This is a genomic window from Stenotrophomonas sp. 96582_Sma (genome assembly GCF_056480905.1).
On sequence record NZ_CM151122.1, the window covers coordinates 2,472,240 to 2,586,158 of the forward strand.

The following is a 113,919-nucleotide window of genomic DNA, read 5'->3' on the forward strand; positions in this document are numbered from 1 at the left end:
AATGAACAGCACGAACCCCAGCAGTGAGCTGGCCAGGACCGAAACGGCTGTCCTTACCCCTGCCAGCACGGGCAACAACAACGCCAGTGCCGTGGCCGTAACGGCAGTGATCAGGTATCCGCCCAGCGAGGCGGCCAGCACGCGGCTCGCCACCTGCCAGCGATAGGCCGGTTCCCGCCCGGCCGGAGGCTTGGCCGGGCGCGCCGCCTCCGGTGCCCGGGGCCAGCGGCGCTGCAGCATCAGGGCCATTCTTGCCAGCATCAACCCGAATGCCAGTGCGACCAGCTCCACGCCGGCCTGCTGCCACGCGCCCCGCTGCAGATACATCAGCAGCCCCTGCCCGGTGGTTGCCATGTTCACCAGCGGCAGCGCCAGGCACAGTGCTGCAGCCAGCCACAACTGCTCGATCCAGGCCAGGCGCGGTGGGCGCCACAGCGCGTGCAGCACCGAGGCAGCGCAGGCAGCAAGAAAAATGCGTATTTCCCATGCGCTGCGATCGCTCATTCCCAATGGCAGCAACCGATTGCCATGCAGGTAGACGATGCTTGCCAGCGCCACCCCGGCCAGCGATGCCACGTTGAAGGCTTCCACGCAGCGGTAGATGCCCGCCGTGGCCGCGCCGAACTCATGCTCGCTGCGCTTGCGCCGCTTGATGGAGAACAGCAGCGTGCCGATGGCGATCATCGCCGTGCCCAGCAGGCCGCTGATGAAGTACAGCCACTTCATCGGCCAGCCGCCGAAATCGGCCTTGTGCAGTGCTTCGATGGTTTCGTGCACCTGTACGGCACCAATGACATGCGGATGTGCACCATGCTGTTGCAGCAGCGCGCCGCTGGCAGCATCGAAAGTCACCCGGCTGGCCTCGGTCAGCAGATGCCTGTCTGCGCGCCCCACGGGCTTGCGACCGATCACCTCCACCACGCTGTGCACGGTGCCGGGCGCCTGGATCACGATCAATGCCGGCGGCTGCCCGATGATGGCCTGCGCGCGTGCCAGCAGGTGCTGCAGGTCCGGCAGTTGCGCGGTGGATACCAGGATGCCTGGCGGAGTCGGCTGCACAGGCGCCAGCTCGGCTTCGTAGCGCGCATAGGCGTCATCGGCATCGCCATAGGCCGCATGCACCGGCCACGGCAGATAGCTGCTGTAGAAGAAGGTCAGCCCGGTGTAGCCGATCATGAACAGGAACGGCAGGGTCAGCACGGCACTCAGGTTGTGCGCATCCAGCCAACTGCGCTGTCCCTTGCCCGGGCGGAAGGTGAAGAAGTCCTTGAAGATGCGTTTATGCACCACCACGCCGGACACCAGCGCCAGCAGCATGCAGGCGGTGATCCAGCCGACCAGCCAGTAGCCGGCCATGCCGCCGTGCAGGGTGTAATGGAAGGACATGAAGTTGCGCCCGCCTTCGGTTTCCCGAAGACGAGGTGGAGGCTGTGGCATGCCGGCGCGGGCATCCACCCAGCGTTCGTGCGCAGTGCCGTCGCCATCCTCCCATGACAGCTCCAGCGGCCAGCCGTGCTGCGCAGGCCAACGGATCTGCCATGCCCGGGCATCGGCGGCGTTGGCGGCCAGCCAGTGCTGCGCACGCACCGCCTGCGTTGCGGTGTCCACCGCTGGCGAGGAGACCGGCACGGGGCCGGCCTCCATCCATCGCGTGATCGGCTCACGGAACACGCTGAGCGTGCCGGTCAGGAAAATCGCGCACAACAACCAGCCACAGGTGAGGCCGCACCAGGTGTGCAGCCACGACATGCTCTGCCGAAAGCCCGCTTTCATGCCTGCCCCGTGGCGGGCAGGCCGTTGCCCCGCCGGCTACGGAAGGTCACAGCGAGCCGCGCAGCGTCAGCATCACATTGCGGGGTTCGCCAAAGAAGTTGCCGCGGCGGATCTGGCTGATCATCGCGTAGTAGCGGGTGTCGAACAGGTTGGCCACGTTGACGCCTACGCTCCAGCGCGGATTGATCCGGTAGCCGGCCCGCAGGTCCCACACGGCACGTCCCGCTGCGCCCATGCGCCAGTCCGGGTCGTCGTAGGCCGGATAGGAGTAGCTGCTCTGTGCCGATACACCACCGCCCACGGAGAACGCGTTCCACTTGCCCGGCAGCTGGTAGGACGTCGACAGGCGCAGCAGGTGGCGGGGCGTCTCGGCGCTGATGGTCGCGCCCTCATCGTCGCGGCTGGTGACGTGGGTATAGCCCGCCATCATCTGCCAGCCCGGCGCCAGTTCGCCGCTGGCCTCCAGCTCAAAGCCCTTGCTGCGCAGCTTGCCGCCATTGCGGTAGCAATCGGACGACGCCAGCGAGCCACGGCAGCTGCCCGGGTCGGATTCGTCCACCACGGCGTTGCCGGTCTTGCGGATGGAGAACACTGCGGCGGAGACATTCAGGCGGCCATCGTTCAACTCACCCTTCACGCCCAGCTCGTAGTTGGCGCCGATGGCCGGATCCAGCACCGAGCCGGACGCGGTGACGTACGAGCTCTGCGGCTGGAAGGTATCGGCGTAGCTGGCATAGACCGACCATTGCGGACCCAGGTCGTAGACAAGGCCGGCGTACGGGGTGAATTCGTGCTTCTGTTCGTAGTCGCGGCTCTTGGCGCCGGTGAAGCCATCGCTGGACTGGTACTTCACCCAGCTCAACCGGCCACCCAGCGTGAGGTGCAGCGGTTCTGCCAGCTGCAGGCGCAGGTTGCTGTACACGCCGCTCTGCTGGGCGCGGGCGTTTTCTGACCAGTCCCACGCGGGCTGCATCGGCTGCGCAATGGCGCTGTGGTCGGGTGCGTAGACATCAATCGGCACGTCGATGGCCAGGTCCGCCGAGCTCTGGCGGGTACGCTGGCGCGACCACATCGCGCCCAGCAGCAGCTGATGGCTGCGGCCGAAGGCGTCGAAACTGCCGGTGGTGTGCAGGTCGATGCCATCACTACGCACGCGCGAGCGGTTGAAATAGATGTCATAGAAGCGCGAACCGATGCCGGTGGCGCGGTCCACCCCGCCCAGCGGAACCGCGACACGCTGGTCCAGGTCCGACTCGGTGCGGTTCACCGACAGGCGTGCCTTCCAGCGTTCGTTGAAGCGGTGCTCCGCCTCTGCAAAGGCTTCGTCGACGGAGCCCTCCTGCCGGTTCCAGTCCTGGATGAGCGAGGTGGAACGCTTGATGTCCAGCGCACCGCCATCGGTGTAGCGCGGCAGGCCGAACAGCCAGTAGCCGTCGGTGTCACTGGCCTGATGGCGCAGGCCGAAGGTCAGCGTGGTATCCGTGCCCAGATCGGCATCGATCACCCCATAGGCCACCGGCGTCTTCGATGAGGTGCCCCGCTGGAAGTAATCGCGGTCCTGGTAGGCGGCGACCAGTCGGCCGCGCACGCTGCCGGCGGCATTGAGCGGGCCACCGCCATCGACTTCGACACGGTAGTTGTCCCACGAGCCCACGGTTGCGGCCAGATCCAGATGAGCCTGGTCGCGCGGGCGCTTGCGCACCATGTTGATTGCTCCGCTGGGGTCGGCCGCGCCGAGCATCATGCCACCGGCACCGCGCAGCACTTCAACCCGTTCCAGCACGGCGGTGTCGATCGGCAGCCAGCCCACCGGGGCATAGACGATGCCGGCCACGCCGTCGACCAGATAGTTGCTGTCGTCCACGGTAAAGCTGCGGATCGAGAACTTGTGGTTGCCGAAGTTGCGGGCGGTCTTGGTCACACCCGTGGTCTGCGCCAGGGCCTCGTCCAGCGTGGTGAGGTTGCGGTCGTCCAGCTGCTGGCGGGTGATCACGCTGACCGACTGCGGGGTCTGGCGGATGCTCTGCCCCAGCTTGCCCAGGCTCAGTTCACGTGCCGTGTAAGCGCCATCGCTTGGGGCATTGGCGGTCACGTTCACCGTCTGCAGGGTGGTCTGGGCATCCTTGCTGCGCGCAGGCGCTGCTGCTTCCTGCGCCAGGGTGAACACGCCCGGACGGGTGGCATTGACACGCACGCCACTGCCCTCCAGCAGGCGCGCCAGTGCCTCCTGCGGCGTGTAAGTGCCGGTCAAGGCCGGAGCGCGACGGCCCGCCACCGCCGATTCGCTGAACAGCACCTGCTGCCGGGACTGCTCGGAAAAGCGGCGCAGTGCGGCATCCAGCGGTTGCGCCGGAATATTGAACTGCACGCGTGCAGCCGGCTGCGACTGTGCAATGGCCGGCGCTGCCAGCGCGCTGGAAATGCACAGTGCCAGCAACGGCAGCCGCTTGGCGTGTACCCCCGTAGAGAACGCGCCAGCAACAAGTGCGCGCTTGATCTTCATGTACCCCATTACCGCCCCATCATGCTTGGCCGCTACTGGCCTCACTGGGGTAAACGGAAAATAGCGGTGGGGTGGGAACCCGCGCCGGAAGAAATATTCGCTCCGGCGTCAGCGGGTCACAGGCCGTTCGTCGATGCGATAGCCGCCCTGGGCATTGCGGGTCACCTGCACCGGCAACAGATCCGGCAGTGCTTCCAGGAAGGTGGCCGGGGCATCGGTGGCTGCGTAGCCGGATACCGGCAGGAACTTCAGCCCTGGCTGGCCCAGCGTGACGGGATGGCCCAGATACTGCCCGACCTCCTGCGCCACTTCGTCCAGCGGCGTGCGCCGGAACACCAGGCGCCCATTGCGCCAACCGCCAATGCTGTCTGCGCTTGCGGCGATGGGGCGATAAGCAGCGGTGAGCGTGGTAACGGCCAGGCCCTGTTCGGCCTGCAGACTGACCGGCGCGGTGCCTTCGGCGCGATCCGGCTGCACCCGCACGTGCCCATGCAGCACCTTGACCACGACTTCACCCGGCCCATTGCGCACATTGAAGGCCGTGCCGACCACTGTCACCCGGCTGCGCTGGGCATCGACGGTGAAGGGCCGGTCGGCCGCCGGGGCGACCTCGAAGAACGCCTCGCCCTGGCTGAGCACTACTTCACGGCGGGATCGATAGAAATGCACGGCCAGCGTGCTGCGTGCATTGAGCGAAATCCGTGAGCCGTCCGGCAATTGAAGATCACGTATCTCGCCCGCGCCGGTGGCCACGTCCTGTACGTAGCTGGGCGCGGCGTACCAACCGTAGCCGACGTACCCCAAGGCCAGCATCGCCACGGCCGCAGCCGCCGCAACGCGTGGCAGGCGCCACGAGCGTGCACGCCGCGCCGCCCTGCCCCGCCGTAGAGCGGCAGGTGCAGGTACTGCTGGGGTGATCACCGCATGCGCGTCCGAGGCCAGTACGGGGCGTGGCAGCAGGCCCAGGTCGTGCCAGGTTCTGGTCACATCGGCGAACGCCTGTCGATGTGCTTCGCTCCCGGCCAGCCAGTGCTGCAGGGCCGCCTCGTCCTTCGGTTGCCAGTCCGCATCCTGCCGCCGTACCAGCCACGCGGCCGCCGCCTCATGCAGGGCAAACGGGTCGGAACCTGCGGGAGAAGGGAGATCGGTCATCAGCAGGGAAAATCAGCATCGATGGCAGGCGCCAACGCCTCGCCCGCTTTGGTCGGACGATGCAGTTCCTGCATCTGTGCCAGAGACGCATAGCGTACCCGCACTTCGCAGTAGGCAACCGCTCGCGACAGGTGCTTGACCACCATGCGGCGGGAGATCTGCATGCGAGCGGCCACGTCCTCCTGGGTCAGCCCATCGAAGCGGCAGAGCACGAAGGCCTCGCGTTGACGTTCCGGCAGCTCGGCCAGCGCTTCTCGCAGGCGCTCCAGGCGCTGCCGCTGGGCGCTGAGCTGCAACGGGCACTGTGATTCATCGCTGGTGATGGCTTGGCCCGCATCCTCGGCATCTGCCAGTGGCAGGGTCTGGAGACGGCGACCTGCGGTGTGCTCACGATACTCATCGGCCACGGTGTTCATCACCGTTCGCCGGAAATAGGCGCCTTGCTGGTCGCACGAGGCCAGTGCAGGGTTTGCCGCCAGCCATTTGACTGCACCGTCGTGCAGGGCGTCCTCACCGTCCGCACCTCTGACACGCGCAAGGCTGCGCAGAATGGGCCCGCGCCAGCGGGCATAGGCTTTCGCAAGGAGGTTGCCGCCCATTGGCGAGGCGTCTTCCGGAATGCCTGCCTCCGTGGACGAGGCCCGATCTGCGTTGCTGCCCGTGCCCCGGCCTAGCGTGGACACATCACCCTCAGGGCAAATGCCTGCGGTCTGCACAGGTGGGGCGGGGAATTCACGTTGGGAGCCGGAGTTCTGGCCGCCATAGGCGGCGGAAGGGGTGGGATGCCGCAAGTGTAGTGAGAGTCATTTGCAATTGGAACTCCCTACCCCCTCCCTTTCCTGCAGCCGCGGTTCGGATGAGGCCTGGGAACCGGGGTGAAGCGCACGGCAGTTGCGCTCTCCGGGAAGCTGCCGTGATCGCACCATTGGCGCGATGAACTCCACCGCCTCAATCGCGAACCGGCCTGCAAGCGCCTTGGCATGACCGTCCGGGGTGTAGCTTTTCCGGATGTCCCTCATATCGGCTTCGTCGGCGAGCAGCAGCAGTGCTACCTGCCTGCCAGTGCCTGCGTCGATCGCCTCGATCTCGAGGGAAAGCTGCCCCTTGCTCACCGGCCCCATCAGGACCGATGTGGCAATGTTCAGGCCGACAGACACCTCCTTCACCGAGGTGATCCTTGCAAGCAGCAACAGCCCCGTTCCCGGTCGCCCTGCCCCACTCCGGCCCAGGCGCCTGTCGATCTGCCGCTGCAGCTGACTGCTTACGGCAGCCTTGAGGCGATCACCGACGCCCGGGCTCAGCGTTGCAGCTACCTCTGGCATCAGCAGGACGGGGGCGAGAGTCACCGTCTGGAAGTGCCCGTGCGTGCTACCCGCTGGCACGATCTCCATCCGACGTTCCCCGTGGATGCTGAGACCTGCATAGGTTCTGGCCTGGTTTGACCTGACCACATGCACCGGACTGCATGCGGCCAGCAACAGCATTCCCACTCCTGCGAGGAGCCGCGGAACCCGCCGCCACAAGCTGCCTTTCGCGACGCGTCCGGAACCGGATGTTCTGGCCAGAGTGGCAGTTCGATCGCCGCCTGATGAATGACGACGGCAGCAGGGAATTGCAGAGTGCATGACTTTCACAGGTTGAGTGGAACGGAATCAATCGAGGTCGAACATCCCCCATGTGCGGGGCTCGCCTTGGCCGGTCCGGAATGCCGGGCCCGACGATTGCAGGGTGTCGGCAGGATGTCGGCAATCACCAATGCAACATGTGCTTCGGATCGAACAGCACGCACGACACTGCCATGATGATCACGACAAGCACCGCGAATCCTGTGGCAATGGCGCCTCTGAGAAATCCAATCCGGATGAGGATGTGCTTCAACAGGGCCACCTCGCCAAGCAGCAGGACAAAGAGAAGTCCTGCTTGTGCTGCGGCAAGCAGTGCATAGACCAATGCCCAGCACCCCCATGCGATGGCCGCCACACGAATGACGGACGCCGGAAGGTCCATCAGCAGCCCCACCACGATCAGCATCGTCACCGCAATGGTGATCGTGCGCATGTTCTCAGCCACGTTCTTCAACGTAGCGCCTTCCCGCGCCAATCGATCGACCTCAAGGAATCTCGCCGCGAGTTTCGATTCAAACAGCCGTATGCGCTTCATGGTTCTACCCAGGTGAAGGAGGGGTGGCTGGAGAGGACTGCACACGCACTGGTGCAATGGACTACAGACGCGCAACCACCACCGGCAGCACGGCCCGGCGGCAGCCCCGACGTCATTGGGTGGCCCGGTCTCTACCGATGGCTACCCGCCGTGCTGGAACCAGGGTGGATGCTGTCTACCTGGATTCCCGGAACTCGGTTGGCAGGCAACCCGCCCAACGCTTGAATGCGCGGCGGAATGCACGGGCGTCGGAATATCCAACCGCGTCTGCAATTTCGGCGATGCTCAACTCTGAGTTCAGCAGGAGATCGCGGGCCCGCTCATACCTCGCTTCGTCCCGAATCTCCCTATAACTGGAATCCTGGCGGCTCAGGCGGCGGCGGAGCGTTCTTTCACTGACATTGATCAGGCTCGCAAGTTCGCTCTGCTTGGTCGTTGACTCGATATCACATCGAAGGTGGCTCGACAGGGATTCAACAATCTCATTGCGGCCCCCTCGCGTTGGAAGAAGTGAATCCAACTGCTCTCGGACAATTCTTGAATTGACCCGATCGAAACCGGGCAAGCGCGCGCTCAGCCAATGTGAGTCTATGGTCAGGCGATTGACGCCAGCATCGAAGCGGACAGGGCACTGGAAGAATCGTCGATAGACTTCAGGATCAGAGGGCTTGGGGAGTGAGAAATCAACCCTGAGTGGCGCGAATGATGGTCCAATTACGTATCTGCTGACCGCAACGAATCCGGCGAACGCGTCCTCGACCAGCACCGACTCCAGTTGAATGTCGAATCGTTTGAACCGGACTTCCATCCTCACTTCCCTTCCCACCTCCTCCACCGTGTGGATCAGCATCGAGCCGATGGCTTGCTGATGGGTGAGGCCGTACGTCAGTGCATCGCCGTAGGTCTCGCAGGTGAGCATTGCCAATCCGGGTACGCCCCAGGAAATGGGCGTCTGTCTGGCTCCCAGTGCCAGGCCCAGCGCAGGTTCGCCCAGCAAACGCTCAGCCCGCATGAACAACTGGCGCATCTGGCGGTAGGACAGCCTCACGTCCCTCATTGATAGATCGCGATAAGTGAAGCCGAGCCCGCGGCATAGCTCTTCCGGAGAGAACCCCCGGTCCTCGACCAAGCCGAGGATTGCCCTCGCCCCGGTAGGCACTATCTCGGCAATCTGCGATTCGCTTGCGGCGTTTGGATCTTCAGAAGCCTGGAGACCGGCAGCATCCAGCGCGGGATCCTCGCCGGCGACAGGCCAGTCCTTGAATGCCGGCAAATTCTTGGGGATAGGGGCCATCACGTCTTCGAAAGGTAGTGCGACGCCCACATAGTCGGGCCGCCAGGGGACCTGTTTCAACGTGGCGGACACATTCTGGCCTTTTGGGTCCCCTGCCCGACCTCCAATGTCCCTTTGAGGGCACCGACAGTAACCATGCCCTCACGTCGCTGACCAGATTCAGGCTGGGACATCTCATGCGACGAGGGATCACCAGGCGCGCCATCTGTCCCAGATGACCTGTTTGAGCCCCCGCGTGTCCACAACTGTCCTGTTCGGGGTGCAGGTGTCCCCCTAAATTTACGCCGCCTGCAGACCTGACCACACCGCGCTGGTCTGTGGAACTGACCACCCATACAAGGAATCGAACGTGAAAACCCATATGACCTGGTCATTGGTGCCTCGTCTCAGCGCGCTGGCCATTGCCCTGTCCGCGATGACGGGATGTTCCGATACACCAGAGAGCGGGACGGCAGAAGCCCGCACCGCGTATGTCGCCTCCGTTCGACAGGCTGCTGGCGATCAGCGCGCTTACATCGGGACCGTGCGTGCCACGCAGCGAGGACAGCTGTCCTTCCCGGTCTCCGGAAAGGTCTCCGCGGTACTTGTTGAACCGGGTGACGTTGTACGCAAGGGACAGGTGCTTGCTCGACTGGATCCGGTCCCCTTTGCAGCGCAGGAGGCGTCCGCTGCCGGCGACGTCGCACGCGCGCAGGCCGCACTGGACGAGGTCCAGCGACGCGTCGAGCGACTGGATGTTGCGCAGAAGGCTGATGCGCTCAGCCCGGCGGAGATGACCGCCGCGAAGGCCGAACTGGCGGCTGCCAATGCGGCCGTCCGCAATGCCCGCGCGCAGCACGAGCTCGCCGGCTGGTCGCAAGGCGAAGCCACGCTGAAGGCAACGTTTGACGGAGTCGTGGCTGCCCGAAACGTTGAAGTTGGACAGTCCGTGGGCCCCGGCGCTGTTGCCATCCAGGTCGATGGTGCGGGCCGCGAGCTGTCTGTCGCGATTCCGGGCACTGCTCCCCTGGCTGTTGGGCAGGTGGTCAACCTGATCAGCGGCTCGGACACCGTGGCGAGCAAGGTGCTCCGTGTCGACGGCCGCGTTGATGCAGGCGGCGTGCGTACCGCATACATCGCAGTGCCCGAGGCGGCGACCGTGGGTTCGACCTGGTCGGTCCGGATCACAGGAACGGATACAGGCCCAGCCAGGCTTCAAGTGCCATTTCGGGCTGTTCTGCCGTCTGCCGTTGGCGGCAAGGGCCAGGTGCTTCGGCTGGCAAAGGATGGCAAGACGACCGAGCTGGCGGAGGTAGATCTGGGTCAGTATCACGGTGACTGGATCGAGGTGAGCGGGCAGATTTCCGCCGGTCAGCGTGTCGTGGTTGCGGGTGCCAAGGCCATCCGTCCGGGCACGCTGATCAAGCCCGTCGAAATGAAGATGGGATCAGAACAATGAGCCTCTCCTCATTCTCGCTGGCGCGCCCCCGCCTGACCTTGCTGGCGATTGTAGCGATCGTCCTCACCGGCCTCATTCTGGCGCTGGACTTCCCATCCACTGAAGAGCCCCCCATCACCATTCGCACGGCGACGGTACTCAGCTTCATGCCGGGCGCCGGCGTGGACCGGGTCGAGCAGCTGGTCGCTCGCCCGATCGAGGAGAGCATTCGTGGCATGCCGGAGGTCAAGCGCATCCGGACGACTGTTCGTCCAGGCTTTGCGTTCACCTACGTTGATCTCTATCCCACCGTGGAATCGGAAAAGATCCCCATCGTGTGGCAGCGTTTGCGCTCGCGCATGGGGGACATCCAGAGCCAGCTTCCCGAGGGAACGATTGGCCCGGTCGTGGACGACGAATTCGGTCGGGTTGCGGTGATGACCATGGGCCTGACCGGCGAAGGCTATAACGCAGGCGAGCTTCGGGCAGAGGCACGCCGCCTGCGCGATGAGCTGTTCCGGCTGCCCGGGGTGGAGCGTGTCTCGCTCCACGGCGTGAGGGACGAGCAGGTCCAGATCATCCTGGACGTGCCTTCCCTGGCTGCGCGTGGGCTCAACCCCAATGTGATTGCCGACGCGGTTTCCAGGCGCAATGTCATTGCGCCGGCAGGTTACGTCGAGATCGGGGGTTCGGAGATCGCGCTCAACGTGAGCGGTGACGCCGACAACCCGTCCCAGCTGAAGAGCACGCCAATTCCGCTGCCGAGGGGTGGCTCGGTGCCCCTGGGCGCCCTTGCGCGAGTGGAACGGGTGACCCAGGACCCGCCGATGACGGGTGCATTCGTGAATGGCACGCCGGCCGTGGTGATAGCGGTCTCCATGGCGCCAGGACTCAACGTAGTCAGCTTCGCCGATCTGCTGCGCGGCGACGTTGAACGGCTTTCGGAAACGCTGCCGGCCGGCATGCAGCTTGTCCAGATCACGGATCAGGCCGAGGTTGTTTCCACCCAGCTGCTGCGTGTTGCCAAGGTTTTCCTGGAGACCCTGGCCATCGTCATGGCGGTCGTCGTGCTGTTCCTTGGAATGAGGACCGGCCTGATCGTCAGCGCCATCGTGCCGACCACGGTGCTGGGGACGATGGCAATCATGAAGATCCTGAACATCGATCTGCACATGATCTCGGTGGGTGCAATCATCATTGCCCTGGGCCTGTTCGTTGACAACGCGATCGTGGTTGCCGAGGACATGGAGCGGCGGCTCTCGCTGGGTGAGTCGCCGGACCAAGCTGCCGCTCACGCAGGCAGCACGATGTTCGTGCCGCTTCTGGTTTCTTCGCTGGCGATCATCCTCGCGTTCATGCCGCTGGCCATCTCCAGCACGGAAACCGGCGAGTATCTGCGCAGCCTCGGCATCGTGATGGCCATCGCGCTGCTGTTGTCGCTGGTCATCGGCGTTACCCTGATTCCGCTGCTGTGCAAGTACTTTGCCCATCACCATGCCGAACTCAGCCGCACCGCACGCGCGGTCGAGCGGCTGACGGGCTGGTACCGGGGCAAGGTCCGCTGGATCCTGGGGCACAAGGCCATCTACATCGGCGTAATGGTTGCACTGCTGGCAACCTCCGGCTGGTTGTTCACCACCGTCCCCAATGAGCTGATGCCGCCGTCCGAGCGCCATCAGCTGCAGATGGCCATCGAGCTGTCCCCGGATTCCAGTCCGGCCAATACGATGGCGGTTGCTCACCAGATCAGCAAGGTACTGGCCGACGAGAAGCTCGTTCCGGAGATCTCCAGCCACGCCCTGTACATGGGCGATGGTGGCCCACGCTTCATTCTGGCACTCAATCCCCCTACTCCTGCAGGACACCGCGCGTATGCCGTGCTGTCACTTGCGAAGGGCGTCAAGCATGAAGCGGCCATTGAGCGGCTGCGTTCTGTGATGGCAACACACTTCCCGGATGTGCGGGTGGAGCCCAAGCGGTTCTCGATGGGGTCTTCGGATGCCGGCGTAGCGACGTTCCGCATCTCCAGCAGCGACGGCGCACATCGGATTGCCGCCGAGAAGCTGCTGCGCACGCTGCAGGACACGCCGGGGATGGTGGATGTATCCAGCGATGCCGAACGCCAGGTTGTCCAGCTTGATGTGGACGTCGATCAACCCAAGGCCCAGGCCGCAGGCATCAGCAGCGCGGACATCGCCAAGAGCATGGACATGCTGCTGACCGGCGCAACGATCTCCCGTTATCGTGAGGGCGACACCGTTCTCCCGGTCATCCTCCGCGGAGAGGCGGCACTGCGCACGGATATCGGCCAGCTTGAGGCACTCCCGATCCAGAAGGCGGATGGCAGCGGAAGCGTGCCCCTGGGCCAGGTGGCCAAGCTTCGGTTGGCGCCGCAGCTGTCTTCAATCCAGCGAGTGAACCAGACGCGCGCGGTCACCGTGCTTGCAAAGAGCTCCGAGCTGACCGCCCAGGGGATCGCGGACAAGGTCGAGCCACTTCTTTCCGAATTCCGCAAGCAGGGCGTGCGGGTTGAACTCGGTGGCGAGATCGAAGAGAGCAAGAGTGCCAACGAAGGCATCGAGAAGCTGCTCCCGCTCTGCCTTGCTGCCATGTTCCTGTTGTTCGTATGGCAGTTCGAGAGCATCCGCAAGAGCCTGATCGTCCTGGCGAGCATTCCGTTCGTGGTCATCGGCGCGACCTTGGCACTCAAGCTGAGTGGCACCAGCCTGACCTTCATCGGAACACTGGGGCTGCTCGCACTTGCCGGCATCATCGTCAACAACGCGATTCTGCTCATCGATGCGATCGACGAAGGCCAGCGCGATGGCTTGCCTCCTCTCCAGGCCATTGAAGAGGCTGCAGCAAAGCGCCTGCGCCCCATCGTCATGACCAAGATGGTCTGCATTCTCGGCCTTGTCCCGCTGCTGCTGTTTGGGGGTTCCATGTGGACCAGCATGTCGATCGTGATGATCGGCGGCCTTGCCCTTGGAACGCTGATCACGCTGGGTCTCATTCCAGCGCTGTATGCCGCGCTCTACCGCATTCACCCGGCCGAGGAGGCATGATCATGTCTATTGGAAATCGAGTTGCCTGCCTGTCGATTGCTGTGCTTGTGGCCCTGTCTTCTGGCTGCGCCTCTGTGGCCCCCAGGACCGAGATCCCTGACGCCGCAGCCCGGCATCATGTGGGCCAGGCACCCACGCCGGCGGCGCTGGACGCGGATGTCCTGCCCGGGACGCCCAACAGGCAATGGTGGAAGGACTTCTCCGACCCCAACCTGGATGCGCTGGTCAGCCTGGCCATGCGCGGGAATCATGACCTGAAGTCTGCCCTTGCCGCCGTGGTGGAAGCGCGCGCACTGGCAGGCGCAGCGCGCAAGGACTATCTGCCGAGCGGTGCGCTGCAGGTCAAGGCCGAAGCCATGCAGTCCGCCCAGATCGAAGCGGATCCCTATCGCCAGGATCTTCCCCGCCCCCCTTCCCAGAGACTGCTGTCCGCCGGACAGATGTTCTCCTGGGAGCTGGATCTGTTTGGGCGCATTGGCACCGCCGCAGCCATGGCCGATCGCAAGGCCGATGCGGCGGCGGCTGACGCGAGATCAGCTGCCGCAGTGCTCCAGGCCGAGGTTGCGAAGAACTACTTCCTGCTCAGGATGGACCAGATCAACCTGTCCTCTCTTGAGCGGGAGGTTGAGCTGAGCAAGGCGCGCGTTGTGCGTGTGAAGGCCCGGTATGCGGCCGGGCTGGTCGATCGCAGGGAGGCACTTGCGGTCGAATCCGAACACGCCGAGCTGGTGGCGCAGGAGGCGGCAACCGCTACCCGGCTGCAGGCGGACAGGGCCGGATTGGCGGTTCTTGCAGGCCGCTCGCCGACCGCGCAGGATGACGCCTGGGAGGCGTTGCTGGCCCCGGCTCCACTGCCGGCCCCACCGGATCTTGCATCGCTTGCGCAGCCGACCGACCTCCTGGCGCGGCGGCCAGACGTCGCCAAGGCCGATGCACTCCTGCGAGCAAGCCTTGGCAACGTCGTACTCGCCGAGCGCGCGCACCTTCCGCGCCTCACGCTGAATGTTTTCGGCGGCATCCTTGCACCGTTCGGTTCGCTGGGCGATTCCAGTGCAAAGCGCTTCTCGGCCGGCCCGGAGCTTCAGTGGGAGTGGCTGAGCTTTGGCCGGAAGAAGGCCAGGGAGGAAGCCGCTCGCGCCGGCAGTGATCAGAACTGGCATGCCTTCGAGCAGACCGTGCTGACGGCGCTGAAGGAGAGTGAGGACTCCCTGCATGCGTGGACGAGTTCCCAGGTCAGGATGCAGCAGGCGGTAAATGCCGAGGCACTCAGCAGCAGATCTTCGGCCTATGCCTCTTCCCGCGTGGACGCCGGAATCGAGCCGAAGGATGCCGGCCTGCAGCAGCAGGCGCTGCACGAAAAGGCGCGCAGAGAGCTTGCGGCGGCACAGGCCGGGCTGCTGATGGCCCACGTGCAGGTGCAGCTGGCGCTGGGGGCATGGCAGCCCGAGAAGGGGGACCCGGAGATTGAAATCGGCAGGCCCATCGCTTCCCGGAAGAGCGCCGAAAGCGAAGCACCCGCGGCGCATCACTGACTGGCTCGAACGGCAACCCGCCAGGCCGTACCGGCCTGGCGGATCGTTCGTCGCCCGCTACATGAGGAAAACTATCTTGAACGCTACCCACAGTTCGTCCGTGCGTGTGCCCGGCATACTCATCCGCGAAACGGCAGCGCTTATCGTCCGCAATGGCCGGTCTTCGGTGACCGTCAGTGAGATTCTCGAATGCTCGGGCGTCAGCCGTGGCGCGATGTTCCATCACTTCTACTGCAAGCAGGATCTCATCGACGCCACTTTCTCGTGCTGGCTGCAGAACTTCAATCAGGATGTGGAACGGAGAATGCGTGCCAACGGGCTCCGCCCCGGCGCATTCACCAACGCCTACGTGGAATCGGTGGTCGAGGGCTGCAGGCGGCACGACGTTGCAATGCTCTCGGCCCTGATCATCCGCCTGGACCTGACCCAGGTATCCGCGTCGCAGTGGATCGAGTGGATGAAGAAGAAGCTGGCCACCGAGCCGTCCGAGGCCGACGATCCCGCGCTGAGGTCTGCGCGTCTCGCCGCCGATGGTCTGTGGCTTGGCTCACTGTCCTGCCCTGCCCCCGCCAATGAACCGAAGATCGACATTCAAACGCCGCAAATCCCGGTGCAGCGCTGTGGCCATGGTCCGTCCCATCGCCTTGTCTAAGGACGATCAGGACGCGCGGCCGCGCGCTCATCGAACAGCAGGGATGCAACCGTGCCATGGCTAGAAGAACCAGGGAGGATGCACACGCCACGCGTGAGAGGATCCTCGATGCTGCACTGGTGTGCCTGCTGCGCCATGGGCCCGCGGGCGCCACGCTGGAGCTGATCGCCACCGAGTGCGGCTATTCGCGCGGCGCGATCTACTGGCACTTCGGGTCCCGTCAGAACCTGCTGGGTGAACTTTCCGCGCGAGGGCGGCCAGATGCACCCGAAGGACTGCGGGAAGCCGCCATCCGGCAGTGCAGTGACCCGTTCAAGCTTCTGTTTGCGGACCTGGTCAGGGTATTTGATCACACGCGCCGCACCCCACGCGTTCGCCGAACGGTTGAGCTTCTGCTGCGCTCTGGTGCATCACATGAGCTGGGCGGCATAGGCGACGTGCTCGCGGCGTGCGCGATGCCGGAGGTCCGCATGCTGGAGCTTGTATACCAGCGTGCAGGAGCACTGGGCCAGCTCCGTGAGGGCGTTGATACAGCCACTGCGGCGCGCAGCCTTCATGCGATCGCGGTCGGTGTTCTGCTGGGATCAATCCTGGAGCCCGGCATCCTCGACCTGGAGATGGGCGGGGCACGCACCGTGGAAGACCTGCTCAGGCTGCACATGGCTGCTCCCTTCGCGGCCGCCGGAGCGTGGCTCAGCCCATGTGTGGGCTGAGCCGGTTCCTCATCGATCCACTTCGCCGAACACAATGTCGTAGGTGCCAATCATGGCGACGACATCCGCCAGCATGTGGCCCCTGACGATTTCATCCAGAGAAGAGAGATGAGCGAAGCCGGGAGCACGCAGGTGCACTCGGAACGGCTTGTTGGCGCCATCGGAGATCAGGTAGCAACCGAACTCGCCCTTGGGCGCCTCGACCGCTGCGTAGGTCTCACCTGCCGGCACCTGGTAGCCTTCGCTGAAGAGCTTGAAGTGATGGATCAGCGCTTCCATGTCGGACTTCATCTCCTGCCGGGACGGCGGCGCTACCTTGAAGTTCTGGACCATCACCGGGCCGGGGTTGGCGCGAAGCCAGTCGACACATTGCCGGATGATGCGGTTGGACTGCCGCATCTCCGCGACACGGCACAGGTAGCGGTCATAGCAGTCACCGGCGCTGCCGACCGGAATGTCGAAGTCAACGGCATCGTACTTCGCGTAGGGGCGCTTCTTCCTCAGGTCCCACGCCACGCCCGAGCCTCTCAGCATCACCCCGGTCATGCCCCAGTCCATGGCCTGCTGCGGGGTCACAACGCCAATGCCCACCGTGCGCTGCTTCCAGATTCTGTTGTCGGTGAGCAGGGTTTCGTACTCATCAATGCGGTTTGGGAATTCGCGGGTGAAATTCTCGATGAAATCGAGCAGTGACCCTTCTCTCGCGGCGTTCAGCCGCCGCAGCTCCTTCCCCTTCTTCCAGCGTGACTCCTTGTACTTCGGCATCTGGTCAGGCAGATCACGGTACACACCGCCGGGCCGGTAATACGTGGCATGCATTCGAGCGCCGGATACCGCCTCGTAGCAGTCCATCAGCTCTTCGCGTTCCCGGAATGCATAGAGCATCACGGCCATGGCGCCCAGGTCCAGCGCGCCCGTTCCGATGTTCATGAGGTGATTGAGGATACGGGTGATCTCATCGAACATCGTGCGGATGTACTGTGCCCTGATGGGTGCCTCGATTCCCAGAAGGGTTTCAATCGCACGTATGTAGGCGTGTTCATTGCACATCATGGATACGTAGTCCAGCCGATCCATGTAGCCGATGGACTGGTTGAAGGGCTTGGACTCCGCCAGCTTCTCGGTACCCCGGTGCAGCAGGCCCACATGCGGATCCGCGCGCACAACGGTCTCGCCATCCATCTCAAGCACAAGGCGCAGTACCCCATGTGCCGCAGGATGTTGGGGGCCGAGGTTCATCACGTAGTTCCGGATCTCGGTATCCCGCCGATCACCGCGCACGGGAGCGGGGCCGCCCGCCGTCGTCCGCTTCATGTTCATCCAATAGCTTCCGTAGACCGAACGCATTCAGCGGAAGTGCTCAATGCTCCAAACGTCGATGCTACTTCGACGTGGAAGGCCGGTTATGGACTGCTTGGTCTGGAATGTGCGTGCGCTGAGCTTCAGCCCACCGCGCCGAGTGCGCGGACCGAACACGCGCCATCGCCTGCGCGAAGCAATTGTTCCTCCAACGTTTCGATCGCAGGCGTCCGCACGGCTGCACTGCGCATCAGCCGGAAGCTCGCTGCGGGGAGCACAGGAAGGCCCAGTCCACTGCCCGCAATCATCAGGCCATCCTGGATGTCATCCTGAAGAACGACAGTGATGGCGAGCCCGGACTTTGCAGCCGATCGCAGGCCCTGCTGGTTCGCCGAGGTAAAGGTGACGCGCCATTCCAGGCCGGCTTCAACAAGTGCTCCGATGCACACGTCGCGGTGCATGCACGGGCTGGGCGCGAGTGCGAGTGGCAGCGTCTTTTCCGGTTCGTGCTCAAATCCCGAACCGATGGCCCAGACGAAACGTGTCCGCCTCAGAACCGGCCACTCAACGTCCTCCCTCAGGAACAGGTTCACCGCCAGGTCGAGTGTTCCCGCCTGTATCTGTTCGTTCAGCGCCCCATAGGACTCCACGGCTACATCCAGCCGCACCGCGGGGAACCTGCGGGAGAAGCGCGACAGCATTGCCGTCAGCCGGTCGCCGGCATAGGTCTCCGGCACACCCAGTCGCACTGCCCCGGTAACAGGAGCCCTCTGGAACCGGCGAACCAGCAGGCTCTGGGCAGCAAGAATCTGCTCGGCATGTCGCAGGAAGTCTTCGCCGTCTTCGGTGAGTGTCACGCTTCTCGTGGTCCGTTTCAGCAAGGCGCTGCCCGCCTGTTCTTCCAGCTTCCGGATCTGGTGGCTGATGGCGGACTGGCTGAGGTTCATGCGCTCACCCGCCTTGGTGAAGCCGCCGGTCTCTACGACGGCGACAAAGGCGCGCAGCAGGTCGGGGTCAAAGAACACCGGGGCAATCCATGATGAAGATTGATCAATTCTATTAAATCAAATCATTTTTATCATCATGGAAGTCCCTCCAAGATGGCCGCTCACTTGAAACGCGCAGCTGCAGTCGCCCCGGCAGTGCGCCAGATCCCGGACCTGCCTGAGGAGACCCATGACTTCCCTTTCACCTGCTGCTCGAGACCGCCTGACGCTTTCTGCGGCGTGCTTGGCTTCCCTGATGTTCGGGCTGGAAATCTCCAGCGTGCCAGTCATCCTGCCGATTCTGGAGACAGAGCTTGGCAGCAGCTTCAGCGGCCTGCAGTGGATCATGAATGCCTACACCCTCGCCTGCACGACGGTGCTGATGGCGGCTGGCGCTCTGGCGGATCGGTACGGGCGCAAGCGCATCTTCGTGATCAGCCTGTTGCTGTTCGGCATCACATCCCTGGCCTGCGGCCTTGCTCGAAGCGGAACGGCGTTGATCGTGGCTCGATCGCTGCAGGGTGCGGCGGGAGGCGCAATGCTGGTCTGCGTGTTTACAGTGCTTTCCCATCAGTTCAGTGACTCCGCACAGCGCGCCAAGGCCTTTGGCATCTGGGGCGTGGTCTTTGGCATAGGGCTGGGTTTCGGGCCGGTCATTGGTGCTGGCGTTGTTGTCATCAGCAGCTGGAGCTGGGTGTTCCTGGTGCATGCGCCCCTGGCAGTGGGCGCGACGGCTCTCGCCGTTCTGGGCATCCGGGAATCGTGGGCGCCAAGCCAGCGGAAACTGGACCTTGCAGGAATCGTCTCGCTGTCAGTGGCCGTCTTTTCCTTCACCTGGCACATCACCCAGGGCATTCCTGCAGGCCTTGCAAGCGCCTCTTCCATGGTGGCCGCTCTGGTTGCCGTCATCAGCCTGGCGGTATTCATCGCGGTCGAGCGCAGGGTGCCGGACCCGATGTTCGATTTTTCCATCTTCGGCAATCGGCGCTTCTCCGGCGCATTGCTGGGCTCGATGGGCATGAACTTCAGTTTCTGGCCACTGATGGTGTACCTGCCACTGTTCTTCCAGCACGGACTTGGCTACTCAAGCATCGCGACCGGCCTGTCTGTCCTGGCATACACATTGCCGTCGCTGCTGCTGCCGCCTTACGGCGAGCGTCTCGCTGTGCGCTTCGGGCCTGAGCGCGTGATCCCCGTCGGGATGTTTGCCATGGGCGGCGGGATGCTCATGATGGCGATCGGTGCAGGCGCGGAAAACGCGAGCTGGTTGACCCTGCTGCCAGGCTGCATTCTTGCAGGCTCGGGCCTCGGCGTGATCAATACACCCATCACCAACACGACGACCAGTTCCGTGCCCAGCGATCGCGCCGGCATGGCATCCGGCATGGACACCAGCGCCAGATTCATCAGCCTGGCCATCAACATCGCGGTGGTGGGGTTGATTCTGGTGAAAGGTACCTACTACGCACTTGAAACGAACCTGCCCGGCGGTGACCCTTCGCATCTGCGGTCGCTTGCGGTGGGATTGTCCGCAGGTACTGCGCACCTGGATGAGCTGGCGGCCACTGGCCAGGCAGTGTCCCTTGACGTAGCGCATCAGTCGCTGCTTTTCGGCTACCGACTGGCCATGGTTTACGCGGGCGCTTGTGCCTGTGCCCTGGCCGTTGTCAGTGCGCTTACCTTCCGGGGCGGTCATCCCGGGATCACATCGTCCGCCAGGAATCGAAACTGCCAGACGACGTCCGAGGATTGAGCTGAACATGCTGCGCCCATGCGTGCGACGCCTGTTCGTAAAACTGGCCACGATCATCGGCGGAATGGGCCGGGCGAAGGAGCAGCCATGACCCACATGTACTCGAGGTTATCCATCGATGGACGACCGCAAACAGCCGCGAGGTCATCGCAAGGCCGTTGATCCCCTCACCACGCACCTTCCGGTCATCACCAGCCGGCGTACCGGCAGCTCCGGCGCGCGCAGGCGCTCAAGCAACAGCGACATCGCTGCGCGCCCCATCTCTTCGACCGGCTGTTCGATCACGGTGATGCCCGGTTCGACCAGCTCGGTCCAGCGTTCGTTGTCGAAACCCGCCAGCGCCAGCGCATCCGGAATCTCCAGCCCCGCGCTGCGGGCGGCCTTCAATGCCCCCATGAGCAGCAGGCTGTTGCTGGCGACCAGCGCCTCCGGCCGCGATGGGCCAGCCAGCCACTGTTCGACCGTTGCAATGGCCGCTTCAGCCGTGGGCTCAACCTCGCGATAATCCGGCTCCAGCCCATGCGTACGCATCGCAGCGAGATAGCCGTCCCGACGCTCCGCCGCCGTAGTACTGGTGCTGCCGAACAGGCCGCCGATGCGGCGATAGCCGCGCGCGACCAGATGCTCGACCAGGCCTGCCATCGCGGCCGGATTGTCGAGCACCACGCTGTCGATCGACCCGCCGGGTGCGGCGCGGTCCACCAGCACCGTCGGATAGTCCAGTGCGAGCCGCTCCAGCCGGCCCACCGTGGTCCGGGTGGGCGCGAAGATCAGTCCGCTGATGCGCTCCTCGTGCATCAACTGCAGATACAGCGCTTCGCGCTCGGGGTCCTCGTCGGTGTTGCAGAGGGTGACGCGCAGGCCTTCACGATAGGCCATCTCCTCCACCGCTCGGATCAGCGCCGTGAAGAACGGGTTGCGGATGTCCGCCACGATCAGCCCGATGATGCCGGTGTGCCGGGCACGCAGGCGCCGTGCCTGCAGGTTGGGGTGATAGCCGGTCTGGCGGATCGCCGCCTCCACCCGGCCACGCACGGCCTCGCTGACCGGGCCGCCGCCGAGCACGCGCGACACCGTGGACTTGGAGACCCCCGCCACGCGCGCGACGTCGTTGATGCTGATGCTCATTGGAACCGTTCCCGGAAACTGTCGCTGTTCGAGGCCGGATGGCCATTCAGGACAATGCTAACGCCAAAGGACTATTGGCTTTTTGTGCAGTGCACATTGAAATGATGTGTGGGAACGTTCCCAATACGCCATAGCACCCCCTTCCCGGAGCCCGCCTTGCAGCCCTTGACCTCTCCAGCCCCCGTCAGCCGGGAACTGATCCGCCTGGATGCGCGGGCGCTCGACAAGGCCGACGCCATTGCCCAGGTGGCGCAGATGCTGGTCGCCGCCGGCTGCGTTGCGCCCGGTTACGAGGCCAGCATGGGGCGTCGTGAGGTGTTGGCGAACACCTTCCTCGGCCATGGCGTGGCCATTCCGCACGGATTGGGCGAGGACCGTCACCTGGTGCGCCGCGATGGCATTGCCGTGCTGCAGTTTCCGCAAGGCGTGGAGTGGAATCCGGGTCAGGTCACCCGCCTGGTGGTCGGCATTGCCGCCCAGTCCGATACCCACATCACCCTGCTGCGGCGGCTGACCCGGCTGATCCAGGACGAGGCCACGCTGCAGCGCCTGTTCACCACGGTCGATGCGAGCGAGATCATCAACGCGCTGGCCGGCGATGTTGCGACCACGGCCCCCAATGCGCCAGTGACGGACCTGGCCGAGCGTTTCGACTGGACCATCGCCTACCCCAACGGGCTGCACGCACGCCCGGCCACGCGCTGGGCCGAGACGGCGCGCAGCTTCGCGGCCCGCGCACAGGTCCGTGCGGGCGATCAGGCTGCCGATGCCAAAAGCCTGGTGGCGCTGCTGCAGCTCGGGTTGCGCCATGGCGACGCGGTCAGCGTGTCTGCCGAGGGCGCCGATGCCCCAGCCCTGCTGGCCGCGCTGCGTAAGGTCATGGACGGGCTGATTGCGCAGGAAAAGGCCGATGCCGAGCGCGCGGCGCAGCGCAAGGCCGCGCCGGTTGCGGGCTGGAATCCGCCTGACGCACAGGCGGCGATCGTCGGCATCGGCGCCAGCCCAGGCCTGGCGATCGGCCCGGTGCATGTGCTGGCCAGCACGCATGCCGACGTTGCTGACCGCCCCACCCCGCTCGGCGAAGGCGGCGCACGCCTGCAGGAGGCGCTCAGCCGCACCCGCCAGCAGCTGGCTGCACTGCAGGACGACACCCAGCGCCGGCTCGGCGCCTCGGATGCGGCAATCTTCAAGGCGCAGGCCGCGCTGCTCGACGACACCGATCTGATTACCCGTACCTGCCAGCTGATGGTCGAAGGCCATGGCGTTGCATGGTCCTGGCACCAGGCCATCGAGCAGATCGCGTCGGGCCTGGCGGCCCTGGGCAACCCGGTGCTGGCCGGACGCGCCGCCGACCTGCGTGACGTGGGCCGGCGCGTACTGGCACAGCTTGATCCGTCCGCGGCGGGTGGCGGCCTTGCCGACCTGCCTGCACATCCTTGCATCCTGCTCGCTGCTGATCTGTCGCCGTCCGACACGGCCAACCTCGATACCGGTCGCGTGCTTGGCCTCGCCACCGCGCTGGGCGGGCCGACCTCGCACACCGCGATCCTCTCGCGCACGCTGGGCCTGCCGGCGCTGGTCGCCGCGGGCGCGGAGCTGCTGACGATCAGCGCGGGGAGCGAGGCGATCATCGATGGCAGCAGCGGGCGCCTCTATCTGTCTCCGTCCGAGGCCGATCTCGCCTCGGCCCGTGCGTGGATCGCCGAACAGCAGCAGATCCGCGAGCGTGAAGCGGCGCAACGCGCGCAGCCGGCACAGACCCCTGACGGCCACCGCATCGACATCGGCGCCAACGTCAACCTGCCCGAGCAGGTGCCGCTGGCACTGGAGCAAGGCGCGGAAGGCGTCGGCCTGATGCGCACCGAATTCCTGTTCCTCGAGCGCGGGAGCACGCCCAGCGAGGATGAGCAGTACGCCACGTACGTGGCGATGGCCAAGGCGCTCGACGGCCGCCCGCTGATCGTGCGCGCGCTCGATATCGGTGGCGACAAGCAGGTCGCTCACCTGGAGCTGCCACGCGAGGAAAATCCGTTCCTCGGCGTGCGTGGCGCGCGCCTGCTGCTGCGCCGCCCCGACCTGCTGGAACCACAGCTGCGTGCGCTGTATCGCGCGGCGAAGGACGGCGCACGCCTGTCCATCATGTTTCCGATGATCACCTCGGTGCCCGAGCTGATCGCGCTGCGCGCCATCTGCGAACGGTTGCGCGCAGAGCTCGAGGCGCCCGAAGTGCCGATCGGGATCATGATTGAAGTCCCCGCTGCTGCGGCCCAGAGCGATGTACTGGCGCGCCATGCCGACTTCTTCTCGATCGGCACCAACGACCTGACCCAGTACGTGCTGGCGATCGACCGCCAGAACCCGGAACTCGCCGCCGAGGCCGACAGCCTGCACCCGGCCGTGCTGCGCGCGATCCGCGCCACGGTGGAAGGTGCACGCCTGCATGGGCGCTGGGTTGGCGTCTGCGGCGGCCTGGCCGGCGATCCCTTTGGTGCAATGCTGCTGGCCGGCCTGGGCGTGGACGAACTGTCGATGACCCCGAACGACATTCCGGCAGTGAAGGCACGCCTGCGTGGCAACGCGCTGATCGATCTGCAAGCACTGGCCAACACCGCGCTGGACTGCGAAACCGCCGAGCAGGTGCGCGCTCTCGATGGAGCGCGCGCATGAGCGCCCGTGCCGTCACCATTACCCTGAATCCAGCGATCGACCAGACCGTGCGGCTGGCGCACCTGCGACCGGGCAATGTGCATCGTGCCTGCAGCTCCCGCGACGACGCCGGCGGCAAGGGCATCAACGTGGCCGCCTGCCTGGCCGACTGGGGCGTACCGACCACCGCACTGGGCGTACTCGGCGATGGTAACGACGGCGTGTTCAGCGCACTGTTCGCCGAGCGTGGCATCGCAGACGCTTGCCTGCGCGTTGCGGGCCGCACCCGCACCAACATCAAGCTGGTCGAAGAGGCCAACGGCGAGACCACCGACATCAACCTGCCCGGCCTGTCACTGCGTGATGCCGATCTGGACGCGGTATCGCGCCGACTCGACGCCCTGCTCCAGCCGGACCTGCCGGTGGTGCTGTCCGGCAGCCTGCCGTCCGGGCTGCCAGCCGATGCATGGGCGAGACTGCAGGCGCAGGCGAGCGCCGCCGGTTCGCACGTACTGCTGGATACCAGTGGCGACGCGCTGGCCGCGGCGTTGAGCGGCGCACAGGGCGCACTGCCCTACGCGATCAAGCCCAACCGCCACGAACTGGAGGCTTGGACCGGTACGCCGCTGCCGGATCGCAGCGCCCTGCGGGCTGCGGGCCAGGCCTTGGTGGAACGCGGAGTTGCGCTTGTGGCGATCTCGATGGGCGCCGACGGCGCGTTGTTCATTGATCGCAGCGGCGCCCTGATCGCGCGACCGCCGCGACTGGCGCGCGGCAGCACGGTCGGCGCCGGCGATGCCATGGTCGCCGGCATCGCCGCCGCCTTGCTGGAGCCCTCCCTCGATCTGGCTGCCTGCGCACGACTGGCGACGGCGTTCTCGATGAGCCGGCTGGAAAGTGGCGACGCGCGACGGCTGGATCCGGCACAGGTGCGCGCGTGGACCGGCGACGTACTGATCGAGCAGTTGGATTGAAACCCCTGCAGAGGGAGCTGCGGCTGGCCCGGCCCCTCCTGCAAGGACGAACCCGAAGAATTCCAGGAGTGCCCATGCAAGCTTCCACCGTAGTCATCGCCGCAGGCGAACGCAGCATCGAGGCGGTTCTTGCCGCCGAAGCGCTGCGCCGCGCCGCCCGCCAGCAAGGGGCCGAACTGGCGATCGAAATCCGCAGCGACCAGGGCGTGACCGGGGCACTGCCCGCCACGCAGGCCGCCGCCGCAACGCAGCTGCTGCTGGTGGGGGAGGGTGAGGCGGATGCCGCGCGCTTCGGCAATGCCCAGGTCGTGCGCGCCAGCCTCGGTGAAGTGCTGGACGACCCGCTTGCCGCGCTGGCGCTGCTCGCAGCGACATCAGCAACCGCTTCCACCGCGGACGCCGGCAAGCGCATCGTCGCCGTCACCTCCTGCCCGACCGGCATCGCCCACACCTTCATGGCAGCCGAAGGGTTGCAGCAGGCCGCCAAGGCACTGGGCCACGCGATCCGGGTGGAAACCCAGGGCTCGGTTGGCGCGCAGGACGCATTGAGCGACGAAGAAATCGCTGCCGCCGACCTGGTGCTGATCGCCGCCGACCGCGAAGTCGATCTGTCGCGCTTTGCTGGCAAACGCCTGTTCAAGAGCGGCACCAAGCCGGCGATCAATGACGGCCAGAACCTGATCCGCAAGGCGCTGGCCGAGGCCGGCGTGCAGGCGGGTACGCCGGCTTCAGGCCGCACCACCGAAAAGGCCAGGGCCACCGGCCCCTACAAGCACCTGATGACCGGCGTGTCGTTCATGCTGCCGTTCGTTACTGCCGGCGGCCTGCTGATCGCACTGGCGTTCGCGCTCGGCGGCATCTATGCCTTCGACGATGCACACAAGGGCACGCTGGCCTGGTCGCTGTTCCAGATCGGTGCCAAGTCCGGCTTCATGTTGATGGTGCCGGCACTGGCCGGTTACATCGCCTACTCCATCGCTGATCGCCCGGGCATCGCGCCGGGCATGATCGGCGGCCTGGTCGCGGTCAACATGGATGCAGGCTTCATTGGCGGCATCCTAGCCGGTTTCATCGCCGGCTACGGCGTGCATTGGATCAACCGTGCGCTGCGCCTGCCGCGCAGCCTGGAAGGCCTCAAGCCGGTGCTGATCCTGCCGGTGCTTGGCACGTTGCTGGTCGGCCTGCTGATGATGTATGTGATCGGCACGCCGGTCGCCGGGTTGCTGGCCTGGTTGACCGACTGGCTGCGCGGCATGCAGGGCAGCAGCGCCATCCTGCTCGGCCTGCTGCTGGGCGGAATGATGGCGGTGGACATGGGCGGGCCGGTCAACAAGGCCTCCTACGCGTTCTCCACCGCACTGATTTCCAGCCAGGTCTATACGCCGATGGCTGCGACGATGATCGGCGGCATGACGCCGCCGCTGGGCATCGCACTGGCAACGTGGTTGTTCAGCAACCGCTTCACTGCCGAGGAGCGTGGCACGGCCGGTGCCGCGGGCGTGCTTGGCCTCAGCTTCGTGACCGAGGGTGCGATCCCTTACGCCGCGCGCGACCCGCTGCGCACCATTCCGGCGCTGATTCTCGGCTCGGCCGTGGCCGGTGCGATCTCGATGGCCGCAGGCGTCGAGCTGAAGGTGCCGCACGGTGGTGTGTTCGTGCTGCCGATCCCGAACGCGGTCACCCACCTTGGCGTCTACCTGCTGGCACTGGTGGCCGGCGTGGCCGTCACCGCGGTCGCGCTGCGCGTCCTCAAGAAGCCGGTCACGGCTCCCACCCTGTAAACGGAATCTCGCCCATGACCTGCTCTTCCCGCCGCCTGTTGCCGGTAGCGATCCTGCTGGCCCTGCCGTCCGTGGCCGCAGCCGCCGACGCGAGCTACGTCTTCACCCCCAAGCTGGCGTACACCGGCGAAGCGGCTGCCACGCTCGACGGCGGCAAGCGCAGCGGCACGGCGTATGCCGGCCAGCTGATGTTCGGCGCCGACGTGAACCTGGACGCTGCGTTTGGCTGGCGGGGCGCGACGATCAAGGCCTACGGCATCAACCGCCATGGCACCAACCTGGCCAACAGCCGTACCGGCAACAGCACCTCGGTGCAGGAAATCTACGGCGGCCAGGGCACGCGCCTGGCCAACCTGACGCTTGAACAGAAACTGCTGAACGACCGTTTGGTGCTGGAGGCCGGGCGCAGCGTCGCCAACATCCATCACCTCGGTTCAGAGCTGTGCCAGTACTTCCAGGGCAATTCGGCCTGCGGCAACCCGACCTACGTGTTCCGCACCAGCAGTTTCACCTGGTGGCCGGTATCGAGCTGGATGGCCGATGCCACGGCCTGGGTGACGCCCGATGTCTATGTGCGCGTCGGCGCCTACCAGGTCGATCCCAGCCAGGCCGAGGACGGCCAGCACGGCCTGAAATGGAGTACCAGTCAGGCCACCGGCTGGATCGTGCCCTACACGCTCGGTTGGCGCAGCCCTGCTTCGGCACGACTGAAAGCCCGCTACGAACTCGGTGGCTGGCAGGACAACTCGACCTATCTGGATCCGCTGCGCGATGCCAACGGCACCCCGGCGCTGCTTAGTGGCCAGGACTACGCGAACCGCCGTGGTCGCTCCGGGGTGTTCGCCCGCTTCGAGCAGCAACTCACCGGGGATGGTGCCGGGCGCGGCCTGACCCTGTTCGGTGCGGCGCTCAAGGGCACCTCCGGCCAGCTGATCGAGGATCATTTCCTGCAGGCGGGCGTGGTGCAGAAAGGCACGTTCGCCGGCCGGCGGCAGGACAGCATCGCGTTCGTTGTGACCCAGCAGAAGTACAGCAGCATCGCCTTGGAGGACCTGCGCCTTGCCCGTGCCGCGGCAGGCGGTAGCGGCACGCCGCACGGGAGCCAGGTGATGATGGAACTGAGCTATGGCATCCAGCTCACCCCGCAGCTCCGGATCGCACCGAACCTGCACTACATCGTGCATCCGGACCAGTTCAACGAACCCGCCCGCCAGCGCGACCTGCCGAATGCGTTGATCGCCGGCATGCGGGTTGATTGGAGCCTGTAAGCAAAGCCAATGGCGGCCTTCCTGCCGAACTGCGTGGCGCGAAACGATTGGAGCAGAATCCGCTGCATCCAATCCGCGCCCCGGGCCGTAATGAGGATGCCCGCGCATTGCGGGCGCCAATCCGAGGGTCGCACCGTGAACGCTCTCCAGCGAATTTCCGCCGCAGTCAGCCTCGCCGTCCTTGTTTCAGCAGCTTCTTCCAGCTTCGCCGCCAACACTGTCATGGTTGGTGGCGCAGCGATGTATCCGACCAAGACCATCGTCGAGAACGCCATCAACTCCAAGGACCACACGACCCTGGTCGCCGCAGTCAAGGCGGCGGGCCTGGTCGACACCCTCAACGGGGCGGGTCCCTTCACCGTCTTCGCCCCTACCAATGCAGCCTTTGACAAGCTGCCTGCCGGGACTGTCGACACCTTGGTTAAACCGGAAAACAAGGCACAACTGACCAAGATTCTTACCTACCACGTGGTGCCAGGCACCTACACTTCCGCGCAGCTCGTTGCAGACGCCAGGAAGCATGGCGGGAAGGCGACGCTGAAGACCGTGCAGGGCGAACCACTTACGATCTCTCTCCACGAAGGCAAGCTGTGGGTTATCGATGCCAAGGGAGGCAAAGCGGGCATCAGCATTGCTGATGTAGGCCAGTCCAATGGCGTGATCCACGTGATCGACACTGTACTGATGCCGAAATGATGCGGCTTTGGGCAGCGGGCATCCGGAACGATGCCCGCTACCAGCATGCTGAGCTGGGGGCCCCGCCAGTGGCGGCGCACCTTCCTGCCCGTGCCACTGAAACCAGCATTAGCGTGACGCGTCACGCGCAAATGAGGTTCAGGTTGCCGCTTTCCACCCTTTCGCCGCCGCGTCCAGTCGCAACGAGGCCAGATAGCGGCAGTACTTGCCAATGAAGAGGCCGGTGAAGCCCCCTGACAGCAGCAGGTAGGCCGCACTGGCGCCGGCATTGGCGATCAATGGCGGCGACACCGCGAATGCGACTTCGAAACCGTACTTCACCAGGAACGTGAGCAGCAGCAGGGGCAACACGCTGTAGTCCGCGTTGCGCCAGAGCGTTCCGGTGGCGCCATCCAGGGTCAGCTTCACGTGGCCCAGCAGCAGCCACCCCAGTGCCGCGCCGGTGCCGATGCCGGCCAACCACTCGCCCCAGGCGGTCAGCGACGCGCCGAAGCGATGACTGATCGACCACGCGCCCCACACAGCAAACAGGACGGGCACGATCGCCAGCTTCTGCAACGAAGTCTCACCCGGTTTCATGGCGGCGATGCCACGCGTAACCAGGAACGCCAGGAGCAGCCAGACCCAGATCGGCGTCTGCGAAGTGAGTTGCTGGAGCATGTTCATGAGCGGTCGCCTTGGTGGTTGGTGGCGAGGTGCCCTCGCCTTGGCGCTCACTATTCGCTTCCGCCCGGGTTGCAGCCAGTGACAGCTGTCAGTCTTCGGGTGTTACTGGGCGGTAATCGGGCGCATTCAGGACGCTCTCGATCCAACCCACATAGCGCGATACCCGAACGTTGTGCACCACCTGCCCGTAGAAGCCGGCCTCAAGGGCATGCTCCGGAACGGCGGTGATCCAGGAGCCCAGCCCCACCAGCTGCCAGACGCCGTGATCCTTGATCACCAATGGGCCGCCGCTGTCCCCGTTACCGAGCACGCCTTCAAGCGGCAGGCCCTGTGGCGGGGCATCGAACCGATACCAGAGATAGCGATCATTGCCACCGGTAATGGCGTTGTACGCCCGCCGCAGCGTGGTGCGATGCGGCCCGTCCGGTACCAGCCCCATCGCACCGTTGCCGGTGGCGCCCTTTCCGATCAAGGCGGCGACCTGCGTGACCTCGGCACTGCCGCGATAGAGCGACACGGGCTGCACATCGTTCACGGGGGCCGTGAGCCTGATCAGCGCAATGTCATCCGATCCGGCCAGGAACGCATGGATCTTCGCCGGGCTCCCCGTGGCCAGTGCTTCCTTGCCCAAGGCTTCCGGCATTCGCCTGTAGCCGGGATGCACGACCACACGTTCCACGCCGTAGTCCTTGCCGTTGATGGTGATGGCCTGCCCCATCCCTTCCATCGGCGCGGCATGCGCTGCTGTCAGCACCCACTGCGGCGCGATCAGAACGCCCTGCCCTTCGCCCGGCATGTCAGCCAGGGCGGGAAATTCTGATCCCTCGATCCGGTAACGGGCATCGTCCACGTCGTGGCGGATGACCATGGCCCCGGCAGCGAGCGGCAGCGCGGCAAGCGCGAGGAACAGCCAGCGGATCATGAGGGCCTTCATCCTTGCGGTCAGTCGCTGCAGCCTAGCCGAACACGCCGGGCCAAGGGGAGGCATCCGACCAGACTCCCGTGTTCGACGACGAATGCGGGAGAACCGGCCCCGAAGCCGGGGCGGCCACAGGCCGTTAACAGCCCCGCTCTATGCTGGAGCCTCATTGGAGACCCATGAGGTACGCGGCATGACCAGACTGCACACCCTGATGTTGACCGGCTGCCTGCTTGCACTGAGCCCACTGGCCTCGGCCGAAACCGTGAACCTGACCAACAGCGCCGACGGTGCCAATCGCGATGCGGGCATCGCGGCGGTCAAGAAGAAGCTGCAGGACGCGTGCACCGACCGCAAGGGCTCGCCCGATGCGGCTTCCTTCGAGGTGGTCTTCGAGAAGACCAGCGAGAACCCGAACGTACCCAAGCCGTACTACGTGGACGGCAAGATGAAGTGCGAACTGCCGGGCTGAAGGGCCCAGCCACGCGATCATCGATAGAGCATCAAACGTTGGCGGTCGACGTGCGCCGCCGGTACCGCTCTATCCAGCCCAGTGATGGCGCAATGCCACCGAACGGGAAGAAGTGCGGGCTGACCGGGCCATGGGCGTCCGTCAGCCCACTCAGCAGGCGATCCATGAACACCTCCGGCCCTGCCGTTCCCAGCAGCCGGCCGATCGAGATGCCGTACCGCGCCAGCATCGATGCACTGGCACCCACGCCGCACATCGCGGCGTAGCGCGCCAGCCGCGCAATGCTGGCCGGGCCCGGCACGCCCACCAGTACCGGAACCGTGATGCCACGGGCGCGCAGCGCATCCAGCCAGGCCAGCACGATATCGGCATCGAAGGCGAACTGGGTGATGATCAGCGGTGCCATGCCCCGCGCCTCGATGGCCTGGCATTTGCGTTCCAGCACGCGCCAACGGTCCTCGGCGTTCATCACCGGATGCCCTTCCGGATGCCCGCCGATGGCCACAACCTTGATGCCGTAACGCTCAAGAAGGCCAGTCTCGATGATCGAGGTACTGTCGGCATACGGACCTGCGGGCGTGGAAAGATCACCCGCGATAAGCAGGCACGTCTCTACCCCCGCTTCGCTGGCGGCGCGTTCCAGGAACCGCGCAAGCGCCGCACGCGACGCGATGCGGCGGGCAGAGAGATGGGGCATCGGTTCGAAGCCGAGTTCGCGCACCGTGCACACGGCCGCCAGCCGGGCGTCGTCGTCCTCGCTCGCCAGGTAAGGGATCGAGATCGTCGTTCCCGGAGCGATGCGATCCGCTTCCGCGTGTAGTGCCGGCATGGCCTTCGCGCTCACTTCCAGAGAAAACGCGTCGATGAAGGTTTCCGTCCGCTGCGATCCAGGTGCGGGCATCAACGGGCTCCGCCTGCATTGCCGGCGATCGGCGTGCTGTTCCGGGCCAGCTCGACGAAGGCCTGCAGATAGTCGATACCCGTATCGGCCTCACGCGCACCCAGGTAGATCTGCTTGGGAATGCCCTTCGCCCCCAGGCGCACCGGCACCACGTCCATGCGTGCGGCATATTCCTCCACCAGCCAGCGCGGCATCGCGGCCACGCCACGGCCGCTGGCCACCATCTGCATCATGATGTCGGTGGTTTCGATGGTCTTGTGGCGCCGCGGCGTGATGCCGGCCGGCAGCAGGAACTGGTTGTAGATGTCCAGGCGCTCGAACGGCACCGGGTAGCTGATCAGCACTTCCTGGCCGAGCTGACGCGGCTTTACGTGGTCCACCTTGGCCAGTGCATGGTCCTTGGCCACCACCAGCACCTGCTCGTAGTCGAACACAGGCACGAACTTCAGGCCCGGCTTCAGCAGCGGATCGGGCGTGACCAGCAGGTCGATCTCGTAGCCGAACAGTGCACCGATACCGCCGAACTGGAACTTCTGCTTTACGTCCACATCCACGTCCGGCCAGGCGGCCAGGTACGGCGAGACGATCTTCAGCAGCCACTGGTAGCAGGGATGGCATTCCATGCCGATGCGCAGTGCGCCGCGCTCGCCCTGTGCGAACTGGCCCAGGCGCTCCTCGGCCAGGTCCAGCTGCGGCAGCACGCGGTTGGCCACCGCCAGCAGGTACTGCCCGGCCTGGGTCAAGCGCAGGCTGCGGCCTTCGCGCAGCCAGACATCGGTGCCGAGCTGCTGCTCCAGCTTCTTCATGCTGTGGCTGAGGGCTGACTGGGTCAGGTTGAGTACGCCGGCGGCAGCGGTCAGCGAGCCCTGCTGCTCGACCTGCTGCACGATGCTGAGGTGGATCCGTTCCAACATGACGATGAATACCGCTCATGGATTGGTGAAGTAATACCATTTTACGTCATGGAAGGGCATGACTAGGATCGGGTCATGCCTTCGGTTGCCTGCCAGCCCGGTCACCTCGCCGGCCTGCAGGACTGCGCCCCCGCAGATCGCCCGAAGGAGTTCCCCCTCCTGCTGAAAGCGAACAGATGACCCGCCCCCTCCGTATCGTCGCCGTCTCCGGCGGACTGCAGCGCCCCTCCAGGGCTGCAACCCTGGCCGAGTACCTGCTGGACCTGATCGGCGAGGACGTTGCCTGCGAGCCGCACCTGATCGAGCTGGGCGAACTGGCGCCGCAGTTGGCCGGTGCGCTGTGGCGCTCGCAGCTGCCCGAGGCTGTGGAGCGGCAGCTGGTGGCCGTTGAACAGGCAGACGTACTGGTGGTGGCCACGCCGGTCTACCGCGGTTCGTACACCGGCCTGTTCAAGCACTTCTTCGATTTCATCCACCAGGATGCGCTGGTCGACACCCCCATCCTGCTGGCCGCCACCGGCGGCAGCGAGCGCCACGCACTGGTGATCGACCATCAGCTGCGGCCGCTCTTCAGCTTCTTCCAGGCGCGCACCCTGCCCCTCGGCGTCTACGCCACCGACCGCGATTTCGCCGAGGGCCGCGTGCACAACGAGGCCCTGATCCAGCGCGCACGGCTGGCAGTGCAGCGGGCACTGCCCCTGCTTGCCCTGTCCCATCGCGCAGCGCCTGCCACTGCCGAGACCGCTGCAGTGCTTTGAATGCCGAATGCCAGCGACCCGCATTCGGATGTCACCCCCGCAACCCGGAACGCCGCCCATGACGACCGAGAACTTCACCTTCAGCATCACGCGCATCCCTTTCAACGAGGACTACCAGCCCGCTGACGGCACGCGCATCACCACCAACTTCGCCAACCTGGCTCGCGGCGAGTCCCGCCAGGAGAACCTGCGCAACACGATCAGCATGATCAACAACCGCTTCAACGATCTGGCGCACTGGGACAACCCGAGTGCGGACCGCTACGCCGTTGAGCTGGACATCATCTCGGTGGAGATGCACATCGATGGAGCCGACGGCAGCGATCCGTTCCCGCTGATCGAAGTGCTGCGCCCGACCATCGTCGACACGCACACCGGCGCGCGCACCGAGGGCATCGTCGGCAACAACTTCTCGTCCTATGTGCGCGACTACGACTTCAGCGTGGTACTGCCGGCCAGCAACGAGGGAAAGGCCACCTTCGGCATTCCGGAAGGCTTCGGTGATCTTCACGGCAAGCTGTTCCAGCACTTCCTGGAATCGGAGGCCTACCGCGCCAATTTCAGCAAGGGGCCGGTAATCTGCATCAGCGTCTCCAGCAGCAAGACCTACCATCGTACCGAGAACCACCATCCCATCCTGGGCGTGGAGTATCGCCAGGGCGAGTTCTCCCCCACCGACCAGTACTTCGACAAGATGGGCCTGCAGGTGCGCTATTTCATGCCGCCGGGCAGCGTCGCGCCGCTGGCGTTCTACTTCCAGGGCGACCTGCTGGGCGACTACTCGAACCTGGAGCTGATCGGCACCATCAGCACGATGGAGGCATTCCAGAAGATCTACCGGCCGGAGATCTACAACGCCAATTCCGTGGCCGGCAAGGTCTATCAGCCCAGCCTGAAGCACCAGGACTACTCCTCCACCCGCATCGTCTACGACCGCGAAGAGCGCAGCCAGCTGGCGGTCAAGCAGGGCAAATTCACCGAAGAGCACTTCATCAAGCCGTATCGCGCCGTGCTTGAGCAGTGGGCTGCCCGCTGATCCACCGATTCCCCATTCGCCCCAGGACACAGAACGCAATGTCGACGAAGAAACTGCTCCCTACCTCCACCGCCGGCAGCCTGCCCAAGCCCTCCTGGCTGGCAGAGCCCGAAAAGCTCTGGTCGCCCTGGAAGCTGCAGGATGAAGGCCTGACCGAAGGCAAGCAGGATGCCCTGCGCCTGTCCCTGCAGGAACAGCAGCACGCCGGCATCGATATCGTCAGCGACGGTGAGCAGACCCGGCAGCACTTCGTCACCACCTTCATCGAGCACCTCAGCGGCGTCGATTTCGAGAAGCGCGAAACCGTGCGCATCCGCAACCGCTACGACGCCAGCGTGCCGACCGTGGTCGGCGCCGTGAGCCGGCCCAAGCCGGTGTTCGTGGAGGATGCGAAGTTCCTGCGCCGGCAGACCACGCAACCGATCAAGTGGGCCCTGCCCGGCCCGATGACCATGATCGACACCCTGTACGACGCGCACTACAAGAGCCGAGAGAAGCTGGCCTGGGAATTCGCGAAGATCCTCAACGAGGAAGCGAGGGAGCTGGAAGCCGCTGGCGTCGACATCATCCAGTTCGACGAGCCCGCCTTCAACGTGTTCTTCGACGAAGTGAACGACTGGGGCGTGGCCGCACTGGAGCGTGCGATCGAAGGACTGAAGTGCGAGACCGCCGTGCACATCTGCTACGGCTACGGCATCAAGGCCAACACCGACTGGAAGCAGACGCTGGGCTCGGAGTGGCGCCAGTATGAAGAGTCGTTCCCGAAGCTGCAGACCTCCAACCTCGACATCATCTCGCTGGAATGCCACAACTCGCACGTGCCGATCGACCTGATCGAGCTGGTGCGCGGCAAGAAGGTGATGGTCGGCGCCATCGATGTGGCTTCCAGCACGGTGGAGACGGCTGAAGACGTGGCCAGCACCCTGCGCAAGGCGCTGCAGTTCGTGGATGCCGACAAGCTCTACCCGAGCACCAACTGCGGCATGGCGCCACTGGCCCGTGAAGTGGCACGGGGCAAGCTGCGTGCGCTCAGCGAAGGGGCAAGGATCGTGCGCGAGGAACTTTCGGCGTAGCCTTGGCCGGGAACGCACTCCCTTCCGGCCGCCGGGTTGACGGAGCCTGGCCTGGTATCGACCAGGCTCCACCCCGCCCCGGCACCTCGGGCCTGGCCAGCATCGCCGGGGGCCGCGGCGCCAGCGCCGCCTTGATCCGTCCCATCTCCCCCGCCCCGGCCTCGGCCAGGCGGCGGGCCTGCTGCCGCTGCTCCCGCGTAGGCGCCGGAGGTGATAGAGCACCGGTATCTACCAGCCGCGCCACCGCATCGCGCAACCGCAACTGCGGGCAAAGCCGGGCGGCACACCATCGCTCGGCGTAGCGCTTGGCCTGGCGAGCATTCACGGCGGCCACGACCTTGGGCTGGGGTGATTTCCGCGCGGCGAGGAACAGGCGGACGCCGAGCACGGCATGCGGCACGACGCTGGCCACACAGCGGCCGTTCCACCACAGGTCCCAGCGGTCACCGCTCTGCACCCAGCCGGAGGGCCGGGTAGCGGTCATGAAATCGGGAGGGCTGGAGGGTGAATGCATGGCCCGAAGAATACGGTCGGCCGTCGCATGGAATGAGATTGCGGATTTGCGCTGGCGACCTCTCAACGCTTCTGCCGTAGCGAAGCCCTCTCACCACTCTGGGCCGAGCAGCTTCTCCACCTCGGTTTCGAGCTTCTTTGCGGCTTCGGCCTGCGAGGCTACCTTGATGCACAGCCCGGACTGCGCGGGACCCGGAGTCAACTGGTAGCGGTTGATGGTGCCGCCGCCGTCGCCATCCAGCTCCACCCGGGCCACCAGGGTTCGGCCGTTGGCATTGAAGATCCAGTCCCGGTATTCGGACATCGTTGATTCCATGCGTGAGACTTTGAGTGGCCTTCACTCTAAGCGGAGCGACGGTGAAGAGCGCCCGAAGAAAACGTTCGCGGAGCGTGGGTGCCGGGGGCACGCGGCAAGCAGACAAGCATGGGCTGGGCTCCACAGCTCGGGCGCGGCTCACGGAGTATGATGCCGCCTTCCCCGAACTGCCGTGATTGCAGCGGGCGCGTTCCTGCGAGGTACGCGTCGGCGCCGCTGAGACACCCCGCCCGATGCTCGCTTCCTACTCCTCTTTCCTCATCTGGGCGGCCTTGGCCATTGCCACCGTAGGCCTGCTGTTACGGCCATTCCGCATTCCGGAGTACGTGTGGGCACTGGGGGCTGCTCTTCTGCTTCCACTGCTGGGAGCGATGTCGGTCGGCACGACCTTGCACGCGGTGGCCGAGGGCCGCGATGTCTATCTGTTCCTGGTCGGCATGATGGTGCTGGCCGAACTGGCCCGGCGCGAAGGCCTGTTCGACTGGCTGGCGTTGTACGCGGTCCGTCATGCGGGAGGCTCGGGACGACGCCTGTTCGACCTGGTGTTCCTGGTCGGCACGCTGGTGACCGTGTTTCTTTCCAACGATGCCACGGCGGTGGTGCTGACCCCGGCGGTCTACGCAGCCTGCAAGGCGGCCCGTGCCAACCCCCTGCCCTATCTGTTCGTCTGTGCGTTCATCGCCAATGCGGCCAGCTTCGTGCTGCCCATTTCCAACCCGGCCAATCTGGTGGTGTACGGCCAGCACATGCCGCCCTTGATGCAGTGGCTGGCACAGTTCGCGCTGCCGTCGCTGGCCGCGATCGGCGCCACCTATCTGGTGCTGCGCTGGGTGCATCGGCGCGAGATCGCGCAGCCGCTGGTGGCGGCGCCGGCGCATCGCCCGCTGACCGAAGGCGGCCGGCTGAGCGCGCTGGGCGTGTTGTTCACCGGCACCGTGCTGCTGGTGACCTCCGCACTGAACGGCCCGCTCGGCCTGGCCACGTTCTGCGCAGGCACGCTGAGTGTGGCACTGGTGGCGATGCGCCAACGACGCAGCCCGTTGCCGCTGCTGCGCCATGTGTCATGGGGCGTACTGCCGCTGGTGGCCGGCCTGTTCGTGCTGGTGGAAGCGGTAGCACAGACCGGTGTCATCCAGGCGGCGGCCAGCGCGCTGCAGGCCGTGGCGCAGGCATCACCGCACCAGGCCAGCTGGCTGGCCGGTGGCGCGGCGGCGTTGCTGAGCAACGTGGCCAACAATCTGCCGGTCGGCCTCGCCGCAGGCTCGCTGGGCCAGATGGCCGACCTGCCGGCACAGACCCGCGCCGCATTGCTGGTCGGCGTGGACCTGGGCCCCAACCTGTCGGTGACCGGCTCATTGGCCACGATGCTGTGGCTGGTGGCGCTGCGCCGCGAGGGCGAGCATGTCAGCGCGCTCGACTTCCTGCGCGTCGGCGCGCTGGTGATGCCGCCTGCGCTGATCGGGGCGCTGTTGCTGCTTTAGTCGGGCGCTGCCGGGCGCCCCCCGGACTATGGGGTCTTGCCTGCAGCAATCTTCCCGACCAGGGCATCGATCGCCGCTTCCATGGCATGCGCGGTCTGGTCGCCACTCTGGTTGGTGATCACGAAGATGCCCAGATCGTGCTCGGGCATGATGTAGATGTAGCACTGTGAGCGCGGTACGCCACCGTGGTGGGCATAGAAGACGCCCTTCTGGCGATCGCCGGCGACGATGTTCCAGAAGTAGCCGATGCTGAACTCGTCGTCGAATCTGGCCAGGGCGCGATGCGATTCCTTTACCACCGGCCCATTGGCCAGTTGGAACTGAAGGTACTTCACCATGTCCGGGACGGTTGCTTTGACGTTGCCGGAAGCGCCCCATGGCAACTGTGGCATCGGCGTGGTCGGTACGGGGTTGTCGCTGTGATAGCCGGCCGCCAACCGCGGCGCTTCGGCATCATCCAGCCTGATCCGGAGGCCGGTCATCGCCGCGGAGTCGCTGAAGAAGCCACGCAGCAGTGATGCGTAGTCGGTCTTGTAGGCCACCTCCAGAACATGCGCCGCCAGCTCGGTCCCTGCGCTGGAGTAGGCGTATTCCTTGCCTGGCATCCGCGGGATCTGCACGGCGTGCAGGTCCCGGAGGAAATCCGTCTTGCCGTAGTGCGCGTAGAGCGCATTGAGTTCGCCCGGCGTGCGGTGATCGGTAAAGTCCTCCAGTACCGTGTTCGCGCGCTCCGGCAGCATGTTCGGCAGGCCACTGGTGTGCGACAGCAGGTGGCGGACGCGGATGGGTTGGCCCTGGTACTGCAGGTTGGGATAGTCGCCCTGCAGGTACGTGCGAACGTCATCCTCCAGGCCCACCCTGTCTTCCAGCACCGCATTGGCCATCAAGGTGCCGGCCAGCGTCTTGCTCAGTGAGCCGATCTCATAGAGCGTGGCATCGGTCGGCGCGCCGGCTGTACCGGCCACCATATCGCCGCGATGGCGGATGAAGGTCCTGCCCCGGTACACCACGCCGATGGAGGCCGAGTGCAGCAAGGGCTGCTCGATCAGGGTCTGCGCAACCTCGTCGATCTCTGCCCCCGGTTCCTTCGATGGCGCCTTCCCGCCCGTGCATCCGGCACCAAGGAGTACGACGGACACGACGAAGGCATGAAACCAACGTCTGTTTCGAACGGTCATCGAAGTGGCTTCCATGCGTTGGCGCTTGAAGGGCGATCAGGAAAGAGCGCACACGATAGTCGATTGTCGAGACGAACACGCTGGCTGCGGAGCGCCTCCTGGCCCTAAGCATCGCCCCCGAGATCAATCACCCGGTCAGTCGGGCTCACGATGCCGCGCCGATGGGTGATGGCCACCACGGTTACATCGTTCGCCAGTGCGCGGATATGGTCCATGATCTCGCGTTCAGTGGCCTCATCCAGCGCGGAGCTTGCCTCGTCCAGAAACAGGATCGCCGGCTCGCCATACAGTGCACGGGCAATCGCGATGCGTTGGCGTTCCCCGCCGGACAACTTCAGGCCCCGCTCGCCCACCGTGGTTTCCAGCCCCTCGGGCAGCGCCTCGATCAACGGCAGGATCGCAGCCTTGCGTGCGGCATGCCGCAGCCGATCATCATCACGCGCGCGCCCGAGCAGGATGTTGTCGGCCAGGCTTTCGTTGAGCAGGATGACATCCTGCGGAACCACCGCGACAGCGGCATGCCAGGCCGCACGGTCGATCCGGGACAGGTCAAGGCCATCGACCAGGATCCGGCCACGCTGGGGATCGATCGATTTCAGGGCGAGCTTGAACAGCGTCGACTTCCCTGCCCCGGTCGGCCCGATCAGGAAATTGATGCCGCCACGTTCGGCCTCGAAGGACACATCGCTTACCCCGCGACCGTTGCCATAGCGGTGGCTGACCTGCTGGAACTCCAGGCCACCGCTTTCCCCGGCGAAGCGCTGGGCATCGGCCACCTGCTGCTCCTCGGGCGCCGCCCACAAGGTGGAAAGCGGAGCCAGCATGCTCCACGAGCGCGCGACGTCATCGATCGAACGGGCGATCATCTCGAACGGCATGTTGAGCTGGAGCAGCAGCAGATTGAACAGGACGATGTCGCCGACGCTCAGACCGCCGCTCTGGTAGCGCGGCAGCAACAGATGGAAGGTAACGATGAACTCGACCGCCAGGCCGATGCCCAGCAGCGCAATGAAGCCGATCCGCTGCAGTACGTAGGCGCGCCAGCTGTCGCGCACCTCCTGGGCCTTCTGCTCGAAGCGCTGCACCATCCAGGCGCTGCCGCCGAACTGGCGCAGCGTCTCCATGGCATTCATGGCATTGCCGACGAAGCGCGCGTTCTGCTGGCCGGCCTCGACCGCAGCTTCGCGATGGATGCGTGCGCGCCGGGTAGCGATGGCGGAAAGCGTGACGGCTACCGTGCCGTAGGCCAGCACGATGGCCACCACCTGCAGGTTGATCAACGCACCCAGCGTTATCAGCGTCAGCAGGATCTGCAGGGCACTGGGAATGAAGGCCACCAGCCCCAGCTGCACCACGATCTTCAGCGCGCCACGGCCTTTCTCCCCTGCAACCTGCAGCTCGGCGGCGTTGTACTCCAGGAAGAAGCTGTTGGTCTTCTTCAGCAGACGGGCGAAGTAGCGGGTACTGGTGATGAAGCCAAGATTCTCGCCGCTGAGGAACGACAGGTACTGCACGGTGTTCTGCAGGGCGCTGCCAGCGCCAAGCATGACCGCATACAGCAGGAAGCCGCCCGCGAGAGCGCCGACCCCGTCGATGGGCAGACGGTCGATCAGACGTGAGAAAAGATAGGGCGCCGCAACATTGGCCAGGCTGGATAGCACGACACTGCCGGCGATGAGCAGCAGCAGCCTGCGGTCAGCCTTCCAGTACGTGCCCAGGATTTCAGCGACGGGCGGCGGAACAGCAGTCTTCTTCATCGGCCTGGTTCCGGCGTGGACTCAACCCTATAATGATATGCTATAACATATCCATTCAGGAGCGACGTAGCCACGTCGCAGGCCACTTTCGGATGGGATCGATGGACCGGGGAATGACGAACGTATCCGCTGCCATGCCACGCGCGCTCATGGCCCTCAGCATTGCCGCTGCACTGTTGGCCAGCGTGCCTGCGATCGCCCAGAACCCCGGCGATGCCCGGCGTTCGCGGGCCGCAGGCGCAGCACCCGAGGCGCCGACCGCCACCCTGGACAAGGTGCTGGTGGTCGGCAGCAACATCCGCGATGCCACTGGCGGAGGCGCCTCGCCGGTGATCGTGATCGACAAGGAGGCCATCGACCGCACCGGCGTGGCCACCGTGCAGCAGCTGTTCGAGAAACTGCCGCAGAACTTCGGCGGTGGCGCCAATGGTGCCAACGTCGCCAACCTTGGCGTCGACCGCGATACCGGCAACAACTTCGGCCAGGGCACCGCCATCAACCTGCGCGGTCTGGGAACCGGCACCACGTTGACCCTGATCAACGGCCACCGCGTGACCTCGTCGAACCGCTACCAGTACGTGGATGTCTCGCTGATACCGCTGAGTGCGGTGGAACGCGTGGAGATCCTCACCGATGGTGCCTCGGCCATCTATGGCACCGATGCGGTCGGCGGTGTAGTCAACATCATCCTGCGCCGCGACTTCACCGGGTATGAGACCGCTGTGCGTTACGGCGCCGTGACCACCGGCGGCATGGAGGAATACCAGGCCTCGCAGTCGGCAGGCTGGTCGTGGGATGGTGGCCATGTGCTGGCCAACTACGAGTTCCTGAAGCAGAGCAACCTGCCGGCGGTGGACAAGGATTTCTCGAAGAACGTGCGGGTCAAGCCGTACGACCTCTACCCCGGTTCGAAGCGCCACAGCCTGTACGTAGACGGCGTGCAGCAGCTCAGCGATGTGCTGACCCTGAACGTGACCGGCTCGTTCGCCAAGCGCGAGATGGACACCACCATTTCCGGCACGGCCGACGAAACCCGGTTGTTCCCGCATACGCGCCAGTTCGACCTGTTCGCCGGCCTGACACTGGACCTTCCGCGTCAGTGGCTGGCGCGCCTGGATTCGGGGTTCGGCAGGAGCGATGTGTCCTATCAGCGCACCACCATCACCGGCAGTTCGGCCAGTACGGCGCCACCGACCGATACGAACTCCGAATCGCGTTACCTGGACCTGGTCGCCGACGGTGAGCTGTTCAGCCTGCCCGCCGGTGGGGTTCGCGCGGCATTCGGCGCGGGCTATCGCCGCGATGGCTATGAACTGATCGATCACCGCGGCCTGGAAAAGCCGCTCGACCTGCAGCGTACCGTGAGGTCCGCTTTTGCCGAGCTCAACGTTCCGCTGCTGAAGGATCTGCCGGGCGTGCGCAGCCTGTCCCTGACCGCCGCAGCGCGCTATGACGACTACAGCGATTTCGGTTCCACGCTGAACCCCAAGTTTGGCCTGCTGTGGGAGGCGACCCAAGGGCTTTCGTTCCGTACCAGCTACGGCCGCTCCTACCGGGCACCGGTGTACCAGGACATGCAGTTGAACAACACCGTGGTGGTGGCGAACGTGCCCAACCCGAGTGCAGCCAATGGCAACACCATCCTGATGATGCTCTCCAATGGCAATCCCGATCTGGGCCCCGAACGGGCCAAGACCTGGACCGGCGGTTTCTCGTTCGCGCCGCCGTCGCTGCCGGGGCTCAAGATCGATGCGAACTACTACCACATCGAATACGCCGACCGTATCGGCAGCGGCTTCGGCGGCAGCTTCCCGTCGCTGTTCCTGCAGTCCACCGCACCTTACGCAGACATCCTGACCACCAATCCCACGCAGCAGCAGATCCAGCAGGCACGCCAGCTGGGCGTATCGGGGCTGGGCCTGTTCGTCTCGCGCGTGGGGCCGTATGCGTTGCCGCCAGGCATGGACGAAACCAACAGCCAGGTGATCCTCGACAACCGCTTCCGCAACAACGCCTTCACCCGGCAGCGTGGTGTCGACTTCAGCGGATCCTATGGCTTCGATGCCGGCCAGACCCACATCGGGCTGAACCTGGCCGGGCAGTACATCATCGAGTCGAAGCGGCGCGTGACCAGTACGTCGCCCGAGGTGGATGCGGTGAATTCGGTTTACTACCCGGTGGACCTCAAGATGCGCGGTGGCATCGCGCTGAGCCGGCAGCAGGCCGCGGCGGGGATCTTCGTGAACTACGTGGACAGTTATCGCGACCCCGCCAATGTCGCCCGGCCCCACATCAGCTCCTGGACGACCGTAGATCTGAACCTCGCCTACCACTTCGGTGCATCGGCGGACCCGCAGCGTGGCACCTCGCTTGCGTTCAACGTGCAGAACCTGTTCGACCGGGATCCGCCGTTCATCGTCAACAGCATCAACACCGGCTATGACCCCACCAATGCAACAGCGCTGGGTCGCTTCCTGTCCATGACGCTGACGCACCGCTGGTAAGCCGCCATGCGCGCCGAAGCCCCTGCCCTGTCCCGGTCCGTCATGGCCATCCAGCAGGCGTTTGCTGTTGCGGCAACCCAGCTCACGCTGATGTGGCGCGAGCGGCGCGTGCTGTGGCTCGCCCTTGCCCTGTTGCTGATTGCGGGAGCATCGGTGCTCAGTGGTGCTGCACGCCTGACCCTGCATGCGCAGGAGCGCCAGGCAATGAGCGAGGAAGAGGCGCGGCTCTGGGACAGCCAGGGCACAATCGACCCGCATAGCGCCGCACATGTGGGGCGTGCCATTGCTGCCCCTGTGCGGCCACTGGCTGCACTGGACCCGGGGCTGACGGACTACCTGGGAACCTCGGTGTTCATCGAAGGCCACGCGCAGAACCCGGCCCGGCACCGTGCCGTGGATGGTGGCACCGCACTCAGCCGCTTCGAGGGTTTCTCTGCGGCGTGGGCGCTGCAGGTGGTGGCGCCGCTGCTGATCATCCTCGCCGGGTTCGCCACACTGTCCGGCGATGTGGCCTGCGAGACGCTGCGCCAGGAACTCGGTACCGGCGCCTCGGCCGGCGTGCTGATCTGTGGACGCTTGATTGCCCTGGCGGCCGCCTCGCTGCTGCTGGTGCTGGCCATGCTGCTGATCAGTCTTCCGGGGCTGTCCATCCAGTACGGCGACGCCACGGATCTTGCCGCCCTGCTCGCACTGGCGGCCGCCTACCTGCTCTATCTGCTGGTGTTCTGTGCACTTACCGTGGGGGTGTCGGCACTTGCCGGCTCGGCACGGACGTCACTGGTCGTGCTGCTCGGCTTCTGGGTGGTGTCCACACTGCTGCTGCCGAGGGTGGCGCCTGCGGTTGCCGAATCCCTGTACCCGACCCCTTCGGCACCGGCGTTCAGGACCGGCGTGACCGAAGAAGCGGAGAACGGCGCGGATGGCCATGACCCGGCCGACAAACGCCTTGATGCCCTGCGCACGGCGTTGATGGCGCGCTACCGGGTCGACAGCGTTGACGACCTGCCGCTGAACTTCCGCGGTGTGGCGCTGGAGTTTGCCGAGGCCAACTCGACGCGCGTCTACAACCGCCATTTCGATCGCCTGCATGCCACCTACCAGCAGCAGGACGCCACCCAGCGCCTGTTTGGCCTTGCCTCGCCGACGCTGGCGCTGCAGTCCTGGTCGCGCGCCTTCGCCGGCACGGATTTCCCGGCGCATCTGGCGTTCCTGCGCGGCGTGGAGGACTACCGTTATCGGTTGATCCAGGCACTCAACCAGGAAGTGAAACTGCACAAGGTACCACAAGGCGGGAAGCATGTGGCCGACATCGCCGGCATCACCCGTTCAGTGCACTACCGGCCGCCGCAACAGACCCTGGCCGGTACCGCTACCGCGCAGCGCGGAAATCTCGTCATTCTGCTGGCCTGGCTGATGCTGGGTTGCGTGGTGGTGCTCATCTCCGCTCGGAAGCTGGGGGAGATCGCCATGAACGTTGTGTCGATTGCCCGCTATGAGATCCGCCGATTGCTGCGCGATCGAGCGCTGCCGGTGCTGCTTGTCCTGCTGCTCGGGCTGGGTGCCTACGCCGCGTGGAACGGCCGCGCATGGGTGGACCAGCGGGAGGCGGCCATCGCCCTGATCAAGCAGGAAGAACAACAGACGAAGGAACGCAGCCGGGCATTCGTCGGCAAGGCGCCCTCGGTGCTGCCCCGCACTCAGCCGGTGCTTGCGCCTGCCGCCATGGCACCGCTGTCGATCGGCCAGGCAGACGCCTACCCCTACACCGCCGATGTGGTCGCGCTGGGCGATCCGACCCAGCTGCTCAAGCACGTCTGGGCCGACATCGGCAATCCAGCGGCACGGGCTGCGGGACGGTTCGACCTCGCCTTCGTCATCGTCTTCCTGCTGCCGTTGGTCATTCTCGTGGCCACCCACGATCTGTGGTCCCGTGAGCGCGAGCGCGGCATCGCGGCGCTGGTGCTGTCACAGCCGGTGTCGGCAACGCGCCTGCTGATGGTCAAGGTGCTGGCCCGTGGCCTGATGGTGCTGCTGCCCGCACTGGCCATCCTCCTGGCGGTGACGATCGGGGCCGGCGCGCGCAGTCCTGCGGGCCTGGCCATGCTGGCCCTGACCGTCCTCCTGTACGGCGCGTTCTGGCTGGCCCTTGCACTGCTGATCGGCTGCCTTGCCCGGCGCACCACCGAGGCGGCCATCGCCGCCGGCGCGCTGTGGCTGCTGATCGTGGTCATGGCGCCGTCGCTGGCGCTGGCCACGGTGAATCTGATCGCGCCGCCGCCGTCACAGATGCAGTTCGCCACCGAAGTAAAGGCGATGCAGTCCGATATCGCCACGCGCCAGCGGCGCGAGCATGCGAGGTCGGCGCCAGTGAATTCGCCGTCCCCCGTCATCTCCGACACTGTGCGCCAGGCCTACGCCGATCGGGTTGCAGCTGACCGGGAACTGGAACGCCTGATCGCCTCGCATGCGCAGGCCGAGGCCGCATATCGCCAGGTTCTGGACAAGGTGCGGCTGCTGCTGCCGGCCGTCGCGACACAGGACGCGCTCGACCGCATCGCAGGCTCGGATGCCGACCGCGCGCTCGACTTCCAGGGACAGGTCCACTCCTTCTGGCAGGCGCGGCGGCTGTTGCACAAGGCCTATCTGGATCGTGACGCGCCGCAGACCTTCGAAGAGTACGACACCCTGCCCCGCTTCCAGTTCCACGAAACAGCCGGCGTCGCCCAACGTGGTGTCCTGGCCGATCTCGCCGCACTGATCATTGCCACCCTGCTTGTCCTGCTTGCAGCCGGTGCATTGCGCAGCCGGCTGGCAACGCCCTGAGGAGACGTCCACATGCTGTCTGCAAAAAGCCTGGTCATGGAACACGGTGCACATCGGGCGCTGGATGACGTCAGCTTCGAGGTGAAGCCCGGCGAGATCTTCTGCCTGCTGGGCGCCAACGGCGCCGGCAAGTCGACCACCATCAAGCTGTTCCTTGGCTTTCTGAAACCCACCTCCGGTGCGGCCGAAGTGGACGGTCTCAGTGCGCACCAGCAGCCGCAGGAGGTACGCCGGCGGCTGCTGTACATCCCCGAGACCGTGGCGCTGTACGACGAGCTGACCGGCTACGAGAATCTGGACTACTTCGCGCGCCTGGCCGGTGTCGAGGAACGCTCGCCAGCGCGGTTGAAGGACGCACTCAGGTCCGCCGGCCTGGCGACCGACGCATTCGGGCGACGCGTGGGCCTCTATTCCAAGGGCATGCGGCAGAAGGTCGGCATCGCACTGGCCATCGTCAAGGAAGCCAGGGCCCTGTTGCTGGATGAACCCACCTCGGGCCTGGACCCTACGGCGTCAGCCGAGTTCCACGAGCTGATCGTGCGGGAACGCGATCGCGGCACAGCGATCCTGATGGCCACCCACGATCTGTTCCGTGCCCGTGAGGTGGCGACCACGATCGGCCTGATGCGGGCCGGCCGCCTGCGCAGGACGCTTGATGCCAGCACGATCACCGCGAACGATCTTGAGAGCCTGTACCTGGAAGAAATGAGCCGCAGCGCCTAGGCCACGGCGGCCGCCTGCGCGCCACGCTGGCCGGACCAGCGCCGCAGCCACGCTTCGATGTTGATCTGCGGGCCGAAGATGCCGAGCACCTGCGATGAGTGGTCCGGGCCGACCTGCTGGATGCCGGCATCGGCCAGCGCGCTGTCGAGATAGCCGCGCTTGGCCAGCATGCCGTCAACCAGCAGATTCCTGATGAACTGCTTGTGCCCCTGGGTGACCGCCACGGAGTGATCATCCAGATAGGATTTCACCTTCCGCGACAGCAGCGCATCCGGTAATAGTCCCTTCATTGCACGCCGCGCGATGGTGCGGTCTTCCGCGTCCGCGATGAGCAGGTGCAGCGGAATGCGCGCGAACAGTTCAACAAGCGGCTGCGCACTGATCGGCGATACACCATGCCAGTGGCCGGCGCCTTCGAACGGATCAAGGACGCTGGTCGGGAACACCATCCGGCCGATATGGGCCAGCTTGTAGGGTGATACGCGATGGCCCTGCGCCTGCGCATGCCGCAACCAGGCCGGCTGCAGGCCATCCTGTTCGGCGCGGTCCACCCGCACCCATGGGCACGGTTTGCCCCAACGGCCATTGATGCTGCCTGGCCGCTTGAGCAGACCATGGACCATCGCATCCTTCAGCACGCCGTACAGAGAATCGCCAGACTGCGCGGTTTCGAACGCCACGCGGAAGAAATCCCGGTCGATGCCGCGCCGCCAGGCGTAGTCGATCGCAGCGGCATTGCCCTTGAAACGCAGGAACACCGCATCACCGCCAACACCGGTGAACTGCACGGTGTCACCGTCGAAGGCCACGTCACGGCGGTGGAGAAGATAGCCGGAACAATGCGCCGGCCGGGCTGTACGCGGGAAGGTCATGATCTCTTCCAGCGCGCAGTGAGGTTGCCTGCGGTACTCGATGTATTCGCAACGCCTGCCCGAGGAATCACTGGCCCCTTGCACTGCCATCCGCGCGAACAGCCGTTCGTCGGCGCCAATGCCCTCATCGTAGTGATGGACACACGTCACCTCCGGTGCCGACGGCGCCTGCAACAGGCCGGCCAGGATGATCGAGGAATCCAGACCGCCCGACAGCTGCAGCTGGATGCGCCGGTGCGGGCTGGCCAGTGCACCGATGCAGCCCAGCAGCGTGGAACGCGCCAGCGACACGGCTTGCTGAAGATCTTCGATCGGCGCGTCGCGGGCCAGCCGCACCACATTCCACTGGCACTGCCGGCCCACCGGTTCGCCGTTCCGGATCGAAACCGCCTCACCGGCTTCGACGGCAGTGACTTCCTCAAAGCCGGTCTGCAGGCCATCACGAAACGGATACAGCAGCGAATAGGACAGGAATGACCAGTCGACGTTGAACTCGCGCAGGCCCAGCAGCAGGCAGTCTTCCATGTTGGAGAAGACCACCGTCAACTGGCCCACGGTGGTCATGTAGCACGGGATCTCCGCGGTGGGATCGCGCAGCACGAACCAACTCGCTGTCTCTGGCTGGTAGCCAAACGCCACGTATCGCCCCCAGTACTGCTGGACGATGCTCCGGCCAAGGCTGCTGCAGGCGGTGTCGGCCGAGCCCGCATCGAGGCGCACGCGGCCGGGCACGGTGCCTTCGCTGAAATCCTTGTGGAACAACGCACCGAGTACCACCAGCGCATCCGATCGACTGGATTCGAAATAGCCGGGGTTGTCACTCTGCGCATAGATCGCAGCACCGTTGTCGTTCAACACGCAACCAATGCCAGGCAGCGCGGCCTCGATGCGTTGCACGGCCTGTTGCGCCTGGGCTGTTGCGGCGTCAGAGAGGGTGTTCCAGAGCACGGCGATGTATCGGTACATGCGTCAGGTTTGGTTACAGCACCAGAATGGGAACCATCCGGCGCAGGTTGAAGGGAATGTCGGTCAGCACGTGATCGCCGTGCTGCAACCAGCAGTGCGCGGCGAACGGCTGGGTTCTGACCGCGAACACCCAGCGCGGCACGATGCCGTACTTCGACAGGAACTCGCGCATCGCCAGGCAGTAGAGAAAGCACTCATCAGTTTTCCTGAAGGCCAGGGGTCGTAGCCAGTCGAACACCCGGACCCGCGACGCCAGTTCTTCAATGCTCACATGCGTGCCGTGGTGGTGATCCGCTCGACGGCGCTCGGCAGACACCGTGGCACTGAAAGGAAGGAATGTTCTGCTGCAGGCGGCATGGGCACACGAGACAATGAAACGACGCAGGTCCCGAGCCATGATCGGTGGACGGCCGCGAGGTGCGCCCTCGCGCACCCAGTACCGTGGCAGCGTAATGGCAGGGCTGGCGGCGGATTTGCCCAGCAGCGGGTCCGCGGTGATCAGGCGGCGGTCGATCAAGGCCTGCAGAAGCCTTGGCGTGCTTGCGTCATCGGACTGCAGGGGCCAATCGAGAACGAGCTTGCCAAGGCCCGCGGCGCCGCGCCTTTCAAGGGAAAGATACTTACCCGTGGCCTGGTCCAGAATCACCATCGCATCGCCGGTGACACAGACGTGGGCGTGCTTTGACAGGAAGTACGGGGCGGCTGCCTGCTCCATCATGCGCTCCTGCGCCGGAACCGGAGAAGCGGTGCATGCAGGGCATGCACCGCAGATGCGACGTTGTGCGGAAGATCAGGGCGACGTGGTCGGGAACACGCCATCCCACAACGTGCCGTGGTTGTGCGCCTTCGTTTCCGAAACCACCGAGCCCAGCTCGATCAGTTCGCCTCCCACACCCTGATCCTCAGGGTTCTGCTGTCCTGCCACTACACCCAGCTCAATCAGCTCGTTCATGAACATCTCCTCTAGTCAGTGGATGTATCCATGCGTTGCGTTGGATCGCGTTGCATTGGATACGGAGCAGCCAAGCCACCATCGCCGCCACAGTGCGGGGCGATTGCCGCCAAGGCATCGAAATGTTACGATATAACATATTATTTTGGCGTGACGAACGACGCCAACGGCCCGCTGTCGATGCGACACATGAGAGGCAAGAGGGATGAACACCGAAATCAGTGCTGACGGGCTGGATCCCACGCTTCTGCTGAAGGGGATGTTTCCCCTGCCGAAGCTCATCCGCTTCGTACGGGAGCGTTGCCCCCCGGGACGCTTCGACGAGGCTGCGCTGGTGGAGGAATGGCGGACGGCACGTGCCGAGGTGCTGAGGCTGCAGCAGAAGGAAGCCGGTGAGGCCGACGCCATCAATGTCCATGCGTTGGCGGATGAGATGCTGCCGCTGGCTGAGCAGACGCTGCGACAACCCTCGATGCACCGGATGACGAGTGTTCTGCCACGCAGTTGGCAGATGGTCGAGATCGATCGACTGGTGATCTTCCAGGAGTGCATCAACCTGCGTCACATCGATCAGTTGGCGGCATCCCTGACCGCCTCGCCCACCGCGCAGGAGGTCATGCAGCTTGTCGCGCGCAGCGGCAGCCATGCACATCCGGAAGTGCGCTTCACCCAGTCCGATGGCAGCTACACCTTCGCGTCCACCTCGAACGACCTGCGCTTCCTCGATGTGGCGACCCTCGATCCGGCTGCCATCGCCGACTACGAGCCGTTCGGCGCAGCCAGCCACGCCGTCGTCATCTATCTGGGTTTCAGTGACAACCTGATCAGCGCCACCCGGTTCGGCAGGCGCATGGTGCTGACCAATGGCTCCCATCGCCTGTACCTGCTGCGCCGGCTCGGGTTCAGCCATGCGCCCTGCCTCGTCACCGATGCCTCCGACAGCGACCTCAGCGAGGTTCTGCTGCCGGCGGCGGTCAAGCAGGATCGCGGATTCTACCTGTCTTCCCCGCGTCCGCCGCTGTTCAAGGACTATGTCGATCCTCGCCTGACCTGCGTCGTGCCGGTCACCCGCAAGCACTACGCTCTGAGGGCCAAGCTCGACCTGCAGAGGATCACGGTTCCGGCGCTGTAATCCTGGGCCGAACCCTCCCCTCCCTGGGGCCACGTCGACAGAGATGGCCGGATTGGTGAATCACCTGGCGGAACTGTCGAATGACGCCTGTCGGGTTGACCCATACGCTTCCCATCCTCAACAAGAGAGGATGTCAGCGTGATTGAACAGCCACGGACCACCGAACCCGCAGGAAAGGACACGCCGATCGTCCATGTCCTGATGGGACTGATCTGTGTCTGGCACCGGCGCCAACCGGGGTCGGCACACGATGACCAGTGAGCGCCACCGTGCTGTGCGGCGTCCCTCTCGGACCTAGGCGCCGCCGTGGAGATTTCGATTGCGGGGCTGAGCGAGGTTGGGCCCGACTATCCGGACCGTGTCGATCTTCCGGTGATGGTGCTTGGGCTGGACCCCATTCCAGATGCCTGGCAGATGCCCTTCCATGCGCACCGGAAGGCACAGCTGCTGGTTGCCACGCGCGGCTTGATCATGCTGGAGACTGCAGCCGGCCTGTGGGTGGTTCCCCCACAGGGTGCGATCTGGATTCCCGGTGGCCTGTCCCATCGGGCCAGCAGCAGTGGGCGGCCGCACGGGTTCGTGGTGTTCGTGGAACCCGGTGTCGTGCCGGGGCTGCCGACGCACTGCGCTGCAATGGCGATCACCCCGTTCATGCAGGCCTTGCTGGAGCGGGCGTCCGCCCTTCCCGGGCACTACGAGCCCGGCAGCGCGCAGGACCGCCTGATGGCCGTGTTCCTGGATGAGCTGATCGCCGCGCCACCGGAGTGGCTCCATCTGCCCATGCCATCCGATGCAAGGTTGCGCCGGCTTGCCAACGCAATGCTGGACACGCCAGCCGAACGGGCAACGCTTGAAGTCTGGGCGAGCCGGATTGGAATGAGCGAGCGCAACATGTCGCGCCTGTTCTCTGGAGAAACCGGTTTAAGCGTAAGGCGCTGGCGCAGGCAGCTGCATGTTGTGGTCGCGCTGCCGCTGCTGGCCAAAGGCAGGACAGTACAGGCCGTTGCGGACCACCTGGGCTATGACAGTGCCGGAGCGTTCGTGACCATGTTCCGCAAGACCGTGGGTGCGCCGCCCAAGCGTTTCCTGGCGGAGCGAGGCACTCGGCAGCGGGCATCGGACGCCGACGATCAGCGGCCGCAGGAGCCACGTTGACGGATGCGGGAGCGCGTGGCTCCCGCACCGGCAAGGATTGTCCTTCCCCTCAGCGCTGGTAGTCCTTCAGGAACAACCAGGTGATCAGCGTGGCATCCGGCCCCTTCGGGTCGGTGAACGGCAGGCCGGACTGGCTGCCGCTCCACGCATGGCCCATGCCCTGCACCACATAGTGCTGCACCAGCGTCCTGCCACCGTAGGCGTAGGTATCCACCGTATACGCACGTCCACCCGGCACCTGGCCGTGATAGGTGCTGGTCGGCACGTACTTCACCGAGTCGTTGTCCAGACCGTCGTCGGCCAGATCATTGGTCTGCAGGAACTGGCGCACGGCCTGCTGGCCGTTCACCGGATTGACGGTGAGATCGGCGCTGCCATGGAACACCAGCACCGGCAGCGGTCGCGGCGACGGCGATCCCGAGCACTGCCAGGCCAGACGGCCATTGCTGTCCGGCGAATAGATGCTGCCGGCCAGCAACGCATAGGCGCTACCGGAAATCGTGGTCGCACCCTTGAACATGCCACCGGAATGGATGGCGCCGGCAGCGAACACATCCGAATAGCAGGCCAGCATGATCGAGGTCATCGCGCCGCCCGCGGAAATGCCGGTGACATACACCCGGTGCGGATCCACGCTGTAGCCCGCTTTCACCTTGTCCACGATGCCGGCCAGGATCGAGGCTTCGCCGCTGTCGCGGGCCTGGTTGATCGGCAGCTGCCAGTTCCAGCAGCGGGCCGGATTGGAGGTGACGTTCTGCCGGGGGTAGACCACGATGAACCCCTCCGTGTCGGCCACATCATTGAAGCCTGACGCCTCGCCCATCAGGTTCGGCCCGGTCACACAGCCATGCAGCACCAGCAGCAGCGGCAGCGGCTGGCTGTCGTCATAGCCGGCCGGCACCCATACCTGGTACTCGCGGGCGCCGAACAGATTGCCGTAAAGGCCGATATCCCAATGACCGGCCGGGCCAGCGGCAACCGCGCTGCCCGCCATCGCCAGCCAGCTGCACAACACCAGCAGTACCGCCTTGATCGAATCGATTCCGGATTTCATGACCAGATCCTCGTGCGTGAGTCGTGGATGAAGGAGTACCGGGGACCGCTTCCGGCTGGGGGCGCGCCCAGTATCCGCATCCACGGGCCGCTGCCGACTGGACCTAGGTCCACTCGCTGCTGGCCGATGACACCGCTAGCCTTGGCTGCAGGGGTGGCAATGGGCCATCCGCACGCTCATGCCTGGGGGAGGACCGAATGAAACGGAATTGTTTGAGTCTCATGATCGGCGCGCTGCTGGCCACGGGGCCGGTACTGGCACAGGAATCACCGACGGCAGGCAGATCCGCTTCGCCGACCAACCTGGACAGCATCAAGGTCACCGCGCGCAAGCGTGAGGAAACCCTGCAGGAGGTGCCGGTTGCCGTCACCGCATTTACCTCCGAGGCGCTGGACAAGATGAATGTCCAGGACATCAGCGACCTCGATGCGCAGGTGCCCAACCTGACCATCTACGCGGCGCGCGGCGCCAGCAGCACGGTCACTGCCTACATCCGTGGCATCGGCCAGTCCGACCCCACCTGGGGCGCGGACCCGGGCGTCGGCATCTACCTGGATGACGTCTACATCGCACGTCCGCAGGGTGCGCTGCTGGATGTGTTCGATGTCTCGCGCATCGAGGTACTGCGCGGCCCGCAGGGCACGCTCTACGGCAAGAACACCATCGGCGGCGCGATCAAGTACATCTCGCGCGGCCTGCCCACCCAGACCGAGGGCTTCGCCCAGATCACCGTGGGCAACTACAGCCAGCTGGATGCGAAGGCGGCCATCGGCGGCCCGATTGGCGGCGCCGACAGTGGCCTGCGCGCCCGCGTGGCGGTGGCCAGCATGAACCACGACGGGTTTGGCGAGAACACCTTCAACGGCCAGCCGGTCAGCGACAAGCAGATCAATGCCGCCCGACTGAACGTCGGCGCGTACGCGGGCGATGACTTCGACGTGCAGTTCGCACTGGACTGGATCGATGACCAGTCCGGCATGCGCGGTTCGAAGATGCTGGCGCCCAATCCGTTCCTGCGCGCATACCCGCCGATGGACAGCCGCTATGACATCCGCTCGGGCATGCGCAACCTCAACAACGTGGAGAGCAAGGGTGCCTCGGCTACGGTGAACTGGCGGCCGAACGAGGACATTGCGCTGAAGTACGTGGTCGCCAAGCGTGAATCGGACAGCGAGGCCAACATCGACTTCGATACCGCGCCGGTCAAGCTGGCCGACGTGGGTGGCACCTATCACGACGACCAGGTCAGCAACGAAGTGCAATTGAACTACGATGCCGGCGGCCGGGTGCGCGGTGTGGTCGGCCTGTACCAGTTCAGTGGCGAGGCGGGCGGCCAGATCCAGAACAACTACTTCAGTGCGCAGTTCGCCGACAACCAGGGCAAGGTGTTGACCGACAGCATCGCGCTGTACGCGGACTGGACCTTCGACCTGACCAGCAAACTCAAGCTGGATGTAGGCGCCCGTTACACCGACGAGGACAAGCGCGCGATCGTGCTGAACCGCCTGTACGCCGACCCGGGTTTCAGCCGGCCGGTGGCGGTGACCGCGGACTTCGACAAGAAGACCAACTTCAAGAACGTCTCGCCCAAGGTCTCGCTGGACTACCAGATCACTCCGGACATCATGGTCTACGGCCTGGCCACGCGTGGCTTCAAGTCCGGTGGCTACAACATCCGCGCCAACGCTGTGGCCGTGCCACGCTCGGCCGAGCCGTTCGACGACGAGACCGTGGACAGCTACGAGGTCGGCAGCAAGATGGCCTTCCTCGACCAGCGCCTGTTCCTCAATCTGTCGGCCTTCTACAACAAGTACAAGGACATCCAGTTGTCGGTGTTCACCGGCCTGGATACCAATGGCGATGGCGTCGATGACTCCTTCTTCGGTGATTTCACCAATGCCGGCGCAGGTACGGTCAAAGGCCTGGAAGTCGAGTACCAGTACCTGCCCAGCCAGCACTGGCTGATTTCCGGCAACCTGGCGTGGCTGGATACCAAGTACGACGAGTACATGGATCGTGGCGTCAACGTGGCCAGGCAGATGAAGTTCACCAACGCGCCGGAGTTCTCGGGCGCGTTCAACGTGGAGTACCGCACCGAGCTGGCCAATGGCAGCAACCTGTCGGCACGGGTGAGCTACAGCTACCAGAGCGAGGTGTGGCCGACCACCGACCTGAGCCCGGTGATCCGCCAGCAGGGCTACGGGCTGGTCAATGCCGGCGTCATCTGGCGCCTGGATGATGCGTGGACCTTCTCGCTGCAGGGCACCAACCTGGCCGACAAGGAATACCGCACCACCGGCTACAACATCCCGGCGGTCGGCACGCTGATTGGCTTCTATGGTCCGCCACGCCAATATAGCCTCAGCGTCCGTTACGATTTCTAGCGCATCCGTTACGATCTCCAGGAAGCTTCTGCATGACGCAGTCTTACGACGACCTTTACTGGAACAGCAATGATGGGTTGCGCCTGCACGCGCGCGACCATGCACCCGATGCGGGGCGGGCAGCGCGTGGCACGGTGGTCTGCATTCCCGGGCTGACCCGCAATGGCGCCGATTTCGATGCGCTTGCCGATGTGCTCACCGCCGAGGGCTGGCGCGTGATCGCGGTCGACCTGCGCGGTCGCGCAGGCTCGGAACGCGCATATGACCCGTCCAGCTACAACCCGCGTGCCTATGCGGATGACATGGTTGCGCTGCTGCGCTCGCAGAACATCGCCAAGGCGGTATTCGTCGGCACCTCGCTGGGCGTGCTGGTGACCATCACCCTCGCCTCGCGCGCGCCCGAGCGGATCGCGGGCGCAGTGCTCAACGATGCCGGCCCCAAGGTGCCGCGTGAGGCGCTGGCACGGATCGGCAAGTACGCCGGCAAGCCGGTGCCGCCGATGGACCTGGTGCAGGCCACCGCTTACGTGGAATCCATCGGCAAGGCCGCGTTCCCTCGCTTCAGTACCGACGACTGGCGGCAGATGGCGGTGCGCACCTTCCGCCCGCGCAGCGATGGACTGCTGGAGCTGGATTACGATCCGGCCGTGATCCGAACGACACGTCCGTGGCTGCTGTGGTTGCTGCGGCCGGTGCTGTGGCGTGCGGTTCGTGGGCTGACCGCACGGGTGCCGGTACTGGTGGTGCGCGGTGCGCTGTCCGACATCCTGCCGGCCGATGTCGCGCGGCAGATGGCGGCCACCTCGGAAAGTGCCCGCCTGGTGGAAGTGCCGGATGTGGGACACGCTCCGATGCTGTCCGAGCCAGAGGCACGTGACGCGATCCTGGCCTTGCTGGAGCGTGTGGCGTGAGTGCGGAGAGCAATCTGCCTCCCGCGCTGCAGGCGTTGCAGCAGTGGGCGGCCAGCGAGCGGGTGAGTGGCGTGACCCACGTGGACCAGGCGCGCATCGATGCCTTTGCCGACGCCACCGGCGACCACAACTGGATCCACGTCGATCCAGGCCGCGCGCAGACGCAGCTGCCGGGCGGGCAGACCATCGCGCACGGTTTCCTGCTGCTCTCGCTCACCGTGCAGGACGATGTGGTCGCCCTCACCGGCTTCCCCGGCATCGCCCATGTGCTCAACTACGGCCTCAACAAGGTCCGCTTCCTGGCGCCGGTACCCAGCGGGTCCGGGGTGCGGGTGCGCTCGCAGCTGGTGTCACTGGACGCGCGCCAGCCGGGCCAGTGGCTGCTGACCCAGCGCAAGGCCGTCGAGCGGGTTGCCGATGGCGAGCTGGCACTGGTCGCTGAGCAGCTGTCACTGATCGTGGTCGTCCCCTAGCACCACCCTGCCCGGTTCTCTCCCTACACTGGAGCGATGTTGACGCCCTCCATCGTCCTCTTCGCCTGCATTGCATGGACCGCACTGCTGTTTGGCGTGGCGCTGTGGGGTGAGCGCCGGGGGCACCGGCTTTCGAAGGCATGGCCGCTCATCTACGCGCTGTCGCTGGCCGTGCACTGCACCGCGTGGACCTACTACGGCGCGGCCTCGCAGGGACTGCAATGGGGCTTCCCCATTCCACCCACCCTGGCCGGCATGGCGTTGATCTTTGCCTTCGGCCTGCCGTTCCTGCTCCGCCTGGGGCGGCTGGCCAAGCAGCACAACAGTGCCACCATCGCTGATCTGGTCGTCGCACGACTGCGTGCCGATCGCGGCCTCGGCTTCACCATCACCCTGGTGGCACTGTTCGGCATCATTCCCTACATCGCCCTGCAGCTGAAAGCCGTCAGTCAGGGCCTGGGCGCGCTGCTGGGCGATCGTTTCGCGCCTGCTGCCGCGCAGCTGGACATGTCGTTCTGGTTCGCCCTGACGATGGCGGCGTTCACCCTGCTGTTCGGTGCACGCAAGGCATCGGCCACCGAGCCCAATCGTGGCATCGTGGTCGCACTGGGGCTGGAGTCGGTATTGAAGCTGGTGGCGCTGCTCGCCATTGGCCTCTATGCGGCGCTGTCGGTGCGCCAGGCGGGCACGCCGCTGCTGGAAAAGATGGCGCAGCTGCCGCCACCGGCCATCATGCCGGACTATCTGACCATGGTCGCGCTGGGGGCGATCTCCGCGTTTACCCTGCCGCACCAGTTCCATGTCGGCGTGGTCGAACTGCGCCAGACCTCGGACCTGAGGACGGCACGCTGGTTGTTCCCGGTCTACCTGCTGCTGATCGGGTTGCCGTCGGTGCCGATGGCGCTGGCCGGTGCCGCGCAGCTGCCCGCATCGGTGTCGCCTGACCTGTACGTGCTGGCGCTGCCGCAGGCCGGTGGCCACCACCTGCTGGCGCTGCTGGCCTATCTGGGCAGCCTGAGCGCCGCCACCGGCATGATGATCCTGTCCGGGCTGACCCTGTCGATCATGCTCGGCAACCATGGCTTCGGCTCACGGTTGCTGGACGGTATTGCCGGCGGTGCCGCGGCGGCCGACCTGCGTCCACGCGTGCTGGCCTTCCGCCGTGCCGGCATCCTCGCCGTGTTCCTGATGTCGTGGCTGTACAGCCGGGCGATGAGCGACACCGAGGCACTCAGCGATTTCGGCCTGATGTCCTTCACCGCCCTCTCGCAGCTGGCGCCGGCGGTCCTGCTGGCGGTGTATCGCCCGCGCACGCCCTCTCCGGCCATCATCGCCGGCATCGTGCTGGGGTCGTTGGCCTGGCTGTGGCTGGTGCTGCTGCCGATGGTGATCCCTGCCTCGCCCCCCGCCTCGGGGCCCGATGACCTGCACTGGCTGTCCGTGGTCTCGCTGCGCCTGCAGTCGGGCCATATCGCCATCAGCATGGGCGCCAGTCTGGCGGTCAACCTGCTGACGGTTGCGCTGGTGTCGCGCGCGGTGCGTCCCTCGTTGCCGCGACGACGGGATGCGGTGGCAGCAGCCTCGCTGCGCAGGACGGCCGGACGCTTCCTCGGCCAGGAGCGGGCCCGGCAACTGATGGATGGGCATGCCGGGCAGCTGCTGGACGACGACCGGGTCATCACCATCGAACGCGAACTGAGCGCCGTGGTCGGCGCGGGCATGGCGCGCCTGCTGGTGGAGGCCGCTCGCGATGGCGGTGCCGCGCCCTTGGATGCGGTGACCCGTGCTGTGGGCGAAGCCACCCAGGCGCTGCGCTTCAACCAGCGCCTGCTGGAAGCGGCGTTGGAAAACATGAGCCAGGGCATCAGCGTGGTCGACGCGCAGCTGCAGCTGGTGGCCTGGAACAGCCGCTACGCCGCGTTGTTCAAGTTTCCGCCCGAGTTGCTGCAGGTCGGGCAGCCGGTGGTCAATCTGACAGCGTGGGCGCTGGCCGAGCTGAAGATCGGTGACGGCCCCGGTGACACTCGCGACAAGGCTTTGCAGCGTCGCGTCGCACACATGCGGCGTGGCACGCCGCATCTGTCCGAACGGATCTTCCCCGACAACACCATCGTCGAGATCCGTGGCAATCCGATGCCCGGCGGTGGCTACGTGGCCACCTTCACCGACGTCACCGCCTTCCGCCGCGCCGAGGAAGCGCTCAAGCGCAGCAATGAAACCCTGGAGCGCCGCGTACAGGACCGCACCGCACGGCTGGAACAGGCAGTGCACGAAGCCGAGCGCGCGAACGTTGCCAAGACACGCTTCCTGACGGCGGTCGGCCACGACCTGATCCAGCCACTGCATGCGGCGCAGCTGCTGACCGATGCGATGTCGCAGCACATCGAATCGGAGTTCCTCGACAGTTTCCTGCGCCAGATCCGTGGTGCGCTGGACTCCACCGACGACCTGCTGTCCGGGCTGCTGGATATCTCCCGGCTTGAGGCGGGTGGACTGGTCGCCGATCCGCGCCCCTTCGCGCTGTCGACCGTCCTGGATCCGCTCGCGCAGGAGTTCGCGGTACTGGCGGCGGCGCGCGGCCTGCAGTTCCGTTACGTGCGGACCCAGGCATGGGTGCACAGTGACCCGCTGCTGCTGCGCCGTGTGCTGCAGAACTTCCTGGCCAATGCCATTCGTTACACCCGCCATGGCGGTGTGTTGCTCGGTGTGCGCCGCCAGGGACAGGCACTGCTGATCGGTGTGCATGACACCGGCCCCGGCATTGCTCCGGAGCAGCAGGCGGTGGTGTTCGAGGAGTTCCACCGGGTCGATCGCAGCAACGGCCAGGGACTGGGCCTGGGCTTGACCATCGCGCACCGCATCGCCGACCTGCTGCACGCACCCCTGCACCTGCGCAGCGTGCCCGAGCACGGCTCGGCCTTCTCGATCAGCGTGCAACGCGCAGCACCCCCTGCGACCCCGCGCAGCTCACCGCCAGCGGCGGGCAGCAGCGCGCTCAAGGGAGTCCGCGTGCTGGTGGTCGACAACGACCCGGACGCACTGGAGGCGATGCGGCAGCTGCTGCTTTCCTGGGGTTGCGATGTCGTCGCGGCAGGCCAAGCCGATGACATCGGACCGTCAGCGCACGAGGCGGCGCTGTGGCTGTTCGACTATCACCTGGATGATGGCGATACCGGTGTTGCGCTGTGGAAGCGGCTGGTAGGCATGCATGGGCCGCGTCCGACAGTGATCCTCAGTGCGGATGCCGGCAGCGATACGCGCGAGGCGGTGCGCGGCGTTGGGCTGTCCCTGCTCAACAAGCCGTTCAAACCGTTGGCGCTGCGCTGGGCGATCAACCACCTGCTGGCGGCCAGCACCACGCCCTGACCGGTCAGGGCTCAGGCAGTTCTTCGATCTGCCGGGACGGATCGGCCAATCCCATTTCGTGCAGCACGCGGATGGCCTGCGCGCGGTTGCGCACGCCCAGCCGCTCCATGATGCGTGTCATGTGTGCCTTGACCGTGCGCAGCTGTACGCCCAGCCGGTCGGCAATCTGCTTGTTGAGCAGGCCCTCGGCCACCAGCCCCAGTACCTTGTACTGATGTGCCGACAGGCTGGCCAGGCGCGCGGCCAGGTCGGCATCCCTGCTGAACGTCGCCACCCGGGCCACCGGTTCGCGCAGCAGCGCCGGGATCCAGCGCTCGCCCACCAGCACGGACTGCAGCGCGGACTGCAGCTCGTTCAAACCCGAGCTCTTGGGCAGATAGCCCGCGGCGCCAAGGTCGATGGCACGCCGGATGACCTGCGGCTCCTCGTTAGCGGAGACGATGATGATCGCCAGGCCCGGCTGCAACGCACGGATCGTGGCCAGCCCGGCCAGTCCGTGGTTGCCCGGCATGTGCAGGTCCAGCAGCATCAGATCGATCGACTGGTTCTCGATCACCTCCAGCACGCTGTCCAGCGAATCAGCTTCGCTGATCTGCAGATCGGCGACCGCCTCTTCCGCCGCGCGATGCAGTGCCGCGCGGAACAAAGGGTGATCGTCGGCGATGAGCAGGGTGGGCATGTCCTGGCGAGATTATCAAATCGGGTGCGCGCGGGAACAGGTACCTAGGTACGCTGGTGCAGCAGGAAGGGCTTGCTAGTGTGGTGCGGAGAAGGCCGGCGACCGCAACGCCGCCCACGAGGAAATGCCATGTCATCCGCTCCCACTCCCGATGCCCATGCCTATCCACTGCTGATCAAGCAGCTGCTGCTGATGCCGCTGGCGGTGAGCCCTGAACAGGAAATCGTCTACGGCGACCAGGTCCGATTCGACTACCGCACCCTGCAGGCGCGCATCGGCCAGCTGGCCGGCCTGTTGACCTCGCTGGGAGTCGGCCACGGCGACACGGTGGCGGTGATGGACTGGGACAGCAACCGCTACCTGGAGGCCTACTTCGCCGTGCCGATGATCGGTGCGGTGCTGATGATGGTGAACGTGCGCCTGGCCCCAGAGCAGATCGCCTACACGCTGAACCACGGCGGGGCGCGGGTGATCCTGGCCAACCGCGAGTTCCTGCCGCTGCTGGACGCCATCGACGAGCAGCTGCCGGACCTGCGCACGCGCATCCTGCTGGACGATGCAGGCGGTCCGCTGCCGCCAGGCTTCGCCACCGAGTACGAAGCGGGGTTGCGCGATGCCACGCCGATCGTCCGCTTCCCGGACTTCGACGAGAACGCCCGTGCCACGGTGTTCTACACCACTGGAACCACCGGGCTGCCCAAGGGCGTGTATTTCAGCCACCGGCAGCTGGTGTTGCATTCGCTGGCGGCGATGGCCGCGCTTGGCGGTGCACCCCGTCAAGGCCGCCTGCATCGCGACGATGTCTACATGCCCATCACCCCGATGTTCCATGTGCACGCGTGGGGCCTGCCCTACGTGGCTACGGCGATGGGCATCAGGCAGGTCTATCCGGGGCGCTACCTGCCTGCGACGCTGCTGGCATTGATCGCCCGTGAGAAGGTGACCTTCTCGCACTGCGTGCCAACCATCCTGCACATGCTGCTGGAGCATCCGGACGCGGCGCAGACCGACCTGGAAGGCTGGAAGGTGATCATCGGCGGTGCCGCACTGCCGCGTGCGCTGGCGCAGCGTGCGCTGGCGCGGGGCATCGACATCTTCGGCGGCTATGGCATGTCCGAGACCTGCCCTCTGCTCACCATCGCCCAGATCGACGTGGACAGCGTGACCGATGCCGATGAGGTGCTGTCGCTGCGCACCAAGGCCGGCATACCGGTACCACTGGTGGACCTGCGCATCGTCGACCCGGACATGAAGGATGTCGCCCACGATGGCATCGCCACCGGAGAGGTCGTCGTGCGCGCACCCTGGCTCACCCAGGGCTACCTGCACGATCCGGATGCATCTGCAGCACTGTGGGCAGGAGGCTATCTGCATACCGGGGACATCGGCAACATCGATGAATGCGGCTACCTGAGGGTGACCGACCGTATCAAGGATGTGATCAAGACCGGCGGTGAGTGGATCTCCTCGCTCGCCCTGGAGGACATCATCGCCCTGCATCCGGCGGTCAGCGAAGTCGCGGTGATCGGCATCGCCGACACGAAATGGGGCGAGCGGCCGTTGCCGCTGGTGGTCAGGCAGCCTGGCAGTGAGGTGACCGAAGCGGAGATCATCGAACTGGTCGCTGCGCGAAGCCGCTCAGGGGACATCTCACGGTATGCGATTCCGGAACGGGTCAGTTTCGTGGAATCGATCGAGCGGACCAGCGTGGGCAAGATCAACAAGAAGAAGCTGCGTGGGTTGCATGACCCAGCGACTGGCTCGGGCCGTGGGTGATCTCCGCCCGATCGCCGAGGTCAGTGTTCGCACGGCGAGGTATGGAGCGGCACCCCGGAACCATGATCTCCCGAGGTACCACTGTACTGCAGCAGACCTGGTTCAGTTCTGCCAGGACCGGTCACCCTCAGTCGATGCAGGGTCCCTTCGCAGCGATCTCCGTGCCGGATCCCTTCGCACCGATGCTGGCGGGGCCCTGGCATGCGTCAAAGCTGTACTTGATCAGCTTCCACGCCCCACTCGACCACCGGTATGTCCACGACTCGGAAGCACCGCTCGGCAAGGTATTGGAGATCGAGATGACCTCTCCCTCCACACCACGTGCAGGCAATGGAACAGGCGGGCCCGCCGCACCGGCCGGCTTCAGGCTGCCAGCAGACTGATAGCTGTGCGAGATGGCCAGTTCGCCCGTCTGCAACGCCGGCGCGTAGGCGGGCGAATTCCGTTTGATCCAATCGACGATGTAGCCGGCTTCCAGCGAATCCGGCGCGTACGTGGCCTTCGTAACTACAGTGGCGGTCGCGGTGCCCGCGATCGGTCCTGCATTGACGCCCCCACCGGGGACTCCACTCAGTGCCAGCACCAATGGCAGCGCCGCGCCCAACAGCGAGAACTTCATACCCTGCTCCTTGTGTGTATGCAGCTTTCTCAACGGGCCGTCTATGACCCGCGGGCAGTGTAGGCATTGCGGACAGGCTGGGCATCGGCGCAGTCATGCCCATTTCTCATATCCATCAGGCTTCGAGCGCGAGCTGTCCTGCTGAAGGTCGCAGCGCCGATTGTGTTGAACGCGGCGCTCAGATCCGCGTCGTTGCCATGAACCGTTCGCGGTCCTGCTGCGTACGGCGGCGGATCTCCTCCAGCGCCTGGCTTTCGGTCGCCTGCAGCATGGCTTCGAACAGGCGCTGGAAGTGATGGCGCATCGCATTGCGCGCGGCCACTGGATCACGCGCGCGCAGGGCTTCGAAGATCGCCATGTGCTCGTCCGCACGGCTGGCGCCATCATCATGGCAGACCCGGGCATAGACCTCGGTCACCCGCGGCAGTTCGCTGCGCATGCGCCAGATCTGCTGCACGAAGAATTCCACCACCGGGTTGCCGGAAAGCCGTGCGATGGCCAGGTGGAAGCGGCGGTCGTACTCGCCGGCTTCCGCGTCACTCAGGTCGCGACGGCACAGCGCTTCGGCCAACGCCTGCAGCTCGGCAATGCCGGCATCATCCAGATTGCTGGCAGCCAGAGCGGCGGCCTCGGCCTCGAATACCGCGCGGGCGGCGGTGAGGTCGAAGGCGCTGACATCCGGCAGACCGCCGGACGCCTGCGTCGGGCGCGGTTTCACATGCACGCCCGAGCCGATGCGGATGGCGATCCAGCCCTGCGCTTCCAGTGCGATCTCGGCTTCGCGGATGGTGACCCGGCTGACACCGAACCGTTCGGCCAGCTCACGCTCGCCCGGCAGCCGCGAGCCCGGCGGAAATTCGCCATCCTCGATCAGCTTGCGGAGCTTGGCAGCGATGGTCTGGTAAAGGCGGTTGGCGGACATGCGGCTGACCCTTGGCGATTCCTTCCGGGTCCCTGCCCTGCCACCGCGGCCGGCAAGGGTCCGGTTGGAGCGACGGCGCGACCACTGGCCGCGCCGCCCTGTTCAGAACTTGTATCGTACACCGAAATACGCACGCCGCCCGTAGGTCACCACTTCGCGGAAGTTCCCATAAAGCGGCTGGTAGGCCACGCGCGGCTCGTTGGTCAGGTTCATCAGCTCCAGCGACAGCGACAACTGCTTGTTCACCCGGTAGCGCAGGCGCAGGTCCACGCTGGTGTTGTCATCGTAGTAGCGGTTCTGCTGCGCGGTGTTGCCGGTGAAGTCCTGGTAGTAGTGCGAGCGGAACTTGCCGATGGCCTGGATGTTGAAGCGCCCGACGTCCCAGTAGATCGAGCCGGACAGCACGTGCCGCGAGAAACCACTCAGGCCAGCCGGTGGCACGATGGCCGGAATGATCGTGCCATCGCTGGCCAGCTGCTCACCCAGTCGCGAGTCCTGGGTCTGATAGTCGGCATCGGCGTAGTTGTAGCTCAGCTTGAAACCCAGCCCGTCGAACGGCTTGGGCAGGTACGACAGTCGATGGGTAGCGGTCAGCTCGAAGCCGGTCAGCGTGCTGTCCTCGTCGGTGGTTACCTGCTGCCGCACCGGCACGGTCACGCTCTGGCCGTCGATGGTGTAGGTCTCCGGCACCAGCGCAGTGGCGGTGCCGCCGTTGAACTGCTTCCAGTACACCGCGCCGGCCAGCATCGTGTCCGGGTTCGGGTACCACTCCAGGGAAAGGTCGCCGTTCCAGGACATCAGCGGCTGCGCGGCGGGGTTGCCGCTGGCGCTGATGTCATCCAGCGCGTCGGCCAGGTTGCCGTAGGTGGCATCACTGCTCACGTTGATGGTGCGCCCGGCACCCAGCGCGGCAATGTCCGGCCGTGACATCGCGCGATATGCACCGACCCGCAGCAACACGTCCGGGCGCAGCTCGAAGGCCGCGTTGAGGCTGGGCAGCAGCTTGTCGTTGCCCGCCTTGAACACCTGCGTGCTGTACTCGCCGGTGGGTTGCAGGCGGATCGTCCCGTCACCGTTGTCCTCGATGCGCAGCCCGGTTCGCACGCCTTCAGAACGAACATCGGTCTTGACCCAGCGCAGGCCGAGGTTGCCGGTCACCGGCAAGCCGAACAGGGTGCTGCTGAACTCACCCATCAGATAGAGCGCGCGTGTCTTCTCGGTGATATCGACATTGTTCGGATCCTGGAAACCCGGATCCAGCCCGCTGTCGAGGCTGCCGCGGAACGACTGGTACAGGCAGTTCGGATCGAAGTACGCCCACGAGGAGATCGTGTTTCCGCTGGCGGCATCCATGAAGTCATCCTGCGGGAAGGGTGCACGGCAGGCCTGGTTGGCGGCGATGATCTTCGCTTTGTCGGCCGCCACGCGCTGGTCGTAGTCGGTTACCAGGGTGTTGTCGCGCAGGCGGTAGTCGGCCTGGCTGGCGCGCACGCCGCCCTTGATGCGGGTGAAGAAACCGGACTCCGGCATGAAGCTGGCATCGAAGCGGCCGGCCTTGATCCTGTGGTCATTCTCGGTGGCGCTGGAGGTCACCCGCGCCGCGCCGGTGTAGGCGTCCCAGTTGTTGGGGTCGAAGTTCGGCGCCAGGGCAACACTGGGCACTTCGCCGTGCCAGTCCCAGTCATAGTCCACGTAGCCGGTGGCACCACTGCTGATACCGGGCACGACGGCATTGTTGACGTCGCGCTGGTTGGCGCGCAGGCGGGTCATGCGCTCGCTGTCGAGGCGATTGGTGTGCGAGTAGGAAAGATCGGTAGACAGCTCCCAGGCCGGGGTCGGGCGCAGGATCAGGTTCAGGCCACCCCCGGTGTATTCCTCGCCACGCCAGTAGCGGTTGGAGGTGGAATCAATCGAGGTGCTGCCGTGCAGGTGGCGCACGATACCGTCTTCGTCAACCTCGCGCTGGGTGATGCCGCGTCGTGCGTTGGACAGGCTCAGATCGCTGCGGTTCTCATACCAGTTGCGCTCGGTGTGCTCGAAGTCGAGGTTCACTTCAACCACATCATTTGGCCGCCACTGCAGCGCGGCGAACTCGCTCTGCCGGTCGTTGCGCTCCTGCTTGAGCCGGTAGATGCGGCTGCTCGGCACCAGGTAGTACGGCGCGCCGTTGGCGATGGCCTGCGCGGACACTTCGTTGCAGTTGGCATTGCCCACGTTCTGCGTGCCATCGCAGGCATACCAGGTGGAACCGCTGGTAATGCTCTCTTCCGGATCGGTGCCGTCCAGGCGCTGGAAGCCCAGCGAGATGCCCAGCTTCTGCCCGTTGCCGAACTCGAACTGATCGATGTAGCTGGCGGTGCCGCGATAGCCGATGCCGTCCTTGTCACGGTACTTGCTGTCGTACTCCGCCCAGCTGCCGCGCAGGTCCAGCTGCACTGCACGCTTGCCGTACTCCAGTGGGCGCACTGTTTCCAGGCCGATGGTGCCGGCCACGCCGCCTTCGATGATGTCGGCGCGCTGGGTCTTGTAGATGGCCACCGTGTTGATCAGCTCGGCCGGGAACATGTTGAAGTTCACCGAGCGGTCGCCGCTGCCGTTGGTGATCTCGCGGCCATTGAAGTTGGTGCTGCTGAGGAAGGCGCCCAGGCCCCGGATCGAGATCTCCGAGGCGCCGGTCTTGTCGCGGGTCGAGGCGGCGCCGGTCAAGGTCTCGATCGCATCGGCCAGCGACGGTGCCGGCAGGTCGCCGATGTCATCGGCCGAGAGCACGTCGGCGATGACCGTGTCGTCGCGCTTCTTGTTGATCGAACTCTGCATTGATTCGCGGATGCCGGTGACCTGCACCTGGTCCAGCGTGGTGGGATCCTGCCCTGACGCGTCCTTGCTGGACTGCGCCTGGGCCGCGGGCATGCCCGCCAGCACGGCAAGCAGCGCCACGATCAGGGGTGTGGGGGACAACGAGATGCTGTGCACTGCTCCGGCGGGTCGCCGCATGGTTTCCTCCTCCCAAAGGATCGCCTGCATGCCAGGCGTGGGACGCAGCTTCGGCACGGCGACATGAAAATGTCAACCAATTGGTATGCGAATGTTCAAATGCCTTTCATCCATACCAGTTGAATGCAATTTAATGTGCTCATGCAGCATGACTTTGCGCGAAAGCTGGCTTACAACGGACCCGGAAGTGGTATGCAGACCCACCCTGAAACGACGGCCCGGCCGTCTCTGGAAGGATTTCATGCGCATTCGTCCGCTTGCTCGACATCCGCTCAACAATCCATCACTGTTTTGCCTGACCACTGGTCTGGCAATGTGCCTGACCACTTCAGCGGCAAGTGCAGCCAGCTGGCTCGTCCACGATGTCGCTGAGTTCACTACCGCCGCCTCGGCGCTGCAGCCCGGCGATGAGATCGTGTTGGCTGACGGCACCTGGACCGACGCGCGATTGCTGCTGAAAGGCCAGGGCACGGCAGCCGCGCCGATCGTGTTGCGCGCGCAGACCGCCGGCAAGGTCGTCCTCAGCGGACGTTCGGACCTGCGCCTGGCGGGTAGCTACCTGCAGGTGTCCAACCTGGTGTTCCGCAACGGCTATACGCCGGGTGATGCGGTGGTGGCGTTCCGCGAATCCAGCAAGGCGGTGGCCCGCCACAGCCGGGTGACCGGCCTGGTGATCGATGACTACACCAACCCCGATGCCAGCGACCAGGACTACTGGGTATCGCTGTATGGCAGCAACAACCGGTTGGATCACAGCCAGCTGCGCGGCAAGACCAACGCCGGGCCCACGGTAGTGGTGGTGCGCGATGCCACCCAGGGCCTGGACAACCAGCACCGCATCGACCACAACTGGTTCGGACCGCGCCCGGCGCTGGGCGTCAACGGCGGCGAAACCCTCCGCGTCGGCACCAGCGACACTTCGTTGAGCGATTCCAACAGTACGGTGGAGAACAACTGGTTCGAAGGCTGCGACGGCGAGACCGAGATCATCAGCAACAAGTCCGGCGGCAATACCTACCGCGGCAACGTGTTCTACCGTTCGGCCGGCGCGCTCACGCTACGCCATGGCAACGGCAACCGGGTGATCGACAACGTGTTCCTGGGCGACGACAAGGCCGGCACCGGCGGCGTGCGCATCATCAATGCCGACCAGACCGTCAGCAACAATTACTTCGAACGATTGGCCGGCTCCAGCAACCGTTCCGCGCTGGCGGTGATGGACGCGCAGGCCGATCCGCCGCTGTCCGGCTATGCGCCGGTGGTGAATGCCACGATCAACCGCAATACCTTCGTGGACGTGGCGAAGATCAGTTTCGGCGTCGGCCATGATGAAGCCAAGGGCATCGTGGTCGCCGCCAGCAACAGCCGCTTCAGCGCCAACCTGATCGTCAACCGCACCAGCAGGAACCCGCCGAATGCCGCCAGTTCGCTGGCCGGCATCGACTTCAGTGGCAACGTGCAGTCACCGGCAGCCAGCACCGTATTCCCGGGCGGCGTAGAGGGGCGTGGCGTCAGCCTGCAGCAGGCTGCCAGCGGATTGTGGGTGGCAGCGCCCGCCCTGCCCGCCGTGGGCGCCGATCCTGCCCTGGCGATGACCGCGCGCGAGGCGACCGGCGTCGACTGGTATCCCAAGGTGGGCGAAGTTGCCCTGTCACGCACCCGCAATGGAGTTGATCGATGAGGTTGCAGCCGCTGTTCGTCTCCCTGGCCCTGGCCACCCCCTTTGCCCTGCTGCCGGCCGCGCCGCTGTTCGCAGCCCCCGCTGCCGCAGCGAGGCAGGCCGACACCGCGCCGGTGCTGGTGACCGCAGCGCAGTGGCAGCGGATGGCCAGCGAAGGCGGCCCCTACCCGTGGTTCGCCAAGGAACAGGCGCGCACGGAAAAATCGCTGAAGAAGATGATGAAGGCCGGCATCGACGTGCCGGTACCGAAGGACAAGGGCGGCGGCCGCACCCATGAACAGCACAAGCGCAACTACCAGGCCCTGATGGCGGCCGGCACCCTGTACCGGCTGACCGGCGACAAGGTCTATGTCGACTACGCGCGCGACATGCTGCTGCAGTACGCCAGGCTCTACCCCACCCTGGGCCCGCACCCCGAAGGCCGCGGACAGATTCCAGGCCGCGTGTTCTGGCAGGTGCTCAACGATTCGGTGTGGCTGGTCAACGCCATCCAGGGCTACGACGCGATCCGCGACGCGCTGTCCGCCGAGGACCGCGACACCATCGAATCGAAGGTGTTCCGGCCGATGGCTGAGTTCCTCGTCAGCGAGCCGAAGAACTACGACCAGATCCACAACCACGCCACCTGGGCGGTGGCCGCCACTGGCATGACCGGCTACGTGCTGCGCGACCCTGAGCTGGTGGAGAAATCGTTGCGCGGCAGCCAGAAGAACGATCAGTTCGGCTTCCTTCGCCAGATCGACCTGCTGTTCTCGCCCGATGGCTATTACGAGGAAGGCCCGTACTACCAGCGCTACGCACTGGCACCGTTCCTGCTGTTCGCCAACGCCATCGAACGCAACGAGCCGCAGCGCAGGATCTTCGCGCGCCGCGACGGCGTGCTGCTGAAGGCGGTGGATGTGCTGGTGCAGTCCAGCTATGACGGCCTGTTCTTCCCGATCAACGATGCCATCCTGGACAAGGGCATCGATACCGAGGAACTGGTGGCCGGTATCGGCATTGCCTATGCGCGCACCGGTGACGACCGCCTGTTGTCGGTGGCCCAGCAGCAGAAACGCCTGCTGTTGTCCCCCGAGGGACTACAGGTGGCGCAAGCACTGGCCGCCAACAAGGCCAAGCCCTTCGATTACCGTCCGATGCTGCTGCGCGATGGCCCGGACGGCGACCGCGGTGGCCTGGCGATCCTGCGCATGAACGGCGAACGCGGCCAGGCGCTGGTGCAGAAGGACACGATGCAGGGCATGGGCCATGGCCACTTCGACAAACTCAACTGGCTGTTCTACGACAACGGCAATCCGGTGGTGACCGACTACGGCGCTGCCCGCTTCCTCAACGTGGAAGCCAAGCGGGGTGGCATCTACCTGGCCGAGAACCGCAGCTGGGCCAAACAGACCGTGGCCCACAACACCCTGGTGGTGGACGAACAGAGCCACTTCAAGGGCGACTGGAAGCGCGGCGAGGAGCATGCCCCGCAGGTGCGCTTCTTCCAGGCCGATGCCGATACCCAGGTTGCCTCGGCGACCATGCGCGATGCCTACCCCGGCGTGGTGTTCACCCGCACCCAGGCGCTGCTGCGCCACCCCGACCTGGGCCTGCCGGTGGTGCTGGACCTGCTGCAGGTGCACGGCGACAAGGCCGCGCGCTACGACCTGCCGCTGCACTTCAACGGCCACATCGTCACCACCGGCTTCGAGGCAGAACACTTCCCCACCCAGCGCCCGGTGCTGGGCAAGGACAACGGCTACCAGCACCTGTGGCTGGATGCACGCAGCACGCCCGGCAGCGAATCGCGTTCCCTGGCGTGGCTGCTGGATGGGCGCTTCTACACCTACCGCTTCGGCAGCAGTGCGCCGGCACAGGCGCTGCTGGTGGAAAGTGGTGCCAACGATCCCGAGTTCAACCTGCGCCGTGAACCGGCCCTGCTGCAGCGCGTGGAAGGCCAGAAGGACGTGACCTTCTTCAGTGTGCTGGAGCCGCATGGCGAGTACAACGGCACCGCCGAGTACGTGCACGGCGCGGACAGCCGCATCAAGGACATCGTGCGCAGCCGGGGCAGCGATGCAGCGGTGATCGAACTGCGCCTGGCCAGCGGTGCACGCATCGCCCTCGGCGTGGCCGACGACAGCAGCGCCAAGGGCGAGCACAGCGTGACCGTGGACGGCCATGCCTACCGCTGGAGCGGCAGCCATGCACGCATGGACCGCAGCAAGGGTGACGGAAAATGAACGGCCCTGCCGTGGTGGCCAACCTGCGCAAGTTGCCGGTGCGTTCAGCAGTGCGCTGGTTGATCGTGGGCCTGATCGCCGTCGCTACGGTCATCAACTACATCGACCGCAATGCACTGGCGGTGATGTGGCCGGAAATCGCCAGGGAAGTAGGCGCGACCAAGGACGACTATGCCCTGCTGGTAACGGTGTTCATGCTGTTCTACGCCGCCGGCCAGTTCCTGTTCGGGCGCCTGTTCGACATGATCGGCACGCGCCTGGGGTTCGCCCTGTCGATCAGCGTGTGGTCGATCTCGATCGCGCTGCACTCGATCACCCATTCGATGCTTTCCTTCAGCCTGGTAAGGGCGATGCTCGGCATCAGCGAAGCGGGTGCGTGGCCCGGCGCGGTCAAAGCCAATGCCGAGTGGTTCCCTGCGCGCGAACGCGCGTTGGCGCAGGGCGTGTTCAACGCGGGTGCGTCGATCGGCGCGATCGTCTCCGCACCCGCCATCGCCGGCCTCTATCTGTGGCTGGGCTGGCGCGGCACCTTCGTGCTGGTCGGTGCGATCGGCTTCCTGTGGCTGCTGCCGTGGCTGTTTGTCTACCGCGCCGGGCCGGACAAGCATCCGTGGGTGAGCGATGCCGAGCGCCGGCTGATCCAGCAAGACCAGGCCGGGCAACAGACAGAGGCGGCGCCCAAAGCCAGCGTGCGCGAGCTGCTGGCCCATCGCCAGAGCTGGGGCATGCTCGCCTGCCGCTTCCTGCTGGATCCCATCTGGTGGCTGTTCGTGTCCTGGCTGCCGATCTATCTCGCTGAAACCTTCGGCTTCGACATCAAGCAGATCGGCCTGTTCGCCTGGGTACCCTTCGTCGGCGCGATGCTGGGCAGCCTCAGTGGCGGCTGGCTGTCGGGTCGCATGATCCGCGCCGGACACAGCGTGGACCGCGCCCGCAAGCTGGCCATCACCCTGGGGTGCGTGATCATGGCGCCTGCACTGCTGGGTGCTGTGCTGGCCAACCAGCCGCTGCTGGCAGTGCTGGCAATCGCTGCGGTGCTGTTCGGCTTCCAGGTAGCCATCGGCAACATCCAGACCCTGCCCGGCGACCTGTTCGACGGCCGTTCGGTGGGCACGCTGGCAGGCCTGGGTGGCCTGGCGGCGGTCGCCGGCACCTTGATCACCACCTGGCTGGTGCCGGTGCTGACCCGCCACTCCTACGCCCCGATCTTCATCCTCGTTGCCGCGCTGGTGCCGCTGTCGCTGGCTGCGCTGTGGTGGTGGACCGGACCTATCCAGAAGCTCGACCGTCGCGGCGGCTGAGCCTGGGTCTCCTTCTTTTCCAAGTACTTCCATTCCCCCGCAAACCAAGGAGTTTTCCGCATGTCGTTCCAGGACAAGGTGGCCATTGTCACCGGTGGTGGCCGCGATATCGGCCGCGCCGTTTCGATCAAACTGGCTGCCGCCGGTGCACGCGTCTGCATCAACTACGCCCATGATGAAGCCAGTGCCCAGGAAACGCTGGCAAAGATCCAGGCGGCCGGTGGCCAGGCCATCGTGCATCGCGCCGACGTCACCGATGCCGCCGCCGTGGCCGGCCTGGTCGCTGCGGTACAGGCCGCGTTCGGCGAGCGTATCGACCTGCTGGTGAACGTGGCCGGTGGCATGGTGCAGCGTCGGCCGCTGGCTGACATCGACCCGGCGTTCTTCCACGCCGTGATGGACCTGAATCTGACCTCGACCTACCTGACCACGCACGCGGTGGTGCCACACATGCGCGACGGCGCAGCCATCGTCAACTTCGCCTCCCAGGCAGGTCGTGATGGCGGCGGCCCGGGCGCATCGATCTACGCCACCGCCAAGGCGGCAGTAATGACCTTCACCCGTGCCATGGCCAAGGAGCTGGGGCCGAAGGGCATCCGCGTGAATGCACTGTGCTGCGGCATGATCGCCACCCGTTTCCATGATGAGTTCACCAAGCCGGAAGTGCGCACGGCCGTTGCCGGCGCTACCCCGCTGCGCCGCCAAGGGGCGCCGGACGAAGCCGCCGACGCTGCCGTATTCCTGGCCTCGGATGCGGCGGCGTTCATCACCGGTGCGAATCTGGACGTCAACGGCGGCACCTACTTCTCCTGACTGGAATCCTGACCATGCAGCGCTGGACGCTCCTGCTTTCATTGACGATCTGTTCCGCCGCGGCCGCGCCCGGCGCGTTGGCCGCACCGGTCTGGGTCACCGCGTGGACCGCCTCGCCGGCACCGGACCGCAAGGATGGCATCGCCGAGGCCCCCCTACAGTTCGCCGCGCAGACCGTGCGCCAGGACATGCGCATCGGCAGCCGTGGCGATGCGTTGCGGCTGCGCATCAGCAACGAACTCGGCACGGCGCCGTTACGGGTCGAGGACCTGCGCGCAGGAGTGAAAAACGGCACGTCCGCCCCTCTGCCGGTAACGGTGGATGGCCGCGCGGTCATCGAGGTGCCGGTGGGTGCCGCGCTGCTGAGCGACCCGGTACCGATGCCGGTGACGCCGCTGCAGGAGATCAGCGTGACGGCCTATTTTCCGCAGCCGACCCGCCCGGCGGTGCGCCGCACCGAAGTGCGGGTAGCGGACGGCAGGCAGACATCGGTTGCCGACAGCGTGCGGCTGAGCTACCAGCAGAACGTGTTCTCGGCAGTGATGGTGCAGCGCGCTGATCGTCCCCAGGTGATCGTGGCACTCGGCGATTCCATCACGGAAGGTGCCACCGCCCGTCGCGGAACCTTCAACCAGTGGCCGGAGCGATTGGCGCAGCGCCTGCAGCAAGCCTGCCCGAACCGGTTCGTGGTACTCAATCAGGGCATCAGCGGCAACAAGCTGCTTGACCATGGCCGCAGCCACAGCGCCCTGTCACGATTGGATCGCGATGTGATCGCGGTGGCCGATGCCGATCAGGTCATCCTGTTCGAGGGCATCAATGACATCCGCCACGGTGGTGGCACGCAGCCGCTGCCTGGACGCAGTGCGGCGGACATGCTGCTGGGCTATCAGCAGGTTGCAGCGCGACTGCATGCGCACGGCATCCGCGCCTGGCTGGGTACGTTGACCCCATTCGGTGGTTCCGAGCGCTACGAGCCCGTGTCCGCAGCGACCCGCACCTCGATCAACCAGTGGGCACGCGGTGGGAAGACCGGGTTCGATGGCATCATCGATTTCGATGCCGCGCTGCGTGACCCGAAGGCCGTGGAATCGTTGCCCAACGACATCACCCGCGACCACCTGCACCCCAATGACGAAGGCTACCGGCGCATGGCCGATGCCATCGATCTGCGCATGCTGGGCTGCACCCCCACCGAATGAGAGAGAACCGATGAGCCGCGTCGTTTGTTTCGGTGAACTGCTGCTGCGCCTGGGCGCACCCGGTCGTGAACTGCTGCTGCAGACACCGCAGCTGCAGGTCCACGTGGGGGGCGCCGAGGCCAATGTGGCGGTCTCACTGGCCTGTTTCGGCCACGATGTGCAGATGGTCAGTACGGTGCCCGGCAACGCGCTGGGCCGGCATGCCGTGGCCGAGCTGCGGCGGCATGGTGTGGGCGTGGCAGGTGTGCGTGAAGTCGACCGCGACCGCATGGGCCTGTATTTCCTGGCCACCGGCGCGCTGCAGCGCGCCAGTGAAGTGGTGTATGACCGGGCGGGTTCGGCATTCACCAACACTGCCCTTGCCGACCATGACTGGCCAACGCTGTTGCGTGATGCGCAGTGGCTGCACCTTTCCGGCGTCAGTCCCGCGCTGGGCGCCAATGTGGCCGAATCCGTCTTGAGCGCTGCACGGGCCGCACGCAGGTCAGGCGTGCGTGTGTCCTTCGACGGCAACTACCGACCTTCGCTCTGGCAGCGTTGGGGCGGCAACGCCGCCGCCATCCTGCGGGAGCTGTTCGCAGAGGCGGATATCGTCTTTGCCGACCATCGCGATATCGAACTGGTGCTGGGACTGCGCTTCGCCGAGGACAGCCCCATCGCGCGGACCGAGGCGGCTGCAGCGGCAGCGTTCGCGGCGCTCCCGCACCTGCAGTGGCTGGCCTGCACCCAGCGCGACGTGGTGAGTGCAGACCATCACATCCTGGGCGCGCTGCTGTTGGGACGCGACGGTACCCGTGCGCAGGCCCCCTCGCGGCCATTGCCCGGTATCGTTGATCGCATCGGCGGCGGCGATGCATTCGCGGCAGGCATCCTGCACGGGCTGGCGTCCGGGTTCGATGCAGAGAGCACCGTGCGCTTCGGTCTGGCGGCAGGTGCGCTGAAGCACTCCATTCCCGGAGACTTCAGTCCCGTGCGCGAGGCCGATGTCTGGGCGCTGCTGGAGAGTGACCAGTTCGACGTCCGGCGCTGATCTCGCTCCGCCCTACAGGCCGCTCAGCCTGGCCAGCGGCACACGCACGCCGACCATGTACTTCAGCAGCGCCATGCCGAGCAATGCACCGGGCGTCAGCATTCAACGACGGAAGGCTCCTGCCCGCGATGGCGGCCTGGCAGCACTGGGTGGCGGGATGTTCATGCGATCCTCTCCTGCGGAATTCAGCCCTGCACGAGGTCCTGCGCGCACCTACAGCGTCAGCAGCCACGCTTCAAGCGCCCGGGTGTCGCGCATGTCGCCCGTATAGCGATGATCGGGCACGTGCGGTTCATTCGAACCACGTACCCGCCCACGGAACACCTTCATCGGCACCGAGATCCTGGCCAGCCCGCTGGGCAACCGCTCCGGCCGCACGTCCATGTACAGACTGTCGGCGGAGGTCTCGACGCCCACCTGCACCGCGCCCAGCCGCTTCCAGAGGTCCAATGCATCCAGGCAGGCCGAGCCACAGGAAGCATCGGCCACAACCAGGACCCTGCCCTTGCGCACAGGTCCGGCCTGGCTTGCTGCGGATGCTGGATCTGCGCTGGCCTCGGATGGCTCGCGCCACAAAGCCTCACCCCGGCCGCGAGCCTGCGCCATGCCTGCCGTCACCGATTCCAGCATGCGACGCAGCTCAGGCGACGCGTCGGGCGCCTGTTCCAGCTTCTGCAGGAAGCCGCGAAGCTGGGCGATGTTGCCCTCCGAGGTCCGCCACTCTACCCAGCTGCGGTCGGGCAGCGCATCGACAGCGGCCCGGCCCCAGATCAATCGCGCCAGTTCGATGCTCCATTGCGAAGCACCGCCAGTGTTGCCACGCACGTCCAGCACCACCGTCGGTGCCTGCTGCAGCCCTTCGGTTTGCGGAGCAAGCTGTTCAAGCAGCGCGGTCAGTTCCTTGAAGTTCTGCTCCGCAGGGTCGGCATTGAAGCTGCTGGTGGTGATCCAGTAGCTGCCATCGGGCATCGCGTGCCAGCCGTTGGGGGGACGGAAGCTGCGCCGGGTATCAGCCAAGCGCTCCTTGCGCTGTGCTGCCTGCAGCGGCTGCCACCGCAGTGCATAGGATGTCTCGCGTCCGCCCACCTGGAAAACGCAGGTACGCAATGCAGGCACGTAAGGATTGCCCTGTTCGAGCAGCACTTCACCGCCACCCTGGATGCGGCTGGCCTGCAGGTTCCAGCGCCCGTTGAAGTCACCCACCCGGCGTGCAGCCAGCGTCTGCGCATCGATGCCATCGCAGGCCAGCATTCGAGCCCCCAGCGGCGGATGGCCCGGACCACCATCCACGGTCATGACCACCTGCGCATCGCCGTCGAAGCCGGTCAGGAAGCCCGGCCACTGCGTTGGAAGATCGGGAGCATCGGCAAGCGCGTTGAGGCTGACATGCCCATCGTTGAAGGAGGCCGCATAGCCCTTCATCGTCCACCAGTAGCCCGGGTAGCTGGCGACCTGTTCGGCGCGCGAGCGTGCAAGCGCCAGGGCATCGTCCAGCTGTGCGCCGAAACCAGGATTGCGCAGGTCCACGGCGCCCGGATGGCTGCCGCGCATGGCGGCGTCGGCAGCGTCCAGATCCTTCAACAGCGTATCCGACCAGTCGATCGGCGCGCCTTGCGCGGTAGGTGCCGCAAGCACTGCACCGAGCAACAGCCATGCAATGACCATGGATTCCTCCCTTCCCCGGAACAAACGCCAGTCTCGCAGTTCTACTGCCTGGCGTACCGCGCCCGCCGCAACGGGCGCGGCCTTCCATCAATGCAGCGGCACCTTCAACACCGAAGGCGCATTGGCCGGCGAACTGAAGGTCACCGTGCCACCCAGCTGGCTGATGCCCGCGTACCGCAGGTCCACGGTGTCCACCACCAGGGTCAGGCGGCTGCCGGCCGGAAGGTTCCAGCTGCTGGCTTCCAACCGCAGGTCGATGGTCTTCGCCTGCCCCGGCGTGGCACCACGCAGCGTATAGGGCTTGTGGCTGATCAGCTGGCCGTTGCCCAGCACATCCTCGGCGTACAGGTAGGCGTACAGCGTGGTGTTGGCGCGGCTGGGCGTGACGGTCAAGCGTACCTCCGGCGTTCCATCCAGGCGCTGCGCACTCCACTGGATCGGCCCCTGCCAGACACCTGCGGCGTTGCGGCCCACGAAGGGCACATAGGCGCCCGGCGGCAGGTTGATCATCTGCAATGCACCGGAGGCCATCGCCACGCCGGAATTGGCGGCGGTCAGCAGCCCGCTGCCGATCCGGTAACTCCAGCCGGTGCTGCTGCCGCTCGCGACCAGGCCGCCCGTGGGCAGCAGAAGTCCTTTGGGTGCGCTCAGCGCATAGCTGACAGCGCCGGCATTGGTCGCCTCCCAGTTCGGATAGGTACTCCAGCTGCCCTTCTGCGATTTCAGCTGTACTGCAGGCTGGCGATCGATGCCATTGGCTTCACCCTTGAGGTAATGGTCGAACCAGTCGCCCACCGAATCGTAGACCTCGCTGGGAACACCCAGAGCGCCAAAGGCTTCGTTGAGCGCATGATCGCCATGGCGCAGCTGCAACTGCTTGGGGCCTTTCAACCGGGTGAAGAAATCGACCAGCTGGCCCGGCGGGAACAGGCTGTCGTTGAAGGCGTTGGCGAGGAACACCGCTGGCTGGTTGGCGTTGATCTCATCGATGCTGGCCCCAGGGCTGCGCTGCGCCGCCACCGGCAACAGCGAATCCACCGCGCCCTGGTAGTTGCCGACCAGTACATTGCGATTGATGGTCGTCAGTTCCGGTCCCGGGCGGCCGGTGGCCAGGCCGGCTGCCACCAGCAAGGCGATGCCCTGCGCGCTGGGGGTGTCGTTGCTGTACAGCGAGGCCTGCAGATCGGCCCAGCCACTCAGCGCCGCCACGGCCTTGATGCGTGGATCGCGCGCCGCCGCCAGCAGGCTGGTGCCTGCGCCGTAGGAGATGCCCGAAACACCGATCCGGGCCGGATCGGCGCGGGTGTTGTCCAGCGCCCAATCAATCAGGGCGCTGACATCTTCGACCGTGGCTGGCCCTGCGATGTCGATGCTGCCGCCGGACTCCCAGAAACCCCGCGAGCTGTAGCTGATCACCACATAGCCGCGCCGCGCCAGCGACTGCGCCACCCCCACATACTCCACGCTGGGTACCGCCCAGCTGCTGGGCATCACCAGCAGTGGATAGCGCCCGCTGCCCGCGTCCTGCGGTTCGATGACGAAGGCCCCGAGAGGCGTTCCATCCCAGCTGGGAATGGTCCGGTGGGTGGTCTTGACCGTAGCGGCCCAGGCGGTGGGCGCCAGTCCGGTCAGCAGGATCAACAGCAGCAATACCTTGCGCATCGTCGTCTGTCCCCGTCGGTGGTGGCGCAACGGGTTGGACCGTACCAGTGCGAATGGTGGGTGGCACCTTGCGACGCAACATGACGTTTGCTGCATTGCCGGCCTATGGGATCGATGCTATGAGAGCTGGGCCCCAAGGATGAATGGACGTCATGAGGTCACGCTTCCTGCTCTTCGCTGTACTGGCGCTATGTGCGCAACGAACCGTGATGGCCAACGAGCAGGCGTTCTCCGATGCGGCGGCCCGCGAGGTCTTCCGGCGCGCCGAACAGCTCTGCAACGGAGACCGGGGTCGATTGTGGGGTCAATCCCTGTGCGGGCCGATGATGCTGGTGGATCCAAAGAGCCGGCAGGTCATCGCCTCGCAGGCAGACGCACATGGTGCGCTGAAGGAGCGCGGCGATGTGTTCGCAGGCCAGCTTCCGTCTGATGCGATCGTCGCCAACACCGCCGTGGACTGGTCCGGCACACGCTGGACGCAGCTGCTCTGGCCATTGCCGCAGGACGCGTCCAGACGCAGTACGCTGCTGGCTCACGAAATGTTCCATCGCCTGCAGCCGGCGCTGCCCATCATCGCGCCGGCGGAGGGTGGAAACGAACACCTCGACACGCTTGAAGGACGTTACTGGCTGCAGCTGGAATGGCGCGCGCTTGCGGACGCACTTGAATCCACCGATGCAGTAGCGCAGCACGCTGCGATGACGGACGCGCTCGCATTCCGCGCCGAGCGCTACCGCCGGTTCCCTGCGGCCGCGCAGGAAGAAGCGGCGCTGGAATTGAACGAGGGCCTGGCCGAGTACACCGGCGTGTTCGTCGGCAATCCGACGCCGTCGACACGTATCCAGGCGGCACTGCATGACCTTCGCGCACACGTGGGTGATCGCAGCTTCGTCCGCTCTTTCGCCTATGCCACCGGCCCGGCCTATGGCCTGCTGCTGGACCAGGCGGCACCTGGCTGGCGCGGCGACCTCGCCCACCAGGCTCGCGATCTCGGCACGCGTCTGGCCGAAGTGACGCAGGCCCCATTGCAGCTGGACGCGACCGCGCTGGGAGCGGCTGCCGCGCGCTATGACGGGCCGGAGCTGCACGAAGCCGAAACGCTGCGCGAACAGCAGCGCCTTGCGCAGCTGGAACACAACCGTGCGCGCTTCGTGACAGGCCCGGTCGTGCGCCTGGATCTGCGCAACATGCGCATCCAGTTCGATCCCAACACCATGCAGCCGTTGCCAGGGCAAGGCATGGTGTATCCAGCAATGCGGCTGTCCGACATCTGGGGCAGCCTGGATGTCACCGACGGTGCGTTGCTGCAGAGCGACTGGAAGGTCGTATTCGTGCAGGCCCCGGCAAGTGCTGAACCGCCACTGGAGGGGCCGGGGTGGTCGCTAAGCCTGAAGCCGGGATGGTCGCTGGTGCCGGGAACACGCAAGGGCGACTACGTGTTGAAGACGAACCCCTGACCATCGCTACAGGCAGCGCGATGTCCTAGCACGCCTGCGTTTCATCCACGCGCCCCATGATCTGACACATCTCCAGTGCTTGCGCGCTGTCACAGCTTCGTCGTTTCGCCATTGACCGAAAGACGACAGCTTGTGACGCTTACGACACCGCACGGCCTCCGCGGCCCTGTCATCGCGGTCACGTCCCACGCATTCCGCACTACCCGACTCCGCAGTGTCCTCACATGACCTCGCTCCGGCCCGGTCGTGGCGGGCGGCTGCGTCCTGAATCCTCTGCTGGAGAATCGCAATGCGCCTTGCAGGTTTCTTCTTCGCGTTCGTCCTCAGTACCTTCGCCGGTGCCGCCCAGGCCCAGGTCGTCACCCTCAACAAGGGCGGCTTCGTGCTCACCTACGACTGCAGCATCCACAGCGCCACCCGCTACGAATACACGCTCACCGCCGACACCGGCTCCGCCGCGCGCCCGTCCAGCTTCTACAAAGACCCGGACCTGCCGGCCGGCTGCCTCGGCCAGAACAGCACCGCGTCGTATGCCAGCATCCGCAGCGGCTATGACCGCGGCCATCTGGTGACCTCCAACCACATGGACTACAACGCGACCTACATCCGTCGCGCCAACTACATGACCAACATCGTTCCGCAGGTTTCCAGCTTCAATCAGGGCGTCTGGGTGAAGGCCGAAAACGTGGCCGAGTGCTACCGCGACATCGCGCCGGTGGATGTCTACGGCGGCGTTGTCTATGGCGACGCGTCCAACGATTACTTCCTTGCCAGCCACGGCATTCCCACGCCGGAGTTCTTCTGGAAGACGATCATCACCCGCGACCCGAACACCGGCACCGCCAAGGCGATCAGCTGGATCATCCCGAACGAAGCGAACCTGGGCACCCTGGACAGCTACCTGGTGACCATCGCCGACCTCGAGGAGCTGCTGGGCGCCAGCTATGTGGCGATCAACGCGCCCGCTTCGCTGAAGAACATGCTGCCGGCCACCACCTGGCCGCAGCCGGCGGGCTGTGATCTGAGCTGATCCGCCAGGACGCCCGTGCGGTCGCGAATCCGACCGCACAGGCGCACTTCGCCTGGACAGGTACGGCGCAGTTGGATTCAGTGCTCTGCCACCTGCACCACCACTTTGCCGAACGGCCCCTGATGCAGTGCTGCCAGTGCCGCAGGCAGGCCGGCGAACGAATGCACGCTGTCGATGACAGGCTGCAGGCGCTCGCGTTCGATGAAGCCGTTCATCCCCTCGAAGGCCCGGCGATGGCCAACCGAAACCCCCTTCAGGGTCGCGCGGCGCAGCATGAGAGGAACCGCCGGCATGTGCAGGTTGGGATCCTCGAGGAAGCCGATCTGCAGGATGTGCCCGCCCACTGCGAGCGCCTCCACGCTCTGGGCGAGGTTGCCGCCTCCGAGCAGCTCAAGCACATGATCGACGCCCTGCCCTCCGCTCAGCTCCATCGCTCGCGCGCCCCATGCAGGATGCTGCCGCGTGTTGATCGACGCCCATGCACCCAGCCGTTCTGCAAGGGCAAGCTTGCTGCCACTGCGTGAAGTCACGATTACCCGGGCTCCCAGCCGCTGGGCGAACTGCATCCCGAACAAGGAAACGCCACCGGTCCCCTGCACAAGCACGGTCTGGCCAGGAGCGAGTTGGCCGGCCTCGACCAGTGCAAACCAGGCCGTCAGCGCCGCCACCGGCAACGTGCTGGCCTGCAGGTCAGACAACGAGGGGGGCGTAGCGACTGCCACGTCCTCCGGCAGCACCACATACTCCGCCAGCACTCCCGGCAGCGGACCGCCCAGGGACAGTCCGTGCTGCAGCATCTCGGGCGGAGGCGCGCCATCGAGCCACTGCGTCCAGAAATTGCCCATCACCCGCTGGCCAACGCTGAAGCGTCGCGCTGGGCTTCCGGTTTCGACAATGACGCCGGCCATGTCCGAAGCGGGAACAAACGGGTGTGGCAGCGGACCGGACAACAGTCCGCCGTCGATCACCAGGCGATCGCGGTAGTTGAGCGACACGGCACCGACCTTGACCAGTACCTCACCAGGGCCTGGCCTGGGAATGGGGCGCCGTACGCAGCGCAGGTGAGCAAGGCCCGGGGCATCGAGCTCCCAGACCTTCATGGTCGAAACAGACATGGGAAATCACTCATTGGCGCGCGGAAATGCGCCAGGAAAGTCTATTGACGCATGGATGTGTTCAGTGACGGGATATTGTCGATACACTGAATCCATAAATTCCCCAATTGACGCATATGACCAGCTACAGTGCGGCGCGCCTACAGGGCATCAGTGTGTTCGTCCAGGCCGTGGACGCCGGCAGCTTCACCGCAGCCGGTCTGCGCATGGGGCTGAGCAAATCGGCCGTTGGCAAGAGTGTGGCCACGCTGGAGCGGCGACTGGGCACCCGGTTGCTGGATCGCACCACGCGCAGGCTGGCGCTCACTGTCGAGGGCGCCGAGTTCTACCAGGTCTGCCGGCGCATCCTGGCCGAACTGGACGAAGCCGAATCCAACGCAGCGTCGCGGCGGCAAGAGGTTTCCGGCCTGTTGCGGGTCAGCCTGCCGGTAGCGTTCGGGCAGCGCTGGGTGATGCCGGTACTGATCGGACTGGCGCAGCGCCATTCGCGGCTGCAGCTCGATGTCAGCTTCACCGACCGCAGGGTTGATCTGCTCGAGGAAAACGTCGATCTGGCCGTCCGCCTGGGGCCGCTTGACGACAGCAGCTCGCTCTCTGCCCGCGCGCTCGGCCGCCAGCATGCCGTGATATGCGCTGCACCCGGATACCTGGCGGCACGTGGCGTCCCGGTGCGCGCCGAGGATCTTGCCGGACACGACTGCATCACCTTCGGCCGGCAGGGGCACGCGCTGCCCTGGACGGTGCCGGACGGCTCCGGCGGGCTTGTCCAGCACCGCATTGAAGGGCGCCACCGCATCAGTGACGGCGATGCGCTGCGTAGCGCATTGCTGGCCGGGCTGGGCATTGCAGAAGCGACCACCTGGCTGGTGGGGGACGCGCTGCGCAGCGGCGCACTGGTGGCCGTATTCCCTGCCTCGGGTAGCGCGGGCGCGCCCCTGCATGCGCTCTGGCCTACCACCCGCGACCTTGCTCCCAAGGTGCGTGCCGCAGTGGATGCGCTGGTCGAGGCGTTCGTTCCGTCTCCACCGTGGGAAAATACCCGCTGATCGCCCCCATGGCTGTTGTTTCAAGGAGCTGTAGATGTCCCGTTTCCCCTTCGATGCCGTGCTGTTCGACTGCGATGGCGTACTCGTTGATTCCGAGCCGCTGGTCGCCCGCGTGCTTTCGGAAATGCTGACCGAGCGCGGCTGGCCGCTGACCCCGGCGCAGGCCGGTGAGGTGTTCCTGGGCCAGTCCGTGGCCCATCTGGCCGGCCTGATCGAAGAACGCACCGGCAAGCCGTTCACCGAGGAATGGCTGGAAGAGTTCCGCCAGCAGCGCAACCGCGCGTTGGAACGTGACCTGGTTGCCATCCAGGGTGCGCCCGAGGCGGTGCGTGCGATCGCGGTGCTCACCGGCGGCCGGATTGCCTGCGCGTCCGGCGCCGATCTGCACAAGGTGAAGCTGCAGCTGGGCAAGGTCGGCATCCTTGATGCCTTCGGGGCCCACGTGTTCAGCGGCCAGGACATGCCGCACACCAAGCCGCATCCGGATGTCTATCTGGCCGCCGCCGCTGCGCTGGGCGTGGACCCGAAGCGTTGCGCGGTGATCGAGGACACTGTTACCGGTGCAACGGCCGGTGTGGCCGCTGGCGCAACCGTGTTCGGCTTCAGTGAAGGCGGTCCGCACCACAGTACGCCGGAGGCCCTGCGTGCGGCGGGTGCACAGGTGATCTTCCAGCGCATGGAAGACCTGCCCGCCCTGCTTGCCGCCCATGCGGTCGACGCGGTCGCCTGACCTTGCCTCAGCCCGCAGCGCCGAGTGCGGCGCTGCGGCGCCTTCCGGCGTAGTGCAGCACGAACAGGTAAAGGCCGGTGAACAGTTGCAGGAACAGGGGTGGCAACGGCGAGTAGGTGAGCCACGCCGCAGGCTCGCCCTGTCCCATCGCGCGCACTACGAAGTTGGCGATCACCGCCAGGGTGAACACGATCGAGGTCCAACGATGCACGGGCCGTGCCCAGCCACCGCGGCTCATTGCCGGCGCCTCGCTTCGGAACGGGCTTCGATCATCTTCCAGCCATTGCCTGATGGATCGCGGAATCCGGCGTCCACGGCGCCATAGCGCTCGATCGGCTCCTGGGTGAATTCCACGCCCAGCGCCAGCCATTGCGTGTAGCACGCCTGGCAGTCATCCACGGCCAGCACCAGCGGCGGCATTGCGCCCTTGGCCACCAGCTGCTGCAGCGAAAGCGCGGTGGCCGCATCGTGGGTGGGCGGGCCAGGCACGAACAGGCCCAGCTGGAAACCGTCCTGGCCCGGGCTGCGTACCGTCAGCCAGCGGTAGCTGCCGTTGCGTACATCGGTATGCACTTCGAAGCCGAGCTTGCCGACATAGAACGCGAGCGCCTCATCCTGGTCGCGCACATACAGGCCGACCGTGTTCACAGTGTTCGTCATGGGACCTCCCTCAGGTGGGGTCCACGTTAGCAACCGCCTCGCGGCGACGCTTCTCCAAAACTGCGATCTTCAGGTCCGGTCGCTGTGCGGCACGTGCGTGGCATTCCGGCACGCTGGCCGACGCCGCCTGGCCTGCACGCTCACGCTCACGCTCACGCACATTGCCCGGGCTGTCACCGGTGATGTCACGGAAGATGCGGCCAAAGGTGCCCAGGCTGCTCCACCCGGTCTGCACGGCGATTTCGGTGACCGGCAGGTCGGTGTCACGCAACATCGCCACGGCCCGTTCGATGCGGCGGCTGAGAAGATACCGGTGCGGCGGCAACCCGAATGCCTGCTTGAACGAGCGGGCGAAGTGCGCCGGCGACACCGCACTGACCTCGGCCAGGCGTGTGACTGGCCATTCCTCATGGCTGGCCCGGTCCATCCGGTCCTTGGCACGCAGCAGGCGTCGCAGCAGTTCGGGGCTCTGGTTCACGGCGTCACCGCTTGGGCCAGATGATGGCGTGCTGCGTGCCGTGCCTCGGCGGCCTGTTCGACCACCCAGTCACGGAATGCGATGACCTTGGCGCTGCCACTCCGCGCCGAGGGCGCCACGAACCAGAAGCTGCGACCGTCGCTGGCGACACCCGGATGCGCCTGCACCAGGCGCCCGCTCTCCAGCTCGGCCTGGAACAGGATCGGCGAACCGATGGCGATGCCCTGCCCTGCGATCGCGGCACCGACATCCAGATGCTCGACGGCGAAGGGCGTGACCAGACTCCCTGGTGCCGGCGGTGGAAGGTGCCCGTGCGCGGCGAACCACAGGGCCCACCAGTCCGGCCGACCGAGCAGGGGAATCTCCAGCGCGGTGCTGCCCAGCCCACGGGCCGCCGGCAGCAGCGCCGGCGCACACAACGGCATGAAAACGCTGGGGAACAAGGGCGTGGCCTGCAGCCCAGGCCACTCGCCATTCCCGTTGCGGATGGCGGCATCGAAGTGGCCGGCGGCCAGATCCTGCGGCTCTGCCGACAGGTCCAGTTCCAGCAGGAGCTGCCCATGGCGGGCGCGGAACGTACCCAGCCGCGGCGTCAACCAACTGGTGCCCAGCGTTGGCAGTACGGACAGGCGCAGTCGCGCCGCATCCATGCCAGCGGCGCGCATGAAGCTGGCGCGTAGTGCGTCGAATGCCCGGGTGGCTTCCTGCGCGACGCTGGCACCCACCACCGTCAGTTCCACGTGCTGTGCGTGGCGCAGGAACAGGCAGGTACCGGTCTGGGCCTCCAGCCGCCGCACGTGATAGCTCACCGATGCCGCAGTGGTGTCGAGCTCCTCGGCGGCACGCGCGAAGCTGCCCAGCCGCGCCGCCGCCTCGAAGGCGCGGATGGCGGCAAGCGATGGCAGCTGGCGTTGGGTGACCATAAGTGTGACTTAGCCTGAGCCCCGATATCTGCGTGGTCAATCCCCTTCGTACCCGCAACGATGGGGGCACCTTCGGTAGGGGATCACGCATATGGATCGACGGCAGTTCCTGGTCACCCTGGCCGCCACGGCCGCGTCCACCGCCCTGCCCTCCGGATGGGCCCTGGCCAGTCACAGCGAAGACTGGAAATGGTTGCAGGGCAACTGGCTGGTCCGGCACCAACGCCTGAAGGAGCGGCTGGTGGGCGATACCCGCTGGGAGTCCTTCACGGGCGCCAGCGCGGTCTGGCTCACCCTGGGCGGGCTCGGCACCATCGATGACAACGTCATGGCACTGCCTTCGGGTCCCTACAGGGGCCTGGGCGTGCGTGCCTTTGATCCGGTGTCTTCCACGTGGTCGATCTGGTGGATCGATGGCCGCAATCCTGCCCATATCGAAGCCCCCGTACGCGGCGGTTTCAAGGGCGATGCCGGCAACTTTCGCGGCACCGACCGGATCGACGGACGCCCCATCGACGTGTGGTTCCGGTGGCACGCCATCCACGGCGAGGAGCCGTGGTGGGAACAGGCATTCTCCGACGACGCCGGTGCGCACTGGGAGGTGAACTGGCGCAACTGGTTCCGCCGCACGGCTGCGGCCCCCTCTCCGCTTCCGAAGCTGCCGGATGCACCGGGCGATTTTGATTTCCTGGTGGGCCATTGGAACGTGCGCCATCGTCGCCTGCGCGCCCGACTGGCAGGCAGCGATGCGTGGGACGCGTTCAACGGCACCCTGCACAACTGGCCGGTACTGGGAGGATTCGGCAACGTAGGTGACAATCTGATGGACGTGCCAGGAGCGCCGCTGCGTGGCATGGGCATCCGCGCCTGGAATGCGGCTGAGCGGCACTGGCTGAGTTGGTGGCTGGATGGCCGGGAACCGACCCGGATCGGCGCGCCACTGCTCGGCCGTTTCGAGGCCGGTGTCGGTCGCTTCTTCGGCGAAGACCAGCACGACGGACGAGCAATCCAGACGCGGGTGATCTGGTCACGCATTACCCCGCGTTCGGCGCGCTGGGAACAGGCGGCCTCGACCGATGGCGGACGCAGCTGGGAAACCAACTGGGTCAGCGACTTCGAGCGGCAGGCATGAAGGCGCTGCTGGCCGTGATGCTGCTGGTTGCTGCGTCGCCTCCCGCGTCTCCATCCAGGGTGCTACGGATCGTCGGACCCGCCGAGCGCTTCGCCCCGGGCGTTGCATCCACGCAATACGACGAGATTCGACTGACCTTGAGCCCGGACGGTAGAACCGCACTGTGGTTCAGCCGCAACCGGCCCGGCGGTCCAGGCGGGTATGACATCTGGGTCTCCCGCAACGATGGTCAGCGCTGGCGGCCAGCGATGCCGGTGCCGTTCAACTCGCCGGGGCGCGACTTCGATCCCGCCTTTTCCGCCGATGGCCGCGTGGTGTATTTCTGTTCGGATCGAGCAGGCGGCCAGGGTGGTGACGATCTGTATCGGGTCAGCGTGGGGAGCGACGGCCGATTCGGGGAACCGGTCAATCTTGGCCCCGCAGTGAACAGCGCGGCCGATGAGTTCGCGCCGATGCTCTCACCAGACGCAGCCACGCTGCTGTTCTCCAGCAATCGTGCAGGCGGTGCGGGTGGCCATGACCTCTACGTCGCAGCGATGGTCCGTGGCGTGGCGCAGCCCGCGCGGCCGCTGCCCGGAGACCTCAATACCTCGGCGCAGGAGTTCGATGCCACCTTCCTCGGGGATGGCCGTACTGTGGTCTTTGCCCGCGCTCTCGACTTCGGCAGCGCACCGGTGCGCCAGTTCATTGCCTACGAACGTGGAGGCCGTTATGACGCGGGCCATGCATTGCCCTCGCCCTTGAACGAGGCGTCCAGCGACAGCTACGGCGCGATGCTGGATGGCTCGCAACCCGGCACGTTGACCTATTCGGCGCGGCGTGCGGACGGTGCAGGGTTGGACCTGTACCGCATCCACTACCGGATGAAGCGCCCTTGAAGGCGGATGTTGTCGATTCCCGGCACCCCGGTTCGTCGAGAGGATGAATACCCCAGGAGAAAATGCAGATGCCCTCCCATCAGTCCCTTGCCTGCGCCTGCGGCCAGGTCCGCCTGACCGCCACGGGCCAACCCATTGCCACCGTCGAATGCTGCTGCGACAGCTGCCGCAAGGCCGGCGCCATGCTGCAGTCGCTGCCCCGAGCACCCGAAGTACTGGGCCCGCACGGCCAGACGCTTTTCGTAATGCACCGCAAGGATCGCGTCAGCATCGACGCCGGACATTCCATGCTGCGTGCGTTGCGCTTGTCCAGCAGGGGCGGCAGCCGCCGCGTCCTGGCGGGCTGCTGCAATACGCCGCTGTTCCTGGAGTTCAGTGGCGGCCATTGGCTGAGCCTGTATGGCCTGTTGTGGCCCGCATCGGCAAAACCCGCAGTGGAGATGCGGACGATGATCAGTGATCTTCCTGATGCGTCTGTCCTTCCGGACGATGTGCCGAACCTGCAGACCCGGTCGCTGCGGTTCTATGCACGGTTGATGAAGGCGTGGATCGCCATGGGCTTCCGCAGCCCTCGCATCGAAGTCGCGGGAGATAGCCATGTCTGAGCCCGAGCGGATCGAGATCGAGAGCATCACCACGCCCGGGCACACCCAGCGTGTGGATCGTGCCAAGTATCTCGCCATGCGCCATGCCTTGCTGCAGGCCCTGCCTGCGCAACCTCCAGGCCTGACCGTTGCGCAGGCCAAGCAGGCGCTGCTGCCGCACCTGCCCGCCGCCCTGTTCCCGGCAGGCGCCACCGCCGGCTGGTGGTTGAAGGCCGTGCAGCTGGACCTGGAAGCCAAGGGCGTGATCGAGCGCGTCACGGGCAAGCCGTTGCGCCTGTTCCAGCACCTCGCGGCCGGCTGATCAGCGCTGCGCAGGCAGCTCCAACCGGTGCTTGCGGCACAGGCGATACACCGTCACCCGCGAGATCTGCATCTGCCGCGCGCACTCGGAAACGTTGTAGCCGGTCTGGCGCAGGGTCTGCAGTAGCACATCGCGCTCGGCCTGGCCCCGCGCATCGTGCAGCATCGCCCCAGGCAGGACCGCCACCGATGCGCCCAGCTCCAGGTCACGCTCGCTGATCAGCTCGCCCTCGGCCATGATCGCTGCACGCTGCACACGGTTCAGCAGTTCGCGTACGTTGCCGGGCCATTCGAAACGCCGCATGGCCTGCAGTGCGGCCGGCGCAAAGCCGCGTGCACGCACGATGTGGCGCTGCCGGAAACAGCGCAGGAAGTGTTCGGCCAGCAGCTGCACATCGGCACCGCGCTCACGCAATGGTGGCATGAGCAGGCGCAGCACGTTCAGACGGTAGTAGAGATCGCTGCGGAACCGGCCCTGCGCCACCGCGTGTTCCAGTTCCACGTGGGTGGCAGCCAGCACTCTCACATCCGCCCGCAACGGCTGGCTGCTGCCGACGCGCTCGAAGGTGCCTTCCTGCAGTACACGCAACAGGCTGGTCTGTGCCTCCGACGGCAGGTCACCGACTTCGTCCAGAAACACCGTGCCGCCGTGCGCGGATTCGAACACGCCGATCTGCCGCTTGTCGGCACCGGTGAACGAGCCACGTTCGTGGCCGAACAGCTCCGACTGCACCAGGTTGGCCGGAATCGCACCACAGTTCACCGCAATGAAAGGCCTGCCAGCACGCCCCGACAACGCATGCAGCGCATGTGCGGCCAGTTCCTTGCCTGTACCGGTTTCGCCGGTGACCAGCACCGGCAGCTCCACCGGCGCGAACTTATGCAGCACCGTGCGCACCGCATGCAGCGCAGCGCTTTCGCCAATCAATGCGTGCGGTCCCTGCCCGCTGCAGGTTGCGTCGACAGGCGGATCATCTGCGTCGAACTGCTGGCGCATTGCGCAGACCAGATCCTGCAGGCCGAACGGCAGCGTGAAGCGGGCACGGCATCGCTGCAGCAACGGCAGCCAGGCCGCTGAAGCAGGTCCGCCACCCGGTGGCAGTACCGCCAGCCAGGGTAGATGCTGGTGCTGCTCGATCCACGGTACCAGCAGCTGCAGCGCGACCGCATCGAGGTGGCGCAGATCGAGCACGGCGAGCAAGCGATCGCGCCCGCGCAGGCCAATCGCCATGGCGGGATCGGGACGGATGCTGCGCACATACCAGCCTGCTGCCGCCAGCGCACTGCGTTCGTTCGCCAACGGCTCGCCAAACCAGAGCACGCAACGTGACGTTGAAGCCTCCGGGACCGCTGCCATGCTTCCCCCAGCATCCGGACACCGTCGGCGGACTGTCAGGCAATCACCGGCGTGCCGCCCCCCGCCGGGACCTCTACGGCCACCGGGGCGGCCTTTGTTGGGCGGATCCTAGCGCTTCCCTAAACGGCGGCGCAATGAGCAGTGCGTCAAGAAATTCCTGGCTGAAGCGGCACCGTTGCAGACCGCGACGCCACCTGTAACACGGATGCGACAGTCGCCCGCCGCCCTTGCCCTGCAGTGCCTGGGGCTTCGAAATCCCAACAATTCCACGACGTGCCTGTAACAGCGTGGCAGCAGCCCGGTCAGGTGCGGCACGGTGCCGACATTGGCCGGTGGGCACTTCGAAGTTGGCACGGTTGATGCGTGGTTCCGCCGCACCCATCGCGGGAGATCGGCATGGACGGCTCCACCCTGATTCGCGGCCTGGCCGCAGCACTGGCAGTGGCCCTGCTGTCGGTTGGCGCGGGCGCATCCGCATCCGGCGCCCGCCAAGGCGTGAAGGCACAACCGGGCGAGATCGTCCTGCTGCGGGATGTATCCGCGCGCCCGGCATACCGCATGGCACCGCCGGGCATGGCGCTGATTGCCGACCCGAAGCCGCAGCGCGAGATCGCCACCGCATTGGGTGCCGGCGGCACAACAACCGGCATGGACGAGTTGAGCGATGAGGACTATGCCGGCATGGGCGCCGGCCAGGCCGCGTCCATCGCGGCGCCGGGTGGCACCACCGTTGAACGGGTCACCCAGCAGGCCCTGGGCGGCACGCTGGGCCGCAGTGGCGACGGCATGGTCGGCAGCAATCTGGGGGGAGCCATGAGTGGGCCGCTCGGTGCGGTCGGCAGCAGCACCCGCGGTATCGCCGATACCGTGCGCGGCGCACTGGCCCAGTTCCCGCTGCAGGGCACGGCCCCGGCAGGTGGAAAATGAAGGCGCTGCACGGGTTGCTTCTGCTGCTCGCTGCCGCGCCCTGGGCGACCCGGGCCGATGACTACAGCGGCATGCTCGCCTATCTCGACGTGGCCCGCATCGACGGCCACGCACTTGCCGGAACAAATGGCGCCATCGCCGTGAACCAGGCCGCCGGCGACCTCAACGTGCAGGCCAACCTACGGGGTATCGCCAAGGGTGATCGCGCCGACGTCGCGATCAATGCGCGGCAACTGCAGCAGGGCAACCGCGTGCTGTCCGGGCCGCTGCAGGCCACTGCATTCATTGGCGGTGACGCACTGGCCGGTGCCAGTGGCATCGCATCCATCAACCAGGCCAGCGGCATCGCCAACACGACGCTCAACGTCGTCAGCGCGACGCTGGCCCGACAGGGCATACGCGAAACCGACGATACGGTCTTGGCCGCCGAGGGTTCCGCGTTGGCAGGGGGGCGGGACGACACCGGTCACGGCGTCGCGACGGGCACCCGCAGCGCAGGTGTAGCCAGCACCGCACTGCGGGGATTCGACGGGGTCCTGCAACTCAATCAGATCGCGGGCAACGGCAACGACACGGCCAACGTATTGGGCCTGGTCGTGCAGGACCGCCCGTGACAACCACCCAACCGATGCACCACCTGATGATGAGAGAGGGCACCATGAAAGCGACCGTCAAACAGACCATGCTCGCCATGGCGATTGCCACTGCCTCGACCGCCGCTGCGGCCAATGGCTGGGACAACCAGAACGCCAACGCGAACATCAATCACAACCACACCGTCAGCGAAACCCGCAACGACACGCACAACCACACCGACAACGACGTACGCAACCGCACCGTCAATGTCAATGTGCAGAAACACAGCAACATCCAGGCCGACGAACGCAAGGAAAAGAACAACCACGGCGTCGACGTGAACCTGGAGAAGGACCTGCGGCTGAGCACCGACATCAATTTCTCCGGTGACCCGAACATCACCGGCGACATCGACCTCGACTCGGCGGCCATTGCCGTGATCGACAACCGCCAGTCGATCAGCAACAACGCCACCAGCAACAGCCTGGTCACCAACAGTGCTTCCATCGGTGACAGCGTGGGTGCCGGCGCCTCGGGCAATCTCGGCTTCAACGTGGTGTCCGGCGACAACAACGCGCAGGACAATGCCGCGTCGCTGTCCGCTGCCGATGCATCCTTCAGCTTCGGCATGGCCGACGCTGAGGTGTTCGTCAACCAGGCCGGCTTCGGCAACGCCACCATGAACTCCGGTGTCACCAACGCCGCGGGCCTCGGCGGCAATGCCTTCGGTGGTGCTTCGGGCAACATCGGCGTGAACATCGCCTCGGGCAACAACAACGAGCAGAAGAACGCGCTCGCGGCCTCGGTAGCGACCACTGCGGTGGCGCAGTCGAGCATCAGCTCCAACCAGGTCTCCACCGGCAACACGGTCAGCAACGCCGGCTTCGTGCAGTCCTACACGGACACCGTGCAGGTCGGCATGCGTGGCGGCATCAGCGGCCTGACCCTGGCCTATGGCGCGGGCACCTACCGCGGCACCGGCAACGCCTACCAGATGGCCAACTACTATCTGGATACATGGAATGGCGAGCTGCCACATCCGGGTGGCAACAGCACCGGCCACATCGACCTGGACAACGAGATCCAGAACGCCACGATGAACCCCAACCGGCCGGGAGTGGGCGGCCTGGGCTTCGATACGCGTGAGAGTGGCACCAGCCAGTTCGTCGAACTGGGCGTGGCCGATCTGTACGCCAGCCTCAGCGGCACGGTCAGCACCACGCGCTGGGTGAACGTCAACGCCACCAACACCTCGGCGTTGTCCGGCAGTGCCTTCTCCGGCGCCTCCGGCAACATCGGTGTGAACGTTGCTGCGGGCACCGGCAACCTGCAGGCCAACAGCCTGGCCCTGGCCGTCGCCCAGCCCAGCACCGGCGGCGGTGGCGGCAGCGGCGAGTAAGCGCAACACCCCGGCCGTCCGCCAATGGCCGGGTCCCCGGGAGCCCCTGTTCCTCCTCCCCCTTGGGACAGGGGCTCCCCCCTGCTGCCGGAGAACGTGATGATCCGTTGCCGCCTCTCGTTGCGCCTGCTGGCGATGCTGTTGCTGCTGGGTACCGCCTCCGCGTGGGCGGGCGAGGTGCGCTTCAGCGGCGTATTGCCCAATGGCGCGTTGCTGCAGCAGAAGGTGGAGAGCATGCAGGAGCGGCGCTACCGCAACGTGGTGCGGCAGCACACCGATTACAGCTGCGGGGCCGCCGCACTGGCCACCATCCTGCGCCACGCCTACCACCTTGATACTGACGAGGCGACGGTGATCGAGGGGATGATGGGGGTCTCCGATCCCGCTCTGGTAGCCGAGCGCGGCTTCTCGCTGCTCGACATCAAGCGCTACGTGGAATCGCTGGGCATGCGCGGTCGGGGCTACCGCATCGATGAAACACGACTGCGCACCCTTCGCGTGCCAGGACTGGTGTTGATGGACGTGCGCGGTTTCCGCCATTTCGTGGTGCTCAAGCAGGTGCGCAACGGCATTGTGGAAGTGGCCGACCCGATCCTGGGCAACCGCAGCCTGGCCCTTCCGGAGTTCCTGGCCGCCTGGCCATCGCGCGCGGTCTTCGTGGTGATCGGCAGCGACTTCGATCGCAACACCGCTCTTCTGCAACCCAGCGAACGGCCAAGCGCCCGCGCGCTCTACGCGCGGCAAGGGCCGATCACCGATGCCGAACTGGTCGACTTCGGCTTCAGCCACGCCGACCTGTTCTGAAGGAGGTTCGACCATGTTCCGCCAACCGATGATGATGGCTCTGCTGCTGGCCTTCCCTTCCCTGCCTCTGCAGGCGGCAGAGGGTGCTCCCGGTCGCGGCCTGAAGGAAATTCCGGACCCGGAACTGAGCCTGATGCGGGGGCGCTACACCGTGGGTGGCAACAACGTTGCCTGGTTCGGGGTCACCATGGTGTCGCAGTGGCAGGCCAGCAACGGCGCGACGCTGCAGGGCAGCCTCACCCTGGGCATGGACTTCCGTGGTGGTGGCGCGCCGAAGCTGAGTTTCCAGCCCAGCGTGCATGTCACGGCAGCCGATGCGCCGCTGCCCGATACCCACGGACGCAGCATCGACAGCAGCGGCCTGGCCAACGCCAGCGGCCTGGTGCAGAGCGTGCAGGTGGCCGGCGATGGCAATGTCGCGCGCAACGTCACCACGCTGACTGTCCGCGAGGGTGGCGTGCCAGCCGTTCTCTCTGATGGCGCAGGCAACGTCACCGCGCAGCAGGCCGGCGCCAGCGCGACCGCCGTGCTGGAAGGCAACCAGGCACGCCTGCTGCTGCAGGTGGATGGCCAGGGGCTGGTGCAGCAGTGGATCCGCAATGGCAGCGTCGGCCAGGGTATCGCCCTCGCCGGTGACGGCCAGATCGCCAGTAACCAGCTGCGGCTGGAGCTGGTGCGCAACGCCGTGGGCAGCAACCTGCCGTTGAGCCAGAACGTGGCCCAGGCGATTGCGTTGAACCGCGGCATGGGGCCAGGCCAGTAACAGGGCCTGGCATTGGGGGAAACGCTCCACAACGCAGGACACCAACATGCACACCCTGATGAGGATCACCCCGTTGGCGCTGGCGGCGCTGGCGGGCACCGCCCTTGCCGCACCGCCGACGTCCGACGATGGCGCTGACGTGCAGGCCCTGGCCAACCAGCTGGAACAACTGAAGGCCAACTACGCACAGGAAGTGCGGCGGTTACGCGAACTGGACATGCAGGTCCAGGCCATGCAGGCGCGATTGAGCGGGCGGGTTGGCCCGGTCACGGCCCCCCCGGCCGCGCCATTGGCGCAGGCGGCGGCCGCCGCGGTCCCGCCGAGCAGCGAGGGCTACGCCAGTACCGCCGCCGAGGCGCAACAGGCCAAGCAGGAGTCGCGGCGCAGCGTGGACGACGTGAAGCAACAGCAATCGGCCCTGTTCTCCCGCCGCTTCACCATCGAGAACAGCCTCACCTACGCCCGCTACGACCGCAAGCAGCTCACCCTCAACGGCTTCCTCGCGCTGGACGCCATTTTCCTCGGCAATATCGCCATCGAGAACGTGGAGTCCGACTCGCTGACCTACAACGTGGCGGCCCGCTGGGGTGTCAGCCCGAACCTGACCCTGAACCTGGACGTGCCCTACCTGGCCCGGCGCACCGTATACCAGAAGGGCGGCGCCGGCGGAGCAGCGGCCGCCATTGCACAGGAAGAGACCAACGGCAACGGCCTGGGTGATATCGGGCTCAGTGCGAACTACCGGTTGTTCGGCGAACGCGGCTGGCGCCCTGAGACCGTGCTTACCGCCGGCGTCACCGCCCCCACCGGGCGCGCACCCTACGGCCTGGACTGGAAGGTGATCGAGCGCGATGACGACGACTACATCCGCTTCGCCGTGCCGCGCGAGCAACCCACTGGCAATGGCGTATGGCAGGCCAACCTGGGCCTCTCGATGGTGAAGACCGCCGACCCGGCCATCCTGTTTGCCAACATCGGCTACGTGCACTCCATCCCGCGCGGGTTCAACGACATCGACAGTAATCCGGACACGGTGAACCCGGGCGATGTGAAGCTGGGCGGCTCGGTGTACTTCGGCGCAGGCGTGGCCTTCGCATTCAACGAGCGGACCAGCCTGAGCCTGTCCTTCAGTGACCGCATCAGCGCACGCGCTTCCACCCGCTTCCAGGGCGGCAAGTGGATGAAGGTAATCGGCAGTGATGCCAATGCGGCATCACTTAACCTGGGCGTGACCTATGCGCTGAACCAGCACACCACGCTGGTGACGCTGCTGGGCATCGGGCTGACCCCGGATGCGCCGGACTTCACGTTGGCGTTCAAGATTCCGTACATGCTGTAGCTACTTGAACAACTCGTCCCAGCCAGTCATCGGCATGGCTGGGACGGCTGCACTGCCCTCATTATCGGTATCGACTGAATACACACTCCAGAAGTGTGTCCATCGCCTTTGAATAATTGCCCTGCAGACTATAGAGGAGCTTCATCCGGCGAAAGCGCCGTTTGATCTCTTCATCAGAGAATTCAGGCGATCCCGATCGGTTTGCGAGGAAGAACCCATCGATCACCGGACTCAGCACCGCCTCGACGAGCTTTACTGGATAGCCACGCCCAAGAATGGGCCTGATCTCTTCCCGGAATCGGGAGTAGTCAGGGACGTCTTCGAGCGAGCACTCATCAAGAAGTGCATGGATGTCGCATGCGAATGCATCGGCGTCGGCGGAGAACCGCACTTCGATGTCTGGCAACAGATCAGCAGCCCGGGCGAATGCACGATCGATCAGATCTGCAACCAATACGATCTGTTCGAACGTCGCTTCATCCTCACAGCAATCGCGCAGTGCCTGTCGCATCGCCCCAAGCCGATCTGGGAGAGCAGGATGAGAGCCCGCATCAGTCGCATGATCGCCCAAGCGTTCCAGCAAGGACCACGACTGTAGCGCGAACTCCGCAGCTGCATAGTTGAGCATGTGGAAATTCGGATCATCATCACGCGCCGAACTGGCGTGCATCGAGAGCTGCACCGCGATGTAGTCGCAAACAAGCTCCTCCTCCACGGGCCCGACGGCTTCTGGCCGCGCCTCTCGCAGCTTATCCTCAACGTCGCACATCACATGCGCGAGTTCATGTGCAACCAGAAAACGCTGAGCACGCATGGCGAGCTCGCTGGCATAGACGCGCTGATGCTTTGAGATTTCGTAGTCAGGGCCGAAACTACCCTCGCACTGCCACCAGACAATCTCGCCCAGGATGCGCGCCAACTCGTCGAGCTCAAGCCCCTTGGAAGGATTGCTTTCAAGGCGAATGAGCGCACTGGAAAGAGGCCTTGCGACCCGATAGAGATACTCGGGGAGCGCTGATGTCATCACGATGCCGTAACTCCCGTCCTGGAACGTTTGGACGTATACGGCTGGGTTGTACTCGTAGATTTCCGCAGCTGAGATCCGACCATCGTCAAGGCGGCTGATGATGGACTCTGGAAGCAGGGGCCGCAGATCCTGAAGAACCATCTGCACCCGACAGGCGGCATCTGGCAAGCCAGTTGCCGCAGGTAGTTCCAGTTCCTCGGCAATCTCCGCGATCAGCTCCGGGCGCACTTTGCCTAGAGGATGATCCTGCTCCCGCTTCCGACGCTCGATGAAACTGCTGGCCTCAGTACTCATCTCATCAGCCCTTCCGCTTGAGCTTGAGCTTAAGCCCCGCCTGGGTCCCAGCAGAGAACTTCCCGAGCAACTCAACGCCGCCGCTTGCGGTTACGGCCAACGAAAGTTCGATTTCATCCACAACGACTGAAGTCGAGGCCAAAAAGCCGTCCTCCAGCATCTTCGAGAAATGTTCGGCCATCTTCCGGACACTATCATCCATTTCCATGGCACCTACTTCAACCACACGTGCCATGCCCGAACGCATCGACGCCAGGCCGTTTCTTACATTGCCTTCGGAAGGCTCTTCAACCAGAACGCGAATAACATCCATGAATCCCCCTGTTCGTCCGTTGATACTCTGAATTTCATATTGCCTCGCTCGAGGCAGGCTGATTATGTCCCGGTGGGGCGCCCTGACGCCAGATCAATCTACTGCCCGGACCTGCTGAGCCATTCGCGGCACAAGCGGTCGAAGGCAGAGACGGCATTCACCCACCGGCACCACAGCCGCCCCCGGCCACTGCTATATTCAGTCCAGCTCGGCAGGCATGGTGCCTGCCCTCGAATCACAGGGAGTTGGTCATGGGTCTGGTACAGGCGGTGAAGGGTGCGGTCGGCGGTGTGCTGGCCGACCAGTGGAAGGACTTCTACACCGTGCCGGCGGGCCTGCCGTCCACGGCGGCCCTGTTCGCGGCGGTGCCGCAGGGCACCAACGCCGGCCGCGGTTCCAACACCAGCGGCTCGTCCAACATCATCACCAACGGCTCGAAGATCATCGTGCCGGAGGGCTACGGTCTGCTGCTGTTCCAGGACGGCGCGATCACCGCGTTCGTCGCCGAACCGGGCGGCTACGAGTGGCGTTCGGACGACCTGAACTCGCAGTCGATCTTCGCCGGCGACGGCCTGGTCAGCACCTTCATCAAGCAGAGCTGGGAGCGCTTCAAGTTCGGCGGCCAGCCGGGCTCGCAGCAGGCGGCCTACTTCGTCTCGCTGAAGGAACTGCCGGACAACCGCTTCGGCACCCAATCGGAAATCTACTGGGACGACGGCTTCCTCAATACCCAGGTCGGCGCGGTCACGCGTGGTTCGTACACGCTGAAGATCGTCGACCCGATCCTGTTCGTGAAGAACTTCGTACCGGCCAGCTACCTGCAGCCGGGACAGGTGTTCGACTTCACCGATCTGGACAACGCCGCGGCCAGCCAGCTGTTCAATGAAGTGGTCGGTTCGCTGGCGCCGGCCTTCAGCCTGTATACCAACGACCCGAGCAAGGGCAACCGCATCACCAAGCTGCAGCAGGACTCGCTGGGCTTCGCGCAGAGCCTGTCGGCTGCGGTCGAACAGGGTTACCAGTGGAAGTCCGACCGTGGCCTGGCCATCGTCAAGACCGCTATCGTCTCGATTGAATACGACGCCAATACCCGCGAACTGCTGAAGACCGTGCAGCGCGCCGATGCGTTGTCCGGTTCGCGCGGCAATTCCAACCTGCAGGCCAGTGTCGCCCAGGGCATCCAGTCGGCCGGCGAGAACGGCGGCGCGGCCGGCCTGGTCGGCGTCGGCATGGCCTCGGGCATGTTCGGAGTGGGTGGCATGCAGCAGCCGGTCACTCCGGCCGCGGATGACCCGGTCGCCAAGCTGAAGAGGGCCAAGGAAATGCTGGACCTGGGCCTGATCACCCAGAGCGACTATGACGCCCTGAAAGCCAAGGCACTGGGCCTGTAACAGCAGGACGCACAACGAACATGTCCGATCCCCGAAACGGCCCACCGCCGCTGCCCGGATCCGCGCCCGCGACGCCGCCGCCCTTGCCGGCGGCGTCGTTGGATGGGCCCGGTTCGCCGCAGGACGTCCCTCCCCTGCCCGGCAGCTTCCCGCTGGACACCTCGAAACTGCCACAGGCCATCCGCGATGAAGTGGAAGCGCCCGATCCTGTGGCCATCGATACTTCGGCCAGCGAGCTGAAGGACGGCCTCAACCGCTGCCCGAAGTGCGGCGCCACCGACATCCGGCCCAAGGCCGGTACCGATATCCTGGTCTGCCTGTACTGCCGTCACGAATGGCATGGCGCACGCGTCGAGGAGGAGTTCGGGCTGGGCGAGGCCATCGACCAGCTGCGCGGCACCGTCATCGCCTCCGGCGCACGCGACATCGATGCCGACACCTCGGCGTTGATTACCTTCAAGTGCACGGGCTGTGGCGCAGAAGTCACGGTCAACACCGAAAGCACGATGACGGCGCGCTGCCACTGGTGCCGCCACGTCTTCGGCGTCAACGAGCAGATTGCCAATGGCGCGGTACCCGATGCGGTGCTGCCCTTCCACATCAAGAAGGACGATGCGGTCGCGCGCATCCGCCAGTTCGTCGACAAGCGCCGGATGTTCGCGCTGAAGGCGTTCAAGGACCAGTTCACCCCTGAAAACGTGGCGGGCGTGTTCCTGCCCTACATGATCGTCGACAGCAATGTCAGCGCTGCGGTGGCCGGCAAAGGCGAGATCAAGACCCGTGAATACACGGTCGGCAGCGAGAAGAACAAGCGCACCCTCTACGACGCCGATGTCTACCAGGTCGAACGCCAGGTCGATTTCACCGTCGACGATCTTCCGCTGGAATCCTCGGCCGAGCGCGGCAACCTGGATACCCGCGCCAACACCAACAACATCATCAACACCATCCTGCCGTTCGATACCAAGAACGCGGTGAAATGGAACGCCTCCTACCTGGCCGGCTTCACTTCGGAGAAGCGCAACCTGGATGTGGAAAAGCTGCGGCCGCGGCTGGAAGACCAGCTGCTGTCGATTGCCCGCGCACAGGTGGAAGGCTCGGTGAAGCGCTACAACCGCGGCGTGCGCTGGGAGCAGGAACAGCTGGAGGTGCATGGCACCCGCTGGGTGTCGATGTACCTGCCGGTCTGGCTGTACTCGTACCATCAGCCTGGCAAGAACGGCGGCATGCTGCACTACATCGCGGTGAACGGCCGTACCGGCGAAACCATGGGCAGCGTGCCCGTGCAGCAATGGAAGATGCTGCTGGCGGCCCTTGCCACCGGCACCGTCATTGAAGCCCTCGCAATTGCCTTCCTGGTGGCATCGACATGAGCGACGACAGTGGCCTCTGGCTGTTGGCGGCAGGTCCGGCCGGCGCAACCGCGCTGTACTGGGCGTTGTACCGCTATTACCGCAACACCGACAAATCGCATTCCTTCGAGCACGAGACCGAAATCGAGGCGCAGCCCGTGACCGGTTCAGACCAGCAGGTGGGCCGGGTCACCGGCACCGAGGAAAAGCGCATACGCGGTGACAACGTGTACGAGTACCGGAAACGGGTGGCAAGGGTGAAACCCGACCAGTAGAGCCAGGCCATGCCTGGCTGATCGACAACGTCGCAACGACGACGGTGAACAGCTTCAGCCGGGCAGATGTGTACGCGCCTGCGACTGTGGCCTGCTTCGCAGATCAGCTCTGTTTGCCATGCCTATACTACCGCCGCTTCCACCCCTGCCATCGTTGCACCTGCCGGTGGAAGCGGCGGGGCTGGATGTCCCCGCCGGGCCGGCCGCCACGCTGCCGCCGGTCCTGCCAGTGATTTGTAACCCAACGCGGTTCAACCAATCACCAGGGGGAAGGCTATGCGCTACACACGTCGTGATTTTCTTGCCACCACCGCCAGCGCTTCATTGGCGTCACTGGTAGCACCCGGGGCCTGGGCCAGCGGTGCTGAGCCGGCCGGCAAGGCCGCACAGGCACGCTACCACCGCTACAACGTCACCAGCCCCGAAGGCCAGCGCATGCTGGCCAGCTATGCACGCGGCATCAAGGCCATGCTGGCATTGCCGGCAGACGATCCACGCAACTGGTTCCGCAACGCCTTCGTGCACCTGATGGACTGCCCGCACGGCAACTGGTGGTTCTACGTCTGGCACCGTGGCTATGTCGGCTACTTCGAACAGACCATCCGCACGCTCAGCGGTGATCCGCAGTTCGCCATGCCCTACTGGGACTGGACCGAGCTGCCACGGATTCCCCCGGCGATGTTCGACGGCGTATTGACGCCCACTGACAGCGCCTACGCGCCGTATACGCGCAACCTGGCGGTCTTCACCCGGTTCATGCGCCCGGCGTTGCAGCGCTACTGGGACACCCTGGATGCAGGCCAACGCGGCCAGCTCAAGTTCCGCGGCTACCTCACTGCAGACGATGTCTGGAACGATGTGACCGGCTACAGCGTCGCGGAAAAGACCGGCATCTCGGGCAATGCGGCCTATGCGATCACCTGCGGCGCCCGCTACCTCTGGCGCGAGAATCCCGGCTTCGATGCAAAGACCGCTTCGGCCGTGTCTCCCGACACCATCCACGCGGGGCTGTCGCCGGTCGAGTTCTACAACGACGATGTCAGCCGCAGCTTCACCAGCTCGCGTACGGCCTCGCACGTGGTGCAGCCTGACGGCGCCACGAAATTCTCGGTACTGGAAGGATTCCCGCACAACAAGGTGCACAACTGCATCGGTGGCGTCGGCGCGGTCGATCCCGGCCCCTACGGCAACATGACCAACTTCCTGTCACCACTCGATCCGATCTTCTACCTGCACCACGCCAACATGGACCGCCTGTGGGATGTCTGGAACCAGCTGCAGCAGTCCCGCGGCAAGCCGATCATGCCCGTCAATGTCGACCAGCGGCGCCAGTTCATGAACGAACCGTTCCGCTTCTTCGTCGATGCACAGGGCAAGCCCGTTGGCGAGCGTCCGGCCAGTGCGTTCTTCTCCACCACGGCCTTCGACTACGACTACGTCTACGCGCGCCGCAACGACATGCTGGAGGCGGTCACGCTGCCAGCAGCTGCCGGCGCGGTGCGGCTGGTGCGCGGCACACGCTCCGATGGCGCCGTCCGCGTGGCTGTCCCCAATGAGGCGGTGCGCGCGCACCTGACCACATCGGGCCCGCGCCAGTTGATTGCCGAAGTGACCCTGGAGCGACCACGCGGCTTGAACAATACGCGCGAGTTCGACGTGCTGATCAACGCACCGGCGGGCACCGCCTCCGTGGCGGCCGACAGTCCGTACTACGCCGGCACCGTATCGTTCTTCGGGCCGACCATGGCCGGGATGGATCACAGCCACCCAACCACGTTCGCGGTGCCGCTGCCGCAGAAACTGGGGGCCCTGCAGGCACTGAATGCCGCCGATGGGGGAACGACCACGCTGGAGATCCGCCTGGTCGCATCGTCCGGCCAGGCACCGCAGACATTCCCGGTACTGGATGCCGCCATCCTGGTAGCGCCGCCGCAGCCGTGATGACGCACGGCAGGTGCCGGGCTGTCCGGCACCTGCCCTCGGCCTGGCAGTCTTCAGCCGGCCTGCCCCAGCCGCACCTTCAACTGCTGGATCTCCTGCTCGCTCACTCCGATCGACTTCAGGTACCCTTCCGCACCACCATACTGGCTGTGCAACGCCGCCAGGAACTGCTCCATGTTGTCCGGTGCGGTACCGGCCATACCGGCCATCTTGCGGGCGATCTCGGGGTTCTGCTTGACCAGCGCCATGATCTGCGCGTTCATCGCGCTGTCCTTCGGCTGCCCTTCCAGGTAGTGCGCGGAGATCGCGTAGTTGTGCACGATCTCGGCCTTCGGCACGCCGGCCAGATCCAGCAGCAGGCCAGCGATGATGCCGGTGCGGTCCTTGCCGGCCGTGCAATGGAACAGCACGGCACCATCCTGCTGCGCGGCGATGCGCTGGAACACCTGCTTGAACTGCGGCTGGCTGTGGCCCAGCCACTGCACATAGGCTTCGCCCAGCGAATCCGGGAAACTGGTCATCATCTTCTGCAGGTCCATCTTCTCGGTGCCCATCAGCGAAATGCGCTGGTAGGCAAAGCGATCATCCCTGGCCAGCAGGTCCGGCGACTGCGCCTCTTCATCGGCGGTACGCAGGTCGATATCCAGCTTCACGCCGGCCGCGGCCAGGGCATCGCGGTCGGCATCGGTGAGGCGGCCGAGGTCTGCGGTGCGCACGAACGCATCGGCCGGAATCGGACCGTGGCGGCCCTGCAGGCCGGCGAAGGTACGCACGTTCCAGGCGCCCTGCAGCGGGATCACGCGCTGCGCATCGGCAGCGACGGGCTTCACGTTCGCAACGGCCGTCGGCTTCGCGGCGGCGACCTGCGGCGCATCAGCGGCAGCAGCCGTCGCAGCCATCGGCAGGCTGAGCATCACGGCCAGGACAAGTTCGGTAGAGCGGTGCTTCATGGAATTCTCCGTTCGAATCAGAAGTTGACGGCCACGTCCAGGCCGAAGGTGCGCGGGTCGTTGAAGATGCCGCTCTGGCCCAGCGCTGCGCTGTTGATCTTGTAGAACAGGTGCTGCTCATCCAGCAGGTTGCGCGCCCACAGCGAGAACGACATCGTGGTGCCGGTGCTGTTGACCGGCACATCCACCAGCGCCAACCGTGCGTTCACCACGAACGAGCTGTCGGTCAGCATCTGGTCGTACTCGCTGGTGTAGTAGCCATCGGACCAGTTGCCGTCCACATGGAACTTCAGTGCCGAGAAGTTCGCGAACGGCACCAGGTAGTCGACCGACAGGCTGCCGGCGTTCTTCGGCGCCAGCAGCGGCTGGACCGTTACCTGCACCCCTGCACCGAACGGGTCCGTCGCGGTCTGCGCGTCGATCTTCGTATAGGCGTAGTTGAGGCCGAGGGTGAGGTTGTCCACCGGCATCACGTTGAACTCCAGCTCTGCGCCGCGCGACTTGCCATCGCTCAGTGCATTGGTGGTGACCATGGTGGTGCGGGTTTCGCCGCTGTTCGGGTCGAACGGCAGCGAGAAGTCCACCTGCTTGTGCGCGATGGTCGAATCGAATACCGCCAGGTTCAGGCGCGCGCGGTTGTCCCAGAACTGCGATTTGAAGCCCAGCTCATAGGCCGTCACTTCTTCAGGACCGAACGCGCTGTAGTTGGTCGAGCGCGAGTTGGCACCGCCGGCCTTGAAGCCGGTGCTGTACTTGGCATAGACCATCGCGTGCTCGCCGAGGTCGTAGGCGATATTGACCATCGGGTCGAAACGGCTCCAGCGATCCTTGAACGCAAGGTTGGTCGCCGCACCATTGACGATGTACAGGCTGCCCTTCTTGTCATCGCGGGTATAGCGGCCACCCGCTGTCAGGTGCAACCGCTGCATCGCTTCCGGGGTCCACGTGGCCTGGCCGAAGACGCCCAGGCTGTCGGTCCAGGCCTTGCTGGCGCGATCGATGCGTACCCGCGAGAGATCCAGCGGGTTGGTCGCCGGATTCACGGTGTAGCTGTTGCCACCCGGCCCCCAGACCAGCATGTTCGGGGTCTGCGCATTGTCACCAGCGGTCTCGTGGTAATAGAACGCACCGCCCAGGAACTGCACCTGCGAGGTGTTGCCGATCAGCTGGAATTCCTGGCTGTACTGGTGCTGGTAGACCTGGGCCAGGCTGTAACGCCCGAAGGGTATGCCTGCGCCACCATAGGCCGAAATCGCATCGACCAGGCCCATGTCGAACTGGCCCTGGGTGAGTTCACGGTAGGAACTGATCGACTTCAACTCCAGGTTGTCGTTCAGCGTCCACGACAGGTTCAACAGATGGCCACTGGTCCGTCCGATGTTGTCTTCCTGCGGCCCGCCCAGGATGGCGCTGTCGCGGCGATCCTGGCTGGCGCCGGCCTTCTGCAGGGGGCTGAGGTAGGCGCCTGGCACCAGCACCTGGGTGTGATATGGCGTGGTGGCATCATAGGAGCGATCGAACGCGTACAACAAAGAGAAGTCATCGCTCGGCTGCCACAGCGCACTCAGGCGGGCGCCGCGCTTGTCGTAACTGTTGAAGTCACGCTCGCCGCGCATCGGATTGTCTGTGGTGCCGCCACGCTTGGCCTGCACGGCGTCGATCTTGAAGCTGACATCGCCCACCTTGGGCAGATCCAGGTGCAGCGCACTGTTGTAGCCGCTGAAGTTGGACACGCCCGCGCTGACGTTGCCGCCAAACTCGCCGGTCGGCGCCTTGGTGACAATGCTCACCGCGCCGCCTTCGGTATTGCGGCCGAACAGCGTGCCCTGCGGCCCCTTCAGCACTTCGATGCGCTCCACGTCGTAGAGCATGCTGCCCAGGCCCTGCGCGCGGCCCATGAACACCCCGTCGACGTAGATGCCGACGCCGGCATCGCGGGCCGGTTGGTTGGCGTCGCCGGAGGCACCGATGCCACGGATGCCGATGTTCAGCGCAGAACTACGGGTAGCGAACGGCGTGACCCGCAGTGATGGGATGGAGCCATCGGACAAGTTGCCCAGCGAAATCGCGCTGCGGTCCTTCAGCGCTTCGGCATCGACCACCGATACCGAGATCGGGGTCTCCTGCAGGTTGGTGGCGCGTTTCTGCGCAGTCACCATCACCTGGTCAAGGGCGACCACGGTGCGCGCGGCATCGGCGGATGCCTCGGCGTCGGCGCTGGGACTGTCTTCGGCATGGGCCAGCGCCGGCAGTGCGGCGGCAATGGCGAGGGTGAGCAGCGGGCGGTGCAGCAGGGCGTGGCGCATCGGACTCATTCGCGGAAGGAGAAGGCCGGCGCAGTCTGGGAGGCGGGAATTACAAATGAATGACCGTTCATTCACACCTTTTGTGACGTACTATCCCGCCTCTGGACGCCCCGACTTCATGCAATGACGCCGAAAACCGCCCTAGCCGCACCCGCTGACGCCCCTGCCGCCGCCCATGCCGAAGCCCAGCGCCGGCGCATCCTCGACGCCGCCCAGAAGTGCTTCATCACCCGTGGTTTCCATGCCGGTTCGATCGGCGATATCGCTGCCGAGGCCGAGATCAGCCAGGGGCTGATGTACCGCTATTTCGCCAACAAGCGCGCCCTGATCCTGGCCCTGATCGAGCGCCAGCTGCGCCACGACCAGGCCTCGATCAGCGAGATGCCGGTGGCGTCCGATCTGATTGATGGGCTGCTGGAGTGCTACCAGCAATGGGCGCGCGGCGAAGTGCTGCCGATCCACGGCAATGCCATCGCCAGCGTGGCCCTGTATGCAGAGATCAATGCCGAGGCGCATCGCGACCCGATGCTGGCCGAGGTGCTGCGTACCCATGACAAGCAGACCAGTGCCGCGATCCATGCCTGGTTGCGCCAGCGCGATGCCGATCAGGGCCGGATCGTGGACGAGGAGCAGATTGCAGGCCGCACCCTGCTGCTGCGGCTGCTGGTGGAAGGTCTGGCCATGCGCGCCGTGCGCGCTCCGGACCTGCCGCCGGAGCGGGTGCGGGCGCTGCTGGCCGATGCGATTGGTCGTGTGATGGCGGATTGAACGGTAGTGCCGGCCGCTGGCCGGCACCCCGGGCAAAAACGGTGGTATCAGATGAAGAAACGGGCGGGCAGAGCCTTATGCACGGCCTTCGCGCGCTCGCCGAAGTACCAGGTCGCCAGCGCGAGGAACCCGATGACGATCAGCAGCCCGTATCCAGGGCGTCCCCAGCTTGCGATCGGGACTGCGCTTGCCGCTACGAAAAATTTGCCACCCGCAGCGAGCAGGAGGGTGTTGGAGATCCGCGCGACGCTGGCGCAGAGCAACAGACTGAGGAGGGCGGACCAGGAAAATTTGTGATTCATCGAAGTCTCTTCAGGTTACGGAGAATAGTCAACGTCGCTTCGAACACGGTTGGCCACGAGGACTGACCCCAGCGTAGGGCCTGGCGTCTGCATTCCTGCCTCCTAACCGGCTTGATCGCAGCGGCAGTTGGGCGCCTGCCCGGCCCCGGCACATCGGACACGTGCACATCTCGGGGACATGCCCGTCCGCAAGATCAGGCATCCACCTGCCCTCCCCCTTGCCTTGATGTCTGCCCCCACCGGTTCCCGTCTGGTCATCTACGCCGCCCTCGCGGGCAACCTGGCCATTGCCATCGCAAAGTTCATTGCTGCCGGCATCTCCGGCAGCTCGGCCATGCTCAGCGAGGGCGTGCATTCACTGGTCGACACCCTCAATGAGGTACTGCTGCTGTACGGCCTGCGTCGTGCAGGCAAGGCCCCTGACCCGGTACATCCCTTCGGCTATGGCCGCGAGCTGTACTTCTGGAGCTTCATCGTCGCCCTGCTGGTGTTCGCCGCGGGCGCCGGCGTCTCAGCGTACGAGGGCATCCAGCATATCCGGCAGCCGGAGCCGGCCACCAACCACGCGTTGAGCTACGGCGTGCTGGGTATTTCCATCCTGTTCGAGGGCGCTTCCTGGTGGGTGGCGCTGAGAGAATTCCGGCGTACCAAGGGCAAACTCGGCTACTTCGAAGCATTCCGCCGCAGCAAGGACCCGTCCACCTTCACCGTGTTGCTGGAGGACAGTGCCGCCCTTCTGGGCCTGGGCTTCGCGCTGATCGGGCTGCTGGCCGCCCAGCTGCTGGAAATGCCGGTGCTTGATGGCGTTGCATCACTGTGCATCGCCGGCGTGCTGGCCGCAACCGCCTTCCTTCTGGCGCGTGAGACCAAGGGCCTGCTGGTCGGAGAACCTGCCCACCCCGCGGTGGCCGAGCGGATCATGGCGGTGGCCGAAACCGATCCGGACCTGCGTCGCGCGAACGGCGTGACCACCATGCAGATGGGGCCGGAACAGGTCGTGGCGATGCTCAGTGCCGAGTTCGAGGACGATCGGCGGACCCCGCAGATTGAAGCCTGCATCACCCGCATCGAAACGGCGGTGAAGCGGGAGTATCCGGAACTGGTTGCACTGTTCATCAAGCCGCAGACGCCCGAAGTCTATGCCGCGCGGCGCGCGGCACTGGCCGCGCCGCCTGCGCCGGAATGATGCTGCGTCTGCGCCCGTTTCACCTGACCGATGCCACAGTGCCACCGTCTTTCACCCGAGCCTGCCACTACCGTGCCGGACTGGTTGCCCGCTTCACTGCAGATCCTTCCGCGCCGCTTCTACCAGCGCCCTTCGACCGACGTTGCGCCCGAGCTGCTCAACAAGCTGCTGGTACGCAACGATGGTCGCGCGGCGCGCATCGTCGAGGTCGAGGCCTATGCCGGCAGCATCGATCCGGCCGCGCACTCCTATCGCGGGCAGACGCCACGCACCGCCAGCATGTTCGGTGAGGCCGGCCATCTGTATGTCTACTTCACCTACGGCATGCACTGGGGCAGCAACGTGGTCTGCGGCGAAATCGGCGAGGGCGTCGCCGTCCTGCTGCGGGCCGCCGAGCCGATGGCGGGGCTGGAACGAATGCGCGAACTGCGCCCGGCGGCCCGACGTGACCATGATCTGGCCAGCGGCCCCGGCAAGCTCTCGCAGGCCTTCGGGCTGGACCGCGGCTTCGATGGCGCAGACCTGGTGACCGGCAGCCACGGCATTGTCATTGCCTGCGATGGCGTGCCTCCCCCCGAGGATCCGGTGGTCGGGCCCCGCATCGGCATCACCCGTGCGGTGGACTTTCCCTGGCGTTGGCATGTTCGCGACCACCGTCACGTTTCGGTGCGCCCCTCGCGCGGGCCCCGCAAGCCCTGACCGGGATGCGTCACGTCGGCGTCACCCCGTCGTGGCGATACATAACGCGCTACGCACTAGCGTGGTGCATGACAGCCGCCGAAGCCGCCCTCGCCACCCCAGCCTTGAAACGCGCCATGGACGAAGCCGACCGCCTGCTTGAACTCGACCGCCTGCACCTGCTCGACACGCCACCAGAGCCTGTTTTCGATGCGATCGTCGCCGCCGCGCGTGCCGCTACCGGCATGACCATGGCTCTGATTTCAGTTGTTGCCGACGAGCGCCAGTGGTTCAAGGCCAACATCGGGCTGGAAGGTGTCAGCGAAACCGCGCGCGAGATTTCATTCTGCACCCATGCCATACAGCAGGACACGCTGTTCGAGATTCCGGACGCGCGCCAGGACCCGCGCTTCGCCAGCAATCCACTGGTCACCGGCGGCCCGCGCATCCGCCACTACGCGGGGATCTCGCTGGGCTCGGCGCATGGCGCGCGCATAGGAACGCTGTGCCTGCTCGACCCGATGCCGGGCGTTCTGTCTCCCTCCCAGCGCGAATTGATGGTGCATCTGGCCCGGGTCACCACCCAGGTGCTGGAGCAGCGCAGCACGCTGATGGCCCAGGTCGGCCAGGCCAAGGCCCTGCATCGTGAGCTGAAGCGCAGCGAGGATTTCCTGGAACGCACCAACCGCGCGGCCCGGGTGGGCGGCTGGGAGATGGACCTGGTCAGCAACGAAGTGCGCTGGACCCGCGAGACCAAGCAGATCCATGGCGTGCGCAGCAACTTCGAGCCGACGCTCGAAACTGCGCTTTCGTTCTATCGCGAGGACAGCCGAAACATCATCCGCACGGCGGTGCAGCGTTGCATTGATGAAGGCACGTCGTGGGAGGTGCAGCTGCCGATGACCACCGCCGACGGACGAGCCATCTGGACCCGCGTGGTTGGAGGCCGGCAGCAGGTCGATGGCCGGCCGCGGCTGGTCGGGGCCATACAGGACATCACCGAGGAGCGCGCCGCGCTGGATGCACTGGAAGCAAGCGAAACCCGCTACCGGCGGCTGTTCCACTACAGCCTTGGCCTGATCTGCACCCACACGCTGGAGGGCGTGCTGACCTCGGTGAACCCAGCGGCCGTGCAGTCACTGGGCTTCGATGAGAGCTACATGATCGGGCGCAGCTTGTGCGACCTGATGCCGCCGGAGAAGCGGGCCGCGTTCAAGGCGTATCTGGAACGCATCGCAGTCAACCACACCGATGCCGGCGTCATCGAGCTGATCGCCGCCGATGGTACCCGGCATTTCTGGGCGTATCACAACGTGCTCGACAACGAGGCCACCCCACCCTACGTGCTCGGCCATGCGCAGGACGTCACCGCACTGCGGATGCAGGAACAGCAGTTGCGCGAGATGTCCTTCAAGGATCCCCTCACCCAGAGCTACAACCGCCGCTTCCTGCCCCGCCTGGACGAACTGATCGACAAGCCTTGGGCCTGCCTGATGTTCGATCTGGATCATTTCAAGCAGATCAACGACACCCAGGGCCATGCACGGGGTGACACGGTGCTGGTCGAGTTCGCCGCCTTCCTGCGCGCTCCACTGGGGTCAATGGAAAGCGTAGTGCGTATGGGTGGCGACGAGTTCATGGTGGTGCTGACTGCACCGGAACCGGGACGGCTGGCCACGCTGGAGCAGTGGTATGCGCAGCATGCCGGGCAGTCACCCACACCCTTCTCGCTGGGCGCGACCCACCACGCACCCGGCGAGACGGTGGCCGACACCCTGCAGCGCGCCGACAGCCGTCTGTATCGCGAGCGTGCACGCGTGCGCACGCATCCGCGCCCCTCATCCTGAGGCTGCTCCTGTGGAGCCAAAGGCAACGGCTCCTGCCGTTGCCTTCGGCTCCACAAATGCCTGCACCGGGCCTGCGCCTACTCCGCTGCCAGCGCCTGGATCGGGTCCAGTTGTGCCGCGCTGCGCGCCGGGAAGTAGCCGAAGCCAAGCCCGATCGCAGACGAGCACGCCAGCGCGGCAAGCACCGGGCCCGCCGTGAACAGGAACGGCACACCCAGCGACAGCAGGCTGGACAGCGCACCCACGCCGAACGCGAACAGCACCCCCAGCACGCCACCGAACAGGCAGATCAGCACGGCCTCGATCAGGAACTGGCGCAGGATGTCGCCCTGCCGCGCGCCCACCGCCAGCCGCACGCCGATCTCGCGCACGCGCTCCTTCACCGAGACCAGCATGATGTTCATCACCCCCACCCCGCCGACCACCAGCGCCACTGCTGCGATGGCCGAAACCAACGCTGCCATGGTCTGGCTGGACTTCATCACCGCCTTGCGGATCTGGTCGGCGTTGTAGATGAAGAAGTCACGACGGCCATGCAACCGCTCCAGCTCGGCCCCCAGCGAGGCCTCGGCGGCGTTGGTGGGCACGTCGTCGCGCACACGCACCGTGATGCTCTCCAGGCGCTCGCTGCCCAGCAGCCGCGAGGCCGCCGAGGTATACGGCACGTAGACCGACGGGGTTGCACCGCCAGCGAACGCATTGGCCCCGACCACACCGATCACCTCCACCGGCATGCCGCCCAGCAGCACCGTGCTGCCAATCGGGCTGTCGCTGAACAGCGCTTTGGCGGCCTTCTGGTCGACCACGCCCACGGCACGGTGCGCATGGACTTCGGCGTCGGTGAAGAAGCGGCCGGCCTTCAGCCGCAGCCCACGCACGCGGGGCATGTCGGCCCCCACGCCCAGCACCTGGGTGTTGGCACGCCGGTTGCCCTGCAGCGCTGCCACCGATCCGCTCAGGTTCGGGCTTACGCTGTCCACGTAACTCAATGCCGCAAGATGGTGCGCATCGCCCACCACCAGCGTCTCGATCTCCGCCGAGCGCGGGTCACCGAAATCCGAGCCCGGGAAGATCTCCAGCGTGCTGGCGCCCAGTTCGTTGATCTGAGATTCAACCTGCGCCTGCGCACCCTTGCCCAGCGCAACCACGGTCACCACCGCCGCGACACCGATGATGATGCCGAGCATGGTCAGCAGCGTGCGCAGGCGATGGGCCAGCATCGAGCGCACGGCCATGCGCGCGGCTTCGCGAATCGCATCCATGCGTGCGCGGCGCTCGGTGACCGGCGACGCGTCGCGTTCGGTCCCGGGAGTTTCAGCCGCAGCACGCGATCCCCGCTCGCCGCGGTCGGCCACCACCCGGCCGTCAGCGATCTCGATCACCCGCGCCGCGTTGGCGGCGATCGCTGCATCGTGCGTCACCAGGATCACCGTGTGGCCCTGTGCATGCAGGCGCTTCAGCTCGGCCATCACCTGCTGGCCACTGGCGTGATCGAGCGCGCCGGTGGGTTCATCGGCCAGCACGATCGCGCCGCCGTTCATCAGCGAACGGGCAATGGACACGCGCTGCTGCTGGCCGCCGGACAGCTGGCTCGGGCGGTTCGCGGTGCGTTCGCCCAACCCCAGTGTTTCCAGCAGCGTGCGTGCACGGGCAGTGCGCACGTCCGCCTCCACGCCGGCATAAACTGCCGGCAGCGCCACGTTCTCGGTGGCACTCAGGTTCTCCATCAGGTTGTAGCGCTGGAAGATGAAGCCGAAATGCTCGCGGCGCAGGCGTGCCAGCGCGTCCGGCGCCATCTGCTCGGTGGCCTCGCCGCTCACCCGATAGCTGCCCCCGGTCGGCCGGTCCAGGCAGCCAAGGATGTTCATCAGCGTGGACTTGCCCGAGCCCGAGGGGCCGATGATGGCGATGAACTCGCCGGCATCGATGCGCAGCGAAACGTCCTTCAGCACCACCACCTCGCCGGCGGCGGAGCGATAGGCGCGCGATACGCCATGCAGTTCCAGCAGTGCGTCGGCCATGCTCACATCCCCAGCAGGCTGGTCGGTTCGGATTCGCCGCCGCTGGGCGCCTGGCCGACCACCACGTTCTCACCCTCGCGCAGGCCGGACAGGATCTGCACGGCGGTGGCGGTGCGCAGGCCGATCGTCACCGCACGTTCCTGGGCGCGGCCCTTGGTGTCGAGCACGCGCACGGTTCCACGGCTGCCGTCCTTGCCATCCGAATCGGTCAGCGCCGTCAATGGCACCTGCAGCGCGTTGGCAACCCGTGCCAGCTGCAGGGTCACCTTCACCGTCATCGAGGGCTTCAGCTTCAGGCCGGGATTGGCCACGTCGAACAGGCCGGCGTAATACACCGCCTTCGGCGTCTGCGCAGAGCCACCCGCATTGCCGGTGGCGACGTCGGCAATCGAGGAGGGCGCCGGTTCCAGCTGCTGCAGGTGGGATTCATAGCGGCGGCCGCTCGGCCCCAGTGTCGAGAACCACAACGGTTGCCCCGGTGCCACCAGCTCGACGTCGGCCTCGGCGATCTCGGCGCGCACGGTCATCGCATCCATCTGCGCCAGCATCACGATGGTCGGCGTGCTCTGCATCGAGTTCAACGTCTGCCCGGCCTTGGTGACGATGGCCACGATGTAGCCGTCGCTGGGCGACACAATGCGGGTATAGCCCAGGTTGATCCGTGCGGTTTCGACCTGGGTCACGGCCTGGTCGATCTGCGCCTGCAGCGCGGCCACCTCTGAGCGTGCCGCATCGCGTGCCACGCGTGCGGCTTCGAAACCTTCCTGTGACACCAGGCGCGACGCCACCAGCTGCGACTGCCGCTGGTAAGCGCGACTGGCCTGCGCATAGCGAGCCTCGCTGGCGGCATGCTGGGCACGCAGCGTATTGGTAGCCGCCTCGGCGCTGCGCAGTGCGATGCGCTGCGGCTGCGAATCGACCTCGGCGATCAGGTCACCGGCTTGTACGCGCTGGCCCAGCACCACATGCAGGCGCTTGACCTGGCCGGACACCTGCGCACCCACCGCCACCAGCTCCTTGGGATGGACCCGGCCGACCGCCTGTACGGTCTTCTCCAGATCTGCCACCCTTGCCGGCGCAGTGATCAGC

95 protein-coding genes and 1 pseudogene (2 of these 96 running past the window's edge) are annotated in these 113,919 nt (G+C 65.6%); 55 read left to right on the top strand and 41 right to left on the bottom strand.

Features of this window, described 5'->3' with window-relative positions; genetic code table 11:
* From ACZK2R_RS11540 to ACZK2R_RS11570, 7 genes are all read right to left on the bottom strand, one after another.
* Window positions 1-1,773, bottom strand: partial view of a PepSY-associated TM helix domain-containing protein gene (locus ACZK2R_RS11540; RefSeq protein WP_180837094.1) — the 5' portion only. 111 nt of this gene lie to the left of the window's left edge; only the first 1,773 of its 1,884 coding nucleotides appear in the window; it begins with the start codon at window positions 1,771-1,773; its stop codon lies beyond the left edge, outside the window.
* A gap of 46 nt (window positions 1,774-1,819) precedes the next feature.
* Window positions 1,820-4,276, bottom strand: coding sequence for a TonB-dependent siderophore receptor (locus tag ACZK2R_RS11545; RefSeq protein ID WP_258015726.1), 2,457 nt, complete (start codon window positions 4,274-4,276; stop codon window positions 1,820-1,822).
* A gap of 108 nt (window positions 4,277-4,384) precedes the next feature.
* Window positions 4,385-5,428 carry a FecR family protein gene (locus ACZK2R_RS11550; RefSeq protein ID WP_478488014.1) on the bottom strand — a complete coding sequence of 348 codons (1,044 nt, stop codon included), beginning with the start codon at window positions 5,426-5,428 and terminating at the stop codon, window positions 4,385-4,387.
* Complete coding sequence (locus ACZK2R_RS11555) at window positions 5,428-6,027, bottom strand: RNA polymerase sigma factor (RefSeq protein ID WP_258015727.1); 600 nt, start codon at window positions 6,025-6,027, stop codon at window positions 5,428-5,430. The genes ACZK2R_RS11550 and ACZK2R_RS11555 overlap by 1 nt, the downstream gene beginning before the upstream one ends.
* A gap of 204 nt (window positions 6,028-6,231) precedes the next feature.
* Entirely contained in the window at window positions 6,232-6,912 is a 681-nt protein-coding gene (locus tag ACZK2R_RS11560) for a DUF3313 family protein (protein ID WP_180837104.1), read from the bottom strand.
* Between the two features lie 265 nt (window positions 6,913-7,177).
* On the bottom strand, window positions 7,178-7,588 hold the full coding sequence (locus ACZK2R_RS11565) for a hypothetical protein (protein ID WP_258015728.1): 411 nt from the start codon (window positions 7,586-7,588) through the stop codon (window positions 7,178-7,180).
* A 175-nt stretch (window positions 7,589-7,763) separates the two neighbouring features.
* Entirely contained in the window at window positions 7,764-8,882 is a 1,119-nt protein-coding gene (locus ACZK2R_RS11570; protein ID WP_263010003.1) for an AraC family transcriptional regulator, read from the bottom strand.
* 349 nt (window positions 8,883-9,231) lie between these two features.
* Between ACZK2R_RS11570 and ACZK2R_RS11575 the strand changes: the two genes are divergently transcribed.
* The 5 genes from ACZK2R_RS11575 to ACZK2R_RS11595 all read left to right on the top strand — a co-directional run bounded on the left by ACZK2R_RS11575 (window position 9,232) and on the right by ACZK2R_RS11595 (window position 16,261).
* Entirely contained in the window at window positions 9,232-10,320 is a 1,089-nt protein-coding gene (locus ACZK2R_RS11575) for an efflux RND transporter periplasmic adaptor subunit (protein ID WP_253143160.1), read from the top strand.
* Window positions 10,317-13,364, top strand: a complete 3,048-nt coding sequence (locus ACZK2R_RS11580; RefSeq protein WP_180837108.1) for an efflux RND transporter permease subunit — start codon at window positions 10,317-10,319, stop codon at window positions 13,362-13,364. Before ACZK2R_RS11575 ends, ACZK2R_RS11580 begins: the two co-directional genes overlap by 4 nt.
* 2 nt (window positions 13,365-13,366) lie before the next feature.
* Window positions 13,367-14,896, top strand: a complete 1,530-nt coding sequence (locus ACZK2R_RS11585; protein ID WP_478488015.1) for a TolC family protein — start codon at window positions 13,367-13,369, stop codon at window positions 14,894-14,896.
* Between the two features lie 76 nt (window positions 14,897-14,972).
* Window positions 14,973-15,548, top strand: a complete 576-nt coding sequence (locus ACZK2R_RS11590; protein WP_232053917.1) for a TetR/AcrR family transcriptional regulator — start codon at window positions 14,973-14,975, stop codon at window positions 15,546-15,548.
* 56 nt (window positions 15,549-15,604) lie between these two features.
* Entirely contained in the window at window positions 15,605-16,261 is a 657-nt protein-coding gene (locus tag ACZK2R_RS11595; RefSeq protein WP_049401546.1) for a TetR family transcriptional regulator, read from the top strand.
* Window positions 16,262-16,270: 9 nt separating this feature from the next.
* Here ACZK2R_RS11595 and ACZK2R_RS11600 read toward each other — a convergent pair whose 3' ends face one another.
* Together ACZK2R_RS11600 and ACZK2R_RS11605 are read right to left on the bottom strand one after the other, a co-directional pair.
* Entirely contained in the window at window positions 16,271-17,575 is a 1,305-nt protein-coding gene (locus tag ACZK2R_RS11600) for an NADH-quinone oxidoreductase subunit D (RefSeq protein ID WP_180837263.1), read from the bottom strand.
* A gap of 128 nt (window positions 17,576-17,703) precedes the next feature.
* Window positions 17,704-18,585 carry a LysR family transcriptional regulator gene (locus tag ACZK2R_RS11605; protein WP_180837114.1) on the bottom strand — a complete coding sequence of 294 codons (882 nt, stop codon included), beginning with the start codon at window positions 18,583-18,585 and terminating at the stop codon, window positions 17,704-17,706.
* 151 nt (window positions 18,586-18,736) lie between these two features.
* Between ACZK2R_RS11605 and ACZK2R_RS11610 the strand changes: the two genes are divergently transcribed.
* The gene (locus ACZK2R_RS11610) at window positions 18,737-20,299 is read left to right on the top strand and encodes an MFS transporter (protein ID WP_180837116.1); all 1,563 of its coding nucleotides are present in this window, start codon (window positions 18,737-18,739) and stop codon (window positions 20,297-20,299) included.
* A gap of 144 nt (window positions 20,300-20,443) precedes the next feature.
* Here the strand turns inward: ACZK2R_RS11610 and ACZK2R_RS11615 are convergent, their stop codons facing one another.
* Window positions 20,444-21,427 (bottom strand): LacI family DNA-binding transcriptional regulator, encoded by a 984-nt coding sequence (locus tag ACZK2R_RS11615; protein WP_180837118.1) that lies wholly within the window; start codon window positions 21,425-21,427, stop codon window positions 20,444-20,446.
* Between the two features lie 156 nt (window positions 21,428-21,583).
* Between ACZK2R_RS11615 and ptsP the strand changes: the two genes are divergently transcribed.
* The 5 genes from ptsP (at window position 21,584) to ACZK2R_RS11640 (ending at window position 28,792) form a co-directional block, all read left to right on the top strand.
* The gene (ptsP, locus tag ACZK2R_RS11620) at window positions 21,584-24,094 is read left to right on the top strand and encodes a phosphoenolpyruvate--protein phosphotransferase (RefSeq protein ID WP_180837121.1); all 2,511 of its coding nucleotides are present in this window, start codon (window positions 21,584-21,586) and stop codon (window positions 24,092-24,094) included.
* Complete coding sequence (gene pfkB / locus ACZK2R_RS11625) at window positions 24,091-25,047, top strand: 1-phosphofructokinase (protein WP_180837124.1); 957 nt, start codon at window positions 24,091-24,093, stop codon at window positions 25,045-25,047. The genes ptsP and pfkB overlap by 4 nt, the downstream gene beginning before the upstream one ends.
* 74 nt (window positions 25,048-25,121) lie before the next feature.
* Window positions 25,122-26,828 carry a PTS fructose transporter subunit IIC gene (locus ACZK2R_RS11630; protein WP_180837126.1) on the top strand — a complete coding sequence of 569 codons (1,707 nt, stop codon included), beginning with the start codon at window positions 25,122-25,124 and terminating at the stop codon, window positions 26,826-26,828.
* A gap of 14 nt (window positions 26,829-26,842) precedes the next feature.
* Window positions 26,843-28,096, top strand: coding sequence for a carbohydrate porin (locus tag ACZK2R_RS11635; RefSeq protein WP_180837128.1), 1,254 nt, complete (start codon window positions 26,843-26,845; stop codon window positions 28,094-28,096).
* A gap of 96 nt (window positions 28,097-28,192) precedes the next feature.
* On the top strand, window positions 28,193-28,792 hold the full coding sequence (locus tag ACZK2R_RS11640) for a fasciclin domain-containing protein (protein WP_198283157.1): 600 nt from the start codon (window positions 28,193-28,195) through the stop codon (window positions 28,790-28,792).
* Between the two features lie 138 nt (window positions 28,793-28,930).
* On the opposite strand, the gene ACZK2R_RS11645 is transcribed toward ACZK2R_RS11640, so the two are convergent.
* On the bottom strand, window positions 28,931-29,458 hold the full coding sequence (locus ACZK2R_RS11645) for a DUF6622 family protein (protein ID WP_180837130.1): 528 nt from the start codon (window positions 29,456-29,458) through the stop codon (window positions 28,931-28,933).
* Between the two features lie 88 nt (window positions 29,459-29,546).
* Window positions 29,547-30,380, bottom strand: a complete 834-nt coding sequence (locus ACZK2R_RS11650; RefSeq protein WP_180837132.1) for a S1 family peptidase — start codon at window positions 30,378-30,380, stop codon at window positions 29,547-29,549.
* Window positions 30,381-30,570: 190 nt separating this feature from the next.
* On the opposite strand from ACZK2R_RS11650, the gene ACZK2R_RS11655 reads away from it, so the two are divergent.
* Complete coding sequence (locus tag ACZK2R_RS11655; protein ID WP_032127271.1) at window positions 30,571-30,849, top strand: hypothetical protein; 279 nt, start codon at window positions 30,571-30,573, stop codon at window positions 30,847-30,849.
* Window positions 30,850-30,880: 31 nt separating this feature from the next.
* Here the strand turns inward: ACZK2R_RS11655 and ACZK2R_RS11660 are convergent, their stop codons facing one another.
* Both ACZK2R_RS11660 and ACZK2R_RS11665 read right to left on the bottom strand, forming a co-directional pair.
* Window positions 30,881-31,750, bottom strand: a complete 870-nt coding sequence (locus ACZK2R_RS11660) for a methylenetetrahydrofolate reductase (protein WP_180837134.1) — start codon at window positions 31,748-31,750, stop codon at window positions 30,881-30,883.
* Window positions 31,750-32,664, bottom strand: coding sequence for a LysR family transcriptional regulator (locus ACZK2R_RS11665; protein WP_164079535.1), 915 nt, complete (start codon window positions 32,662-32,664; stop codon window positions 31,750-31,752). Before ACZK2R_RS11665 ends, ACZK2R_RS11660 begins: the two co-directional genes overlap by 1 nt.
* 176 nt (window positions 32,665-32,840) lie before the next feature.
* Here ACZK2R_RS11665 and msuE point away from each other — a divergent pair, with 176 nt between their 5' ends.
* The 3 genes from msuE to ACZK2R_RS11680 are packed head-to-tail and all read left to right on the top strand — an operon-like array spanning window position 32,841 to window position 35,531.
* Window positions 32,841-33,422 (top strand): FMN reductase, encoded by a 582-nt coding sequence (gene msuE, locus ACZK2R_RS11670; protein WP_032127268.1) that lies wholly within the window; start codon window positions 32,841-32,843, stop codon window positions 33,420-33,422.
* A 58-nt stretch (window positions 33,423-33,480) separates the two neighbouring features.
* Window positions 33,481-34,458, top strand: a complete 978-nt coding sequence (locus ACZK2R_RS11675; RefSeq protein ID WP_121503311.1) for a DUF1852 domain-containing protein — start codon at window positions 33,481-33,483, stop codon at window positions 34,456-34,458.
* 38 nt (window positions 34,459-34,496) lie between these two features.
* The gene (locus ACZK2R_RS11680; RefSeq protein ID WP_180837136.1) at window positions 34,497-35,531 is read left to right on the top strand and encodes a methionine synthase; all 1,035 of its coding nucleotides are present in this window, start codon (window positions 34,497-34,499) and stop codon (window positions 35,529-35,531) included.
* Here the strand turns inward: ACZK2R_RS11680 and ACZK2R_RS11685 are convergent.
* Together ACZK2R_RS11685 and ACZK2R_RS11690 are read right to left on the bottom strand one after the other, a co-directional pair.
* Window positions 35,488-36,111 (bottom strand): hypothetical protein, encoded by a 624-nt coding sequence (locus ACZK2R_RS11685; protein WP_258015729.1) that lies wholly within the window; start codon window positions 36,109-36,111, stop codon window positions 35,488-35,490. The two genes, ACZK2R_RS11680 and ACZK2R_RS11685, sit on opposite strands and share 44 nt — an antisense overlap.
* A gap of 24 nt (window positions 36,112-36,135) precedes the next feature.
* Window positions 36,136-36,348, bottom strand: coding sequence for a hypothetical protein (locus ACZK2R_RS11690; protein ID WP_012511105.1), 213 nt, complete (start codon window positions 36,346-36,348; stop codon window positions 36,136-36,138).
* Between the two features lie 245 nt (window positions 36,349-36,593).
* Between ACZK2R_RS11690 and ACZK2R_RS11695 the strand changes: the two genes are divergently transcribed.
* A complete protein-coding gene (locus tag ACZK2R_RS11695; protein WP_180837137.1) occupies window positions 36,594-37,841 on the top strand; it encodes an arsenic transporter in 1,248 nt (415 codons plus the stop codon).
* A 26-nt stretch (window positions 37,842-37,867) separates the two neighbouring features.
* On the opposite strand, the gene ACZK2R_RS11700 is transcribed toward ACZK2R_RS11695, so the two are convergent.
* Window positions 37,868-39,034, bottom strand: coding sequence for a serine hydrolase domain-containing protein (locus tag ACZK2R_RS11700; protein ID WP_180837139.1), 1,167 nt, complete (start codon window positions 39,032-39,034; stop codon window positions 37,868-37,870).
* A gap of 89 nt (window positions 39,035-39,123) precedes the next feature.
* Window positions 39,124-40,776 carry an ABC transporter ATP-binding protein gene (locus tag ACZK2R_RS11705; protein WP_180837141.1) on the bottom strand — a complete coding sequence of 551 codons (1,653 nt, stop codon included), beginning with the start codon at window positions 40,774-40,776 and terminating at the stop codon, window positions 39,124-39,126.
* A gap of 113 nt (window positions 40,777-40,889) precedes the next feature.
* Between ACZK2R_RS11705 and ACZK2R_RS11710 the strand changes: the two genes are divergently transcribed.
* Genes ACZK2R_RS11710 through ACZK2R_RS11720 form a run of 3 tightly spaced genes read left to right on the top strand, consistent with a single transcriptional unit; the run spans window position 40,890 to window position 46,826 of the window.
* Window positions 40,890-43,280, top strand: coding sequence for a TonB-dependent receptor plug domain-containing protein (locus ACZK2R_RS11710; RefSeq protein ID WP_258015731.1), 2,391 nt, complete (start codon window positions 40,890-40,892; stop codon window positions 43,278-43,280).
* Window positions 43,281-43,286: 6 nt separating this feature from the next.
* On the top strand, window positions 43,287-46,103 hold the full coding sequence (locus ACZK2R_RS11715) for a DUF3526 domain-containing protein (RefSeq protein WP_478488019.1): 2,817 nt from the start codon (window positions 43,287-43,289) through the stop codon (window positions 46,101-46,103).
* Window positions 46,104-46,115: 12 nt separating this feature from the next.
* Entirely contained in the window at window positions 46,116-46,826 is a 711-nt protein-coding gene (locus ACZK2R_RS11720) for an ABC transporter ATP-binding protein (protein WP_100468543.1), read from the top strand.
* Here ACZK2R_RS11720 and ACZK2R_RS11725 read toward each other — a convergent pair.
* From ACZK2R_RS11725 to ACZK2R_RS11735, 3 genes are all read right to left on the bottom strand, one after another.
* Window positions 46,823-48,664: an asparagine synthase-related protein gene (locus ACZK2R_RS11725; protein WP_180837149.1), complete on the bottom strand. Its 1,842-nt coding sequence runs from the start codon at window positions 48,662-48,664 to the stop codon at window positions 46,823-46,825. The two genes, ACZK2R_RS11720 and ACZK2R_RS11725, sit on opposite strands and share 4 nt — an antisense overlap.
* A 13-nt stretch (window positions 48,665-48,677) precedes the next feature.
* On the bottom strand, window positions 48,678-49,379 hold the full coding sequence (locus ACZK2R_RS11730; RefSeq protein ID WP_180837151.1) for a lasso peptide biosynthesis B2 protein: 702 nt from the start codon (window positions 49,377-49,379) through the stop codon (window positions 48,678-48,680).
* Between the two features lie 75 nt (window positions 49,380-49,454).
* Window positions 49,455-49,616 carry a hypothetical protein gene (locus tag ACZK2R_RS11735; protein WP_012511114.1) on the bottom strand — a complete coding sequence of 54 codons (162 nt, stop codon included), beginning with the start codon at window positions 49,614-49,616 and terminating at the stop codon, window positions 49,455-49,457.
* 205 nt (window positions 49,617-49,821) lie between these two features.
* On the opposite strand from ACZK2R_RS11735, the gene ACZK2R_RS11740 reads away from it, so the two are divergent.
* Both ACZK2R_RS11740 and ACZK2R_RS11745 read left to right on the top strand, forming a co-directional pair.
* Entirely contained in the window at window positions 49,822-50,748 is a 927-nt protein-coding gene (locus ACZK2R_RS11740) for a hypothetical protein (RefSeq protein WP_180837153.1), read from the top strand.
* A 471-nt stretch (window positions 50,749-51,219) separates the two neighbouring features.
* Complete coding sequence (locus ACZK2R_RS11745) at window positions 51,220-51,903, top strand: AraC family transcriptional regulator (protein ID WP_238378259.1); 684 nt, start codon at window positions 51,220-51,222, stop codon at window positions 51,901-51,903.
* Window positions 51,904-51,952: 49 nt separating this feature from the next.
* On the opposite strand, the gene ACZK2R_RS11750 is transcribed toward ACZK2R_RS11745, so the two are convergent.
* Complete coding sequence (locus ACZK2R_RS11750) at window positions 51,953-52,957, bottom strand: extracellular catalytic domain type 1 short-chain-length polyhydroxyalkanoate depolymerase (protein WP_012511117.1); 1,005 nt, start codon at window positions 52,955-52,957, stop codon at window positions 51,953-51,955.
* A gap of 221 nt (window positions 52,958-53,178) precedes the next feature.
* Here ACZK2R_RS11750 and ACZK2R_RS11755 point away from each other — a divergent pair, with 221 nt between their 5' ends.
* Genes ACZK2R_RS11755 through ACZK2R_RS11770 form a run of 4 tightly spaced genes read left to right on the top strand, consistent with a single transcriptional unit; the run spans window position 53,179 to window position 60,091 of the window.
* Window positions 53,179-55,341 (top strand): TonB-dependent receptor, encoded by a 2,163-nt coding sequence (locus ACZK2R_RS11755; protein WP_197615227.1) that lies wholly within the window; start codon window positions 53,179-53,181, stop codon window positions 55,339-55,341.
* Window positions 55,342-55,373: 32 nt separating this feature from the next.
* Window positions 55,374-56,252 (top strand): alpha/beta fold hydrolase, encoded by an 879-nt coding sequence (locus ACZK2R_RS11760; protein ID WP_180837154.1) that lies wholly within the window; start codon window positions 55,374-55,376, stop codon window positions 56,250-56,252.
* On the top strand, window positions 56,249-56,725 hold the full coding sequence (locus ACZK2R_RS11765; protein ID WP_180837156.1) for a MaoC family dehydratase: 477 nt from the start codon (window positions 56,249-56,251) through the stop codon (window positions 56,723-56,725). Before ACZK2R_RS11760 ends, ACZK2R_RS11765 begins: the two co-directional genes overlap by 4 nt.
* Before the next feature lie 36 nt (window positions 56,726-56,761).
* The gene (locus tag ACZK2R_RS11770) at window positions 56,762-60,091 is read left to right on the top strand and encodes a hybrid sensor histidine kinase/response regulator (protein ID WP_180837158.1); all 3,330 of its coding nucleotides are present in this window, start codon (window positions 56,762-56,764) and stop codon (window positions 60,089-60,091) included.
* Between the two features lie 4 nt (window positions 60,092-60,095).
* Here the strand turns inward: ACZK2R_RS11770 and ACZK2R_RS11775 are convergent, their stop codons facing one another.
* A complete protein-coding gene (locus tag ACZK2R_RS11775) occupies window positions 60,096-60,770 on the bottom strand; it encodes a response regulator transcription factor (protein ID WP_180837161.1) in 675 nt (224 codons plus the stop codon).
* 129 nt (window positions 60,771-60,899) lie between these two features.
* Here ACZK2R_RS11775 and ACZK2R_RS11780 point away from each other — a divergent pair, with 129 nt between their 5' ends.
* A complete protein-coding gene (locus ACZK2R_RS11780; protein WP_180837163.1) occupies window positions 60,900-62,546 on the top strand; it encodes a fatty acid--CoA ligase in 1,647 nt (548 codons plus the stop codon).
* 127 nt (window positions 62,547-62,673) lie between these two features.
* Here the strand turns inward: ACZK2R_RS11780 and ACZK2R_RS11785 are convergent, their stop codons facing one another.
* The 3 genes from ACZK2R_RS11785 to ACZK2R_RS11795 all read right to left on the bottom strand — a co-directional run bounded on the left by ACZK2R_RS11785 (window position 62,674) and on the right by ACZK2R_RS11795 (window position 67,081).
* The gene (locus ACZK2R_RS11785) at window positions 62,674-63,165 is read right to left on the bottom strand and encodes a hypothetical protein (RefSeq protein ID WP_180837165.1); all 492 of its coding nucleotides are present in this window, start codon (window positions 63,163-63,165) and stop codon (window positions 62,674-62,676) included.
* 178 nt (window positions 63,166-63,343) lie between these two features.
* The gene (locus ACZK2R_RS11790) at window positions 63,344-64,087 is read right to left on the bottom strand and encodes a FadR/GntR family transcriptional regulator (RefSeq protein WP_032127248.1); all 744 of its coding nucleotides are present in this window, start codon (window positions 64,085-64,087) and stop codon (window positions 63,344-63,346) included.
* Window positions 64,088-64,189: 102 nt separating this feature from the next.
* Window positions 64,190-67,081 carry a TonB-dependent receptor gene (locus tag ACZK2R_RS11795; protein WP_180837167.1) on the bottom strand — a complete coding sequence of 964 codons (2,892 nt, stop codon included), beginning with the start codon at window positions 67,079-67,081 and terminating at the stop codon, window positions 64,190-64,192.
* Window positions 67,082-67,322: 241 nt separating this feature from the next.
* Here ACZK2R_RS11795 and ACZK2R_RS11800 point away from each other — a divergent pair, with 241 nt between their 5' ends.
* Genes ACZK2R_RS11800 through ACZK2R_RS11825 form a run of 6 tightly spaced genes read left to right on the top strand, consistent with a single transcriptional unit; the run spans window position 67,323 to window position 75,333 of the window.
* Window positions 67,323-68,762: a polysaccharide lyase 6 family protein gene (locus ACZK2R_RS11800; protein ID WP_180837169.1), complete on the top strand. Its 1,440-nt coding sequence runs from the start codon at window positions 67,323-67,325 to the stop codon at window positions 68,760-68,762.
* Window positions 68,759-70,987: an oligoalginate lyase gene (locus tag ACZK2R_RS11805; protein ID WP_180837171.1), complete on the top strand. Its 2,229-nt coding sequence runs from the start codon at window positions 68,759-68,761 to the stop codon at window positions 70,985-70,987. The genes ACZK2R_RS11800 and ACZK2R_RS11805 overlap by 4 nt, the downstream gene beginning before the upstream one ends.
* Window positions 70,984-72,288, top strand: a complete 1,305-nt coding sequence (locus tag ACZK2R_RS11810; RefSeq protein ID WP_180837173.1) for an MFS transporter — start codon at window positions 70,984-70,986, stop codon at window positions 72,286-72,288. Before ACZK2R_RS11805 ends, ACZK2R_RS11810 begins: the two co-directional genes overlap by 4 nt.
* A gap of 60 nt (window positions 72,289-72,348) precedes the next feature.
* Complete coding sequence (locus ACZK2R_RS11815; protein WP_180837175.1) at window positions 72,349-73,101, top strand: SDR family NAD(P)-dependent oxidoreductase; 753 nt, start codon at window positions 72,349-72,351, stop codon at window positions 73,099-73,101.
* A gap of 14 nt (window positions 73,102-73,115) precedes the next feature.
* On the top strand, window positions 73,116-74,303 hold the full coding sequence (locus ACZK2R_RS11820) for a GDSL-type esterase/lipase family protein (RefSeq protein WP_180837177.1): 1,188 nt from the start codon (window positions 73,116-73,118) through the stop codon (window positions 74,301-74,303).
* A gap of 10 nt (window positions 74,304-74,313) precedes the next feature.
* Complete coding sequence (locus tag ACZK2R_RS11825; RefSeq protein ID WP_180837179.1) at window positions 74,314-75,333, top strand: sugar kinase; 1,020 nt, start codon at window positions 74,314-74,316, stop codon at window positions 75,331-75,333.
* Window positions 75,334-75,546: 213 nt separating this feature from the next.
* Here ACZK2R_RS11825 and ACZK2R_RS11830 read toward each other — a convergent pair whose 3' ends face one another.
* Together ACZK2R_RS11830 and ACZK2R_RS11835 are read right to left on the bottom strand one after the other, a co-directional pair.
* Window positions 75,547-76,998 carry a S41 family peptidase gene (locus tag ACZK2R_RS11830; RefSeq protein WP_180837181.1) on the bottom strand — a complete coding sequence of 484 codons (1,452 nt, stop codon included), beginning with the start codon at window positions 76,996-76,998 and terminating at the stop codon, window positions 75,547-75,549.
* A gap of 87 nt (window positions 76,999-77,085) precedes the next feature.
* A complete protein-coding gene (locus ACZK2R_RS11835; protein ID WP_180837182.1) occupies window positions 77,086-78,660 on the bottom strand; it encodes a S15 peptidase family protein in 1,575 nt (524 codons plus the stop codon).
* Between the two features lie 152 nt (window positions 78,661-78,812).
* Between ACZK2R_RS11835 and ACZK2R_RS11840 the strand changes: the two genes are divergently transcribed.
* Together ACZK2R_RS11840 and ACZK2R_RS11845 are read left to right on the top strand one after the other, a co-directional pair.
* Window positions 78,813-80,117 carry a hypothetical protein gene (locus ACZK2R_RS11840; protein WP_430541926.1) on the top strand — a complete coding sequence of 435 codons (1,305 nt, stop codon included), beginning with the start codon at window positions 78,813-78,815 and terminating at the stop codon, window positions 80,115-80,117.
* Window positions 80,118-80,406: 289 nt separating this feature from the next.
* Window positions 80,407-81,147, top strand: coding sequence for a DNA/RNA non-specific endonuclease (locus ACZK2R_RS11845; protein WP_180837186.1), 741 nt, complete (start codon window positions 80,407-80,409; stop codon window positions 81,145-81,147).
* A 77-nt stretch (window positions 81,148-81,224) separates the two neighbouring features.
* Here the strand turns inward: ACZK2R_RS11845 and ACZK2R_RS11850 are convergent, their stop codons facing one another.
* A complete protein-coding gene (locus ACZK2R_RS11850) occupies window positions 81,225-82,262 on the bottom strand; it encodes a zinc-dependent alcohol dehydrogenase family protein (protein ID WP_180837188.1) in 1,038 nt (345 codons plus the stop codon).
* A gap of 116 nt (window positions 82,263-82,378) precedes the next feature.
* On the opposite strand from ACZK2R_RS11850, the gene ACZK2R_RS11855 reads away from it, so the two are divergent.
* Both ACZK2R_RS11855 and ACZK2R_RS11860 read left to right on the top strand, forming a co-directional pair.
* Window positions 82,379-83,308 (top strand): LysR family transcriptional regulator, encoded by a 930-nt coding sequence (locus tag ACZK2R_RS11855; RefSeq protein ID WP_049401502.1) that lies wholly within the window; start codon window positions 82,379-82,381, stop codon window positions 83,306-83,308.
* Between the two features lie 34 nt (window positions 83,309-83,342).
* On the top strand, window positions 83,343-84,038 hold the full coding sequence (locus ACZK2R_RS11860; protein WP_049401501.1) for an HAD family hydrolase: 696 nt from the start codon (window positions 83,343-83,345) through the stop codon (window positions 84,036-84,038).
* A 7-nt stretch (window positions 84,039-84,045) separates the two neighbouring features.
* On the opposite strand, the gene ACZK2R_RS11865 is transcribed toward ACZK2R_RS11860, so the two are convergent.
* Genes ACZK2R_RS11865 through ACZK2R_RS11880 form a run of 4 tightly spaced genes read right to left on the bottom strand, consistent with a single transcriptional unit; the run spans window position 84,046 to window position 86,099 of the window.
* On the bottom strand, window positions 84,046-84,276 hold the full coding sequence (locus tag ACZK2R_RS11865) for a hypothetical protein (RefSeq protein ID WP_121503346.1): 231 nt from the start codon (window positions 84,274-84,276) through the stop codon (window positions 84,046-84,048).
* Window positions 84,273-84,698, bottom strand: coding sequence for a VOC family protein (locus ACZK2R_RS11870; RefSeq protein ID WP_180837190.1), 426 nt, complete (start codon window positions 84,696-84,698; stop codon window positions 84,273-84,275). The genes ACZK2R_RS11865 and ACZK2R_RS11870 overlap by 4 nt, the downstream gene beginning before the upstream one ends.
* 10 nt (window positions 84,699-84,708) lie before the next feature.
* Window positions 84,709-85,176 carry a helix-turn-helix domain-containing protein gene (locus ACZK2R_RS11875; protein ID WP_180837192.1) on the bottom strand — a complete coding sequence of 156 codons (468 nt, stop codon included), beginning with the start codon at window positions 85,174-85,176 and terminating at the stop codon, window positions 84,709-84,711.
* Entirely contained in the window at window positions 85,173-86,099 is a 927-nt protein-coding gene (locus ACZK2R_RS11880) for a LysR substrate-binding domain-containing protein (RefSeq protein ID WP_180837193.1), read from the bottom strand. Before ACZK2R_RS11880 ends, ACZK2R_RS11875 begins: the two co-directional genes overlap by 4 nt.
* Window positions 86,100-86,190: 91 nt before the next feature.
* Here ACZK2R_RS11880 and ACZK2R_RS11885 point away from each other — a divergent pair, with 91 nt between their 5' ends.
* From ACZK2R_RS11885 to ACZK2R_RS11905, 5 genes and pseudogenes are all read left to right on the top strand, one after another.
* Window positions 86,191-87,231 carry a hypothetical protein gene (locus tag ACZK2R_RS11885; protein ID WP_180837195.1) on the top strand — a complete coding sequence of 347 codons (1,041 nt, stop codon included), beginning with the start codon at window positions 86,191-86,193 and terminating at the stop codon, window positions 87,229-87,231.
* On the top strand, window positions 87,228-88,109 hold the full coding sequence (locus tag ACZK2R_RS11890) for a TolB family protein (protein WP_180837197.1): 882 nt from the start codon (window positions 87,228-87,230) through the stop codon (window positions 88,107-88,109). The genes ACZK2R_RS11885 and ACZK2R_RS11890 overlap by 4 nt, the downstream gene beginning before the upstream one ends.
* A gap of 68 nt (window positions 88,110-88,177) precedes the next feature.
* Window positions 88,178-88,246, top strand: a pseudogene (locus ACZK2R_RS11895) (GFA family protein); the annotation flags it as partial.
* A gap of 45 nt (window positions 88,247-88,291) precedes the next feature.
* Window positions 88,292-88,714 (top strand): GFA family protein, encoded by a 423-nt coding sequence (locus tag ACZK2R_RS11900; protein WP_258015734.1) that lies wholly within the window; start codon window positions 88,292-88,294, stop codon window positions 88,712-88,714.
* Window positions 88,707-89,015: a DUF6958 family protein gene (locus ACZK2R_RS11905; protein WP_180837201.1), complete on the top strand. Its 309-nt coding sequence runs from the start codon at window positions 88,707-88,709 to the stop codon at window positions 89,013-89,015. Before ACZK2R_RS11900 ends, ACZK2R_RS11905 begins: the two co-directional genes overlap by 8 nt.
* Here the strand turns inward: ACZK2R_RS11905 and ACZK2R_RS11910 are convergent, their stop codons facing one another.
* Complete coding sequence (locus ACZK2R_RS11910) at window positions 89,016-90,371, bottom strand: sigma-54 interaction domain-containing protein (RefSeq protein ID WP_180837203.1); 1,356 nt, start codon at window positions 90,369-90,371, stop codon at window positions 89,016-89,018.
* A 396-nt stretch (window positions 90,372-90,767) separates the two neighbouring features.
* Here ACZK2R_RS11910 and ACZK2R_RS11915 point away from each other — a divergent pair, with 396 nt between their 5' ends.
* The 6 genes from ACZK2R_RS11915 (at window position 90,768) to ACZK2R_RS11940 (ending at window position 96,179) form a co-directional block, all read left to right on the top strand.
* On the top strand, window positions 90,768-91,298 hold the full coding sequence (locus ACZK2R_RS11915; protein WP_164079503.1) for a hypothetical protein: 531 nt from the start codon (window positions 90,768-90,770) through the stop codon (window positions 91,296-91,298).
* Entirely contained in the window at window positions 91,295-91,912 is a 618-nt protein-coding gene (locus tag ACZK2R_RS11920; RefSeq protein ID WP_180837205.1) for a hypothetical protein, read from the top strand. The genes ACZK2R_RS11915 and ACZK2R_RS11920 overlap by 4 nt, the downstream gene beginning before the upstream one ends.
* A gap of 44 nt (window positions 91,913-91,956) precedes the next feature.
* Entirely contained in the window at window positions 91,957-93,273 is a 1,317-nt protein-coding gene (locus ACZK2R_RS11925; protein WP_180837207.1) for an adhesin, read from the top strand.
* 99 nt (window positions 93,274-93,372) lie between these two features.
* Entirely contained in the window at window positions 93,373-94,077 is a 705-nt protein-coding gene (locus ACZK2R_RS11930; protein WP_180837209.1) for a C39 family peptidase, read from the top strand.
* 13 nt (window positions 94,078-94,090) lie between these two features.
* Window positions 94,091-94,840 (top strand): hypothetical protein, encoded by a 750-nt coding sequence (locus tag ACZK2R_RS11935; RefSeq protein ID WP_049461055.1) that lies wholly within the window; start codon window positions 94,091-94,093, stop codon window positions 94,838-94,840.
* Between the two features lie 46 nt (window positions 94,841-94,886).
* Window positions 94,887-96,179, top strand: a complete 1,293-nt coding sequence (locus ACZK2R_RS11940; RefSeq protein WP_032127219.1) for a transporter — start codon at window positions 94,887-94,889, stop codon at window positions 96,177-96,179.
* A 61-nt stretch (window positions 96,180-96,240) separates the two neighbouring features.
* Here the strand turns inward: ACZK2R_RS11940 and ACZK2R_RS11945 are convergent, their stop codons facing one another.
* Window positions 96,241-97,500, bottom strand: coding sequence for a hypothetical protein (locus ACZK2R_RS11945; protein WP_180837211.1), 1,260 nt, complete (start codon window positions 97,498-97,500; stop codon window positions 96,241-96,243).
* 4 nt (window positions 97,501-97,504) lie between these two features.
* On the bottom strand, window positions 97,505-97,813 hold the full coding sequence (locus ACZK2R_RS11950) for a Pepco domain-containing protein (RefSeq protein ID WP_152906899.1): 309 nt from the start codon (window positions 97,811-97,813) through the stop codon (window positions 97,505-97,507).
* A gap of 251 nt (window positions 97,814-98,064) precedes the next feature.
* Between ACZK2R_RS11950 and ACZK2R_RS11955 the strand changes: the two genes are divergently transcribed.
* The 4 genes from ACZK2R_RS11955 to ACZK2R_RS11970 all read left to right on the top strand — a co-directional run bounded on the left by ACZK2R_RS11955 (window position 98,065) and on the right by ACZK2R_RS11970 (window position 102,772).
* Entirely contained in the window at window positions 98,065-99,204 is a 1,140-nt protein-coding gene (locus ACZK2R_RS11955; RefSeq protein WP_180837216.1) for an SPFH domain-containing protein, read from the top strand.
* A 20-nt stretch (window positions 99,205-99,224) separates the two neighbouring features.
* The gene (locus tag ACZK2R_RS11960; protein ID WP_180837218.1) at window positions 99,225-100,577 is read left to right on the top strand and encodes a TFIIB-type zinc ribbon-containing protein; all 1,353 of its coding nucleotides are present in this window, start codon (window positions 99,225-99,227) and stop codon (window positions 100,575-100,577) included.
* Window positions 100,574-100,831, top strand: coding sequence for a hypothetical protein (locus tag ACZK2R_RS11965; protein WP_032127215.1), 258 nt, complete (start codon window positions 100,574-100,576; stop codon window positions 100,829-100,831). The genes ACZK2R_RS11960 and ACZK2R_RS11965 overlap by 4 nt, the downstream gene beginning before the upstream one ends.
* A gap of 276 nt (window positions 100,832-101,107) precedes the next feature.
* A complete protein-coding gene (locus ACZK2R_RS11970; RefSeq protein ID WP_180837220.1) occupies window positions 101,108-102,772 on the top strand; it encodes a tyrosinase family protein in 1,665 nt (554 codons plus the stop codon).
* A 53-nt stretch (window positions 102,773-102,825) separates the two neighbouring features.
* On the opposite strand, the gene ACZK2R_RS11975 is transcribed toward ACZK2R_RS11970, so the two are convergent.
* Together ACZK2R_RS11975 and ACZK2R_RS11980 are read right to left on the bottom strand one after the other, a co-directional pair.
* The gene (locus tag ACZK2R_RS11975) at window positions 102,826-103,722 is read right to left on the bottom strand and encodes a tyrosine-protein phosphatase (protein ID WP_180837222.1); all 897 of its coding nucleotides are present in this window, start codon (window positions 103,720-103,722) and stop codon (window positions 102,826-102,828) included.
* Between the two features lie 17 nt (window positions 103,723-103,739).
* The gene (locus ACZK2R_RS11980; protein ID WP_180837224.1) at window positions 103,740-106,028 is read right to left on the bottom strand and encodes a TonB-dependent receptor; all 2,289 of its coding nucleotides are present in this window, start codon (window positions 106,026-106,028) and stop codon (window positions 103,740-103,742) included.
* Between the two features lie 123 nt (window positions 106,029-106,151).
* Between ACZK2R_RS11980 and ACZK2R_RS11985 the strand changes: the two genes are divergently transcribed.
* The gene (locus tag ACZK2R_RS11985) at window positions 106,152-106,796 is read left to right on the top strand and encodes a TetR/AcrR family transcriptional regulator (RefSeq protein ID WP_180837226.1); all 645 of its coding nucleotides are present in this window, start codon (window positions 106,152-106,154) and stop codon (window positions 106,794-106,796) included.
* Between the two features lie 47 nt (window positions 106,797-106,843).
* Here the strand turns inward: ACZK2R_RS11985 and ACZK2R_RS11990 are convergent, their stop codons facing one another.
* Window positions 106,844-107,098, bottom strand: a complete 255-nt coding sequence (locus ACZK2R_RS11990; protein WP_125894805.1) for a hypothetical protein — start codon at window positions 107,096-107,098, stop codon at window positions 106,844-106,846.
* Between the two features lie 226 nt (window positions 107,099-107,324).
* On the opposite strand from ACZK2R_RS11990, the gene ACZK2R_RS11995 reads away from it, so the two are divergent.
* The 3 genes from ACZK2R_RS11995 to ACZK2R_RS12005 all read left to right on the top strand — a co-directional run bounded on the left by ACZK2R_RS11995 (window position 107,325) and on the right by ACZK2R_RS12005 (window position 110,809).
* The gene (locus ACZK2R_RS11995) at window positions 107,325-108,284 is read left to right on the top strand and encodes a cation diffusion facilitator family transporter (RefSeq protein WP_180837228.1); all 960 of its coding nucleotides are present in this window, start codon (window positions 107,325-107,327) and stop codon (window positions 108,282-108,284) included.
* 72 nt (window positions 108,285-108,356) lie between these two features.
* The gene (locus ACZK2R_RS12000) at window positions 108,357-108,983 is read left to right on the top strand and encodes a DNA-3-methyladenine glycosylase (protein ID WP_125894809.1); all 627 of its coding nucleotides are present in this window, start codon (window positions 108,357-108,359) and stop codon (window positions 108,981-108,983) included.
* Window positions 108,984-109,099: 116 nt separating this feature from the next.
* Window positions 109,100-110,809, top strand: a complete 1,710-nt coding sequence (locus ACZK2R_RS12005; protein ID WP_125894811.1) for a sensor domain-containing diguanylate cyclase — start codon at window positions 109,100-109,102, stop codon at window positions 110,807-110,809.
* Window positions 110,810-110,886: 77 nt separating this feature from the next.
* Here ACZK2R_RS12005 and ACZK2R_RS12010 read toward each other — a convergent pair whose 3' ends face one another.
* Together ACZK2R_RS12010 and ACZK2R_RS12015 are read right to left on the bottom strand one after the other, a co-directional pair.
* Window positions 110,887-112,830: a MacB family efflux pump subunit gene (locus tag ACZK2R_RS12010; RefSeq protein WP_180837230.1), complete on the bottom strand. Its 1,944-nt coding sequence runs from the start codon at window positions 112,828-112,830 to the stop codon at window positions 110,887-110,889.
* Window positions 112,831-112,832: 2 nt separating this feature from the next.
* Window positions 112,833-113,919 carry the 3' portion of an efflux RND transporter periplasmic adaptor subunit gene (locus ACZK2R_RS12015; RefSeq protein ID WP_125894815.1) on the bottom strand. 95 nt of this gene lie beyond the right edge of the window, so 1,087 of the gene's 1,182 nt are visible here — the last part of the coding sequence; its start codon lies beyond the right edge, outside the window; the stop codon is at window positions 112,833-112,835.

Bases quoted from the DNA above. Each gene is read 5' to 3' on its own strand.
- ACZK2R_RS11790 (WP_032127248.1), bottom strand. From the start codon at position 64,087: ATGTCCGCCAACCGCCTTTACCAGACCATCGCTGCCAAGCTCCGCAAG.
- ACZK2R_RS11850 (WP_180837188.1), bottom strand. From the start codon at position 82,262: ATGTCTGTTTCGACCATGAAGGTCTGGGAGCTCGATGCCCCGGGCCTT.
- ACZK2R_RS11695 (WP_180837137.1), top strand. From the start codon at position 36,594: ATGCTCGCTTCCTACTCCTCTTTCCTCATCTGGGCGGCCTTGGCCATT.
- ACZK2R_RS11905 (WP_180837201.1), top strand. From the start codon at position 88,707: ATGTCTGAGCCCGAGCGGATCGAGATCGAGAGCATCACCACGCCCGGG.
- ACZK2R_RS11815 (WP_180837175.1), top strand. From the start codon at position 72,349: ATGTCGTTCCAGGACAAGGTGGCCATTGTCACCGGTGGTGGCCGCGAT.
- ACZK2R_RS11945 (WP_180837211.1), bottom strand. From the start codon at position 97,500: ATGAGTACTGAGGCCAGCAGTTTCATCGAGCGTCGGAAGCGGGAGCAG.
- ACZK2R_RS11900 (WP_258015734.1), top strand. From the start codon at position 88,292: ATGCTGCAGTCGCTGCCCCGAGCACCCGAAGTACTGGGCCCGCACGGC.
- ACZK2R_RS11885 (WP_180837195.1), top strand. From the start codon at position 86,191: ATGGATCGACGGCAGTTCCTGGTCACCCTGGCCGCCACGGCCGCGTCC.
- ACZK2R_RS11630 (WP_180837126.1), top strand. From the start codon at position 25,122: ATGCAAGCTTCCACCGTAGTCATCGCCGCAGGCGAACGCAGCATCGAG.
- ACZK2R_RS11985 (WP_180837226.1), top strand. From the start codon at position 106,152: ATGACGCCGAAAACCGCCCTAGCCGCACCCGCTGACGCCCCTGCCGCC.
- ACZK2R_RS11810 (WP_180837173.1), top strand. From the start codon at position 70,984: ATGAACGGCCCTGCCGTGGTGGCCAACCTGCGCAAGTTGCCGGTGCGT.
- ACZK2R_RS11925 (WP_180837207.1), top strand. From the start codon at position 91,957: ATGAAAGCGACCGTCAAACAGACCATGCTCGCCATGGCGATTGCCACT.
- ACZK2R_RS11550 (WP_478488014.1), bottom strand. From the start codon at position 5,428: ATGACCGATCTCCCTTCTCCCGCAGGTTCCGACCCGTTTGCCCTGCAT.
- ACZK2R_RS11585 (WP_478488015.1), top strand. From the start codon at position 13,367: ATGTCTATTGGAAATCGAGTTGCCTGCCTGTCGATTGCTGTGCTTGTG.
- ACZK2R_RS11665 (WP_164079535.1), bottom strand. From the start codon at position 32,664: ATGTTGGAACGGATCCACCTCAGCATCGTGCAGCAGGTCGAGCAGCAG.
- ACZK2R_RS11975 (WP_180837222.1), bottom strand. From the start codon at position 103,722: ATGAAGCACCGCTCTACCGAACTTGTCCTGGCCGTGATGCTCAGCCTG.
- ACZK2R_RS11705 (WP_180837141.1), bottom strand. From the start codon at position 40,776: ATGAAGAAGACTGCTGTTCCGCCGCCCGTCGCTGAAATCCTGGGCACG.
- ACZK2R_RS11735 (WP_012511114.1), bottom strand. From the start codon at position 49,616: ATGAACGAGCTGATTGAGCTGGGTGTAGTGGCAGGACAGCAGAACCCT.
- msuE (WP_032127268.1), top strand. From the start codon at position 32,841: ATGACCCGCCCCCTCCGTATCGTCGCCGTCTCCGGCGGACTGCAGCGC.
- ACZK2R_RS11545 (WP_258015726.1), bottom strand. From the start codon at position 4,276: ATGAAGATCAAGCGCGCACTTGTTGCTGGCGCGTTCTCTACGGGGGTA.
- ACZK2R_RS12010 (WP_180837230.1), bottom strand. From the start codon at position 112,830: ATGGCCGACGCACTGCTGGAACTGCATGGCGTATCGCGCGCCTATCGC.
- ACZK2R_RS11580 (WP_180837108.1), top strand. From the start codon at position 10,317: ATGAGCCTCTCCTCATTCTCGCTGGCGCGCCCCCGCCTGACCTTGCTG.
- ACZK2R_RS11760 (WP_180837154.1), top strand. From the start codon at position 55,374: ATGACGCAGTCTTACGACGACCTTTACTGGAACAGCAATGATGGGTTG.
- ACZK2R_RS11740 (WP_180837153.1), top strand. From the start codon at position 49,822: ATGAACACCGAAATCAGTGCTGACGGGCTGGATCCCACGCTTCTGCTG.
- ACZK2R_RS11555 (WP_258015727.1), bottom strand. From the start codon at position 6,027: ATGGGCGGCAACCTCCTTGCGAAAGCCTATGCCCGCTGGCGCGGGCCC.
- ACZK2R_RS11615 (WP_180837118.1), bottom strand. From the start codon at position 21,427: ATGAGCATCAGCATCAACGACGTCGCGCGCGTGGCGGGGGTCTCCAAG.
- ACZK2R_RS11830 (WP_180837181.1), bottom strand. From the start codon at position 76,998: ATGGTCATTGCATGGCTGTTGCTCGGTGCAGTGCTTGCGGCACCTACC.
- ACZK2R_RS11840 (WP_430541926.1), top strand. From the start codon at position 78,813: ATGAGGTCACGCTTCCTGCTCTTCGCTGTACTGGCGCTATGTGCGCAA.
- ACZK2R_RS11680 (WP_180837136.1), top strand. From the start codon at position 34,497: ATGTCGACGAAGAAACTGCTCCCTACCTCCACCGCCGGCAGCCTGCCC.
- ACZK2R_RS11970 (WP_180837220.1), top strand. From the start codon at position 101,108: ATGCGCTACACACGTCGTGATTTTCTTGCCACCACCGCCAGCGCTTCA.
- ACZK2R_RS11835 (WP_180837182.1), bottom strand. From the start codon at position 78,660: ATGCGCAAGGTATTGCTGCTGTTGATCCTGCTGACCGGACTGGCGCCC.
- ACZK2R_RS11650 (WP_180837132.1), bottom strand. From the start codon at position 30,380: ATGATCCGCTGGCTGTTCCTCGCGCTTGCCGCGCTGCCGCTCGCTGCC.
- ACZK2R_RS11780 (WP_180837163.1), top strand. From the start codon at position 60,900: ATGTCATCCGCTCCCACTCCCGATGCCCATGCCTATCCACTGCTGATC.
- ACZK2R_RS11990 (WP_125894805.1), bottom strand. From the start codon at position 107,098: ATGAATCACAAATTTTCCTGGTCCGCCCTCCTCAGTCTGTTGCTCTGC.
- ACZK2R_RS11825 (WP_180837179.1), top strand. From the start codon at position 74,314: ATGAGCCGCGTCGTTTGTTTCGGTGAACTGCTGCTGCGCCTGGGCGCA.
- ACZK2R_RS11690 (WP_012511105.1), bottom strand. From the start codon at position 36,348: ATGTCCGAATACCGGGACTGGATCTTCAATGCCAACGGCCGAACCCTG.
- ACZK2R_RS11845 (WP_180837186.1), top strand. From the start codon at position 80,407: ATGCGCCTTGCAGGTTTCTTCTTCGCGTTCGTCCTCAGTACCTTCGCC.
- ACZK2R_RS11565 (WP_258015728.1), bottom strand. From the start codon at position 7,588: ATGAAGCGCATACGGCTGTTTGAATCGAAACTCGCGGCGAGATTCCTT.
- ACZK2R_RS11785 (WP_180837165.1), bottom strand. From the start codon at position 63,165: ATGAAGTTCTCGCTGTTGGGCGCGGCGCTGCCATTGGTGCTGGCACTG.
- ACZK2R_RS11770 (WP_180837158.1), top strand. From the start codon at position 56,762: ATGTTGACGCCCTCCATCGTCCTCTTCGCCTGCATTGCATGGACCGCA.
- ACZK2R_RS11955 (WP_180837216.1), top strand. From the start codon at position 98,065: ATGGGTCTGGTACAGGCGGTGAAGGGTGCGGTCGGCGGTGTGCTGGCC.
- ACZK2R_RS11880 (WP_180837193.1), bottom strand. From the start codon at position 86,099: ATGGTCACCCAACGCCAGCTGCCATCGCTTGCCGCCATCCGCGCCTTC.
- ACZK2R_RS11865 (WP_121503346.1), bottom strand. From the start codon at position 84,276: ATGAGCCGCGGTGGCTGGGCACGGCCCGTGCATCGTTGGACCTCGATC.
- ACZK2R_RS11710 (WP_258015731.1), top strand. From the start codon at position 40,890: ATGACGAACGTATCCGCTGCCATGCCACGCGCGCTCATGGCCCTCAGC.
- ACZK2R_RS11700 (WP_180837139.1), bottom strand. From the start codon at position 39,034: ATGGAAGCCACTTCGATGACCGTTCGAAACAGACGTTGGTTTCATGCC.
- ACZK2R_RS11800 (WP_180837169.1), top strand. From the start codon at position 67,323: ATGCGCATTCGTCCGCTTGCTCGACATCCGCTCAACAATCCATCACTG.
- ACZK2R_RS11755 (WP_197615227.1), top strand. From the start codon at position 53,179: ATGATCGGCGCGCTGCTGGCCACGGGGCCGGTACTGGCACAGGAATCA.
- ACZK2R_RS11870 (WP_180837190.1), bottom strand. From the start codon at position 84,698: ATGACGAACACTGTGAACACGGTCGGCCTGTATGTGCGCGACCAGGAT.
- ACZK2R_RS11995 (WP_180837228.1), top strand. From the start codon at position 107,325: ATGTCTGCCCCCACCGGTTCCCGTCTGGTCATCTACGCCGCCCTCGCG.
- ACZK2R_RS11570 (WP_263010003.1), bottom strand. From the start codon at position 8,882: ATGGCCCCTATCCCCAAGAATTTGCCGGCATTCAAGGACTGGCCTGTC.
- ACZK2R_RS11910 (WP_180837203.1), bottom strand. From the start codon at position 90,371: ATGGCAGCGGTCCCGGAGGCTTCAACGTCACGTTGCGTGCTCTGGTTT.
- ACZK2R_RS11715 (WP_478488019.1), top strand. From the start codon at position 43,287: ATGCGCGCCGAAGCCCCTGCCCTGTCCCGGTCCGTCATGGCCATCCAG.
- ACZK2R_RS11745 (WP_238378259.1), top strand. From the start codon at position 51,220: ATGCTGGAGACTGCAGCCGGCCTGTGGGTGGTTCCCCCACAGGGTGCG.
- ACZK2R_RS11890 (WP_180837197.1), top strand. From the start codon at position 87,228: ATGAAGGCGCTGCTGGCCGTGATGCTGCTGGTTGCTGCGTCGCCTCCC.
- ACZK2R_RS11920 (WP_180837205.1), top strand. From the start codon at position 91,295: ATGAAGGCGCTGCACGGGTTGCTTCTGCTGCTCGCTGCCGCGCCCTGG.
- ACZK2R_RS11940 (WP_032127219.1), top strand. From the start codon at position 94,887: ATGCACACCCTGATGAGGATCACCCCGTTGGCGCTGGCGGCGCTGGCG.
- ACZK2R_RS11935 (WP_049461055.1), top strand. From the start codon at position 94,091: ATGTTCCGCCAACCGATGATGATGGCTCTGCTGCTGGCCTTCCCTTCC.
- ACZK2R_RS11635 (WP_180837128.1), top strand. From the start codon at position 26,843: ATGACCTGCTCTTCCCGCCGCCTGTTGCCGGTAGCGATCCTGCTGGCC.
- ACZK2R_RS11610 (WP_180837116.1), top strand. From the start codon at position 18,737: ATGACTTCCCTTTCACCTGCTGCTCGAGACCGCCTGACGCTTTCTGCG.
- ACZK2R_RS11595 (WP_049401546.1), top strand. From the start codon at position 15,605: ATGGCTAGAAGAACCAGGGAGGATGCACACGCCACGCGTGAGAGGATC.
- ACZK2R_RS11960 (WP_180837218.1), top strand. From the start codon at position 99,225: ATGTCCGATCCCCGAAACGGCCCACCGCCGCTGCCCGGATCCGCGCCC.
- ACZK2R_RS11930 (WP_180837209.1), top strand. From the start codon at position 93,373: ATGATCCGTTGCCGCCTCTCGTTGCGCCTGCTGGCGATGCTGTTGCTG.
- ACZK2R_RS11560 (WP_180837104.1), bottom strand. From the start codon at position 6,912: ATGCTGTTGCTGGCCGCATGCAGTCCGGTGCATGTGGTCAGGTCAAAC.
- ACZK2R_RS11980 (WP_180837224.1), bottom strand. From the start codon at position 106,028: ATGCGCCACGCCCTGCTGCACCGCCCGCTGCTCACCCTCGCCATTGCC.
- ACZK2R_RS11860 (WP_049401501.1), top strand. From the start codon at position 83,343: ATGTCCCGTTTCCCCTTCGATGCCGTGCTGTTCGACTGCGATGGCGTA.
- ACZK2R_RS11820 (WP_180837177.1), top strand. From the start codon at position 73,116: ATGCAGCGCTGGACGCTCCTGCTTTCATTGACGATCTGTTCCGCCGCG.
- ACZK2R_RS11775 (WP_180837161.1), bottom strand. From the start codon at position 60,770: ATGCCCACCCTGCTCATCGCCGACGATCACCCTTTGTTCCGCGCGGCA.
- ACZK2R_RS11675 (WP_121503311.1), top strand. From the start codon at position 33,481: ATGACGACCGAGAACTTCACCTTCAGCATCACGCGCATCCCTTTCAAC.
- ACZK2R_RS11915 (WP_164079503.1), top strand. From the start codon at position 90,768: ATGGACGGCTCCACCCTGATTCGCGGCCTGGCCGCAGCACTGGCAGTG.
- ACZK2R_RS11660 (WP_180837134.1), bottom strand. From the start codon at position 31,750: ATGCCCGCACCTGGATCGCAGCGGACGGAAACCTTCATCGACGCGTTT.
- ACZK2R_RS11965 (WP_032127215.1), top strand. From the start codon at position 100,574: ATGAGCGACGACAGTGGCCTCTGGCTGTTGGCGGCAGGTCCGGCCGGC.
- ACZK2R_RS11725 (WP_180837149.1), bottom strand. From the start codon at position 48,664: ATGTACCGATACATCGCCGTGCTCTGGAACACCCTCTCTGACGCCGCA.
- ACZK2R_RS11950 (WP_152906899.1), bottom strand. From the start codon at position 97,813: ATGGATGTTATTCGCGTTCTGGTTGAAGAGCCTTCCGAAGGCAATGTA.
- ACZK2R_RS12005 (WP_125894811.1), top strand. From the start codon at position 109,100: ATGGACGAAGCCGACCGCCTGCTTGAACTCGACCGCCTGCACCTGCTC.
- ACZK2R_RS11730 (WP_180837151.1), bottom strand. From the start codon at position 49,379: ATGGAGCAGGCAGCCGCCCCGTACTTCCTGTCAAAGCACGCCCACGTC.
- ACZK2R_RS11600 (WP_180837263.1), bottom strand. From the start codon at position 17,575: ATGAAGCGGACGACGGCGGGCGGCCCCGCTCCCGTGCGCGGTGATCGG.
- ACZK2R_RS11855 (WP_049401502.1), top strand. From the start codon at position 82,379: ATGACCAGCTACAGTGCGGCGCGCCTACAGGGCATCAGTGTGTTCGTC.
- ACZK2R_RS11720 (WP_100468543.1), top strand. From the start codon at position 46,116: ATGCTGTCTGCAAAAAGCCTGGTCATGGAACACGGTGCACATCGGGCG.
- ACZK2R_RS11655 (WP_032127271.1), top strand. From the start codon at position 30,571: ATGACCAGACTGCACACCCTGATGTTGACCGGCTGCCTGCTTGCACTG.
- ACZK2R_RS11795 (WP_180837167.1), bottom strand. From the start codon at position 67,081: ATGCGGCGACCCGCCGGAGCAGTGCACAGCATCTCGTTGTCCCCCACA.
- pfkB (WP_180837124.1), top strand. From the start codon at position 24,091: ATGAGCGCCCGTGCCGTCACCATTACCCTGAATCCAGCGATCGACCAG.
- ACZK2R_RS11640 (WP_198283157.1), top strand. From the start codon at position 28,193: ATGCCCGCGCATTGCGGGCGCCAATCCGAGGGTCGCACCGTGAACGCT.
- ACZK2R_RS11750 (WP_012511117.1), bottom strand. From the start codon at position 52,957: ATGAAATCCGGAATCGATTCGATCAAGGCGGTACTGCTGGTGTTGTGC.
- ACZK2R_RS11805 (WP_180837171.1), top strand. From the start codon at position 68,759: ATGAGGTTGCAGCCGCTGTTCGTCTCCCTGGCCCTGGCCACCCCCTTT.
- ACZK2R_RS11645 (WP_180837130.1), bottom strand. From the start codon at position 29,458: ATGAACATGCTCCAGCAACTCACTTCGCAGACGCCGATCTGGGTCTGG.